General features: G+C 62.4%; 100 protein-coding genes and 2 tRNA genes (2 of these 102 cut by a window edge). 55 read left to right on the top strand and 47 right to left on the bottom strand.

What is annotated here, in order from left to right:
• From C7I56_RS07230 to C7I56_RS07200, 7 genes are all read left to right on the top strand, one after another.
• Positions 1–155: the end of a tail tape measure protein gene (locus C7I56_RS07230; protein WP_106639891.1), read on the top strand. 424 nt of this gene lie to the left of the window's left edge; 155 of the gene's 579 nt are visible here — the last part of the coding sequence; the start codon falls outside the window, past its left edge; it ends in the stop codon at positions 153–155.
• A 113-nt stretch (positions 156–268) separates the two neighbouring features.
• Entirely contained in the window at positions 269–2,572 is a 2,304-nt protein-coding gene (locus tag C7I56_RS07225) for a DUF2460 domain-containing protein (protein WP_106639890.1), read from the top strand.
• Between the two features lie 115 nt (positions 2,573–2,687).
• The gene (locus C7I56_RS07220) at positions 2,688–3,500 is read left to right on the top strand and encodes a DUF2163 domain-containing protein (RefSeq protein ID WP_106639889.1); all 813 of its coding nucleotides are present in this window, start codon (positions 2,688–2,690) and stop codon (positions 3,498–3,500) included.
• 1 nt (position 3,501) lies between these two features.
• The gene (locus C7I56_RS07215) at positions 3,502–3,897 is read left to right on the top strand and encodes an NlpC/P60 family protein (protein ID WP_106639888.1); all 396 of its coding nucleotides are present in this window, start codon (positions 3,502–3,504) and stop codon (positions 3,895–3,897) included.
• Positions 3,897–6,080, top strand: coding sequence for a phage tail protein (locus C7I56_RS07210; protein ID WP_106639887.1), 2,184 nt, complete (start codon positions 3,897–3,899; stop codon positions 6,078–6,080). The genes C7I56_RS07215 and C7I56_RS07210 overlap by 1 nt, the downstream gene beginning before the upstream one ends.
• A gap of 11 nt (positions 6,081–6,091) precedes the next feature.
• Positions 6,092–6,589, top strand: coding sequence for a DUF2793 domain-containing protein (locus C7I56_RS07205; protein WP_199792353.1), 498 nt, complete (start codon positions 6,092–6,094; stop codon positions 6,587–6,589).
• 201 nt (positions 6,590–6,790) lie between these two features.
• The gene (locus C7I56_RS07200; RefSeq protein ID WP_106639885.1) at positions 6,791–7,891 is read left to right on the top strand and encodes an OmpA family protein; all 1,101 of its coding nucleotides are present in this window, start codon (positions 6,791–6,793) and stop codon (positions 7,889–7,891) included.
• Positions 7,892–8,540: 649 nt separating this feature from the next.
• Here the strand turns inward: C7I56_RS07200 and nth are convergent.
• Genes nth through C7I56_RS07185 form a run of 3 tightly spaced genes read right to left on the bottom strand, consistent with a single transcriptional unit; the run spans position 8,541 to position 11,374 of the window.
• Entirely contained in the window at positions 8,541–9,242 is a 702-nt protein-coding gene (nth, locus tag C7I56_RS07195; RefSeq protein ID WP_106639884.1) for an endonuclease III, read from the bottom strand.
• Entirely contained in the window at positions 9,239–9,940 is a 702-nt protein-coding gene (gene dapB / locus C7I56_RS07190) for a 4-hydroxy-tetrahydrodipicolinate reductase (RefSeq protein ID WP_106639883.1), read from the bottom strand. The genes nth and dapB overlap by 4 nt, the downstream gene beginning before the upstream one ends.
• Positions 9,941–9,988: 48 nt before the next feature.
• Positions 9,989–11,374: an MATE family efflux transporter gene (locus C7I56_RS07185; protein WP_106639882.1), complete on the bottom strand. Its 1,386-nt coding sequence runs from the start codon at positions 11,372–11,374 to the stop codon at positions 9,989–9,991.
• 87 nt (positions 11,375–11,461) lie between these two features.
• Between C7I56_RS07185 and C7I56_RS07180 the strand changes: the two genes are divergently transcribed.
• Together C7I56_RS07180 and folP are read left to right on the top strand one after the other, a co-directional pair.
• Positions 11,462–12,382 (top strand): DUF481 domain-containing protein, encoded by a 921-nt coding sequence (locus C7I56_RS07180; RefSeq protein WP_106639881.1) that lies wholly within the window; start codon positions 11,462–11,464, stop codon positions 12,380–12,382.
• Positions 12,383–12,401: 19 nt separating this feature from the next.
• A complete protein-coding gene (gene folP, locus C7I56_RS07175) occupies positions 12,402–13,487 on the top strand; it encodes a dihydropteroate synthase (RefSeq protein ID WP_106639880.1) in 1,086 nt (361 codons plus the stop codon).
• Here the strand turns inward: folP and C7I56_RS07170 are convergent.
• Both C7I56_RS07170 and C7I56_RS07165 read right to left on the bottom strand, forming a co-directional pair.
• Positions 13,484–13,714 carry a hypothetical protein gene (locus tag C7I56_RS07170; RefSeq protein ID WP_106639879.1) on the bottom strand — a complete coding sequence of 77 codons (231 nt, stop codon included), beginning with the start codon at positions 13,712–13,714 and terminating at the stop codon, positions 13,484–13,486. The genes folP and C7I56_RS07170 overlap by 4 nt on opposite strands.
• A 107-nt stretch (positions 13,715–13,821) precedes the next feature.
• Complete coding sequence (locus C7I56_RS07165; protein WP_425352385.1) at positions 13,822–15,282, bottom strand: sigma-54-dependent transcriptional regulator; 1,461 nt, start codon at positions 15,280–15,282, stop codon at positions 13,822–13,824.
• A 142-nt stretch (positions 15,283–15,424) separates the two neighbouring features.
• Between C7I56_RS07165 and C7I56_RS07160 the strand changes: the two genes are divergently transcribed.
• From C7I56_RS07160 to C7I56_RS07140, 5 genes are all read left to right on the top strand, one after another.
• Positions 15,425–15,562, top strand: coding sequence for an aa3-type cytochrome c oxidase subunit IV (locus C7I56_RS07160; protein WP_106639877.1), 138 nt, complete (start codon positions 15,425–15,427; stop codon positions 15,560–15,562).
• Between the two features lie 15 nt (positions 15,563–15,577).
• Entirely contained in the window at positions 15,578–16,702 is a 1,125-nt protein-coding gene (locus C7I56_RS07155; RefSeq protein WP_106639876.1) for a Re/Si-specific NAD(P)(+) transhydrogenase subunit alpha, read from the top strand.
• A gap of 103 nt (positions 16,703–16,805) precedes the next feature.
• Complete coding sequence (locus tag C7I56_RS07150) at positions 16,806–17,906, top strand: sensor histidine kinase (RefSeq protein WP_106639875.1); 1,101 nt, start codon at positions 16,806–16,808, stop codon at positions 17,904–17,906.
• A 39-nt stretch (positions 17,907–17,945) separates the two neighbouring features.
• Positions 17,946–19,070: a sensor histidine kinase gene (locus C7I56_RS07145; protein WP_106639874.1), complete on the top strand. Its 1,125-nt coding sequence runs from the start codon at positions 17,946–17,948 to the stop codon at positions 19,068–19,070.
• A 224-nt stretch (positions 19,071–19,294) separates the two neighbouring features.
• The gene (locus C7I56_RS07140; protein WP_106639873.1) at positions 19,295–20,053 is read left to right on the top strand and encodes a competence/damage-inducible protein A; all 759 of its coding nucleotides are present in this window, start codon (positions 19,295–19,297) and stop codon (positions 20,051–20,053) included.
• On the opposite strand, the gene C7I56_RS07135 is transcribed toward C7I56_RS07140, so the two are convergent.
• Positions 20,050–20,421 (bottom strand): hypothetical protein, encoded by a 372-nt coding sequence (locus C7I56_RS07135; protein ID WP_106639872.1) that lies wholly within the window; start codon positions 20,419–20,421, stop codon positions 20,050–20,052. The two genes, C7I56_RS07140 and C7I56_RS07135, sit on opposite strands and share 4 nt — an antisense overlap.
• A gap of 56 nt (positions 20,422–20,477) precedes the next feature.
• Positions 20,478–20,551, bottom strand: a tRNA-Gly gene (locus C7I56_RS07130).
• A 251-nt stretch (positions 20,552–20,802) separates the two neighbouring features.
• On the opposite strand from C7I56_RS07130, the gene C7I56_RS07125 reads away from it, so the two are divergent.
• From C7I56_RS07125 to C7I56_RS12325, 4 genes are all read left to right on the top strand, one after another.
• Positions 20,803–21,246 carry a MarR family winged helix-turn-helix transcriptional regulator gene (locus tag C7I56_RS07125; RefSeq protein WP_106639871.1) on the top strand — a complete coding sequence of 148 codons (444 nt, stop codon included), beginning with the start codon at positions 20,803–20,805 and terminating at the stop codon, positions 21,244–21,246.
• A complete protein-coding gene (locus tag C7I56_RS07120) occupies positions 21,243–22,310 on the top strand; it encodes an HlyD family secretion protein (RefSeq protein WP_106639870.1) in 1,068 nt (355 codons plus the stop codon). Before C7I56_RS07125 ends, C7I56_RS07120 begins: the two co-directional genes overlap by 4 nt.
• A 3-nt stretch (positions 22,311–22,313) precedes the next feature.
• Positions 22,314–23,861 (top strand): DHA2 family efflux MFS transporter permease subunit, encoded by a 1,548-nt coding sequence (locus C7I56_RS07115; protein WP_106639869.1) that lies wholly within the window; start codon positions 22,314–22,316, stop codon positions 23,859–23,861.
• Between the two features lie 91 nt (positions 23,862–23,952).
• Positions 23,953–24,129 (top strand): hypothetical protein, encoded by a 177-nt coding sequence (locus tag C7I56_RS12325; protein ID WP_158703040.1) that lies wholly within the window; start codon positions 23,953–23,955, stop codon positions 24,127–24,129.
• A gap of 3 nt (positions 24,130–24,132) precedes the next feature.
• Here the strand turns inward: C7I56_RS12325 and C7I56_RS07110 are convergent, their stop codons facing one another.
• The 4 genes from C7I56_RS07110 to C7I56_RS07095 form a co-directional block, all read right to left on the bottom strand.
• Positions 24,133–24,531 (bottom strand): MAPEG family protein, encoded by a 399-nt coding sequence (locus tag C7I56_RS07110; RefSeq protein WP_106639868.1) that lies wholly within the window; start codon positions 24,529–24,531, stop codon positions 24,133–24,135.
• Between the two features lie 64 nt (positions 24,532–24,595).
• Positions 24,596–25,000 carry a PRC-barrel domain-containing protein gene (locus C7I56_RS07105; protein ID WP_245409626.1) on the bottom strand — a complete coding sequence of 135 codons (405 nt, stop codon included), beginning with the start codon at positions 24,998–25,000 and terminating at the stop codon, positions 24,596–24,598.
• A 162-nt stretch (positions 25,001–25,162) separates the two neighbouring features.
• Positions 25,163–25,501 (bottom strand): 4-fold beta flower protein, encoded by a 339-nt coding sequence (locus C7I56_RS07100; protein WP_158703039.1) that lies wholly within the window; start codon positions 25,499–25,501, stop codon positions 25,163–25,165.
• 293 nt (positions 25,502–25,794) lie between these two features.
• Complete coding sequence (locus C7I56_RS07095; RefSeq protein ID WP_199792352.1) at positions 25,795–27,411, bottom strand: M28 family metallopeptidase; 1,617 nt, start codon at positions 27,409–27,411, stop codon at positions 25,795–25,797.
• A gap of 456 nt (positions 27,412–27,867) precedes the next feature.
• Here C7I56_RS07095 and C7I56_RS07090 point away from each other — a divergent pair, with 456 nt between their 5' ends.
• The 3 genes from C7I56_RS07090 (at position 27,868) to C7I56_RS07085 (ending at position 29,072) form a co-directional block, all read left to right on the top strand.
• Positions 27,868–28,308, top strand: a complete 441-nt coding sequence (locus C7I56_RS07090; protein WP_158703038.1) for a hypothetical protein — start codon at positions 27,868–27,870, stop codon at positions 28,306–28,308.
• A gap of 72 nt (positions 28,309–28,380) precedes the next feature.
• Positions 28,381–28,674, top strand: a complete 294-nt coding sequence (locus tag C7I56_RS12320) for a hypothetical protein (RefSeq protein ID WP_158703037.1) — start codon at positions 28,381–28,383, stop codon at positions 28,672–28,674.
• Positions 28,675–28,760: 86 nt separating this feature from the next.
• On the top strand, positions 28,761–29,072 hold the full coding sequence (locus C7I56_RS07085) for a hypothetical protein (protein ID WP_106639865.1): 312 nt from the start codon (positions 28,761–28,763) through the stop codon (positions 29,070–29,072).
• A 150-nt stretch (positions 29,073–29,222) separates the two neighbouring features.
• On the opposite strand, the gene rpsI is transcribed toward C7I56_RS07085, so the two are convergent.
• The 4 genes from rpsI to C7I56_RS07065 all read right to left on the bottom strand — a co-directional run bounded on the left by rpsI (position 29,223) and on the right by C7I56_RS07065 (position 31,881).
• Complete coding sequence (rpsI, locus tag C7I56_RS07080) at positions 29,223–29,807, bottom strand: 30S ribosomal protein S9 (protein ID WP_106639864.1); 585 nt, start codon at positions 29,805–29,807, stop codon at positions 29,223–29,225.
• Positions 29,807–30,286 carry a 50S ribosomal protein L13 gene (rplM, locus tag C7I56_RS07075; protein ID WP_106639863.1) on the bottom strand — a complete coding sequence of 160 codons (480 nt, stop codon included), beginning with the start codon at positions 30,284–30,286 and terminating at the stop codon, positions 29,807–29,809. Before rplM ends, rpsI begins: the two co-directional genes overlap by 1 nt.
• 121 nt (positions 30,287–30,407) lie before the next feature.
• The gene (gene cutA / locus C7I56_RS07070) at positions 30,408–30,728 is read right to left on the bottom strand and encodes a divalent-cation tolerance protein CutA (RefSeq protein WP_106639862.1); all 321 of its coding nucleotides are present in this window, start codon (positions 30,726–30,728) and stop codon (positions 30,408–30,410) included.
• Between the two features lies 1 nt (position 30,729).
• Complete coding sequence (locus C7I56_RS07065) at positions 30,730–31,881, bottom strand: COX15/CtaA family protein (RefSeq protein WP_106639861.1); 1,152 nt, start codon at positions 31,879–31,881, stop codon at positions 30,730–30,732.
• A gap of 105 nt (positions 31,882–31,986) precedes the next feature.
• Here C7I56_RS07065 and C7I56_RS07060 point away from each other — a divergent pair, with 105 nt between their 5' ends.
• Positions 31,987–32,388, top strand: a complete 402-nt coding sequence (locus C7I56_RS07060) for a MerC domain-containing protein (protein WP_106639860.1) — start codon at positions 31,987–31,989, stop codon at positions 32,386–32,388.
• Between the two features lie 95 nt (positions 32,389–32,483).
• Positions 32,484–32,942 carry a Fur family transcriptional regulator gene (locus tag C7I56_RS07055; RefSeq protein ID WP_106639859.1) on the top strand — a complete coding sequence of 153 codons (459 nt, stop codon included), beginning with the start codon at positions 32,484–32,486 and terminating at the stop codon, positions 32,940–32,942.
• Here C7I56_RS07055 and C7I56_RS07050 read toward each other — a convergent pair.
• Positions 32,939–33,478 carry a hypothetical protein gene (locus C7I56_RS07050; RefSeq protein WP_207789942.1) on the bottom strand — a complete coding sequence of 180 codons (540 nt, stop codon included), beginning with the start codon at positions 33,476–33,478 and terminating at the stop codon, positions 32,939–32,941. The two genes, C7I56_RS07055 and C7I56_RS07050, sit on opposite strands and share 4 nt — an antisense overlap.
• A gap of 140 nt (positions 33,479–33,618) precedes the next feature.
• Here C7I56_RS07050 and dxs point away from each other — a divergent pair, with 140 nt between their 5' ends.
• Positions 33,619–35,544: a 1-deoxy-D-xylulose-5-phosphate synthase gene (gene dxs, locus C7I56_RS07045; protein WP_106639857.1), complete on the top strand. Its 1,926-nt coding sequence runs from the start codon at positions 33,619–33,621 to the stop codon at positions 35,542–35,544.
• Positions 35,545–35,651: 107 nt separating this feature from the next.
• Here dxs and C7I56_RS07035 read toward each other — a convergent pair whose 3' ends face one another.
• The 3 genes from C7I56_RS07035 to C7I56_RS07025 form a co-directional block, all read right to left on the bottom strand.
• Complete coding sequence (locus C7I56_RS07035; protein ID WP_106639856.1) at positions 35,652–36,071, bottom strand: DUF6766 family protein; 420 nt, start codon at positions 36,069–36,071, stop codon at positions 35,652–35,654.
• 68 nt (positions 36,072–36,139) lie between these two features.
• On the bottom strand, positions 36,140–37,501 hold the full coding sequence (locus tag C7I56_RS07030; protein ID WP_158703036.1) for a surface lipoprotein assembly modifier: 1,362 nt from the start codon (positions 37,499–37,501) through the stop codon (positions 36,140–36,142).
• A gap of 8 nt (positions 37,502–37,509) precedes the next feature.
• A complete protein-coding gene (locus tag C7I56_RS07025; protein WP_158703035.1) occupies positions 37,510–38,709 on the bottom strand; it encodes a transferrin-binding protein-like solute binding protein in 1,200 nt (399 codons plus the stop codon).
• Positions 38,710–38,814: 105 nt separating this feature from the next.
• Here C7I56_RS07025 and C7I56_RS07020 point away from each other — a divergent pair, with 105 nt between their 5' ends.
• The 12 genes from C7I56_RS07020 to C7I56_RS06965 all read left to right on the top strand — a co-directional run bounded on the left by C7I56_RS07020 (position 38,815) and on the right by C7I56_RS06965 (position 49,704).
• Positions 38,815–39,549, top strand: a complete 735-nt coding sequence (locus tag C7I56_RS07020; protein ID WP_106639853.1) for a TlyA family RNA methyltransferase — start codon at positions 38,815–38,817, stop codon at positions 39,547–39,549.
• A 125-nt stretch (positions 39,550–39,674) separates the two neighbouring features.
• Positions 39,675–40,649, top strand: a complete 975-nt coding sequence (locus C7I56_RS07015; RefSeq protein WP_106640190.1) for an efflux RND transporter periplasmic adaptor subunit — start codon at positions 39,675–39,677, stop codon at positions 40,647–40,649.
• A gap of 1 nt (position 40,650) precedes the next feature.
• A complete protein-coding gene (locus C7I56_RS07010) occupies positions 40,651–43,752 on the top strand; it encodes an efflux RND transporter permease subunit (RefSeq protein ID WP_106640189.1) in 3,102 nt (1,033 codons plus the stop codon).
• Positions 43,753–43,761: 9 nt separating this feature from the next.
• Complete coding sequence (locus C7I56_RS07005; protein WP_245409625.1) at positions 43,762–44,268, top strand: TspO/MBR family protein; 507 nt, start codon at positions 43,762–43,764, stop codon at positions 44,266–44,268.
• Between the two features lie 58 nt (positions 44,269–44,326).
• Positions 44,327–44,632 (top strand): accessory factor UbiK family protein, encoded by a 306-nt coding sequence (locus C7I56_RS07000; protein WP_106639851.1) that lies wholly within the window; start codon positions 44,327–44,329, stop codon positions 44,630–44,632.
• 182 nt (positions 44,633–44,814) lie between these two features.
• Positions 44,815–45,324, top strand: coding sequence for a type III secretion system chaperone family protein (locus tag C7I56_RS06995; RefSeq protein WP_106639850.1), 510 nt, complete (start codon positions 44,815–44,817; stop codon positions 45,322–45,324).
• Positions 45,321–46,139 carry a pyrroline-5-carboxylate reductase gene (proC, locus tag C7I56_RS06990; protein ID WP_106639849.1) on the top strand — a complete coding sequence of 273 codons (819 nt, stop codon included), beginning with the start codon at positions 45,321–45,323 and terminating at the stop codon, positions 46,137–46,139. Before C7I56_RS06995 ends, proC begins: the two co-directional genes overlap by 4 nt.
• Positions 46,140–46,451: 312 nt before the next feature.
• Positions 46,452–47,342 (top strand): branched-chain amino acid aminotransferase, encoded by an 891-nt coding sequence (locus C7I56_RS06985; RefSeq protein WP_106639848.1) that lies wholly within the window; start codon positions 46,452–46,454, stop codon positions 47,340–47,342.
• A 49-nt stretch (positions 47,343–47,391) separates the two neighbouring features.
• Positions 47,392–47,466 (top strand) — tRNA-Gln (locus C7I56_RS06980).
• 11 nt (positions 47,467–47,477) lie between these two features.
• Entirely contained in the window at positions 47,478–47,954 is a 477-nt protein-coding gene (locus tag C7I56_RS06975; RefSeq protein ID WP_342587702.1) for a MaoC family dehydratase, read from the top strand.
• A complete protein-coding gene (gene bla / locus C7I56_RS06970; RefSeq protein ID WP_106639847.1) occupies positions 47,951–48,865 on the top strand; it encodes a subclass B3 metallo-beta-lactamase in 915 nt (304 codons plus the stop codon). Before C7I56_RS06975 ends, bla (C7I56_RS06970) begins: the two co-directional genes overlap by 4 nt.
• Positions 48,862–49,704 carry an HpcH/HpaI aldolase/citrate lyase family protein gene (locus C7I56_RS06965; protein WP_106639846.1) on the top strand — a complete coding sequence of 281 codons (843 nt, stop codon included), beginning with the start codon at positions 48,862–48,864 and terminating at the stop codon, positions 49,702–49,704. The genes bla (C7I56_RS06970) and C7I56_RS06965 overlap by 4 nt, the downstream gene beginning before the upstream one ends.
• On the opposite strand, the gene C7I56_RS06960 is transcribed toward C7I56_RS06965, so the two are convergent.
• Genes C7I56_RS06960 through C7I56_RS06950 form a run of 3 tightly spaced genes read right to left on the bottom strand, consistent with a single transcriptional unit; the run spans position 49,701 to position 52,317 of the window.
• A complete protein-coding gene (locus tag C7I56_RS06960; protein ID WP_106639845.1) occupies positions 49,701–50,399 on the bottom strand; it encodes a hypothetical protein in 699 nt (232 codons plus the stop codon). The genes C7I56_RS06965 and C7I56_RS06960 overlap by 4 nt on opposite strands.
• Positions 50,400–50,402: 3 nt before the next feature.
• Positions 50,403–51,125, bottom strand: coding sequence for a hypothetical protein (locus C7I56_RS06955; RefSeq protein WP_106639844.1), 723 nt, complete (start codon positions 51,123–51,125; stop codon positions 50,403–50,405).
• A 1-nt stretch (position 51,126) separates the two neighbouring features.
• Positions 51,127–52,317 carry a toxic anion resistance protein gene (locus tag C7I56_RS06950; protein WP_106639843.1) on the bottom strand — a complete coding sequence of 397 codons (1,191 nt, stop codon included), beginning with the start codon at positions 52,315–52,317 and terminating at the stop codon, positions 51,127–51,129.
• A 208-nt stretch (positions 52,318–52,525) separates the two neighbouring features.
• Here C7I56_RS06950 and C7I56_RS06945 point away from each other — a divergent pair, with 208 nt between their 5' ends.
• Positions 52,526–52,747 (top strand): hypothetical protein, encoded by a 222-nt coding sequence (locus C7I56_RS06945; RefSeq protein WP_106639842.1) that lies wholly within the window; start codon positions 52,526–52,528, stop codon positions 52,745–52,747.
• 3 nt (positions 52,748–52,750) lie between these two features.
• On the opposite strand, the gene ligD is transcribed toward C7I56_RS06945, so the two are convergent.
• The 3 genes from ligD to C7I56_RS06930 all read right to left on the bottom strand — a co-directional run bounded on the left by ligD (position 52,751) and on the right by C7I56_RS06930 (position 56,957).
• The gene (gene ligD / locus C7I56_RS06940) at positions 52,751–55,285 is read right to left on the bottom strand and encodes a DNA ligase D (RefSeq protein ID WP_106639841.1); all 2,535 of its coding nucleotides are present in this window, start codon (positions 55,283–55,285) and stop codon (positions 52,751–52,753) included.
• A gap of 205 nt (positions 55,286–55,490) precedes the next feature.
• A complete protein-coding gene (gene ku / locus C7I56_RS06935; protein WP_106639840.1) occupies positions 55,491–56,393 on the bottom strand; it encodes a non-homologous end joining protein Ku in 903 nt (300 codons plus the stop codon).
• A 93-nt stretch (positions 56,394–56,486) separates the two neighbouring features.
• A complete protein-coding gene (locus C7I56_RS06930) occupies positions 56,487–56,957 on the bottom strand; it encodes an Lrp/AsnC family transcriptional regulator (protein ID WP_106639839.1) in 471 nt (156 codons plus the stop codon).
• 121 nt (positions 56,958–57,078) lie between these two features.
• Between C7I56_RS06930 and C7I56_RS06925 the strand changes: the two genes are divergently transcribed.
• From C7I56_RS06925 to C7I56_RS06915, 3 genes are all read left to right on the top strand, one after another.
• Positions 57,079–58,278: an amino acid aminotransferase gene (locus C7I56_RS06925; RefSeq protein ID WP_106639838.1), complete on the top strand. Its 1,200-nt coding sequence runs from the start codon at positions 57,079–57,081 to the stop codon at positions 58,276–58,278.
• Positions 58,278–60,347 (top strand): alpha-ketoacid dehydrogenase subunit alpha/beta, encoded by a 2,070-nt coding sequence (locus tag C7I56_RS06920; RefSeq protein ID WP_106639837.1) that lies wholly within the window; start codon positions 58,278–58,280, stop codon positions 60,345–60,347. The genes C7I56_RS06925 and C7I56_RS06920 overlap by 1 nt, the downstream gene beginning before the upstream one ends.
• 109 nt (positions 60,348–60,456) lie before the next feature.
• Entirely contained in the window at positions 60,457–61,704 is a 1,248-nt protein-coding gene (locus C7I56_RS06915; RefSeq protein ID WP_106639836.1) for a dihydrolipoamide acetyltransferase family protein, read from the top strand.
• 75 nt (positions 61,705–61,779) lie between these two features.
• Here C7I56_RS06915 and lysA read toward each other — a convergent pair whose 3' ends face one another.
• The 3 genes from lysA to paaG form a co-directional block, all read right to left on the bottom strand.
• On the bottom strand, positions 61,780–63,042 hold the full coding sequence (gene lysA / locus C7I56_RS06910; protein ID WP_106639835.1) for a diaminopimelate decarboxylase: 1,263 nt from the start codon (positions 63,040–63,042) through the stop codon (positions 61,780–61,782).
• A gap of 106 nt (positions 63,043–63,148) precedes the next feature.
• Positions 63,149–65,167: a phenylacetic acid degradation bifunctional protein PaaZ gene (gene paaZ / locus C7I56_RS06905; RefSeq protein WP_106639834.1), complete on the bottom strand. Its 2,019-nt coding sequence runs from the start codon at positions 65,165–65,167 to the stop codon at positions 63,149–63,151.
• Between the two features lie 77 nt (positions 65,168–65,244).
• On the bottom strand, positions 65,245–66,024 hold the full coding sequence (gene paaG / locus C7I56_RS06900; RefSeq protein WP_106639833.1) for a 2-(1,2-epoxy-1,2-dihydrophenyl)acetyl-CoA isomerase PaaG: 780 nt from the start codon (positions 66,022–66,024) through the stop codon (positions 65,245–65,247).
• Between the two features lie 134 nt (positions 66,025–66,158).
• Here paaG and pcaF point away from each other — a divergent pair, with 134 nt between their 5' ends.
• The 6 genes from pcaF to C7I56_RS06870 all read left to right on the top strand — a co-directional run bounded on the left by pcaF (position 66,159) and on the right by C7I56_RS06870 (position 71,644).
• Positions 66,159–67,361, top strand: coding sequence for a 3-oxoadipyl-CoA thiolase (gene pcaF / locus C7I56_RS06895; protein ID WP_106639832.1), 1,203 nt, complete (start codon positions 66,159–66,161; stop codon positions 67,359–67,361).
• A 234-nt stretch (positions 67,362–67,595) separates the two neighbouring features.
• Positions 67,596–68,579 carry a 1,2-phenylacetyl-CoA epoxidase subunit PaaA gene (gene paaA / locus C7I56_RS06890; protein WP_106639831.1) on the top strand — a complete coding sequence of 328 codons (984 nt, stop codon included), beginning with the start codon at positions 67,596–67,598 and terminating at the stop codon, positions 68,577–68,579.
• A 131-nt stretch (positions 68,580–68,710) separates the two neighbouring features.
• Complete coding sequence (gene paaB / locus C7I56_RS06885; RefSeq protein WP_106639830.1) at positions 68,711–68,995, top strand: 1,2-phenylacetyl-CoA epoxidase subunit PaaB; 285 nt, start codon at positions 68,711–68,713, stop codon at positions 68,993–68,995.
• A 229-nt stretch (positions 68,996–69,224) separates the two neighbouring features.
• Positions 69,225–69,992 carry a 1,2-phenylacetyl-CoA epoxidase subunit PaaC gene (gene paaC / locus C7I56_RS06880; protein ID WP_106639829.1) on the top strand — a complete coding sequence of 256 codons (768 nt, stop codon included), beginning with the start codon at positions 69,225–69,227 and terminating at the stop codon, positions 69,990–69,992.
• 146 nt (positions 69,993–70,138) lie between these two features.
• Positions 70,139–70,558 carry a 1,2-phenylacetyl-CoA epoxidase subunit PaaD gene (gene paaD / locus C7I56_RS06875; protein WP_245409624.1) on the top strand — a complete coding sequence of 140 codons (420 nt, stop codon included), beginning with the start codon at positions 70,139–70,141 and terminating at the stop codon, positions 70,556–70,558.
• Between the two features lie 9 nt (positions 70,559–70,567).
• Positions 70,568–71,644 carry a 2Fe-2S iron-sulfur cluster-binding protein gene (locus C7I56_RS06870; RefSeq protein WP_106639827.1) on the top strand — a complete coding sequence of 359 codons (1,077 nt, stop codon included), beginning with the start codon at positions 70,568–70,570 and terminating at the stop codon, positions 71,642–71,644.
• On the opposite strand, the gene C7I56_RS06865 is transcribed toward C7I56_RS06870, so the two are convergent.
• The 8 genes from C7I56_RS06865 to C7I56_RS06830 all read right to left on the bottom strand — a co-directional run bounded on the left by C7I56_RS06865 (position 71,632) and on the right by C7I56_RS06830 (position 81,187).
• The gene (locus C7I56_RS06865; RefSeq protein WP_106639826.1) at positions 71,632–72,243 is read right to left on the bottom strand and encodes a TetR/AcrR family transcriptional regulator; all 612 of its coding nucleotides are present in this window, start codon (positions 72,241–72,243) and stop codon (positions 71,632–71,634) included. The two genes, C7I56_RS06870 and C7I56_RS06865, sit on opposite strands and share 13 nt — an antisense overlap.
• A 37-nt stretch (positions 72,244–72,280) precedes the next feature.
• Positions 72,281–73,576, bottom strand: coding sequence for a class A beta-lactamase (gene bla / locus C7I56_RS06860; RefSeq protein WP_106639825.1), 1,296 nt, complete (start codon positions 73,574–73,576; stop codon positions 72,281–72,283).
• A 175-nt stretch (positions 73,577–73,751) separates the two neighbouring features.
• Complete coding sequence (locus C7I56_RS06855; protein ID WP_106639824.1) at positions 73,752–76,412, bottom strand: TonB-dependent receptor domain-containing protein; 2,661 nt, start codon at positions 76,410–76,412, stop codon at positions 73,752–73,754.
• Positions 76,413–76,492: 80 nt separating this feature from the next.
• Positions 76,493–78,007, bottom strand: coding sequence for a hypothetical protein (locus C7I56_RS06850; RefSeq protein WP_106639823.1), 1,515 nt, complete (start codon positions 78,005–78,007; stop codon positions 76,493–76,495).
• 177 nt (positions 78,008–78,184) lie between these two features.
• The gene (locus tag C7I56_RS06845) at positions 78,185–78,970 is read right to left on the bottom strand and encodes a PDZ domain-containing protein (RefSeq protein WP_106639822.1); all 786 of its coding nucleotides are present in this window, start codon (positions 78,968–78,970) and stop codon (positions 78,185–78,187) included.
• Complete coding sequence (gene phoB, locus C7I56_RS06840) at positions 78,948–79,640, bottom strand: phosphate regulon transcriptional regulator PhoB (protein ID WP_106639821.1); 693 nt, start codon at positions 79,638–79,640, stop codon at positions 78,948–78,950. The genes C7I56_RS06845 and phoB overlap by 23 nt, the downstream gene beginning before the upstream one ends.
• Before the next feature lies 1 nt (position 79,641).
• Positions 79,642–80,349: a phosphate signaling complex protein PhoU gene (phoU, locus tag C7I56_RS06835; RefSeq protein ID WP_106640187.1), complete on the bottom strand. Its 708-nt coding sequence runs from the start codon at positions 80,347–80,349 to the stop codon at positions 79,642–79,644.
• Positions 80,350–80,467: 118 nt separating this feature from the next.
• On the bottom strand, positions 80,468–81,187 hold the full coding sequence (locus C7I56_RS06830; protein ID WP_245409622.1) for a prepilin peptidase: 720 nt from the start codon (positions 81,185–81,187) through the stop codon (positions 80,468–80,470).
• A gap of 397 nt (positions 81,188–81,584) precedes the next feature.
• On the opposite strand from C7I56_RS06830, the gene C7I56_RS06825 reads away from it, so the two are divergent.
• Positions 81,585–88,130, top strand: coding sequence for an MBG domain-containing protein (locus C7I56_RS06825; RefSeq protein ID WP_106639819.1), 6,546 nt, complete (start codon positions 81,585–81,587; stop codon positions 88,128–88,130).
• Between the two features lie 3 nt (positions 88,131–88,133).
• Positions 88,134–89,822: a ShlB/FhaC/HecB family hemolysin secretion/activation protein gene (locus C7I56_RS06820; protein WP_106639818.1), complete on the top strand. Its 1,689-nt coding sequence runs from the start codon at positions 88,134–88,136 to the stop codon at positions 89,820–89,822.
• 37 nt (positions 89,823–89,859) lie between these two features.
• Here the strand turns inward: C7I56_RS06820 and C7I56_RS06815 are convergent, their stop codons facing one another.
• Complete coding sequence (locus C7I56_RS06815) at positions 89,860–91,728, bottom strand: ABC-F family ATP-binding cassette domain-containing protein (RefSeq protein ID WP_106639817.1); 1,869 nt, start codon at positions 91,726–91,728, stop codon at positions 89,860–89,862.
• Between the two features lie 101 nt (positions 91,729–91,829).
• On the opposite strand from C7I56_RS06815, the gene C7I56_RS06810 reads away from it, so the two are divergent.
• Positions 91,830–92,279, top strand: coding sequence for a YaiI/YqxD family protein (locus C7I56_RS06810; RefSeq protein WP_106640186.1), 450 nt, complete (start codon positions 91,830–91,832; stop codon positions 92,277–92,279).
• Here C7I56_RS06810 and C7I56_RS06805 read toward each other — a convergent pair.
• Genes C7I56_RS06805 through C7I56_RS06790 form a run of 4 tightly spaced genes read right to left on the bottom strand, consistent with a single transcriptional unit; the run spans position 92,276 to position 101,556 of the window.
• Positions 92,276–93,466 carry a beta-barrel domain-containing protein gene (locus C7I56_RS06805; protein ID WP_106639816.1) on the bottom strand — a complete coding sequence of 397 codons (1,191 nt, stop codon included), beginning with the start codon at positions 93,464–93,466 and terminating at the stop codon, positions 92,276–92,278. The genes C7I56_RS06810 and C7I56_RS06805 overlap by 4 nt on opposite strands.
• Positions 93,456–95,576, bottom strand: a complete 2,121-nt coding sequence (locus tag C7I56_RS06800) for a type I secretion system permease/ATPase (protein WP_106639815.1) — start codon at positions 95,574–95,576, stop codon at positions 93,456–93,458. The genes C7I56_RS06805 and C7I56_RS06800 overlap by 11 nt, the downstream gene beginning before the upstream one ends.
• The gene (locus C7I56_RS06795) at positions 95,573–96,790 is read right to left on the bottom strand and encodes a TolC family protein (protein ID WP_199792351.1); all 1,218 of its coding nucleotides are present in this window, start codon (positions 96,788–96,790) and stop codon (positions 95,573–95,575) included. Before C7I56_RS06795 ends, C7I56_RS06800 begins: the two co-directional genes overlap by 4 nt.
• 50 nt (positions 96,791–96,840) lie before the next feature.
• Positions 96,841–101,556, bottom strand: a complete 4,716-nt coding sequence (locus tag C7I56_RS06790; RefSeq protein WP_106639813.1) for an Ig-like domain-containing protein — start codon at positions 101,554–101,556, stop codon at positions 96,841–96,843.
• A gap of 364 nt (positions 101,557–101,920) precedes the next feature.
• Here C7I56_RS06790 and C7I56_RS06785 point away from each other — a divergent pair, with 364 nt between their 5' ends.
• Positions 101,921–102,445: a DUF3617 domain-containing protein gene (locus tag C7I56_RS06785; RefSeq protein WP_106639812.1), complete on the top strand. Its 525-nt coding sequence runs from the start codon at positions 101,921–101,923 to the stop codon at positions 102,443–102,445.
• 60 nt (positions 102,446–102,505) lie between these two features.
• Here the strand turns inward: C7I56_RS06785 and C7I56_RS06780 are convergent, their stop codons facing one another.
• Positions 102,506–103,672 (bottom strand): GGDEF domain-containing protein, encoded by a 1,167-nt coding sequence (locus C7I56_RS06780; RefSeq protein WP_199792350.1) that lies wholly within the window; start codon positions 103,670–103,672, stop codon positions 102,506–102,508.
• Between the two features lie 229 nt (positions 103,673–103,901).
• On the opposite strand from C7I56_RS06780, the gene C7I56_RS06775 reads away from it, so the two are divergent.
• Positions 103,902–105,173: a L,D-transpeptidase family protein gene (locus tag C7I56_RS06775; RefSeq protein ID WP_106639810.1), complete on the top strand. Its 1,272-nt coding sequence runs from the start codon at positions 103,902–103,904 to the stop codon at positions 105,171–105,173.
• 216 nt (positions 105,174–105,389) lie between these two features.
• Here C7I56_RS06775 and C7I56_RS06770 read toward each other — a convergent pair whose 3' ends face one another.
• The gene (locus C7I56_RS06770; RefSeq protein ID WP_245409621.1) at positions 105,390–105,992 is read right to left on the bottom strand and encodes a murein L,D-transpeptidase catalytic domain-containing protein; all 603 of its coding nucleotides are present in this window, start codon (positions 105,990–105,992) and stop codon (positions 105,390–105,392) included.
• A 188-nt stretch (positions 105,993–106,180) separates the two neighbouring features.
• Here C7I56_RS06770 and C7I56_RS06765 point away from each other — a divergent pair, with 188 nt between their 5' ends.
• Together C7I56_RS06765 and msrA are read left to right on the top strand one after the other, a co-directional pair.
• Positions 106,181–107,224, top strand: coding sequence for an ATP-dependent DNA ligase (locus C7I56_RS06765; protein ID WP_106639809.1), 1,044 nt, complete (start codon positions 106,181–106,183; stop codon positions 107,222–107,224).
• Positions 107,225–107,271: 47 nt separating this feature from the next.
• On the top strand, positions 107,272–107,811 hold the full coding sequence (gene msrA, locus C7I56_RS06760; RefSeq protein ID WP_106639808.1) for a peptide-methionine (S)-S-oxide reductase MsrA: 540 nt from the start codon (positions 107,272–107,274) through the stop codon (positions 107,809–107,811).
• 5 nt (positions 107,812–107,816) lie between these two features.
• On the opposite strand, the gene C7I56_RS06755 is transcribed toward msrA, so the two are convergent.
• Positions 107,817–108,749, bottom strand: a complete 933-nt coding sequence (locus C7I56_RS06755; protein ID WP_106639807.1) for an L-threonylcarbamoyladenylate synthase — start codon at positions 108,747–108,749, stop codon at positions 107,817–107,819.
• 51 nt (positions 108,750–108,800) lie between these two features.
• On the opposite strand from C7I56_RS06755, the gene C7I56_RS06750 reads away from it, so the two are divergent.
• Positions 108,801–110,528 (top strand): acyl-CoA dehydrogenase family protein, encoded by a 1,728-nt coding sequence (locus C7I56_RS06750; RefSeq protein WP_106639806.1) that lies wholly within the window; start codon positions 108,801–108,803, stop codon positions 110,526–110,528.
• 4 nt (positions 110,529–110,532) lie between these two features.
• Entirely contained in the window at positions 110,533–111,069 is a 537-nt protein-coding gene (locus tag C7I56_RS06745; RefSeq protein ID WP_199792349.1) for a biotin transporter BioY, read from the top strand.
• 4 nt (positions 111,070–111,073) lie between these two features.
• On the opposite strand, the gene C7I56_RS06740 is transcribed toward C7I56_RS06745, so the two are convergent.
• The 3 genes in view from C7I56_RS06740 to C7I56_RS06730 are tightly spaced (at most 11 nt apart) and all read right to left on the bottom strand, a layout consistent with a single transcriptional unit that may run on beyond the window.
• Positions 111,074–111,505, bottom strand: coding sequence for a DUF4112 domain-containing protein (locus tag C7I56_RS06740; RefSeq protein WP_106639805.1), 432 nt, complete (start codon positions 111,503–111,505; stop codon positions 111,074–111,076).
• An 11-nt stretch (positions 111,506–111,516) separates the two neighbouring features.
• Positions 111,517–112,956 (bottom strand): ABC transporter substrate-binding protein, encoded by a 1,440-nt coding sequence (locus C7I56_RS06735; protein ID WP_106639804.1) that lies wholly within the window; start codon positions 112,954–112,956, stop codon positions 111,517–111,519.
• Positions 112,956–114,117, bottom strand: the 3' end of a protein-coding gene (locus tag C7I56_RS06730; RefSeq protein WP_106639803.1) for an ABC transporter permease. 1,364 nt of this gene lie beyond the right edge of the window; 1,162 of the gene's 2,526 nt are visible here — the last part of the coding sequence; the start codon falls outside the window, past its right edge; the stop codon is at positions 112,956–112,958. Before C7I56_RS06730 ends, C7I56_RS06735 begins: the two co-directional genes overlap by 1 nt.

The following is a 114,117-nucleotide window of genomic DNA, read 5'->3' as shown; positions in this document are numbered from 1 at the left end:
GGCGGGTTGAGGCTGGCTTGCCGGGTAGTGGTCGCGATGTGCGGCTGTCGATCACGATTAACGCGGGCGGCGGGAATGAGCCGCAGGCGCTGGCGCAATCGAGCCGGCAGGTCGCGCGGGCTGTGCGGCGGGCGCTGATGCAATTGGACGATTGAATAGCCCCTCCCTTTCAAGGGAGGGGTTGGGGTGGGTGATGTCGTAAGGCTGCGTGGGTGGAGAGATTCACCCACCCCTCGATCCCCTCCCTTGAAAGGGAGGGGAGGAAGTCATGGGGCATTGGCTGGCTTCAGGTGAGAGCGCGCGGCCTTCGGGCGTGATGAAGCGCTTCGATGCGCGGTTTTGGACGGTGAATTTTCCGCGGCCGATGATGGCGGGGGTGACGACGATCGGGCCCAATGCGCTTCGGGTCGATGCGGTTTTCTATAAGGCGAACGATCTCGCCGGGCTGATCTGGGACGCGGAGGATGTGCATGATCATGCACTGCTTCGCTACGAAACGAGCCGGGATTTTCGAGCCTGCGCGCTGAAGTTCCGGTGGCGGAGCGGGGGCTTAAGGCGGCTCGACGAGACGTTCGGGCCGACGATGACGATCGAGGGGCGGGATGCGGGCGGGGCGCCGCGCACCTGGTATGTGCGGCTATGGAATTATGCGGTGGGCGCGCCGGACAATGCGGTGGTGACGATCGATTTTTCCAAGCTGAAGGGCGGATATAGCCCGACGGGTGGGACCGATCCGGTGTTTGCCGGGGACATCGACCGGCTGTTCATATCGCTCGCGCCGCCGGGTTATACGCAGGCTGATGGGCCGCTTGGCGCTCCGCAGGAGGGCTGGGCGGAGATGAGCGAGATATCGTGCGACGGCGCGGGATCGGTGCTTGGCGTTGGCGAGACTTTGGTGCCCGAGCATGATCTGCGGATCGCGACCGGATATGACGATTGCTATCATCTGACGCCGGAGAGGGTGCTAAGGAATGCCCTGCATCTTGGGTACCGGAAGGTCATCAATCACTATGTCGGCATGAGCCATTATTTCCGGCTCGAGGCGAATAGCGGGGGTTTCTACATCAGCCTCTCGGGAGGGGTGCTGAATGCGCCTTGCACGGCCTGGCATCGGGATTTCGCGGAGCGGGCCAAGCGGCTGGGTTATGAGATCATCCTGTCGCTATCCTATGAATTATTCGACCAGCATGTTTGGAACGATTGGAAGCAAAGGACGGAGCAGGGCGCGCCGGCGCTGACCGGCTGGGCGCCGCCGTCCACCCTCCTTTCGCCCGCGCATGACGGAGCGATGTACTATCTCCGGGTGGTGGCTTTGGCCTTTGTCGCGATCGCCAAGGCGGCGGGGCAGAGGGTGCGGTTTCAGGTTGGCGAGCCTTGGTGGTGGGTCACGGCGGAGGGGAAGCCTTGCCTTTATGACGCGGCCGCTTGGGCGGCGTTCGGGTCGGAGATCGTGTCTATTCCCGATGTGAAGGCGCCGCTGAACGCCGCGCAGAAACGGATGCTCGATAGGGCTGGCGAGATGCTGGCGGCGTCGACGGCGGCACTGGCTGGGATCGTGAAATGGGATGCGCCGGACGCGGAGACATCGATCCTCGTCTACCTGCCGACGGTACTGGACCGGAAGGCGCCGGAATTGAAGCGGGCCAATGTGCCGGTGGGGTGGGCCTCTCCCGCCTTCGATGTGTTGCAGCTGGAAGATTATGATTGGGTGACGGCGGGGAATGAGGGGGCGACTTCGCTTGGCTTTGCCGAAATGCGGCAGAGGCTCGGCTATCCGATCGAGAGGCAGCATTATTTTTCGGGCTTCGTTTTGCGGCCCGAAGAGAAAGCGCAGTGGCGGCATATCGCGAAGGCGGCGCTTGGGGCGCGGCGGCGGGGGTTTGAGGACGTTTTCGTCTGGGCGCTGCCGCAGGTGATGCGGGACGGATTTACCTATTTCGAAGAGGAGGAGGCTGTGGAGGCTTTCGAGGACGTGCGCTTTCCGGTCGCGATCGGAAAAGAGGCGAGCGTGGAGCCTGCCTTTTCGACGCAGGTGGTGACAACAGCCGGGGGAGTCGAGCATCGCACGAGCGACTGGGCGGATGCGCGGTTGCGCTTCGATGCGGGGCCGGGGGTGAGGGGCGAGGCGGAGCTTGGGGAGCTGATCGCATTTTTCCGGGCGCGGCGCGGGGCAGCGGTAGCGTTCCGGTTCGAGGATCCGTTCGATCATAGTTCGAACGGGATGACCGGTGTGCCGGGGGCTTTGGATCAGCGGCTGGGTATCGGGGATGGGGTTCGGACCTCGTTTCCGCTGGTGAAGCTTTATGACGGGCAGGAGCGGCGGGTGACGCGGCCTGTCACTGGGTCTGTGCGGGTGTCGGTGAACGGCGCGGAGCGGGTCAGCGGGTGGACGCTTGGGGCCCTTGGCGTGGTGCAGTTTGGCGAGGCGCCAGCGGCGGGGGCGGAGGTTCGGGCCGGGTTCCGCTTCGATGTGCCGGTGCGTTTTGCGGAGGACCGGTTGAGTGTGAACCGGGCGACTTTTGCTGCCGGAGAGGTGGCGAGTGTGCCGCTGATCGAGGTGCGGGAAGGGTAGTTGAGCCCTTGTACGTCATGCCGGCGGAAGCCGGCATCTCGTGACGAAAAGGCGCGTCTTCCGGGCTGAGACCCCGGCTTTCGCCGAGGTGACGCGGGTCTGTTTGCGGGGATTTATGACTGCATTTCTAAATGAGCCGGTCGGCACGATCGCCTTCTGCTGGCGGATCGAGCGGGCGGATGGCGTGTGCCTGGGCTTTACGACGCATGATCGCGATCTAGAGATTGGCCATCTTACCTATCGCGCGGCGCCGGGGATGCTGCCCTCGGCGATTACCATGACGGACGGGTTTGATGCGGCGCGGCTGGAAATTGGCGGGGCCTTGTCCAGTGCGGCGATTACCGAGCGGGACTTGCAGGCGGGCCGCTGGGACGGCGCGGCGGTGCGCATTTTCATGACGGATTGGGCCGATCCGGGTGCCGAACAGCTGGTGCTGGCGCGGGGCGAGATTGGCGATGTCAGCATGGAAGGCATGGCTTTTTCCGCCGAATTGCGGGGCATGACGGCGGCGTTGGAGCGGCCGGTTTCGGAGCAGACGTCACCGGAATGCCGGGCTTCGCTGGGGGATCGGCGCTGCCGGGTGGATCTGGCGGGGCGGACGCGGGTGACGCATGTGATGGCGTTTGACGAGGATGTGCTGACGGTGGCCGATGCGGCGGCGGGCAATGCTTCTGGCTATGGGCGGCTGCGCTGGATCGGCGGGGCGAATAGCGGGCTGCAAAGCCGCATTGCCTCGTCGGCGGGGACGCGGCTGACTTTGGCGGAGCCGCCGCCCTTTCTGCCGGAGGCTGGCGATCGGGTCGAGATTGTCGAGGGGTGCGACCGCAGCTTTGCGACGTGCCGGACGCGTTTTGGCAATGCGGTGAACTTCCGGGGCGAGCCGCATCTGCCGGGCATGGATCTTCTGACCCGCTATCCGGGAACCTGACATGACGAAAATGGGAGACGCCATCGCCGCGCGGGCGCGGGCGATGGTTGGCGTGCGCTTCCGGCCGCAGGGGCGGAGCGCGGCGGAAGGGCTCGATTGCATCGGGCTCGTCGCGGTCGCGGCGCGGGTGAAGAATGTGCGGCGTGACTATGCCTTGCGGGGCGGGACGGTCGCGGAGCTTTGTGAGGGGCTGCGAGCAGCGAATATGCGGGCGGTGAAGACGGCGGAGCGTGGGGACGTGCTGGTGCTGAAGGCGGGGGCCGAGCAACTGCACCTCGCCATCGTGACGGATGACGGCTTTGTTCATGCCGATGCGGGGGCGAGGATGGTGGTGGAGCGGCCGGGCGCGCCGGACTGGCCGGTGGTGAGTATCTGGCGGAAGAGGGCGCGGGGCTGATGGCGACTTTAGTGTTCACGGCGGTCGGCACCGCGATTGGCGGGCCGATCGGCGGCATGATCGGCGCGATGGTCGGCCAGCAGGTCGATGGCGCGCTGTTTGCTCCAAAGGCGCGGCAGGGACCGCGGCTCGGCGATTTGGCGGTGCAGACGTCATCCTATGGCTCGCATATCCCCAAGATTTTCGGGACCGTGCGCGCTGCGGGAACGGTAATCTGGGCGACGGATTTGAAGGAAAGCCGCAGCACGAGCGGGGGTGGCAAGGGGAAGCCGAAAGTCACAAGCTACAGCTATTCGGCTTCGTTCGCGGTGGCGATTTCGGGCCGGCGGATCGCGGATGTGCGAAGGATTTGGGCGGACGGAAAATTGCTGCGCGGGGCGGCGGGCGACTTCAAGAGCCGGACGAAATACCGGTTGTATCGCGGGACTGAAGAGCAGGCGCCCGATCCGATGATCGCATCGCGAGAGGGGATCGGATCGACGTCCGCGTTTCGCGGCATCGCTTATGCGGTGTTCGAGGATTTTCAGCTTGCCGATTACGGCAATCGCATTCCGTCGCTCACGTTCGAGATCGTCGCGGACGATGGCGCGGTGAATGTTGCCGCCATGGCGTCTGAATTGAGCGGCGGCGTCATGACGGCGGGAAGCGCGCCTTCGATCGGCGGTTATGCGGCGAGCGGGGACAGTATTGCGGGGGCGATCGAGCCACTGATCGACGCGATGCCACTGTCCCTGCAGGAAGGCGCCGACGGTGACCTTCGTATCGGTAGCCTGGGAGAGGCAATGGTCGAGCTTGCGGCCTCCGACACTGGCGTGTGGGGACCGGGAGATGCGGGAGGGCGCGCCGAGTTCAGCCGCAAGGCGCCGGGGCTGACACCCGCCGATATCACCATCGCTTATCACGATCCGGCGCGCGACTATCAGACGGGCTTGCAGCGCGCCGTGCGGGGCGAGGCGAATGGGCGCGCGGAGCGGCGGGCCATGCCCGCGACCTTGTCCGCGGGCATGGCCAAGGGCTTTGCGGAATATCGGCTGAAAACGGCCTGGTCGCGGCGGGAAGCAGGCAAGGCTCATATTGGCTGGCGTGAGGTGGAACTGACGCCGGGCCGGCTTGTCACGCTGGAGGGGCGGCCTGGCCTTTGGCGTGTCGGGCGGACCACGTTCGACCGGATGGTGGTGACCGCCGACCTGCTGCGCGTCCCGGGCGGGGCGCCCCAGATCATCGACGCGACGCCTGGTCGCGCGACGGGCGAAGAAGACGCTGCGCACGGTGGAACCATGCTGGTCGTGGCGGATCTGCCACTGGGCGATGATGCCCAGCGGACCAAGCCGCTATTGTTTGTGGCAGCAGCAGGCCGGGCGGCGGGATGGCGGCAAGCCGAGCTGATCCTGAGCTACGATGGCGGGACGAGTTGGGAAGCGGTGGGCATTACTGCCGGGCCAGCGGCGATGGGCATATTGGAGCAGCCGCTCCCCGCCGCCGGATCAGCTATGCTCGACCTTATAAACACGATCGAGGTGGCATTGCCGCATGATGGCATGTGGCTGGAAAGCTGCGACGACGATGCCTTGGCAGCGGGGCGCAATCTGGCCCTGGTTGGTCAGGAACTGATCCAATTCGGTGCTGCCGAACCTTTGGGCGGCGGGCATTTCCGCTTGTCCCGGCTTTTGCGCGGGCGGCGCGGGACGGAATGGGCGGCCGGGACGGCGGGCGCGGGGGCGCCATTCGTTCTCCTTGAAACAGACAGCCTTTCAGTCATCGAACCGCCCATCGCCATGATCGGGGCCAATGCACGGATCGTTGGGCAAGGTATTGGTGACGCGGCCGAGGGGGTGGCAGCGGAGTGCGTGGTGAGTGGCGAGGCGATCCGGCCCCCTGCGCCGGTCCATCTCCGCGCGATCCCCACAGCAACGGGCCTCGAATTGAAGTGGGTGCGGCGGAGCCGGTCGGGCTGGGCATGGCTCGACGGAGGCGATACGCCGATGGGCGAGGAAGGTGAGCGCTACGAGGTGCGGTTGTCGGGCGCTGGCTTCGAGCGGCGCGTGGAAACGACGGAACCGGCCTTCCTCTATGGGCCGGCCGCTCGGGCGGCGGACGGTCATCCCGCATCCATAAGCGTCGAGATCGTTCAGATCGGAACGCTAGTACGCTCACGCCCCGCCACTGCGACCTTCTCACTTTAAGAGGATTGACGATGACCGATACGAGCGCGCGGCACGACCTGCCCTTTCTTATCCCAGGGCAGGCACAGAAGGAGTTTTTCCATAATGAAGCGCTGGCGCGGATCGACATGATCCTGTGCGCCGCCGTTGAAAATGCCGGCGTGGCGGTGCCGCCAACGGATCCCGCTCCCGGGCAGGCGTGGATCGTTACGAGCGGAGCCGCTGGCGCGTTTGAGGGCCGCGCTAACCAGATTGCATGCTGGACGGAGAGTGGATGGCGCTTTGCGCAAGTAGTGGCCGGCATGCAGGTATGGAACAAGGCGGATGGCTATTTCATGATCTGGGCAGGGGCTGGCTGGGACGCAGGGGTTGTCCATGGATCGTCTGTAAATATCGAAGGAAAACAAATAATTGGCGAGCGCCTCCCAGCGATCGCAGCGCCTGCGGGAGGCAGCGTGGTCGATGCCGAAGCGCGCGCCGCCATCGCCGCGCTCACTGCGGCTCTAAAGACACATGGTCTGACCGATTGAAATTTTTTGGACCGGACATGAAACCTAAGCCATTAACCCACGTTTGAGGGGTCGTCTGTCTAAGGGCTGCCCATGTCGTGAGGTGGGATGCGGCTTTTTGGCAACAGTTTGCGAGGTCATGCGTGCTTGCACGAAAACCGCGCATCCTTTAGTTGGCTCTCGTCGTTCTTTACTTGGAACGCAGAAGAAAGGGGAACATTTATGCGGAAGCTCGCCATCATTATGGCGTTGTCGTCCACGGCCATTGCGGCCCCGGCCGCCGCGCGCGACGGTGCGTGGTATGTCGGTGTCGAAGGCGGCGCGATGATCGTCGAAGACATCGACGTCGATCTGGTCGACGACACCGAAGACGCTTTCACCATCGATAGCAACACGGGTTACGACCTGGGCGCCACCATCGGTTACGACCTCGGTGGGTTCCGGATCGAAGCCGAAGCCGCTTACAAGAAGGCGGATATCGATTCCATCGTAACCACCATTCCGCTCGACGGCGAAACCGGCGAAATCAGCCCGGTTGGCGGTAGCACGCGCGCTCTGAGCTTCATGGTTAATGCCATGGCCGATTTCGGCGATGACGAAACCAGCGGCTTCATCGGCGGCGGTGTCGGTATCGCTCGCGTCAAGGCGAACAATGTTCAGTTCTATTCGAACGTAGATCCGCTGCTCGACGATTCCGATACCGGTTTCGCCTGGCAAGTCATTGCCGGCGTTCGCCAGGCAGTGTCCGACAATATCGACGTGACGCTGAAGTATCGTTTCTTCAACGTTCCGAACGTCGATCTCGTGGCAGCTGATGGCACGGAACTCGAATTCCGTCATCGTTCGCACAGCCTGCTTGGTGGCGTGAGCTTCAACTTCGGTGGTGCGGAGCCGGCTCCGCCGCCCCCGCCGCCGCCTCCTCCCCCGCCGCCTCCTCCCCCGCCGCCCCCGCCGCCGCCTCCGCCGCCGCCGGTGCAGCAGGGTCCGTTCATCGTGTTCTTCGATTGGGACAAGGATGAGATCACGCCGCAGGCTGCCGCGATCCTCGACAACGCCGCTGCCGCTTGGCAGCAGACGGGTCAGGCTCAGGTCATGCTCGCCGGTAACGCGGACAAGTCCGGTTCGGACAGCTACAACGTTGGTCTGTCGCAGCGTCGCGCCAACAACGTGCGTTCGTACCTCGCCGGTCGCGGCATTCCGGACGGCCAGATGACGACTGAAGCTTACGGCGAAAGCCGTCCGCTGGTCGACACTGCCGACGGCGTGCGCGAACCGCAGAACCGCAACGTGCAGATCACCTTCGGTCCGGGTTCGGGCATGTAAGGTGGCCTCCCGAACCTTCGGGTTCGGGGTTGCTGAAAAGGGAGCCGGTCCTTCGGGGCCGGCTCTTTTTTTGTGCCCGCTGGCTGAGAGAGGGCGGCTAGGCTGGTCTTAAAAGGAATGAGATTGCCAGAAGCAGGAGCCGCCGTGGCGGCGGGTAGCTGGCAATGACGCCGATCCACTCAGCTGTGACTTCAGGTAACGCGGTCATGGTTGAAATGGTTTTGGCTTAATCGCTGGCGCCAGCCCTTGGACTTATCGCAGGACCACCCACCCGGCCGGATCGGCTTCGACACGTTAAGCCCTGGCGGTTTTAGGTCGTCGCAGCAGTCGCCTGGACGTTGCTGCGCGGCGCGGCCGATTTTCTGCGCTCTACGGCCTCGACGCCTTGCTCATTCTATTGACCAGCTTTCGACGCGTGGGCCTGATCAACGCTTGGAATCGCGGTGGAGAAGCGCGCTCTATCGATTGAAAGGCCTTGGTGGGCGGCATCTTGGAAAGGGGGCGGCTGATGCGATGTGGTTGACCAACGCGATGAATGCAGTGCCGCCGTTGGCTTGATCTCAGGTACAAGCGTTCGAGCGCAGCTATCTGGCCGATCGGACTTGCTGAAAGGCGTTCAATCCACAAGTGGCGCCCGCGGCGGCGAAGACTACGGCGGTTTTGATATCCTGTCTCCCTTCGCCCGGTTCAACGCGCGGGAGTGGCGTTCGCTGCTGGGCGGCGGCGTTTTGGGCTTGTAGCGGCAGAGGTCCGCAACCACGCAGCGCCAGCATTCGGGCGTGCGCGCCTTGCACACATAACGGCCGTGCAGGATGAGGAGGTGGTGCGCGTCCTTGCGATAGGGCCCCGGCGTCACCTTATCGAGTTGCAATTCCACCGCCAGCGGCGTCTTGCCGGGCGCGAGGCCGGTGCGGTTCCCGACGCGGAAGATATGCGTGTCGACCGCGAACGTCTCTTCGCCGAACGCTGTATTCAGCACGACATTGGCGGTCTTCCGGCCGACGCCGGGCAGGGCCTCCAGCGCATCGCGGGTCGCGGGGACTTCGCCGCCATGCTGATCGATCAGGATCTGGCTGAGGGCTATGACGTTTTTCGCTTTGGTCCTGAACAGGCCGATCGTCTTGATCGCGTCCCTAAGCCTGTCCTCGCCTAGCGCGACCATTGCCTCAGGCGTCTGAACTTCCTCGAACAATGGCCGCGTCGCAATGTTGACGCCAGCATCCGTCGCTTGGGCGGACAGAACCACAGCGACGAGCAATGTATAGGTGTTCACATATTCAAGCTCGGTCGTGGGATCAGGGGTCCGTTCCGCGAGCCGGGCGTAAAAGGTATCAACATCCGCCTTCTTCATGCAAGGCCCAGCACGTCATCCATAGTGTAGCGACCGGCAGGCTTGCCCGCGAGCCATATGGCGGCCTTCACCGCACCCTGCGCAAAGATGACGCGGCTTTCGGCGCGGTGGCCAAGCTCGATCCGCTCGCCTTCCCCGGCAAACACGACTTGATGGTCGCCCGCCACCGATCCGCCGCGCATCACCGCAAAGCCGATATGCCCCTCCGTCCGCGGCCCGGTCATGCCGTCGCGGTTGCGGTCGCTGACGTCGTCGAGCGAAACATGGCGTCCCTCCGCCACCGCACGGCCCAACAGCAGCCCGGTGCCGGAGGGCGCGTCGGCCTTGTGCCGGTGGTGCATTTCGACGATCTCAATATCCCATTCCGGGCCGAGCCGTACCGCCGTCTCGCGGACAAGGTGGGCAAGGATGTTGACGCCGAGCGACATGTTGGCGGCCTGCAGGACAGCGACGGACTTGGCCGCCGCATCGATCGCGGCCTGATGATCGGCGGTGAGGCCTGTCGTGCCGATGACGATGGGCGTCCTTGCCGCCACTGCCGCATCGAGATGCGCGGTGAGGCCGGCAGGCGCGGAGAAATCGATCAAGACATCGGCGCCTGCGCTGACCACGGCAACAGCCTCGTCGCCCTCCGCCACATTGGCGATCGCCGTCCCCATGCGCCCGCTCGCGCCGAATATCGTGATCTTTACCGTCATCCTTGTCCTCCGCACCGGCTTCATGGGCGAGGGGAGGAGGAAGCGCAACTACCAGCCGACCAGGCCGATTTTCTCGCGGCGCATCCAGCGGCCGACCATCAGCACCGAAACAGCGGCAAGCCCGGCTGCAAGCCCGGTCCAGATGCCGACCCCTTCCCATCCCGCCCAGAAGGCGAGCGCGATGGCAGTGCCCAGGCCAACCACCCAATAGCCGAGCGCCGCGTAGATCATCGGCACCTTCGTATCGTGAAGGCCGCGCAGCATGCCGGCGCCGACCACCTGCGCGCCATCGACGATCTGAAAAAGGGCGGCGACAATCAAGAATGATACGGCCAGCCTAATGACTTCGCGGTTCGCCGGGTCGCTGGCATCGAGGAAGGCGGAGGCGAGCGTTTCGGGGATAGCGATCATCACGATGCCAGTCAGCGTCATGAACCCGACGCCGAGTGCGAAGGACGTCCAGCCTGCACGCGCGATGCCGTCCTTGTCCTTCCGGCCATAAGCAAGGCCTACCCGCACCGTCACCGCCTGCGCAAGGCCGAGCGGCACCATGAAAGTGAGCGCCGCGATCTGGATGGCGATGGCATGGGCGGCGATGGAACTCGCGCCGATCAGGCCCATCAAAAAGACGGCGGCGTTGAAGATGGTCACTTCCAGCGCCATCGTGATGCCGATCGGCAGGCCAAGCGCGCATACTTCCCGGAAGCGCGGCCAATCCGCGCGCCAGAAATTGCCGAAGAGGCGATAGCGGCGAAAGCGCGGATGCAGACTGACGACGAGCACCATGCTCACGAACATGAAGAGATTGGACAGCGAACTGCCCAGGCCCGCGCCGAACAGACCCAAAGCGGGAAGCCCGAACTTTCCGAAGATCAGGCCGTAATTGACGATCGCATTCAGGCAGACGGCCGCTGTGCCGACCAGCAGCGACCATTTGGGTTGCTCAAGCGCGGCAAGAAAGTTGCGGAGCACGACGTAGAGGAGAAACGGCAGCAACCCCCATTTCAAGGGGCCCACGAGTGTCGCCGCATTGCGCGCGAGTTCAGGCTCCTGACCAAAAGCGATCAGGATCGTTTCGGTATAAGCCAGGATGATCCAGATCGGCACCGCCGCTGCCAGCGTTGCCCACATCGTCTGGCGCACGGTGCGGCGCACATCGCGGACGCTATGCGCTTTCCGCCCAAGCTCGCGCGCGATCATCGGCGATGCGGCCGAAACGAAGCCTAATCCGAAGATCAGGAATGCGGTGTACAGGTTGATGCCAAGTGTACCGGCTGCGAGCGTTCGCGCGCTCAACCAGCCGAGCAGAATGACGTCCGTCGCATGGATCAGCGCCTGTGCGACATTGGTGAGCACCAGCGGAACGGCGAGCGACACGGTCGCGCGAATCTCGTCGCGCCAAAGGTGGCGTTCAGGTTGCAGCGCGGCGTGCATGAGCCACGCCCTAGGCTTGAAAACGCGGGGGGGCAATGCGAGCGGCCGGGGTTGCGGCTCCCGGGCCATCCGGCTTAAGACGTGGCCATGCTTATTCCGGCTGCTCTTGCCCTGTGCCTTGCCGCGCCGGCGCTCGCCGTCCCGGCCGAGCCGGCGCTCGCCGCTCCTGTCCGCGCGATGATCGACGCCGCTTTGGATAGCGGCGATGCAAAAGCGGTGGAAACCGTGCTGGCGCTTGCCCGCAAGGCCAATCCCGACGCAATCGCCGAAATCGACGTCATCGAAAATGCGTGGCGCTCCGACATGACAGTGCGCGCGGCGGAGGCGGAGCGGGTACGCACCGAAGAATTGCGCGCCGCCGATATGCTCGACAATTGGAAGGGGCAGGTCGAATTGGGCGCATCGCGCTCGACCGGCAATTCGGACAGCCTCGGCCTTTACGGCGCCACCAATTTGGAGCGCGAAGGGATACAGTGGCGGCACAAATTGTCCGCCCGCGCCGATATTCAGGAAACCAACGGCCAAGCCACGACCGAGCGCGTCCTCGCGGCGTGGCAGCCCAATTTCAAGTTCGACGACCGGCTCTACATCTTCGGCCTCGGCCAATATGAGCATGACCGGTTTCTGGGCTATATCAACCGCTACACGCTGGGCGCCGGGGCGGGCTATGGCGTGCTTAAAGGCGGCCCCGTCACGCTCGATGTGGAAGGCGGGCCGGCGCTCCGCCATACCGATTTCTACGACGATGGCCGCGAGACGAAGGTTGCGGGCCGCGCGTCGATGGCGCTCGCGTGGAAGATCACCCCGACTTTTCATTTCGCGCAGACGGGTTCGCTCTATCTGGAAAAAGGCGACAGCAGCGCCAGCGCATCGACCACGTTCGACACGAAGTTGATCGGCGCTCTGAAGGCGCGGTTTTCTTATAATATCCAATATGAACGCGATGCCCCGGCGGGCCGGGATCCGGTTGATACGCTAAGCCGGGCAACCTTGGTCTACTCCTTCTAGCAATCGGCCGGAAAACAGCATGGCACGCGTCTATCTTCGACCGACCGGATTCATTGACGCCCCCTTCGGGCTGGATGGGCAGGTTGCGCGTCTGGCCGGCGGACTCAGCTGGTTCTCCGCGGTCGAGTTGATCCGTGTGGAAGGCGGACGCCTATCGCGCGAACTTCTGTCCGTCGCTGCCATCGAAGATCGCCTCGGCCAACTTGACGATCGCGCCCGGACAGCCTGGACCAATCTCACGGCTCCACGGGCGCCGCTGGTTTTGGGCGACCGTGTGATCCGTTTCGACCAGCCTCAGGTCATGGGCATCCTGAACGTCACGCCGGACAGTTTCTCCGATGGCGGCGTGCATGACGATGCGGAGAGGGCGGCGGATGCCGGCTTCGCCATGGCGCAGGCTGGGGCGGCCTTGGTCGATATTGGCGGTGAATCTACCCGGCCTGGCGCCAAACCCGTTTGGGAGCAGGATGAGATCGATCGCGTCCTGCCTCCGCTCGAGCGGCTTGCGGCGGGCGGCGCGGCGCTTTCGCTCGACACGCGGAAGGCCGCCGTTATCGAGGCCGCGCTTCAGATCGCGCCGGTTCTCGTCAACGACGTGTCGGCGCTGACCTTCGATCCGCGCGCGATGGATGTCGTCGCGTCATGGGGCTGCCCGGTCGTGCTAATGCATCATCAGGGCGCGCCGGAAACCATGCAGGACGCGCCATCCTATGACGGGCCGGTCCTGCTCGCCGTCTATGACTGGTTGGAAGAACGGATTGCGGCTTGCATCGCAGCAGGCATTGCGCGGGATAAGATCCTGATCGATCCCGGCATCGGCTTTGGCAAAACCGTTCAGCACAATCTCGATTTGATGAACGGATTGTCGCTGCTTCACGGCCTGGGCTGCCCGATCGTCCTTGGCGCGAGCCGCAAGCGGATGATCGGCGCATTGTCGGGAGAGGCTCCAGCCGATCGGCGCCTTGGCGGATCGATCGCGCTTGCGATGAAGGCGGTGGAGCAAGGCGCGCATATCGTGCGCGTCCATGATGTGCCTGAAACGGTTCAGGCGATAAGGGTGTGGCGCGGCCTGAGAGACGCTGCGCTCACACCCCGTATCGATTAGGCGCTTTCCGGCTCGTCGTCGATCAGTTCGTAGACGAGATAGGCGCTCAGCAGGCTGACGCCGATGCTGATGACGGAACCGATGAGGCCGCCGAACAGGGCGTTTTCGCCTTCAACCGCTTCACCGGCGCGGGCCGAAAGCGAAAGCGATGCGGCCGGATTGGCCTGAAGCGGAGCTGCGAGAAGCGCAGCCGCAGTGGCCGCAAGGGCCAGAGTCTTGATCTTCATAATTACCCCCCAAAATGTAGGTTTCGCCGCCTTGAAGCGGGAAGCGGAGGGGCGTCAATCGCCGCTGGCGATCTTGCGACGAAAGAGTCGATTTGATCGACGAGGGCTTATTGAGTCGCGTCCATGATGCCCAGTTCGCTGAGCTTTCTGTAGAGCGTTGAGCGCCCGATGCCGAGGCGGCGGGCAACTTCCGTCATGCGGCCGCGATAATGGCCGATGGCAAGGCGTATGACATCCGCCTCGATATCCTCCAACGGACGCAAGTGTCCGTCGGGCGTGAACAGGGTGACGCCCGGCGCCCCTGTCAGTGCCGAGGGAGCAGGCACCGGGGCGGCCATGCCGCTCCCAATGTCCGCGGCACGTCGGCTGTAAGCGGATTCTAGCTGGATATGCGGGAAATCCGCTGCCGTCAGCACTTCGCTCTTCGCCAGCACGGCTGCGCGAAACAGCACGTTGTGGAGCTGGCGAACATTTCCGGGCCAGCCAAAGCGCATCAGCACACCCAAGGCATCGTCCGATATCGTCACTGGCCGCATGCCGGGCTGCTCGCCAATGTGAAACAGCAAGTGACGAGCCAATGACGGAATGTCGCCGCGCCGTTCCCGCAGCGGAGGCAGATAGACGGTGACGTGCGACAGGGCCGTCAGCAATTCGGCATTGAACAGGCCCGCTTCGGCGTCGTTCGCGAGCTTGCGGGTCGTGCCCGCGACGATCCGGATGTCGACGCTCATCGGTTCGGTCCCGCCGATCCGTTCGATCTCGCCGCTGTCCATCAAGCGCGCGAGCCGCTCCTGCATGTCGGGCGCGAGATCGGCGATGTTTTCGAGGAAGATTGTGCCGCCATCGCCCGCTTCGAAAAAACCGGCATGGCGGGTAAAGGCCCCCGCAAAGGCGCCCTGTTCATGACCGAACAATGCGGATTCGATGTGATTGTGTGGGATGGCCGCGCAATCGACCGCGATGAATGGCTTCTTCTTGCGCGGGCTCGCATGGTGGATGGCGCGGGCGACGAGTTCCTTGCCGCTTCCCCGCTCACCCTCGATCAGAATTGCAGCCCGGTTGCGTGCGCCCTTGGCCGCGACAGCCATGGCGGCGCGAAATTCGGGCGATGATCCGACGATTTGCTCGAATTCCAGCGGCTGCGACAGCTTTTCCGAAAGAAAGCGCAATTCGCCTCCGCCCTTGCGGCGGTCGGCGGCAGCGTGAAGTGCAGAAAGCAGGCGATCGGCGACCCGGGAGCGGAGCAAATAGTCGGTCGCTCCGGCTCTCATCGCATCGATGGCAAGGCCCGCCTCGCCTTCATCGGCAAGGATGAAAATCGGAAGCCCGGGCCGAATGGCGCGGATGCCATGAAGGAGAGCGGCTCCGGCTGCTTCCCCCGGCCAGCGCTCCAAAAGCACGGCGCCCACATCGGAATTGTCTTCATCGGCAAGCATGGCCATGGCCGCATCGCCGTTGGGCGCGCCAAACACCCACCATCCTGCCCGTGCCGCAGTCGCGGTGACGACGCGTTTCTGCGCGGCATCGTCCCCGATGAGGAGGAGACAGCGCGGCCGGTCCGCGGCGATGCTGGTCTGGACGGTCATGGGACCAGTATTAACCATGGATGGTAAACGGCTTGTTAAAATGGTGGTGAATTTTTGGGTTTGGCGCGGGCGCGACGGCTGGTAAGGGTGACTGCGAACCAAAACGACTATCGCCAAAGGGAAGATGATGGCCGCCGACGAAACCGGTAACGACATGAACGCTCATGTTCAGGATTATTCGCTGTTCACCGGAATGATGAAGTGGGGAACGATCGTGGCGCTGATCGCGGCGGCCATCGTCGTCCTTGTGATCGCGAATTAACGGGCGGGCCGCGGCATGAAGATCGCGGTCCTCAAGGAAGAAGCGGAAGGTGAGCGCAGGGTCGCTGCCACCCCCGAAACCATAAGAAAACTGATCGCGCTTGGCGCCACTGTCTCGGTGGAGGCGGGCGCGGGCCAATCCGCGTCGATCGTCGACGAAGACTATCGCGCGGCCGGTGCTGAAATCGGCGAACGGACGGCAATATTGCCGGGCGCCGCGATCATTTTGTGCGTGCAAGGGCCGGATCCTGCGATCCTCCAGGATGCCGCGCCCGGCGCTGTGCTGATCGGGACGCTCAACCCGATTGGAGAGCGCGCCCGCGTCGATGCTTATGCCGCTACGGGGGTTGAAGCGCTGGCGATGGAATGGATGCCCCGCATCACGCGCGCTCAATCGATGGATATCCTGTCCAGCCAATCCAATCTTGCAGGGTATAAGGCGGTGCTCGACGCCGCCGCCGAATATGGCCGCGTTTTTCCGATGATGATGACGGCCGCCGGAACGGTGACGGCGGCGCGCGTCTTCGTCATGGGGGTGGGGGTCGCGGGGCTTCAGGCCATCGCCACGGCGCGGCGTCTGGGGGCGGTTGTGTCGGCGACCGACGTGCGCTCGGCAACGCGCGAACAGATTGAAAGCCTTGGCGCCAAGGCGATCTTCGTCGACGACGTGCAAGGCATAGAGGGGGAAGGCGCGGGCGGCTACGCCACCGAAATGTCCGAAGATTATAAGGCGCGGCAGGCCGAACTCGTCTCCGCCCATATCGCGAAGCAGGATATCGTCATCACCACGGCGCTCATCCCGGGAAAGCCCGCGCCGCGTCTCATCACTGACGCCCAGATCGCGACGATGCGGCCGGGCAGCGTGATCGTCGATCTCGCCGTCGAACAGGGCGGTAATGTGGAAGGCTCCGAGTTGGGCCAGATTGTCGAACGGCATGGCGTACGGATCGTCGGCCATCGCAACGTTCCAAGCCGCCTCGCAGCCGATGCATCGGCGCTTTACGCGCGCAATCTCTATAATTTCATCGCTGCCTTCTGGGACGCGGAAGGAAAGCACCTGTCCCTGCCGGCGGATGACGAAATCGTGGCAGGCACAAGAGTGACGCAAAACGGGAAAGTGGTGAATTCGCGTCTCGCCTGAACCCTTGGCCAATACGTCAATCTCGGGTAATCGCGCTCTTTGGCCGCGGCTTTATCGGCCCGGTTGTAACTGGATAGCGATGGACGGCGGGGGGCTTTAGACAATGATTGGCAAGCGCCTCGATATCGTTCCGCCTAAACCCAAAGATGCGGCGTTGCTGACGTTCGTCCTGTGGCTCGTGGCAGCGACGATCATGACGCCTGCGGCTCTGTTCTCCGGGCAGATCAATGGCATAGGCGAATTTCTTTCGATCTGGACGGGGTTCGTCACCGCAATTCTGCTCAGCAGCCTGCTTTATTTCACCCTGCGCATCCTTGCGGGTAAGCCCTTGTGGTTGGCTGTTCCATCGATCGTCATCATTATGACGATCACCGCGATGCTCCAGACGGCAACCGATTTTGGCGGTCAGCACCTCCTGCATCTTGTCTTTGACGGTCATCGCCTCCCTCAGCAGGATACACAAAGTTTGCTGGTCGCGACGACCTTTTATTGGGCGCTCGACGGGTGCAATATCGGCCTCCTCTGGATTTCATCGGCGGCCCGGACGATCCGATTGCAGGAGGTGGAGCTCGCCGAAACGCGCGCGGCCCGGCTCGAGGCGCAGGTCAACATGTTCCGGATGCAGGTGAATCCTCATTTCATGGGCAATTCGCTCGACGTCGTTTCAAGCCTTATCGCAAACGGCAAGCTGGGCGAGGCGCAGCGCATGGCCGACAAGCTGGCCAGTTTCCTTCGGACTGCGGCGGCAATTGAGGGCGCGGAAACCGAGCTTGGCGAAGAACTCGACATGATTGACGCCTATCTCGATGTGGAAGCATCGCGTTTCGGGGATCGGTTGACGATCGAGATCGAACATGACGCGACGCTGGAATCGGCACTCATTCCGACGTTCATCCTCCAGCCTCTAATCGACAATGCTTTGAAATATGGCGTGGAAGCAGGCGAGGGCGCCGCGATATTGCGCATCCACACGCGCCGGGATGACGAGCGCCTTTTGCTCATCGTGGAAAATATTGGCCTGGCCCCCTCCGGCGATGCTGCACCCGCCGGTATAGGCTTTGCCAATGTACAGGGCCGGCTCGATCTTCTGTTCGGCCGCGAGGCGGAGTTCGTTTCAGAGGCGCTGGACAATGGATATCGGGCAACGATCGCCATTCCCTATCGTGAGCAGGAGGCGGATGATGTCCTGCGCCGCGCTGCTTAACGATCGCTCGGGCATCCGGAAGTGTGGGACGCATCAGCCATGCTGACCAAGCGGTTGCGCATTGTGCCTCCACGGACGCGGGAAGCGATACGGCTGACCTTCGTGATGTGGCTGGCGGTCTACATCATTCTCGGGCCGGTGACCTGGCTGACCGGGCAGGTGACAGGCCTTGCCGAATTTTTGAGCATCCTCACCGCGTTTGCGACATCCTTCCTGTTCGCGCTTCTCTTGTCTTTTTTGATCAGGAGGGTTTCCGGCCAGCCGGTTTGGCTTGCCCTCCCCGCCCTTGCGGCAGCGGTGACGGTCGTTGCCATCATGCAAATGGCTGCCGATTATGGCGGCCAATATCTGCTTCATATCAGCTTCGTGCAGCATCGCATGCCCGATGCCTCGCCCCAGGCTCAGCTCATGGTCGGCAGCATCTACTGGGTTCTCGACGCCTGCAACCTCGCCCTGCTTTGGGTGTCGTCCGCCGCGCGGAAGATCCGGATGGATGAGGTGGAGCTTGCCCATGCCCGCGCCGCGAAGCTGGAGGCGCAGCTCAACATGCTCCGTATGCAGATCAATCCGCACTTCATGTGCAATTCGCTCAACGTGGTATCGGGTTTGATCATTGCCGGGCGGACTGCGGAGGCTGAGCGCATGACCGGGAAGCTTGCCGAATTCCTGCGTGTTTCTTCAGAAATCGAAGGTCTGGAAACGGCGCTCGGCGACGAACTTGCCCTCATCCTTTCCTACCTGGAGGTGGAAACGGCGCGTTTCGAGGATCGCCTCGAAATTGAAATCGGTCACAATGATGAGATCGCGCGGGCGCTCGTTCCGAATTTCATCCTTCAGCCGCTCGTCGAAAATGCCCTGAAATATGGCGTCCAGTACTCACGCGGCCTCGCCAAGGTGCGGATCATCGGGCGGCGCGACGGCGATCGCCTGATCCTGACCGTGGAAAATGAAGCCGAGGAAGCGATTGGCGATGTCCCGGAAACGAACGGCGGCGGCATCGGCCTTGCTAATATTCGCGCGCGGCTGGCGCTCATCTTCGGATCGGACGCGTGCCTGGAAAGCGAGCCGCTTCGCAACGGCTACCGTGCGACGATCAACCTGCCCTTCCGGCAAGGGCCGGCCCGCGCCGCGCCGCTGGCACGGGTTCCTGTCGCCGTCCATTAGGGTCCGTACTCTTAGGGAGCGGGTTGTGACGGGTTGGCGTTTGTTGTCTGGCGAGGAGAGAGGAGGCGAGCGATGCTCATGCATCGTGACCGACGAAACGACGCAGCCACGCGGCAAAGGACGGCCCGCCGCTTCACTCTCCAGGCGATCCCAACCCACTCTATTATTGAGTCCGGACCCTTGGGCCTTCGACAAAGGTGCGGCTTCCGGTCTATAGGCAGGGCATGACGAACGAACGGATCTGGACCGCGGGCCTTATCATTATCGGCGACGAAATCCTGTCGGGCCGGACTCAGGACAAGAATGTGGCGCAGGTGGCACAATGGCTCAACCTGCAGGGCATCCGCCTCGCCGAAGTGAGGATCGTGCCGGACGTTCAGGATCGGATCGTCGTAGCCGTCAATGAATTGCGCGAAGGCTATGACTATCTCTTCACGACCGGCGGCATCGGCCCGACGCATGATGACATTACCGTCGATGCGATCGCGGCGGCGCTCGGCGTCCCGGTCGTCGTGCACCCCGCCGCCCGCGCAATCCTCGAGGATTATTACAAGGATCGCGGCGGCGTTAGCGAAGCGCGCTTGCGCATGGCGCGCGTGCCCGACGGCGCGGACCTCATTGAAAACAAGATGTCCGGCGCGCCCGGCATCCGGGTCGGCAACATCTTCATCCTCGCCGGTGTGCCGCACATCACAACGCTTATGCTGGAGGCTTTGTCCGGCCAGCTGGAAGGTGGCCGGCCACTCCTGTCCCGCACGGTCGGCTGCCGGGTCGCGGAAAGCGAAGTCGCCGCCCTGCTTGCGGAAACGGAAAAGGCGTATCCCGGCTGCCAGATCGGCTCCTACCCCTTCTTCAAGGACGGGCGAGGCGGCGCCAATTTCGTTTTGCGGAGCACCGATGCAGAGACGCTGGACCGCTGCGCAAACGCCCTGATCGCCGCGCTCGCCGCCGATGGCCGGGAGCCGGTCGACGGCGCAATCTAGCTCAGGTCGTCTCTCTGCCGGGAATGGTGGCTGCGATGCTCGAACAATGTCGTGTAGCGCCCGATGACGAGCAGCACCGTCGGCCACAACATCGTATTCCAGAGATCCTTAAGACCTTCATCCCAGGCAATGGGGCTTCCGCCCATCTGAGCACGCCGGATATCGAACATCTCGTTCAGCAACTCGACCGCTAGCACGACCAGCCAGGGCAAACGGCTGCGGCGCGTCTGTCGGAATATGAACATCGCGAGCAGATATAGAAGCAGCGCGAGGTGGACGTGCAGCGCATCCCGCTCCAGACCAGTATAGGCTTCGACAAAAATCTTGATGTCGGCATATTGGGTGGTGCCGATGTCCGCGACGTTCATATTTGCCGCCTAGCGTAAGACACGCACCTATACTAGCCAAGGGCTGCGCTTATGCCTGGAGCGGGCGAAGGGAATCGAACCCTCGTCGTAAGCTTGGGAAGCTTCTGCTCTACCATTGAGCTACGCCCGCATATCAGCGAAATCGCAGTCTCCCTGCGATCCAGCCCGATTGACACGAACAGATTGCGCGCGTCAACGCAGACTTTTGGCGACAGAGGGGCCGTCGGGCTCAAGGTAGCCTGAATGATGTAAGCCGCTGAAATAAGTAAGCTCAACGTCATGGAGAAATACGTCGGCCAAAGTCTGCCTTCTAACAAGGTGAAACCAGCGACCCCCGTTTCACTGTTGAATATAATAAGCCTACTTATTATATGCCTGAATATGGAAACGTTCGGATTCGATGTGGTCGAGACGGCGCGCATCCTGCGCCGCGATTTCGACCGGCGCGCCGCGGCCCTCGGCGCAACACGCGCGCAATGGCGTGTGCTCGCGCGCCTGTCGCGCCGTGACGGTATGCGGCAGGTTGATATTGCGGACGATCTGGATGTCGAACCGATCACCTTGTGCCGGATGGTCGACAGGCTTGAAGAAGCGGGCCTGGTCGAGCGCCGCAAGGATGAAGAGGACCGACGTGCCTGGCGTATTCACCTGACTGACAAGGCTCGCCCCGTTCTTGCCGAATTGCAGGACATCGGGATCGCCATGCACCGCGATGCGCTGGCGGGCATCTCTCCGGAAGAACGGCGTCAGGCGCTCTCGGTCATGGCGCGGATCAGGGACAATCTCAGCAAAGGCGGCGCAGGGGCCGTGCGGAAGGCGATATGAACAAGGCAATGACGATGGACGACATGGCGGTGGAGGTTCCTGCGCGGCGGAAGCCGATCGTGCGCACCCTGCTCCTTATTTCTGTGCCTCTGCTGCTGGCGATAATCGGCGGCTATTTCTGGCTGACCTCGGGGCGCTACGTCTCCACGGATAATGCCTATGTCGCGCAGGATAAGGTTTCGGTGAGCACCGAAGTCGCCGGAACGATTGCGCAGGTCCATGTGCGCGAGAACCAGCGGGTGAAGAAGGGCGATCTGCTCTTCGTGCTCGATCAGCGGCCCTATCGCATCGCGCTCGCGCAGGCGGAGGCGCAGATCGCGGCGGCGCAGGTGCAAGTGAATCAGCTCGAAACCCGGTCGGCGGGGACGGGCGCCGACATTGCGGGCGCGCAGGCGAACCTCGGCTTCACGCAAAAGGAATTCACTCGCTACGCCGAGCTTCTCGGGCGCGGCTTCACTACGCGCGCCCGCTACGAACAAGCCGAACATGCCGTCCAGGAAGCACGCGAACGCCTCGCCAATGCGCAGGCTGAAGCGGCAACCGCGCGATCGGCTCTCGCCAGCGGCGGCAGTGCAAGCCAGCCCGCGATCGAGGCGGCCCGCGTTGCGCGGGACAAGGCCTTGCTCGATCTTCAACGCACCGAAATTCGCGCACCTGGAGATGGCTATGTCAGCCAGGCGGATCGCTTGCAGGTCGGCAACGCGGTCGTCGCTGGCGTGCCCGTCATTACCATCGTGCGGAGCGGCGACACTTGGGTCGAGGCCAATTACAAGGAAACCGATCTTGCCGAAATGACAATAGGCCAGCCTGCCGAAATCGAGCTCGACGCTTATCCGGGTATGACGGTTCACGGCCATGTCGCCAGCATCGGGGCAGGGACCGGATCCGAATTCTCCGTCCTTCCCGCGCAAAATGCGACCGGCAATTGGGTCAAGGTGACGCAACGCGTTCCCGTCCGCATCGCGCTCGACGAAACCCCGGGCCGCCCGATGATCGCCGGCCTGTCCGCCGAAGTATCGATCGATACGAAAGGCCGCGCCCCGCAACAGGTGGCCGCGCGCTAAGCGATGGCAACCGCCGCCCTCCCTGCGCCCGCCGCGGCACGGCCGGAAGGGCTGGAGCGTATGCTCATCACCATCGCGGTGATGCTGGGTACGCTCATGCAGGTGCTCGACACCACGATCGCCAACGTCGCACTTCCGCATATGCAGACGAGCCTTGGCGCGACGTCGGAAACGATCAACTGGGTGCTGACAAGCTACATCGTCGCGTCGGCCGTCGCTATTCCGATCACCGGCTGGCTCGCCGACAAGGTAGGGCGCAAACGGCTCTTCATCTGGACGGTGATCGGCTTCACCATCGCGTCGGTCCTTTGTGCCGTGGCGCAGAATATGCCGGAAATGGTGCTGTTCCGCGCGCTTCAGGGCGTGGCGGGCGCATTCATCGTGCCGCTCGCCCAGGCGACCCTCTTCGACATCAACCCCCCTGAAAAGCACGCCAAGGCCATGGCCCTGTTCGGCGGCGGCGTAATGATCGGCCCGATCCTTGGCCCGGTTCTCGGCGGCTGGCTGACCGACAGCTTCAACTGGCGGTGGGTGTTCCTGGTGAACCTCCCCGTCGGCGTCCTCGCGACCGTCATGCTCATCCGTTACATGCCCTCGACGCCAAAGGTTTCGAAACGCTTCGACCTGTTCGGTTTCGCGCTCCTCGCCCTTGCCATCGGTGGGCTCCAGATGATGCTCGATCGCGGCGAGCAGCTGGACTGGTTCCAAAGCTGGGAAGTGTGGATCGAGCTCGGCATCGCGATTGCGGGCGCCTGGATGTTCGTCGTCCACATGCTGACGGCGAAAAACCCGATCTTCGATCCCAAAATGTTCGTCGACCGCAACTTCGCCACCGGCCTCGTCTTCATGGCGGTGACCGGCGTGCTTTTGCTCGCGGGCCTCGCTCTTCTGCCGCCGCTTCTTCAGCGGCTGATGGGCTACTCAGTGCTCCAATCGGGCTTCCTCACCGCGCCGCGCGGCGTTGGAACATTGATCTCGATGATGCTCGCGGGGCGGCTTGTCGGGAAGGTCGATGCGCGCTTGCTCATCCTGTCGGGCTTCGGCCTCATGGCCTTTTCGCTCTGGCAGATGTCCGGCTTCTCGCTCGACATGGACTCGCGGCCCATCATCATCAGCGGCGTCATTCAGGGCCTCGGGCTCGGCCTCATCTTCGTGCCGCTCAATACGCTCGCGTTCGGGACGCTGGCAGCACGCTACCGGACGACGGCCGCAAGCCTTCTCAACCTGTCGCGCAGCATCGGGGGATCTATCGGCATTTCGGTGGTGACGACGCTCCTTTCGCGCAACCTGCAGGTGAGCCACGCCGATATTGCGTCCAACGTAACGCAGAGCCAGTTGCAAGGCGTGGACCCCGCCTTGATCGACCGCCTCGGCGCGAATGGCGATGCGGCGCTCGCCATGCTTAATGCGGAAATCAACCGGCAGGCGATGATGATCGCCTATATCGACGATTTCCACCTGATGATGCTCATCACGCTTGCCTCGTTGCCGTTGCTGTTGCTGCTGCGCAAGGCACGGGGAGGGGGCGGCCCGCCGGTAATCGCGGACTGACCTATATCGAAAGGCTTAGGGCTTCTCGCTGCTCGTTGAATGGGTTGCAGGCTCCTTCGTCCCTAGCTTGCCTTTTGAAAGGCAGACATGATTGGACGACCAAATCAGCGAGCTTCGCGGCCGTGCGGACCAATGCCGCTCCCAGGCCCGCGCCACGCAGCACAGACCGACAGCAGCGATGCTGGAGCAAATGGCAATCGAATATGAAATGAGCGCCGACAAGCTCGAGACACGTTATGTGGAGGGCAGCGCGCAGGCCGGCAGCTAAAGCCTATTGCGGCCAGAGCGACGGGGCGAGGATCAATGCGATCCCGATCATGCTGAGCAGGAATATAAAGGTCCGGATCTTTGGAATTCCCGCCGCATAGAGCGGCAGATAAAAGATCCGCGCGCCGATCCACAGTAGCGCGCCTGCTTCGGTCAGATCGCTGCTTGATCCCGACACCGTCACGATCAAGATCGCGGCGATGACGATCGGGAATGTTTCCAGATAATTGTCCCGCGCCCGCTCGAGGCGGCCGACGATCGGCTGGGGCGGCGGCAGATCCTCGTCGCGCGCGCCCATGTTCCAGGCGGTGCCATATTGCCGCGTCTTCACCCGGATCGCGGCGAAGATGTGAACGATGGCGAGGACGCAGCCCCAGGCGAGCACGGTGAGTTCGGTGGTCATCGCGCCATCCTTGCCAAAGCCGGACGCCTTGGCAAGTTGCGCCCCGTCGGTCAGGGGAGCGAGCTTATAGGCCCCACCAGTTCATCGTCCCATAATATTGGGACACCTGCGCGTCATAATCCTCGCCTTGGGGCCTGTCGGCCTCGTCTAGGCGCATCGCCGGCGCGCCCCTCAGTTGATCGCGCGTCAGGTCCACGACATAACCGACGAGGTCGACATCGTAGGATAAAAGCTCCCACGGCACGGGGTGCACATGTTCGCGCATACCGAGGAAACCGCCGAACGACATCACCGCATAGGCGACCTTGCCGTTTCTTTTGCCGATCATCACGGAGTGAACGTGACCCAGTTTCTCGCCCCGGGTATTGAAAACAGGCGTGCCTTCCACCCTGCGCGAAGAAATCAGTTCATGTTGGAAATCGGTGACCTCGTCCGTGGATTGGACCGTGACTTGTTCCATTTCGATCATGGGAACCTCCCGTCCTTGTTCGACACTTAGCGGGCCGAAAAAAGCGCGAGGGGCCCCAGCTTAGAAAGCTGAAGCCCCTCTTGAGCCACCTTTAAAGGCGGCGTTTTCCAACTCACCTTTGCGATCCCACCCAAACGCGGGAGAGGTGGGGCTGGTTCCGCTCTATTCGGCCGCCATCCGATATTCGTCTTCCAAAAGCATCGGTTCGGCGAGAAGATGGAATACGTCCTCATATCCATAATTGACGACGGCCCGGCGGGAAAAGCTCAGGCCTGGCGAGGGCACCCAGTCCGGCCGCTTCATTGGCAGGATCGGACGGGGCGTATGGGTGGGCTTGGCCACCACTGTTTCCTTGAACCACTCGCCGACATAAGCGCCGTCGAGGCGAAAAACGTGGGAGCCCAGTATCCGGCCCACCGCATCGCCATTCATGTCGTGAATATAGTCGCCGAACCGGAAGCCGACGGGATAACCCTCAGCGTGGTACACATACATGGGCATTGCTGCCACCCCCTCATAAGGCGTTCAAAACAGGCCCGAAAACGTGGTTAACGAGCCTGCTGAAAATCCATTTTGGAACCTGTACGCCAGATGAACGAGGGGCCCGGGGGAGGGGGCTTGGCGCTACGGAGAAACACCTCGTCTGATGACCCGAACTGTGCCCAATTGCAGGCCCGCTCTGGTTTAGAAAAAGCCCTACCCCCCACCCGCTAGTCCTGAGCTTGTCGAAGGGCGGTTCCAGCTGGTTCCGGGCTTCGACAAGTTCAGCCCTAGCGGCTGAAGGGTGATTGCCCTCACTTAACCGGTGCCGCCTTTGGCTGATCCTTCGCGAACACATCGCCAAAGAAGCTGCCCCGATACCAACGCGGCGCTTCCGCCCCATCGGCAATCTCACGGGCGATCAAATAGTTGATCCGCGCGAATTTGGCACCGGCCTGCCAGTTGAACGGCAGATCGATCTCGTCGGACGGCTTGTGATAATCATTCTGCAGGAAGTGCATGAAGCGCTCCTGCCCTTCGCCGCCAAAACCGGTCATCAGGAATACGGACGGAATGCCCTCCTGCACGAAGCGATAATGGTCCGAACGAGTGAAGAGCCCCTCCTGCGGCAGCGGATCGTCGATCAGCTTGACGCCCATGCTCGCCCCCGCGCGCGCCACCGCCTGGCCCATCGTCGAATGTTCGGCGCCGAACGCGATCACGTCCTGAAAGTCGTAAGTGAGCACCGGCATGTCGAGGTTGACGACACCCACCACCTTGCCGTTGCCCAGCACCGGATGCTTGGCGAGGAATTGCGATCCGCGCAGGCCATCCTCTTCCGCCGTCACCGCCGCGAACAGGATCGGCCGCTTGGGCCGGTTGGGGGATGCCGCCATCGCCTCGGCCACTTCGATGAGCGTCGCGATGCCCGTCGCATTGTCCATCGCGCCATTGTGGATCTGGTCGCCCTGAATGCTGGGATCGGTGCCGACATGGTCAAGATGCGCCATCAGCAGCACATATTCATTGGCCAGCGCCGGATCGGAGCCCGGGAGCACCGCCAGCACATTCGGGCTGGAGAAGGTTTTGGCCGTCGTCTGCTGCTCCACCTTGACACTCGGCTTCAGCGCAAAGCCCTTGGGCTTGCCGCCAGCCTTGTCGGCTTGGGCCAGCACCGTCTTCAGCGGCGTCCGCGCGCCCGCGAACAAATCCTCGGCCGCTGACTGATCGAGCGTTGCGGAAAAGCGGATATTCGGCGCCGCGGAATAAGGTTTGCCGTTTTCGGACCAGGTGATGTTGCCATGGCTCGCATTGGCCTTGACCGCATTCCACGAGCGCCGCTTCATCTCGGCACTGTTGCGGATCGTGATCATGCCCACGGCGCCATTCTTCTGCGCCATCAGCCCCTTTTCGCTGGTCAGATGTGCGCCAACATCGCTGGCAGTCCCCTTGGGATAGCCGCTCAGCACCGCAACGATCTTCCCCTTCACGTCGAGCCCGGCATAATCGTTGAAGCCGCGCTCGGGCGCATCGAGGCCGTAGCCCGCGAACACCACCGGCGCCTCAAGGCTGAGCTGCGCGTCCGCGCCGGGATAGAGCAATATGTCGCCATTATGCGGAAAAGCCTTCCCGCCGATGGTCAGCGTCGACCCTTCCGCCACGCGATAATCGCCGAACGGCACCTCCTGATACCAGCTGCCGCCATTGCCCGGCTTGAGGCCCAGCCCTTCGAACTGCGTCGCAACATAACGGGCCGCAATGTCATAACCCCGCGTCCCCGCGTCGCGCCCTTCGAGCAGATCGTCGGACAGGAACGCGACATGGCTCCGGAAGCCCTCCGCCGTAAAGTCCGGCTGATCCGCCGTCTGCGCGACCGATACCGATGCCAGCGAAATAGCCGCGAGAAGGGCGGCAGGAAGAGCGAAACGCATGATGATTCCCCAACAAAGACAATGCCGGGCGAAGCTAGGCGACAATATCACCTGACGTCCAGTTCAGTTTGTGCGGGCTGATCGGTCCCCGCGTCGTTCACACGGGCTTCGACAGGCTCAGCCCTAGCGGGGTGGGGCAAGAATACTGGACCGGGAAGGGGAGGGAACGGGAGGGAAGGGAAGGAGCAAACGAACCCGCACCAGAACAGGCTGATCCGGGGGCGCCGCACACCCTCAACCCCGCTAGTCCTGAGCCTGTCGAAGGACGTTCCAGCCTGCGCAGCCCCGGCGCGCAACTGTGCTGACCCCAAGGATGACACCCCGCACAGATGGCGGCAATGGCCAATGAAGCAGATGCAATTTCCGCTGGCGTGAAAAGCGGGCGGAGCTGCGCATTTCACCCAAAGCTCACGGATTGCTCATGCTCCCAAGCTCCATCTGATCTAAATTTGCGGGATGGGAATGAGGTTCTGTTCAATGTGGAGCAACACACTGCGCGGCTTCTTGGTCGCTCCGGCCCCTAGCTTCGCGCTGATGTGTCTAATTTTTGTGAGGCCGCGTTTCGGTTTACATGACTGCCTCATTGGGGGTGGGCTGGCCATTGCGGGAAGTTACGGCTTCATGCTTTTGGCAGGTATGCCGACACACTTCTTACTACGGCGGCTACAGTGGCAGGGCTGGGCGAGTTATTTTTGGGGGTTCTCCCTTGCTTTGGCGCTCGTGGTGGGGGTGTTCACAGCAATGGAAGGTAATCCTCCAGATGCGCCGCGTTCGATGTTCTTAGCGGTGGGCGGCGATCGATGGCTGGTTCTTTTCGCTCTATGGTTACCCTTCGTTGCTGTGATGGCGACGATGTTCTGGGATCGCGCTGTGGCCGCTGAGAAGCCGACCGCGTAGCGGACGTTCCGCCAAGGGCGGGAACGGACGTTGCTACGTTGTATGGGGTGGGTCTTAGGTCGAGAGGATAGAATGTCGCAGCAGCCGTTTGCGGTGCTTTACCGATGGAAAATCGATCCTGCCCATGAGGATGAGTTTCGACGCGGTTGGCGAACGGCAACAATCGAATTGAGGGACAACTTTGGAGCTTTGGGCTCCTGCCTATCGCGAGATGCCGCCGGTAGCTTCTTTGCTTTCGCTCGCTGGCCGTCCGAGGAGCATCGTGAGATGGCCCTTTCAAGCCGCATTCCAGCGGATCCCGCACCAGGCGTTCTGGAGTTTGAGCAGACGAAGCTATGGGTCGAAGACGACTTTTTATCGCGGTGACGTCCGCAAAGGGGCGTAAGCAGACCGACAGCTAAGGGTGGGAAGCGGACATTGCTCTTCCAGAGGGTCGGCTGCATGATGCGAGAATGAACAGGCTGCTTCTCGCCACCACGCTCGCTGGCAGCGCCGCGCTACTAGGCTCTTGCGTTCGAACGGCGCCGGCGGGTGTTCCCTTGGTCGTAAGCGCGAAGCGAGACGGCGAAGGTTGCCTGATCATCATTGAGGGTGAACGGGCTTCCAGCGAACGCCTCTTGGAGATTGGTCGCGCTACAAACAAGACCCGCGCCATCGTGATCTACTTCAAGGACACCCCTTACAAATGTCTGGGCGGAGCAATTTTCACCCTGCAACGCGCGGGTATCGCCTTCGTTGATGCCGCGATGGCTGACGAGGACTAAGGTCCGCAATGGGTCGTAAGCGGACTCAGGTCGAAGCGGGCACGTATGTTTAGGATTGCCTAGCGTCCCGCACCTGCTCCGCAGTCGCGCCGCAAAGAAAAAGCGGCCCGGAAACCCGGACCGCTCTTTCTCGTAACGCTCTGACGCGGATTAACGCTTCGAGAACTGGAAGCTGCGGCGGGCCTTCGCCTTGCCGTACTTCTTACGTTCGACGACGCGCGGATCGCGGGTCAGGAAGCCTTCGCGCTTCACAGCCGTGCGCAGCGCCGGCTCGTAGCGGGTCAGTGCCTGGCTGATGCCGTGACGGACCGCACCGGCCTGACCGGACAGACCGCCGCCCTTGACCGTTGCGACGACGTCATACTGGCCCGTGCGTTCGGCGATGTCGAACACCTGGTTGATGACAAGGCGCAGGGTCGGACGTGCGAAATAAACTTCCTGGTCGCGGCCATTGACCGTGATCTTGCCGGTGCCGGGCTTCAGCCAAACGCGGGCAACGGCATCCTTGCGGCGGCCGGTCGCATAAGCGCGGCCCTGCGCGTCGAGCTGCTGTTCGCGGAGAACGGCTTCGATCTGCGGTCCCTGCGTGGACACGCCATGATCGTTCACCTTCTCCTCGCGGCGGCCACGGCCGGCGGGACGCTCGGCAGCTGCCGGAGCGGCGGCCTGGGTCTCAGCACCCTGATTCTCGACGACGGCGCCGAGATCGGAAAGCGATTGACGGGTATCGGACATCAGGCACCCACCTTGTTCTTGCGGTTCATGCCCGCGACATCGAGGACTTCAGGATTCTGGCCGCCGTGCGGGTGCTCGGTGCCATTGTAGAGGTGCAAGGCGCGCATCTGGTCGCGGCCAAGCGGTCCGCGCGGGATCATGCGCTCGACGGCCTTTTCAAGAACGCGCTCCGGGAAGCGGCCTTCGAGAACCTTGCCGGCGGTGACGCCCTTGATGCCGCCGGCATAGCCGGTGTGGCGATAATAGATCTTGTCGCCCAGCTTCTTGCCGGTGAACTTCACCTTGTCGGCGTTAATGACGACAACATGGTCGCCGCAATCGACGTGCGGGGTGAAGCTCGGCTTGTGCTTGCCGCGCAGGATGTTGGCGATGATCGTGGCGACACGCCCGACGACCAGACCTTCGGCATCGATCAGATGCCACTTTTTCACGACCTCGGCCGGTTTCGCCGGCTTGGTGGTCTTCAACAGCGCCTTCATGGCCTGAAACCCTTATGAAAATGACTGCGCCGCCCGAATCCGGAGCGGCGCTGGTGGCGGCCTAATGCGGAATGTGCCTCATTTTGTCAAGAAAACAGCGGCTTTGCTGACGGGTAAAATATTACCCGCCGCCATTTTCGACGATCCATGCGCGATAATCGGGCAGCGTATCGGCGATTGGCCAGACGGTGATGGCCGGAACGTCATAAGAATGAAGCGCGGCGATCCGCTCCATGAGGCGAGGGGCGGTCGTCATCGCGGTCTTGAACACAGCCGCAACCTCTTGGGCCTCCTCCACCGCGCCTTGCCAGCGATAGATGGACTGACACGCGCCGAGGACGTTCACGCAGGCCGCAAGCCGCTCCTCGACCACCGCCCGCCCAATCCGCCGCGCCTCCTCGCCATCGGCAAAGACAGCATAAACGGAAACGACGTTGCCCAACTTAGCTCCTCCCCCTTGATGGGGGAGGTTGGGTGGGGGTGATGCCGGGGCCAGGCTCGGCGCGGGCGGAGAAATCACCCTCACCCCAATCCTCCCCCATCAAGGGGGAGTGGGTAGCCACCCGATGCGCCACAACCACGATCGCCGCCAGCAACAGCGCGCCCATCCCTTGATGCGCAACGCCCAGCCACAATTCCACACCGGTCAGGATCGTCGCGATGCCCAGCCCGATCTGCAACCCCAGTGCCGTAAACACCGCATGCGCGGCACCCTTAAAGCCCAGACGTTGCGCTTTCAGTCCCAGCGCGATCGCAAAGCCGGCCACCACAAAGGCCAGCCAGCGGTGAACGAACTGCACCACGATCGGATTGTCCACGAAGTTGCGCAACACCGGCTCCAGCATCGGCGCCTCGGCCGGGAACAGGCTGTCACCCATCAGCGGCCAGGTGTTGAACGCATAACCCGCATTCAGTCCCGCGACATAGGCTCCGAACAGCATCTGCAGCGCGAGGATCGACAAGGTCCAGATCCCGATCGTCGGCATCTTCGCCCGCCCGCGCCCCGCTTCCAAGGCGCGCAGGTCCATCGCCGTCCAGATCAGCCCGCCAAGGATCAGAAATGCCGTGAGCAGATGGACCGCCAACCGGATGTGGCTGACATCGGGCCGGTCGACGAGGCCGGACGCCACCATCCACCAGCCGATCGCCCCCTGTAGCCCGCCGAGCGCGAGGAGGGCGGTCAGCCGCCAGCCATAGCCGCGCGGGATCGCCTTCTTCGCCGCGAACCAGAGGAGGGGGAGGGCGAAGGCAAGCCCGATGAACCGCCCGAGCAGCCGATGCGTATATTCCCAGAAGAAGATATTCTTGAATTCATCCAGCGACATGCCGCGATTGACTTGGGCGTATTCAGGCGTCGCCTTATAGGCGTCGAACTCCGCCAGCCATTGCTGCTCGTTCAGGGGCGGGATGGTCCCGGAGATCGGCTCCCACTGCACCATTGAAAGCCCCGACTCGGTGAGCCGCGTAATCCCGCCCACCACGACCATCAGGAAGACAAGCGCGGCAACGGCGAGCAACCAGTTCGAAATAGCGCGGGGCCGCGCGTTTGCCGCCAAGGGGCGCGGCGCGGACTCGGAAGCGGAAAGCACGGTCATACCGCCGCTATGGCCCCCAAAATCCTACATCTCAATGCAACTTTTCGCTGAAATGTGATATTGTATCTTTCCAATGATGCACCTATAACGTGGATCAGGAAACGCATGACGATGTTCGTACCCACGATCCGCAACGGACTGTTGGACCGCTTGGCCATCGGCCTGTCGGGCCTGTGCCTCGTCCATTGTCTCGCGACCAGCGTCGCTTTGGCGCTTCTCGCGTCGGCAGGGGCGCTTGTGTCGCCGCTGATCCATGAAGCGGGACTTGTTCTCGCCATTCTCCTCGGCATCGTCGCTTTGGGGAAGGGGATAATCGAACATGGCTATATGATGCCCGCCGCCGTCGGCGCCTTTGGAATCGGCATCATGATGGGCGCCCTCTCGCTGCCGCACGGGGGCATGGAGATCGTCTACACGATCCTCGGCGTCGCGATCCTCGCCCTCGGCCACGACCTCAATCGCCGCGCGGTCAGCGGCTTTATGACGCCCCAACCCGCATATAGCTGACCCTGCAGCACCTCCCGTCCCCAAACCGCCAAGCCTGAGCTCACCCGAAACCGACCCAACTTGTTCCGGCCCCGCGAACCGCTTATCTCCCACCCATGGCGCATGTTCATCACAAGCATGAGGGCGAGTCGCTCGCCGGGGCTGCGAAAGCGGCGATGGAAAAATCAGGCGAACAGTGGACGCAGATGCGCGCCTCCGTGTTCGATGCCCTTGCCGCATTCGATAAGCCCGCTTCCGCCTACGATATCGCCGAAAAGGTAAGCATTGCGCAGGGCCGCCGCGTTGCCGCTAACAGCGTCTACCGCATTCTCGACCTCTTCGTCGGCGCGAACCTCGCCCGCCGTGTCGAAAGTGCGAATGCCTATATCGCGAACGACCATCCGGGCTGCCTCCACGATTGCATCTTCCTCATCTGCGACGCGTGCGGACAGGCGACCCATATCGATGATGACAGCCTTTCGGGCGGCGTCCGCGAGGCTGCGAAACAGGCCGGCTTCGCGCCCGATCGCCCGGTCATCGAAGTGCGCGGCCGCTGCGGCGACTGCGTCGACTAACGAATACCCGGCGCCGACACGCTGCTGTCGCGGCGGTAATAAGGATAGGGCGTCGACCCTGCCGAAAAGGGCGGGAACATCGGATCGGCGGGCGGCGGCGGCGTGAGGGCGTTGACCACATTTATCGCCGTTTCCGCCCATCGGGCCCGGTTGCGCACCTTGCCCTCCAGCGTATCGAGCTCGTCCCATTTGGACGCGAGATGCGCCTCGACCCCCGCCCAGTCGGCACCGTCCGCCGCGCCTGCCTGAAGCTGATCCACCTCATAGGTAAGGTCTGACAGCCGCGCCTGCTCGCGCGCCATGACATCGTCGAGGCAGCGGCTGAAATCCTGCGCCGCTTGCCATGCATTGTCCTGCTGCCATTGCGGCGCATAGGGCCCAGGCGGGATCGGCACGGTGCACTGCACCTGCATCGACACGCGATGCCGGTCGATCAGCGCGATGGCCTCCGCCGCCGGATCGGCCATGGCGAGGGCAGGGGCCGTTCCCAGAAAGGTCAACCCGGTCAGCATCAATGTGGAAAGGGCGCGCATCACCTTGTCTCCATTGCGGAAGCGCAATGATCGCGCTTTTACGCCTGAACCGCTCTTGAATAGCCGCGCGCCCTCCACAACCTGTTCGACACGCCGCCTCGCAGGCGCTAGAGCCTCGGGTCCAGGAAGGATGCAATAATCAGATGAACGAGCGCCCCCAAACGCCGCTTCTCGATCAGGTGAACGTGCCGCAGGATCTTCGCGGGCTGAAGGTCGATCAGCTTCGCCAGCTGTGCGACGAACTGCGCGCGGAAACCATTTCCGCCGTCGGTGTGACCGGCGGCCACCTCGGCTCGGGCCTTGGCGTCGTCGAACTGACCGCAGCCATCCATTATGTCTTCAATACGCCCGATGATCGCCTGATCTGGGACGTCGGCCATCAATGCTATCCGCACAAGATCCTGACCGGGCGCCGCGACCGCATCCGCACTTTGCGCATGGGCGGCGGCCTCTCGGGCTTCACCAAGCGCGCCGAGAGCGAATATGATCCGTTCGGCGCCGCGCACAGCTCCACGTCCATCTCCGCCGCCCTCGGCTTCGCCATCGCGAATAAATTAAGCGGCGCTCCCGGCAAGGCGATCGCCGTGATCGGCGATGGCGCCATGTCCGCCGGCATGGCCTATGAAGCGATGAACAATGCCGCCGAAGCGGGCAATCGCCTCGTCGTCATTTTGAACGACAATGACATGTCGATCGCGCCGCCGGTGGGGGGCTTGAGCCACTATCTCGCCCGCCTCGTCAGCTCCGACAAATATCTCTCTGTCCGCCACCTTGCACAAAAATTCGCGCGCAAGCTGCCGCGCCCGCTCCACAAGGCGGCGCGCAAGGCGGAGGAATATACCCGCGGCATGGTAACCGGCGGTACGCTCTTCGAAGAGCTTGGCTTTTATTATGTCGGCCCGGTCGACGGCCACGATATCGAAGGCCTCGTCCAGATCCTCGAAAATGTCCGCGATGCCGATTTGGGCCCGATGCTCGTCCATGTCGTGACGAAGAAGGGCAAGGGCTACGGCCCCGCCGAAGCCGCCGCCGACAAATATCACGGCGTCCAGAAATTCGACGTCATCTCCGGCGAACAGGCAAAGGCGCCGGCGGGCCCGCCAAGCTACACCAATGTCTTCGCCAAGGCCCTGGTCGCCGAAGCCGAACGCGACGAAAAGGTGGTCGCGATCACCGCCGCCATGCCGTCCGGCACCGGCCTCGACAAGTTCGTCGATCGCTTCCCCGATCGCATGTTCGACGTCGGCATTGCGGAGCAACATGCCGTGACTTTCGCCGCTGGCCTCGCCGCGCAGGGTCACCGCCCGTTCGTTGCCATTTACTCGACCTTCCTGCAGCGTGCCTACGATCAGGTCGTGCACGACGTGGCGATCCAGAACCTGCCTGTCCGCTTCGCCATGGACCGCGCAGGCCTCGTCGGCGCTGACGGCTGCACCCATGCGGGCAGCTTCGACCTCGCTTATCTTTGCACATTGCCGAATATGGTCGTCATGGCCGCCGCCGATGAAGCGGAACTGACCCACATGGTCCACACCATGGCGCTGCACGACAGCAGCCCGAGCGCGGTCCGCTACCCGCGCGGCAACGGCACCGGCGTCGCCATTCCGGCAACGCCGCAGCGGCTGGAAATCGGCAAGGGCCGCATCGTCCGCGAAGGCAAGAAGATCGCGATCCTCTCCCTCGGCACGCGCCTCGAAGAGGCGCTCAAGGCCGCCGACACGCTGGACGGCAAGGGCCTCTCCACCACCGTCGCAGACCTGCGTTTCGCCAAGCCGCTGGATGAGGATTTGATCCGCAAGCTCTTGTCCACCCACGAAGTCGCGGTCACGATCGAGGAAGCGGCAATCGGCGGCTTCGGCGCCCACGTCCTTACCCTCGCGTCCGACGCGGGTCTCACCGACGCGGGCCTCAAGATCCGCACCCTGCGCCTGCCCGACATCTTCCAGGATCAGGACAAGCCCGAAAAACAATATGAGGAAGCCGGGCTCGACGCCGCCGCGATCGTCGACACGGTGCTGAAAGCACTCCGCCACAACAGCACCGGCATAGCGGAAAGCGCCCGGGCTTAATCCTCGTCATTGCGAGCGGAGCGAAGCAATCCAGCGGCGCCTGGCCTGGCCGCGAAATGGATTGCTTCGTTGCTTCGCTCCTCGCAATGACGAAAGTCTGAACGTTCCTACTCCCGCCCCTCACTCGTATGCCCATGCGGCGCGGCATGGCCGTGGTGGCGGAGGTAGCGGTCGTCGATATCCTCGATAATCGCCTTCGCGCCCTGACCCGCCTGAAGCTCGATCAACTTGTCGACCTTTGCCTCCAGCCGGTCGTCATTCTCCTTGGACGCGGGCGATCCGACATAGAGGAAATAGGCAAGCCCCACGACCTGCCAAAGCAATTGCAGGAACTCGGATTGCCAATTCTCGAACGTGTCGCGGCCCATTTCGACGAGATAGGCGGAAAGCTCCGGCGCCTCCCCATGCTGCGCGGCTTCATCGACGAACGCATACCAGCCGAACAGCCAGTGGAGGATGATTGAAATGAGGAAGAAGCCCACCGTGATCCACGCATAGGCATATTTCTTGAAAAAGCCCGGTTTCATTGAGCATCCTCCACATTGTGCCTCAGGCGAAACGTGGCGGGAAAAGACCCGGTTCCGTGGCTTATGCGTCAGAAATAGCGGGCTAGATTGAACCGCATTTTATGCCGGTTCATCTGGTACAAAGCGTAGTTCGTATCCGTCCGACCGAACGTATAGGTGATCGAGGGTGAAAAGCCCATCAGCCGCACCGACCTCAGCCCGGCATAGGCCCGGGCGTTGAGGCGCCAATCTTTCCTAACGTCTGTGGAAAAGCCACCGATTGGCGCATCATATTCGGCCCGCCCCACACCGCCGGAAAGCCCCGCGTTGATCCCCATGGGCAGCTCGCCGCCAACGCCGATCTCGACGCCATAATCGGTGCTTGAATAGCTCTCCAATGTCAGCAAGTCGCGGCGGACATAGCCGGTTGCCGACGCGATGAAGGAACGCCGCACAACGCGCTCCAGCGTGGCATATCCAGCCAGCTGCCAGCCGTCATAATCATCGCTGAAACCTGAAAAGTTACGCCTGACATCGAATTGCAGCCCCACGCGCTGGCCTTGGTTCAGGACTTTTTGAAAGGCCGCCTTGGCGCCGATCTGCCGCGATGCGACATCGCCGCCATACCAGCGCTGCTGACCCAACGCCTGAACCGAAATGCTGGTCATCGTGTCCAGCCGGAATTCCGGCCCGACGGCGATCTGGGCGGAGAAATCGTCGAAATCGTCGCCCCGGTAATTGGTCGCCTGACCATAGCCGTCGACGATCAGGGAAATACGGTCGCCCATCGGAACCCGCGCTTCGCCGGAAAAGGCGGCGATTTGCCCGATGCCCGATTGGCGCCGCGCTTCATCGTCTAGCTTAAGCGGGATGATGTAAGGGCCAAGGCGGAAATCGATCGTCTCGGCATCGGTCGCGCCATTGATATTCGTATCGGGTGCGATCCCCAGGTCCAGCGTCACATTCCACCGGCGCTGAGACCGGATCAGCCCGCGCGCATTGCGGATCGTCCGCGCGATATCCTCGGGCAGGCCGCCGTCATTTTCGGCAAGGCGGAAATGATGGTCGGCGGCGGCTTCCTTGCCGGTCATCAGCAAGGCGCGCGCCAGTTCCAAGCGTACACGCGTCTGCGTTGGATCGTCGGCCAGGATCGCGCGAAATTGGCGGATCGCTTCTTCTGGATTGCCGGTTTCAACCGCGATGAAGCCGGTCAGGAATCGGTGCTGAAGTTCGAAGCCCGGCGCCTTCCCTAACGCATCGGCCAGCACGCGTGCCTCGTCGAAGCGCCGCTCCTGCACCAGCCGCTCCGCCTGCGCCAGCAGCTGCTCGGGCGTCAGGCGGTATGTGCACTGGCCTTCAGCGCATTGCACTTCGGATGCGGTCTGCGCCGCATAGACCGGGCAGGGCAGGGCGATGGCGGCCAGCAACAAGGCCGCGACACGCATCCTCATGACGGGGCTCACTTCCGGCCGGTAAAGGCTCCGAGAATATCGATCCGCTCGTCGGGCGTTCCGCCGACAATGCGGAAGCCGCCGCCCACTTCCTCGGCATTCGGACCAAAGAAGGCGCCGTCGACGCTCGATCCGGCGATATTCACATCTTTGCGGACGCCTGTCGCTCCCGGCGTGGTGAAATAGGCTTCCTGAAACGCGCCCGCAAAGCCGCCGGTGTGGACCAGATCGATCCGTCCCGATCCGCTGGCGTGGAATTTCGATCCGCCGGGAAGGTCGGCTTGGCCGCTTGTGAAATTGTCCAGCTGGGGCGCCATGACCGTTCCGTCCAGATCGATTTCGAAGCTGTTTTTGCCGAAATCAACGCGGGTCTGCGCGGTGCCGTGCATCCACTGGAAGTAGGTGGGCGAATTCACGTCGGTTTCAATCAGCGGATTGTAAACCAGAGTTGCGATCATGGAGCCATTATAGGTGCCGCTCCCCGACTTCGGCACCGCGCTGTTCACCGTCCGCTCGCCATAGGCAAAGGCGCCGCGCTGCAAATTGTTCTTGTAAACGAGATAGTCGGCCGTCTGGCTCGGATTGGCAGGATCGGGCTTATTTTCTGTCGCGATGTTCAGCCGGTTGCGCAGATAACCGGCCAACGTCACATATTGCGTGCTCGTGCCGGGTTTCTGGAAAAAGAAAGTCGTGACATCGCTCGCATAACCGTCCTGCCCGTAAATGCCGCTGGACGTTCCGGCCTGAAGATAATTGATGCCCGGCAAGTCCGCAGTGAAATTTGGGGTATGATCCTGGGGTTGCTTCGCGCCGCCAAAGTCGGTGCGATGCGCGGGATCCTGAAACCGCAGAACGGTATCGGCATTGCCGAGCGGCTCGTCCACCGTCAGTTCGAAAATGCCGTCACGTGGGCTATAAGCGATCGAAATGCCGCTGTTCCGGGCGGTCGAAGCATTGCCGGCGTAGAGCTGATTATCCTGCCCGCCGTCGATCTCCGGGGTCGCGGGATTATCAAAATCCGCACTCGTATCGTAGGTATAGCTGTGGGCGCCGCCGATGCCTTGATAAGTCTTGGCTTCGGTGGGGTTCGCGAAGCTGTGCTGTGCGGTCGGGGGCGGAGCGATCGGCCCCGGGCGCTCGCCGCCACCGCTTCCGCCGCCGCACGCGCTGAGCAAGAGGGTTGCCGCCGCCAGAAATACGCTACGCATGATCACTTGTCTCCCCCGGCCGTCCACGGGCCTGTCGCGCGGGGATATTCCGAAAAGGGTTAAATTGCCCTAAACGATCTTCTTAAAGTTTGGGGACGGTGCGGGATGGCGAAGGCGCGGGTGGATCAGATACTGGTGGACCGGGGGCTGGTGGAAAGCCGGTCCAAGGCGCAGGCCCTGATCCTCGCAGGACTCGTCTTTTCAGGCGAAAAGAAGGTCGACAAGGCGGGGCAGGCTTTCCCCGACGATGCCCCACTCGAGGTGCGTGGGCGCGAGCATCCCTGGGTGTCGCGGGGCGGCATCAAGCTTGCCCATGCCCTCGATCATTTCGGCTGGGATGTGACGGGCGCGGTGGGCCTCGACGTCGGCTCGTCGACCGGCGGCTTCACCGATGTGCTGCTGCAAAAGGGCGCGGCGCGGGTGTTCGCGGTGGATGTCGGCACCAACCAGCTCGCCTGGAAGCTGCGCAGCGATCCCCGCGTCATCGTCCACGAACAGACCAATGCCCGCTATCTGACGCCCGATATCGTAACCGAACCGGTCGATATCATCGTGTGCGACGCGAGCTTCATCAGCCTCGCCAAGGTGCTCGACACCGCGCTTGATTTCGCAAAGCCCGGCGGCCGTCTCGCCGCTCTCGTGAAACCGCAATTCGAGGCGGAGCGCGATGAAATCGGCAAGGGCGGCGTGGTGCGCGATGCGTCCGTTCATCAGCGAGTCAGCGAAGCGGCTGCACGCTGGGTCGAGTCCAGGGGATGGCGGGTCGCAGGGATCACGCCAAGCCCGATCACCGGTCCGGAGGGGAATGTCGAATTCCTCCTTGGGGCGGAGAGGACTTGATAACGTAACCTCGCAACGTTAGCCCCACGGCCGTGTCACAATTTAAAGCTTCCGCACTCGCGCTTCTCGCCCTGTTGTCCGCCTGCACCGCCGAGGAAGGCGGGCAGAACCGGCCGCCGCCGCTGGTGAAGGCGGAAGCCGCCGCCACCATGCGCTTCGTCGAGCGGATCGAAGCGGTCGGCACCGCCCTCGCCAACGAGCAGGTGACGCTCGCCGCGCCGGTGACCGAACGGATCGTGCGCCTCAATTTCGACGATGGCGGCTTTGTTCGCCAAGGGCAGACGATCGCGGTCTTGGCCCAGGGACAGGAAACAGCTGACCTGACAGCAGCTCAGGCCCGCGCCCGCGAAGCCCAGCAGCAATTAAGCCGCATCCAGGCCCTGCGCGAGCGCGGCTTTGCGACGGTCAGCAATCTCGATACGCAATCGGCATTGGCCGCGCAGGCCCGCGCCCAAGCCGCTGGGGCGGAAGCTTCGATCGGCGATCGCATCATCCGCGCGCCATTTTCCGGCTGGGTGTCCCTCCGTAACATCTCGCCCGGCGCGGTCGTCTCGGCCGGGACGGAGATCGCGACGATCAGCGATGTGAGTTCGGTGAAGCTCGATTTCCCGGTCCCCGAAACTCTGCTCTCCGTTCTGAAGCCGGGCCTCGGCATCGAGGCGGTATCCGCCGCCTTTCCGGACCGCCCGTTCCGCGGCCAGATCGCCACCATCGATCCCGTCATCGATCCCAACAGTCGCGCCGTCACGGTCCGCGCGCGTCTCCCCAATCCGGATCGCGTGCTGAAGCCGGGCATGTTGCTCACCGTCGCCATCGAAACCGCGCCCCGCAACGGCCTGTCCGTCCCCGAGCTTGCAGTGGTGGGGGAGGGCGACAAGCGTTTCGTCTATGTGGTCGGCGCCGACGGCAAGGCCATGCGCCGCGAAGTCCGCACCGGCCTTCGCTCCGCCGGGCGGATCGAGGTCGTGCAGGGCCTGAAAGCGGGCGAGAAAGTCGTCACCGAAGGCGTTGTCAAACTGTCCGACGGCATGAAGGTTCGCCTCGCCGGTGCTCCCAATGCCGCCCCGGCAAGGCAGCAGGCCGCGCCCAAGGGCCGCTGAGGTGCAACTTTCCGACATCTCGGTCAAACGCCCCGTCTTCGCGGCGGTGCTGGCGCTGCTGATCGCGGTGGTAGGCCTCGTCGCCTTTTTCAGTCTGTCGGTGCGCGAATATCCGGACGTCGATCCGCCGATCGTGTCGGTCCAGACCATCTATACCGGCGCCGCCGCCTCCGTGGTCGAAAGCCGGGTGACGCAGGTGCTGGAAGAGCGCTTGTCCGGCGTCGAGGGCCTCCAGACCATCTCTTCGCGCTCGCAGGACGGGCGCTCCGACATCACCATCGAATTCGCGCCGGGCAGTTCGGTCGATACGGCGGCGAACGATGTACGCGACCGCGTCGGCGGCGCGGCGGACGACCTGCCCGATGAGGTGCGCCCACCCGAAGTCCGCAAGGTCGATGCCGACGCATCGCCGATCCTGTTCCTCGTCATTTCAAAGCCGGGCTGGGACCGGCTGCAGTTGAGCGACTATGTCGACCGCAATATCGTCGACCGCTTCTCTTCGATCGACGGCGTGGCGCAGGTGTTCATCGGCGGCGAAGCGCGGCCCGCCATGCGCGTGTGGATGAGTCCCGAACGGCTCGCCGCCTTCCGCCTTACCCCCGCCGATGTCGAGGCCGCGCTCCGCAGCCAGAATGTCGAGCTTCCCGCCGGTCGGCTCGAATCGGCGAGCCAGAATGTCAGCCTCCGCGTCGATCGGCCCTTCACCAATGCGGCGGATTTCGCCGGGCTGATCGTCGGCAGAGGCGAGGACGGCTATCTCGTCCGTTTGGGCGACGTCGCTAGGATCGAACAGGGCGCGGAAAATCCCTACACGGCCTTCCGGCTCAACGGCGAACAGGCGGTGGGCCTGGGTATCGTGCGCCAGTCCGGCGCCAACACGCTTGCCGTCGCGACGCAGGCGAAGGCGCTTGCGGAAGAAATCCAGCCTACGCTCCCCGAAGGCATGACGATCGCGGTCGGGTCCGACGAATCCCTCTTCATCAGCGAAGCCATCAAAAAGGTGTGGGAGACGCTTGGCGAGGCTGCGATCCTCGTCGTCCTCGTCATCTTCCTGTTCCTCGGCAATTGGCGCGCCACGCTCATTCCGGCGATCACCGTCCCGCTCTGTCTGCTCGGCAGCTTCGCGGTGCTCGCCGCCTTCGGCTTCTCGATCAACCTGCTGACCCTGCTCGCGCTTGTGCTGTCGATCGGCATCGTTGTCGATGACGCCATCGTTGTGCTGGAAAATATCTACCACCGGATCGAGGAAGGAGAGCCGCCGCTTGCCGCTGCCTATGAAGGGACGCGGCAGGTCGGCTTCGCGATCATCTCGACGACTTTGGTCGTTTGCGCCGTGTTCGTGCCGGTCATGTTCATTTCCGGCCAAACCGGACTGCTCTTCCGCGAGCTTGCCGTGGCGATGATCGGCGCGGTCGCCTTTTCCGGCTTCCTCGCGCTTAGCCTCGCCCCAATGCTCTGCTCCAAAATGCTGAAGCATCAGGAGCGCGGCAGGCTGGCCTCCTGGGTCGACCGCCGCTTCCAGCGGGTCGAAGCCCTTTACGCCAAGATGCTTGGCCGCACGCTCGAAAAGCCGCTCATCCCGTCGATCGCGGTCCTGATCTTCCTTGCCGGGGCAGCGTTCCTCTTCACCACCATCCAGTCCGAACTCGCGCCGCAGGAAGATGCGGGCATTCTCTCCGCCAACGTGTCCGCGCCCGAGGGCACGGGCTTTGACCAGATGAACGCCTATATGCGCGAAGTCGAAGCGAAGGTGTTGCCCCTGGTTGGCGAAGGCGCCGTCCGAACGGTCATAACGCGTACGCCGGGCGGGTTTGGAGCCAGCGAGGATTTCAACAACGGTTCCACCATCGTCTTCCTGAAGAAATGGAGTGATCGGAATAAGACCACCGCCGACGTGGTGAACGAGGTTAATCGCGCGCTGTCACAGATTCCGGCCGTGCGCGGCAACGCGTCTGTCCGTTCGTCTTTGAGCCGCGGGCGGGGCCAGCCGGTGAACTTCGTCATCGCCGGATCGACCTATGAGGATCTCGCCCGCGCCCGCGACAGGATCATTGCCGCTGCCCGCGACTATCCCGGCATCGTCAATCTCGATTCCGACTATAAGGAAACCAAGCCCCAATTGCGTATCGACGTCGACACCCAGCGCGCGGGCGATCTTGGTGTGTCGGTAAACGACGTCAGTCAGGCGCTGCAAAGCCTCCTGGGTTCGCGCCGTGTCACCACCTATGTCGATCGCGGCGAGGAATATCGCGTGGTGGTGCAGGCCGATGCGGGCGCCCGCGCGACCGAGGCGAGCCTTGCTTCCATCTATGTCCGCAGCCGTTCGGGCGAGCTTATTCCGCTGTCGAACCTCGTCACCACGCGCGAAACTGCGGGAGCCCGCGATCTTGGCCGCTTCAACAAGCTGCGCGCCATCACCCTATCCGGTGGCCTCGCTCCCGGTACTTCACTTGGCGACGCACTATCATTCCTCGAAACCGAAGCCGCCAAATCGCCGGAAATCACGGCGGTCGGCTATCGCGGCGAGAGTCAGGCGTTCAAGGAGGCGGGCGGATCGATCTGGATCGTCTTCGGCCTCACCATCCTTGTCGTCTATCTCCTGCTCGCCGCGCAGTTCGAAAGCTTCGTCCACCCCGGCGTCATCATCACCACGGTGCCGCTTGCCGTTGGCGGCGGCGTGATCGGGCTGGCGCTGATGGGGCAGACCTTCAACCTCTACAGTCAGGTCGGCATCGTCATGCTCGTCGGCCTCGCCGCCAAGAACGGCATCCTGATCGTCGAATTCGCCAACCAGCTTCGCGATCAGGGCAGGGACATCGCCACCGCGATCCGCGATGCTTCCGCACGCCGTCTTCGCCCGATCCTGATGACCTCCATCGCCACCGTGGCGGGCGCGGTGCCACTGATGATCGCTAGCGGCGCAGGGGCGGGCGCGCGTCAAGCCATTGGTGTGGTGGTCGTCTTCGGCGTGTCCATGGCGACGATCCTCACCCTGTTCATGATCCCGGTCCTTTATTCCCGCCTCGCGCGTTACACCGGCTCACCCCAGGACGTGGCGCGTAAGCTCGATGCTCAGCTGACGAGGCCGGTCCCCGCAGAATAGGAGATGGCAATGCACGCGGGTTCGATTAAGCAGGATCGCGGATTTTGGCGTTATGCGCTGGTGACCATCCCGCTAATCCTCGGCCTCGGTCTGCTCTCGGGATGGCTCTCCAATTCGGGCTACGGCAATGCGTGGTTCGATAGCGTCGCAAAGCCGGAAGCCATGCCGCCGGGCTGGACGTTCGGGGCGGTGTGGACGACGCTCTATATCCTGCTCGGCATTTCACTCGCCCTGATCCTGCAACAGCCCAACAGCAGCACGCGCCGCACCGCGCTCATTCTCTTCGGTAGTCAGATGGTGTTGAACTTTCTCTGGTCGCCCGTCTTCTTCGGCATGCACCAGACACGTCTCGGCCTTGCGATCATCCTCGTGATGCTGGTTCTCACCATCGCCACGACCTTCTGGTTCGCACGCCTGAACAAGGCCGCCGCCTGGCTGCTCGTCCCCTATATGGTGTGGCTGAGCTTCGCCTCGATCCTCAACTATGAAATCATCCGCCTCAACCCCACCGCTTAAGGGGTTGCGGCTGGAGGGCGGCACCCCGATATTGGCGCGACGATTGAAAGGAATTCCAATGCAGTCCCAGAACCGCCTGTTCGACGATTTCGTGAAAATGATGAACGGCGCCGCCGGAACGCTGGCCGGCATGGGCCGCGAAGCGCAGGAAAGCATGCGCGAGAAATTTCGCGAAGGCATTGCCGGCATGGACTTTGTCAGCCGCGAGGAATTCGAGGTGACAAAGGCTATCGCCGTCGCCGCCAAGGAAGAAAATGCGCTGCTGAAAGCCAGGATCGAAGCTCTGGAAGCGAAGATAGGAACAACCGCCGCCGCTGCCGCGCCCGCCAAGGCTCCCCGCGCGAAGAAGGCGCCGGGCTTCTAAAACAATTGTGTTCCGGCGACGGCCGGAACCCAGCGGCTCGGTTTGAAGGACTGGGCTCCGGCCTTCGCCGGAGCACAATGGGCGGGGCAAAAACCCCGGATATCCACAGCTTATTGGCCCCATCCCTTGCGCGGGGCGTTGGGACCATGCACGGTCCTTTTCGTAACAGGTGCGGGTGAGCGATGAACACCGACGAATATGAGCTGGAACGCGAAACGAGCGCGCCCATCGATATGCTCGAACATTATTTTGCGGCGCATGGCTGGGCGTTCGAACGGAGCGGGGACGAGGAAATCGTCGCCACCTTCCAGGGCAGCTGGGCTCAATATGAATTGCGCGCGATCTGGCGTGAAGAAGATCAGGTGCTCCAGTTCCTCGCGCTTCCGGACATTCGCGTTCAGGCCGACAAGCGTGCGGCCACTTACGAAACGATTGGCCTCATCAACGAGCAGCTCTGGCTCGGCCATTTCGAGCTGTGGACCAATTCCGGCCTCGTTCTCTTCCGCCACGCCGCCCTGCTGGAAGGCGAAGAGGGTGGCCTGTTGAGCCTCACGCAGGCCGAAACTCTGGTCGAAGCCGCGATCGAGGAGTGCGAACGCTTCTACCCCGTCTTCCAGTTCGTGCTGTGGGCGGACAAGAGCCCGCAGGAAGCCATCGCCGCAGCATTGATCGACACTCAGGGCGAGGCATGAATCCGCCGCCGCTGCCCGGCCCGTTCTGGCTGATCGGCTGCGGTAATATGGCGGGCGCGATGCTCGACGGCTGGATGAACGCGGGACTGGATCCGGCGCGGATCACCGTCGTGCGGCCGAGTGGCAAGGATGTGGGTCACGGCATCCGGGTTCTGACCGCACTGCCCGAGGATGAAGTGCCCGCTCTCGCCCTTCTCGGCGTCAAGCCGCAGAAATTGGGTGAAGTTGCCCCTTTGCTTGGGCCTGTGCTCGAACCGCAGACGATCCTCATATCCATTCTGGCGGGCACTCGGCTCGCCACGCTCCATTCACTCTTCCCAAAACCACGCACCATAATTCGCGCCATGCCCAACACGCCGGTGCGCGTGCATAAGGGCGCCACGGGCTTGGTCTCCGGCAGCGCTGACGAAAACGACCGCGCTCTGGTGGAAGCGCTGATGACGAGCCTCGGCGCGGCGGAATGGGTGGCCGACGAAGCGGTGTTCGATCTCGTCACCGCTCTATCCGGTAGCGGCCCTGCTTTCCTCTATCGCTTCATCGACGCGCTTGGCCAGGCCGCGGCGGAGCTTGGCCTGCCGGACGACCAGGCCCGGCGGCTGGCGCTTGCCACCGTGGAGGGCGCCGCAGCGCTCGCAGGCGAGCGCCTAGAAACGCCCGCAATCCTCGCCAACCGCGTCGCCGCCCCGGGCGGATCGACGCGCGCGGGGCTCGACATCCTCGATCGCGAGGACGGCCTTGTCGCATTGCTCAAAGAAACGCTCGAAGCCTCGGTCCAGCGCAACCGCGAACTCGCAGTCATGACGCAGGCCTCCTGAGCCTCGTCATTGCGAGGATCGAGGCGACGAAGCAATCCATCTCGCGGCCAGGCTCGGTGCCGCTGGATTGCCTCGCTCCACTCGCAATGACGAGGGCGCAAAAGCATTTTCCTACAGCTTTGCCCGCATGTTAGGCGGGCCCTGACATATCCGGCTTCATTTTCCGCCTGCCCAGACGGAAACTGACAAAACTGACGGTTTCAACGTGCGAACGCCTCAACACCGTCAGCTTTCAAAAGCGCCGCCGCGAGTTGACCGACCGATTGGTCAGCCTTATCGCGGCGCCACAATATCAGGAGTGGATGGACGATCATGGCGGACGTGCAAAGCTACGATGACCGCGACGGCTGGATCTGGTTCGACGGCAAGCTGGTGCCGTGGCGCGAGGCGAACGTTCATGTCCTCACCCACGCCCTTCATTATGCTTCGTCCGTCTTCGAAGGTCAGCGCGCTTATGGCGGCGAAATTTTCGCCTTGACGCAACATAGTGAGCGGTTGGTGAAGAGCGCCAATATCCTTGGCATGGACATACCCTACAGCGTCTCGGAAATCGACGAAGCCTGCCGCGAAGTGCTGCGCGCCAACAATCTTCAGGACGCCTATCTTCGCCCGCTCGCCTGGCGCGGGTCGGAGCAGATGGGTGTTTCCGCGCAAAATGTGAAAATCCATGTTGCGATTTCCGCCTGGTATTGGGGCGCCTATTTCGGTGAGGAGGCGATCCGCAAGGGCCTCAACCTCGCAATCTCGAAATGGCGTCGGCCCGCGCCCTATACGGCGCCCGTGGAATCCAAGGCGTCGGGCCTTTACATGATCTGCACCATGGCCCGCCACGAAGTGCAGGCGCGGGGTTTTGACGACGCTTTGATGTTCGATTGGCGCGGTCAAGTTGCCGAAGCCACCGGCGCGAACGCCTTCTTTATCAAGGACGGCAAGCTCTACACCCCAACGCCGGACTGCTTCTTGAACGGCATCACTCGCCAGACGGTGATCGGCCTCGCCAAGAAGCGCGGTATCGAAGTTATCGAAAAAGCGATCTGGCCGGAAGAACTCGAAAGCTTCGAGCAATTCTTCCTCACCGGCAGCGCCGCAGAGGTTACGCCTGTCCGCGCGGCGGGCCCGTGGAATTTCGAAGTGGGCGATCTGACGATGCAGCTCCGCCAGGACTATATCGACCTCGTCAATCGTCGCATATCGAACGCATAAGGGCTTTTCATCTGGGACAGGCGGCGATAAGGCGCCTCCTCACAGCTATTGGGGCGTCGCCAAGCGGTAAGGCACCGGTTTTTGGTACCGGCATTCGCAGGTTCGAATCCTGCCGCCCCAGCCAGCCCTCTTCGAATGATCGAGAGCGAGGCAGCGAATATGGCCGGACGTTATTTCGATGAATGGCAGATCGGCGATCGGCTCGCGCATCAGCCGCACCGCACGGTAACCGAAACCGACAATCTCCTCATCTCCACGCTCACCCACAATCCGCAGCCGCTTCACCTCGACGCCGAATATGCGGGCGCGACGGAATTTGGCCGGATCGTCGTCAACGGCACCTTCACCTTCGCTTTGATGATCGGCCTCTCGGTCGGCGATACGACGCTCGGCTCCCTCGTTGCCAATCTTGGCTACGACAAGGTGCGGATGCCCAAGCCCGTCTTCATCGGCGACACGCTCCGCGCCGAAACCGAAGTGATCGCATTGAAGGACAGCAAGAGCCGCCCGGATGCCGGCATCGTCACCTTCGAACACCGCATGCTGAACCAGCGCGACGAACTCGTCTGCATCTGCGAGCGCACCGCTCTCATGCAGCGGAAATCGGCATGAAGGGCGTTTTTCTAGCCCGTTCGCTTCGAGCGAAGTCGAGAAGCGCTGCGCTACTGCTGTTCGCGTCGGCGTCGCTTTCGGCGCCCGGTTTTACTCATCAGGATAAAGGGTTCGCCGAACAACGCGCCGCTTGGAACAAGCCGGTCGCGCCGTTCCGTATCGCCGATAATGTCTATTATGTCGGCACGTCCGAACTCTCAGCCTTCCTCATCACTGATCCCCAGGGGCACATCCTCATCGACGCGGCGATGGAGGAAAGCGCCGATCAGATCGCGGCCAACATCCGGACGCTCGGCTTCAAGCCCGAGGATATTGACATTCTCCTCGTCAACCACGCCCATTGGGATCATTCGGGCGGCCTCGCGGCGCTCAAAGGCCTAAGCGGCGCGCGCCTCCTCGCCAGCGCCGCCGATAAGCCCGATCTTCAAAGCGGCACCGTCTCCTATCGCGACGACCTGGCACCCGCTCCGCCGGTGAAGGTCGATCAAGTGCTGAACGATGGCGACAAGATCGCGATTGGCGCCATTACGCTCGTCACTCATCTGACGCCGGGCCATACGAAGGGCTGCACCAGCTGGTCGATGCGCGCGCAAGCGGCGGGGAAGCCGGTAGACATCATCTTCACCTGCAGCCTGACCGTGGCGGGCCAGCCTCTCGTCGGCGACAGGCGCTATCTCGATGTCGCGCAGGATTTCCGGAACACGTTCGCCAAGCTTAAGAGCATGAAGGCCGACATCTTCCTCAATTTCCACCCGGGCTTCTTCCATATGAGCGAAAAGCGCCAGCGCCTCCTCAACGGTGACGCGGCGGCCTTCGTCGATCCGGCCGAATTGCAGCAGCAGGTAGCGTCTGCTGAACGGAGCTTTGAAAAGGAGTTGGCCCGTCAGCAGGCAGAGGCGAACCAGCCATGAAGCTCCGTTCGCTTCTCTTCGTCCCCGGCGACCGTCCCGAGCGGATGCAAAAGGCGCTCGGCCTGGGCGCCGACGCGCTGATCCTTGATCTTGAGGACGCAGTGGCTGCCGAGAAGAAGCCGGAGGCGCGCGCCGCCGTTGCCGCCTTCGTGAAGGCGAATCCGGACGCGAACCTCTGGGTGCGCATCAACCCGCTCGACGGCGCGGACGTGGCGCACGACCTTGCGACCCTCGCAGGCCTCAACCCTACGGGCGTCGTGCTTCCAAAGGCCGAAGGCGGCGCTTCAGTGGCCGAACTCGCCCGCCGACTGGACGGGCAGGGGAACGCGGCCTCCCGCGTCCTCGCCATCGCGACCGAGACGCCTGCCGCCATCTTTCAGCTTGGCACTTATGGCGGGCAGGATCGGTTGGAGGGCCTTAGCTGGGGTGCAGAGGATCTTCCTGCCGCCCTTGGTGCCGCGACGTCGCGGGAGGAAAATGGCAGCTTCACGCCGCCTTATGAACTCGCTCGCTCACTGTGTCTGTTCGGCGCTGCGGCAGCCGGGGTGGCGCCGATTGAAACCGTCTACCCCAATTTCCGCGATCTGGACGGCCTCGCCGCCTATGCCGCCCGCGCCCGCCGCGATGGCTTTACCGGTATGATGGCGATCCACCCTGCCCAGGTTCCCGTTATTAACGCCGCCTTCACGCCGTCAGAAGCGGAGGTGGCCCACGCCCGCGCCGTCATCGCGCAGTTCGCAGCCAACCCTGGCGCGGGGGCGCTCCAACTCGATGGAAAGATGATCGACCGCCCGCACTTGGTGCAGGCGCAGCGGACCCTGGGGCTGGCGGGGTCTTAATTGCCCTTCAAATCCTCGTGGCCTTTGTAGCGGTTCTCGATAAAGCGCCGGTGCGCTTCAAAGGCTGAAAGCCGGTCGCGGCTGACGAGGCGGCAGAGGTCGCCAAGCTCTTCGCCCAAAGTCTCCAGCCCGTCGGTCAGGCGATGGGCATAAATGGGATCGGCATCGCGGACACCTGCGGGCAGGTCGCAATAGGCGTGAACGAGGCGCGGTAGATGATCGCCGATCAGCCGCCGGGCGTCCCAGGCCAATGTCGCATTGGGGTCGATCTGGCCAAGCTGGACCTGAAGGTCGGCGAGATGGATCAGCACCCTGTCGAAGGCATCCGACGCCATCGCCGGCAATTGTTCGCGCCGGTCGAGCAGCCACTCCTCGGCCTGTCCCGGCAGCGCCGCCAATTCTTCCCGCGAAAAGTCCGCCCCGCGCAGCGGCCATTTCACCGCCAGTGCGGCAACCAGCACGGTTGCTACGCCCGCCGCCGCCAAGCCAGCAGCGCCAACCGGCGCGACGGCAAGCGCGTAGCTCGCGACGCCCACACCGGACGCCGCGGTGACACTCGCGGCTCGGCTGAAGCCCTGCGCGGCCCGCTTCGCTTTCCGTTCACGCCGCCGCTTTTCAGCAGCGCGCACGGCCTTGGTCTTCAAATGCTTGCGGATGAACCGTTCGGCGGCGTCGAAAGCCTGTCCCAGCGGCATGGGTCAAACCCCCTTGATCGAGCCGTCATCCTTGTACCGGCTCTCGATGAAACGGCCCTGCGTTTCGAACGCGTCGAGATCGCCGCGCGTCAAGCGTCCGCCGATATCGTCGAGCGCGGTGCGGGCCGCATCAAGGCCCGCGACAAGCCGTTCGTCCACCGTCATCCCCTCGCCATCGCGCTGGTGACGATAGGCGGGCGGCACCCGTTCATAGCGTTCGATCAGTTCGGGCAGATGCTGCCCCATCAGCCGTCGCGCATCTTGCGCCAGCGGATCGAACGCATCGAGTTCGCCAAGCCGAGATTCGAGAAGCGGCAGCTGCGACGTGATCGCGTCCACCCGCCGCACGGCGGGAGCAGGGAGGGCGGCGCGCTTGCCGTGAAGAATTGTATCCAGCCGCGTCACAACCTGCCGGTTGGACATCTTCTCTTCGAACGGCGTCACCTTCTTCTCGCCGGACAAGACCGAAAAGAAGATCAGGATAAAGATGATCGCCACCGCGACCAGGAACAGCCCGCCAATGCCGATCGGCCCGATGATGAAAGAAAAGCCGATGGTCGCGCCGATCAGCGCCAGCACCGCCCCTGCCATCGCGCCGACCCGCCGGCCTGCGGAGCGCGCCACACGACCATAATGGCGCACCGCCGGCGCATGACCGTCCAGGCGCGCCGATATCTCGTCGAACCGGGCAAGCGTGTCCTCAACTCTGCGTGGCGTCCGCGCCATCTTATCCCTCGAGTGCCGCAAAAGGTGATTCCGCAGGGCCGGACAGTTTGTTCTGCTCGACGCCTTCCGCGCGGGCGATGTAGCCGCGGCTCTTCTCCACCTCGTTCGACAGCGTGCTCACCGTCTGCTTCATGTTGGTCAGCGCCTCGACCTTGAAGCGGTCGATCGTATCCATCGTGTCGTAGATATTCTGGAACGCGCGCTGCAGCGTTTCCAGCGGGATCGTCGCCGACGCTGCCTGTTGATGGATGGCACCCGTCTGGTTCTTCAGCATATTGCCAGTGCTGTCGATCATGTTCGCGGTCGTCGTGTTGAGAGCCGTGATCTGATCGAGCACCAATTTCTGATTGGTCAGCGCCTGCGCGACCGTGACTGCGGTGCGGAGCGCAGCGACGGTCGTGGTGGATGCGCGATCGACGCCCTTTACCAATTCGATATTGTTCTTCTTGACGAGATCGAGGGCGAGATAGCCCTGCACGCTCACCGCCATCTGGGTCAGCAGGTCCGTCGTGCGCTGACGGGTGTAGAAAAGTGCCGTTTCGCGGATCGCTTTGGCCTTCGCTGGCTCGACGGCATCCAACTCGTTCGCCTTGTCCTCAAGCTTCTGGTCGAGCGTCTTGGAGATATGGATCATCTGTTCAAGCTTGCCCATGGTCTTCCACAGGTTCGCGCGCTCCACATCGATCGCGGCATTGTCCATCAGCAGCTCGTCCTTGCCCGAACCGAGGCTGGCTAGGACGGACGAGATATGGCTTTGTGCCGACTGATATTTCATGAAATAATTGCGCATCCGGTTCCCGAACGGAATGATGCCCAGGATCTTGCGCGGCTTGGTGAGCGGCCCGGCGCGGCCCGGATCGAGCTGTTCGACCGTCTGCCGCAGCTTCGTAAGATCGGCGCCGATGCCGGTATCGCTATCGATCGCCTTCACCGGCCGGTCGAGGAATCGATTGGAATGGCCAGCGGCTTCCGCAATCTCCTTCCGGCCCATCGTGGTCAGCTGATCCACCTTCTTGCCGAATTCGGGGCTGTTGGCATCGAGCGCGACAAGATCGGTGATGAAGCCGTCGACCTTGGATTCCAATGCTGTCTTTTCGTCATCCTTTAGCGGAACCAGCCCCGCAGCTTCGGCGGGCTGAACGGGCGCAACGACGTCGGGCGCTTCCAGTTTCAGCTTGGTTTCAGTCGCCATGCTCTAACCCCTTGGTTGTTCACGCCCGAAGATGGGGCCTTTGCAGGGGGAAGTGCAAGGGGAAAAGTGTGTTATGGCGTTAATACTCGTCATTCCGGCAGAAGCCGCAAACTCGTGACGAATAAGCGCATTCTCGTCCTGAGACACCGTCTTTCGCCGGGGGTGACGGCGTGTTGCATAAGACCCGGCCTCAGCGCATGATGCCTTCATGCTGAACCTTCTCTCACTGATCGTCGGTGCCGTCGCCCTGGTGCTCGGCATCCTTGCCTTTTTCCCTTTCCTGGGGTGGGCCTATTGGCTGATCATTCCGATTGCATTGGTCGGCCTCGGCCTTGGTGTCGTGTCTCGCGAGAAGAGCGGGCGCAATCTCAACCTTCTGGTCGTGATCATCGGCGTTATTCGCCTCTCGCTCGGCGGCGGGATCATCTAAAGGTCACAAATCGGGAAGTACCTGTTCGGCCTCGCCCCAACCTTGGAGCGCGCGGCCTGATGCGCGCTTCAGTAACAGGTCTACGTCCTTCACGGTGAAGCGGCCGCCGCTGTCCATTTCATCGAGCTCGTTCCAGTTGATCGGCGCGGAGACGGGCGCAGTTTCCCGCGCTCGCGCCGAATAAGGCATGATCGCCGTCGCGCCGCGCTGGTTGCGCAGATAGTCGAGGAAGATCCGGCCCTTCCGTTTCACCTTAGCAAGGTTCGCGGTAAATCGGTCCGGCTCGGCTTCGGACAAAGCGAGGGCGAAACGCTGGGCGAAGTCCTTCACCTCCGGCCATTCCGCTTTGGGCGTCAGCGGCACGACGATGTGCAGCCCCTTGCCGCCGGTGAGGAGGGGGAAGGTCCGGAGGCCCATATCGGCGAGGTGGCGCTTCAGGTCGACCGCCGCTTTCTTCACCGCGTCGAAACCCAGCCCTTCGTCGGGATCAAGGTCGAAGATCAGCCGGTCGGCCTTCTCGATATCGGCGACGCGCGATCCCCAGCCGTGAAACTCGATCGTGCCCATCTGGACGCAGGTGAGCAGCCCCGCCTGATCGGTGACGTAGAGATAATCCTCCGTATTCCCGCGCTTTTCCAGCACGGGGACGTGATGAACGTGGGCGCCGAAGGTGCCCGCATCATGTTTCTGGAAAAAGCACTTCTTTGCTCGTCCCTGCGGACAGCGGACGAGGCTGATTGGGCGGTTCGCGCTCCATTCCAGCATCAGCGGCGCGACCTTGCGGTAATAATCGGCGAGCTGGCCCTTGGTCACTTTTGCATCCGGAAAGATCACCCGGTCGGGATTGCTGATCTCCACGTCTTCCATCGCGGCTTCCGGCACCGCCTGCGGCTTCTCCTCGACCACCGCCTCGGCTGGCTTGTCGTCGCGCAGGCCAAGGAAGCTGGTGTGACGCACCGACCCCTCGCCGGTAAATTCCGCGAAGGCGACTTCGGCCACCAGTTCCGGCTTCACCCAATGCGCGCCCCGCGTTTCGGATCGCGGCGCATCGACCGGCGCCTTCTTCACTTCCAGCTTCTTGAGCTTGCCTAGGAGCATTTCGAGCGCGGCCATGGAAAAGCCTGTGCCGACCTTCCCGACATAGCGCAGCCCCCCATCCTCATTCACCGCGAGGAGCAATGCCCGCAATGCCCGCGCCTTGCTCTCGCTCGGCGTCCAACCGACGATGACGAATTCCTGCCGACGCGTGCACTTGATCTTGAGCCAGGCCTTGGTCCGCGAGCCGCGATAGGGCGCGTCCGCCTTTTTTGAAATGATGCCTTCCTGTCCCGCGTCACACATCGCGTCATAGAGCTTTTCGCCTGCTCCGATGACATGATCGGCATAGAGGATGAAGGGCGGCTTGCCTTCGCCAAGCAGTGCCGCCAGCCTTTGCTTGCGGTCGATATTGGGAAGCTTAGTCAGATCCTCGCCGTCTACTTCGAGAATGTCGAAGGCGAACAAAGTCAGCCCTTTGCCTCCTTCGCTGATCGCCTGCTGAAGTGCGGAAAAGTTGGTCCTGCCCTTATCGTCGACCCTCACGATTTCGCCGTCGATCAGAGCGGAGCCGACCTCAAGCTCAGCGGCGGCGGCGGCTATTTCCGGAAACTTGTCCGTCCAGTCGAGGCCTGTTCGAGTATAGATTTTCGCCCGTCCGCTGGCGATGGCCAGCAGGCAGCGATAGCCGTCGAACTTCATCTCGTGCAGCCAGGCCGAACCGGATGGCACATGATTGACGAGGGTGGCCTTTTGCACGTCGCGGAATTGAGGCACTTTGACCTTCTTCCCGTCATTCCGGCGCAAGCCGGCATCTCGTGACGAAGAACGCGCCTTTTTGTCCTGAGACCCCGGCTTTCGCCGGGGTGACGGGGAAGAGGCCTGATCCGCTCGATCGCTATTCCACGGCGGATCATCCCCTTCCGCAATCTCATTCATCGTCCGTCCGGTCGCGACGGAGGTCAGATATTTCTCGGTCAGCCCCGCCGAGCTCCCCGCATGTTTATCCTCGATCTTCCGGAGCAGCCAGTTCTCGTTCCGCTCACCGGGACGGGGTTTCAGCCGGATCAATATCCATTCGCCCTTCATCCGCTCGCCATCGAGCGAGAAGTGGAGATGGCCTTGTTCCAGCGTTTTTCGCGGATCCTTGCCGGGTTCCGGCAACCAAGTGCCGCGATCCCACAACATCACCGTGCCGCCGCCATATTGGCCTTTGGGGATCGTGCCTTCAAAGGTCGCGTAGGACATCGGATGATCTTCCGTCCGCACCGCGAGCCGCTTGTCGGCAGGATCGAGGCTGGGGCCGCGCGTCACCGCCCAGCTTTTCAGCGTCCCGTCCAGTTCGAGCCGGAAGTCATAATGAAGGCGGGTCGCGTCATGCTTCTGAACCATGAAGATGTTGCGGCCCGTCGCCTCGACCTTGCCTGCGGGCTCCCTGGTTTTCGTAAAGTCCCGCTTCGCATTGTAGCGGGCGAGGGGGTCGGGTTGGGCTTTCTTCACCATTACAGCCACCTGTCATGCTGAACTTGTTTCAGCATCCATGGCGACGAGTGATGTGCGGGTGGAGAAATGGACCCTGAAACAAGTTCAGGGTGACGAGAGGAGGAAATTTTCGTCACGCCGGCGAAAGCCGGGGTCTCAGAGCGGAAAAGGCGTGGTGCTTTGGCGAGATCCCGGCGTTCGCCGGGATGATGGAAGGAAGAGAGCATCACGCCCGTTTCCGCGCCGCGGTTTTTGCGGGCACCTTCTTGGCCGGGGTCTTTTTCGCGGGGGCCTTGCGGGGCGCCGTAACTTTCTTCGCCGCCGGTTTGGCCTTGCCTTCCCCGCCACCTTTCTTATCCAGCGACTTCTTCAGCGCTGCCATCAGATCGATGACGTTCGAACCCTTCGACGGCGTCTCTTCCGCCTCGGTCTCGATCGTCTTGCCCTTGCGCTTCCGTTCGATCAGATCCTTTAGAGCGTCGATATAGCGGTCGTGAAACTCGTCGGGATGGAAGGCGGCTGTCTTCTTCTCGATCAGTGTCTCGGCGAGATCGAGCAGCTCCTCATCCGGTTTGGAATCGCCGATGTCCCGGAAATAGCTTTGCGCCTTGTTGACCTCATCGGCATAGCGGAGCGTTTCGAGCACCATACCGCGTCCGCACGGCTTCAGGCTGACAACATATTCGCGGCCGCGCAGCGCGAGTTGGCCAAGGCCCACCTTCTTCGTCCGTCGCAGCGCCTCGCGCAGGACGATGAAGGCCTCTTCCGCCAGGTCATCGGCGGGCACCACATAATATGGCTTTTCGTAATAGAGGACGTCGATCTCACTCTGGTCGACGAACTGGGTGAGTTCGAGCGTCTTCTTGCTTTCGAGCTTCACCGCCTCGATCTCGTCCTCGTCGAGGAGGACGTAATGGCCCTTCTCATATTGGAAGCCTTTGACGATCTCGTCCGCATCAACCGGGCCGACGCCGGGTACGACCTTTTCATATTTGATGCGCTTGCCGGTGGGCTCGTGGATCTGATTGAACGCGATCGTCGCGCCACTCTTCGTCGCGGAAAAGATTTCCACGGGGATCGAGACCAGCGCGAGCCTGATCTGCCCCTTCCAATAAGCCCGTGCGGCCATGACCTGCTCCAGATGTAACGCAGGCGATTCAATGAGCGGGGCGAGGGAGGGTTCCCCCGCATAGCCCCTCCCCTTGATGGGGAGCGCTTCTAGTTAAACCGGTATCTCCGTCGTATATTTCACCTGCCGCAAGGCGAAATTCGACGCCGCGTTCGCCACTGTGGGATGGGCGAGAACCCCGCGCATCACGAAGCGGTCGTAATCCGCCACATCCTTAACCGCGATGCGCAGCAGATAGTCCCACTCGCCCGACATCGAATAACATTCGACGATTTCCTCACGCGATTGGATAAACGCTTCGAATTCGGAACGATCCGCCATCGTCTGCCTGTTCATCCGTACCTGGCACAGCACGTTGACGGATCGGCCGAGATGTTCGGCGTCGGCGAGCCGCACCGTCTTTCCCAATACCCCGGCGGTTTCCAGATTGCGAACGCGGCGCCAGACCGAGGCAGGAGAGGCGCCAACCCGTTCGGCCAGCGCGGCATGGCTAAGGCTCGCATCCCGCTGAAGCTCGCGAACGAGTCGCCGGTCGATCTCATCGAGTTGATAGGTTTCTTTCATATGTGGAACGATAGTGAACCGATTTTGCGGCTTCCAGTCAAATCCGCATATATTTTGATGCGGACTTTGCACATATCCCGGACGACATTATGCATCTCCCATCGCGCGCACAGGAGGTTTTATGGCAGATGCTGGCTCGAATACCGGATCGGACCTGCTTTTTGGCAGGTTGAAGCCCCAGGCGCCGGATGCGCTGCTCGCCCTCATCTCGCTGTGTAACGCCGATCCGCGCCCGACGAAGATCGACGTTGGCGTCGGCGTCTATCGCGATCCGCAGGGCGGCACACCGATCCTGCGCGCCGTGAAGAGGGCCGAGCAGATCCTTCATGATACCCAGGAGACGAAGGCCTATCTCGGTGCGGAGGGAGACGCGCGGTTCGTGGAGCTGATGCGGGAATTGGTCTTCGGCGGCACATCGCGCGACGCCCATATCGTTGGCGTGCAAACGCCCGGCGGCTGTGGCGCGCTTCGTCTCGGCGCGGAACTCATCAAGGCGACGGGCGCTGACGCGCGTATCTTCATCGGTCAGCCAACTTGGCCCAATCACGCACCGCTGATCGGCTGCGCGGGCCTGCCGATGGTCGATTACAAATATTATGACCGCGACAGCCACACCATCCTGTTCGACGAGATGATGCAGGCACTCGAAGGCGCGCGGGCAGGGGACGTCGTTCTTCTGCACGGCTGCTGCCACAATCCGACCGGCGCCGACCTCAGCCTCGACCAGTGGGACAGGGTAACGGCCTTCATGGCAGAGCGCTGCCTCATCCCCTTCGTCGATCTTGCATATCAGGGCCTCGGCAACGGGCTGGAGGAAGACGCCGCCGGCACCCGCATGGCGGTGGAACGCTGTAATCAGGCGCTGGTCGCCCATAGCTGCGACAAGAATTTCGGCGTCTATCGCGACCGCACTGGCTCACTCTTCGTCAAGGTGACGAGCGAGGAAGTCGCCAAGGTCGCCTATGGCAACCTCCTCTCGCTCGCCCGCACTATGTGGTCGATGCCGCCCGATCATGGCGCGGCCGTCGCCCGCATCATCCTCGATACGCCGGAGCTTCGCGCGGATTGGGAAGCGGAGGTGAAGGAAATGTGCGCCCGCATCCGCAGCCTCCGCACCCGCTTGGCCGCCTTCGACCCGCGCCTCGCCTATATCAATGAGCAGAACGGAATGTTCTCCATGCTCCCGCTTTCGCCTGAGCAGGTGAAGGCGCTGCAGACTGAGGAAGGCATCTATATGGCGGGTTCCGGCCGCTTCAATGTCGCCGGGCTGTCCGATGCCAATGTCGATCGCTTCGCACAGGCGGTGGTGGCGAAGCTCTGATGGCGACCGCGCCCGTCCGCTCGAACGCGCCCGATCCCGCCTTTGATTGGCGGAAGATCGCCTACACTCTCCAGGTCAGCCGCGCGCTCGACAATCTGGAGGAAACGCGGCTCGTCCCTGAGCGGAAGGTACTCTACCAATTTTCCGCGCGCGGGCATGACATGGCGCAGATCATGCTCGGTTCGCGCCTTGATCGCCCCAAGGACGCGGTCTGCGGCTACTACCGTTCGCGGCCTCTGCTTCTGTCGCTCGGCGTGCCCCTGGAGGATGCGCTCGGATCGGCGATGGGCCGGGAAGGCGGCTATTCGGACGGCCGCGATATCGGCGTCGTGTTCAACTATCCGAACCCGAATGGCGCCCCCGCACTTCCCATGTCGGGCGGCGTCGGCGCGCAATATACGCCGACAGCGGGCTGGGCGCAGGCGATCGAATATTATCGCACCGTTCTTGGCAGCGATCCGCACAAGGAGTCGATGGCCGTCGTCCTCGGCGGCGACGCATCGGTCGCGACCAACGGCTTCTGGGCCGCACTCACCATCGCGACGACGCAAAAGTTGCCGATGCTCTTTTATATCGAGGACAATCAATACGGCATTTCCGTCCCCTCAACCTACCAGACGCCCGGCGGCAATATCGCGCGGAACTTGGAAAGCTTCACGAATCTCGAAGTCTTCTCCGGCGACGGCACCGAACCCGCCGAGGCCTCGCGGCTTCTTTCCGCCGCCGTCGACCATGTGCGCGGCCGCAATGGCCCGGCGCTCCTCCGCCTCACCGTCCCGCGCCTCCAGGGCCACAGCTTCCAGGACACGCAGACCTACAAATCGGAAGATTTCGTCGCGTCGGAGTGGGCGCGCGATCCGCTGCCCAAACTGAAATCCTATCTCGTCGGCTCGCTCCTCTCCGAACAGGAATGGACGGACATCGAAGCTGAAGCCGCCGCCGCGGTCGAGGCAGCCCGCGAGCAGGCCGAAGCACGCGGCGTTTCCAGCCCGGAAACCGTCCTTCGCCACGTCTTCTACGAAGGCGAGATGCAAAAGATCGGCGGCCAGTGGACGCACGGCTATACCCCTCCGCCCTCCACCGACGAACCGAAGCCCGAAGGCCAGCGCATCAACATGGTGACGGCGATCCGCCGCACACTGGAGCATGAGCTGGAGATCAACCCGCGCGTTCTCCTCTTCGGCGAAGATATCGGCCCCAAGGGCGGCGTCCACGCCGTGACCCTTGGCTTGCAGGACAAGTTCGGGATCGAGCGCGTCTTCGACACCAGCCTCAGCGAAGAAGGCATTATCGGACGCGCGGTTGGCATGGGACTAGCGGGCCTGATGCCTGTGCCCGAAATCCAGTTCCGCAAATATGCCGAACCGGCGCTCGAGCAGATCAACGATTGCGGCACGATGCGCTGGCGCACAAACAACCGCTTCGCCGCGCCGATGGTGCTCCGCATCCCCGGCGGCTTCTTTAAATGCGGCGATCCCTGGCACAGCCAGACGAACGAAGTGCAGTTCGTCCACAATCCCGGTTGGAAGGTCGCCGTGCCGTCTAATGCCGAGGATGCGGTGGGCCTTCTGCGCGAAGGCCTGCGCGGCAATGATCCCGTTGTCTTCTTCGAACATCGCGCGATGCTGGACGATGTCTGGGCACGCCGCCCCTATCCGGGCGACGATTATGTCCTGCCCTTCGGCCGCGCTAAGAAAACGCGTGAGGGCAGGGATATCACCATCGTCACCTGGGGCGCCATGGTCCCGCGCTGCGAGGAGGCCGCGAAGGATATTTCGGCCGACATCATCGACCTGCGCACCCTCATGCCTTGGGATCGCGAAATGGTGCTGGAAAGCGTCCGTCGCACCCGCCGCTGCCTGATCGTCCACGAAGACCTGCTGACCGGCGGCTTCGGCGCGGAAATCGCCGCCGTGGTCGCGGACGAGGCTTTCCTCGATCTCGACGCCCCTGTCTCTCGGCTCACCATGCCGGACATTCCCAGCCCGCATAATCCGGTGCTGCTCGACTGGGCCGTGCCCTCCGTGGAGCGCATCCGCACGAAGATCCAGGATCTGGTGGAATTTTGATGATCGCCCATACCGTCATTCCGGCGAAAGCCGGAATCTCAGGACAAGAGAATACGGACCTTCACCACGAGACCCCGGCTTTCGCCGGGGTGACGAAAAGGATCTCGTCATGATCGACGTCACCGCGCCTATCGAACAGGAAGGCACCAAGGCTGTCGTCCGCGCCTGGCTGAAGCAGGTTGGCGACAAGGTCGAGGTAAACGACCCGCTGGTCGAACTGGAAACCGACAAGGTTGCCGTGGAAGTGCCCGCGCCTGCCGCCGGAATCCTGCGCGAGATCGTCCTTCATTCGAACGACGAGGCGGCGCCGGGTGCAGTACTAGGCCGCATCGCGCCGATGGTGGAAGTCACTTCCGAAAACACCGTTCGGGCTGAGCCTGTCGAAGCCCTGCCTTCTTCTGACACTGAAAGGGAAGGGCAGCCCTTCGACAAGCTCAGGGCGAACGGTGATGAGGGGAGAGAATTTCGTCTCTCTCCCTCCGTAAAACGCGCGCTTCTCCAGCACGATATCGATCCCGCCCGCATTCAGGGTACGGGCCGCGATGGCCGTATCACGCGCGCCGATGTCGACAAGGCCGTCGAAATGGCGACCACAACGCACCAAGGGCCGCGCACAACCGCGCAGCCCATGGCCGTGGCGCCGTCGGACGCTTCCATCGCCTCGCACAGCGTGCCGCACGATCGAATGCGTCTCCGCATTGCTGAGAACATGCTGAACTCGGTCACTCAGGCTCCGCATGTGACGGCGATGTTCGAGGCGGATTTCAGCGCGATCATGGCCCACCGCGCGCGGCACAAGGACGCCTTTGCCAAGGCGGGTGTGAAGCTCACCTACACCGCTTATCTCGTCGCGGCAGCGGCCGAAGCAATGAAGGTGGCGCCCGCGATCAACAGCCGCTGGCATGACGACCGGCTCGAAATCTACGACGACATCAATATCGGCGTCGGCACCGCGCTCGGGAGCAAGGGGCTGATCGTCCCGGTTCTCCGCAAGATCCAGACGCTCTCATTGCAGGGGGTTGCCGCAGGCCTCGACGCGCTCGTCGAAAAAGCCCGCGCCGAAAAGCTGTCGAGCCAGGATGTGAAGGGCGGCACCTTCACCATTTCCAATCACGGCGTGTCGGGTTCGCTGTTCGCCAGCCCGATCATCATCAACCAGCCGCAATCTGCGATCCTCGGCGTCGGTAAGCTCGAAAAGCGCGTCGTTGTCCGCGAGGTGGGCGGCGTCGACACCATCCAAATCCGCCCAATGGCCTATGTCAGCCTCACTATCGACCATCGCGTCGTGGACGGCCACCAGACGAACGGCTGGCTCAGCCGCTTCGTCGAAGTATTGGAAACCTGGCCGCTGGACTGATTATGTTATTGCGCAAGAGGAACCCAGAGGCGCGGCGCTATCCTTCCGGGGCTCCTGCTTCCGCCGGGGCACTTTTCAGGCCAGCCAATTCGGAATCTTGTCAGCCTGGATCAGGCTTTCAACGTCCTGACGCTCGCGCACTATGGCCCATTTGTCGCCACTCACCATCACTTCGGGAGTAAGCGGGCGGCTGTTGTAGGTGCTCGCCATCGTCGCGGCGTAAGCGCCCGCCGTGCGGAAGACGACGAGGTCGCCGGCCTGGACGCCGTCCATATCCCGTCCGGTCGCGAAGGTGTCGCCCGTCTCGCAAACCGGGCCCACCACATTGGCGGTCATTCGTGTACCCCGAGGCTGCACAGCATCGATGGCGTGCCAGGCATCGTAGAGACTGGGGCGCATCAGATCGTTCATCGCGGCATCGACGATCACGAAAGGATCGGTTGCGCCCGGTTTGACTCGGATCACCTCAGTCAGCAACACTCCGGCATTGCCCACGATCAGCCGTCCCGGCTCGAAGATCAGGCGGACATTCCACCCCCTGGTTACTTTCGCCACCATCTTTCCATAGGTTTTGGGATTGGGCGGCGGAGGCACTCCGGGATCATAAGGTATGCCGAGTCCGCCGCCGAGGTCAGCCTTGCGAATGCCGTGTCCCCCCTTGCGAAGTTCGGCGATCAGCTCGCCTACCTTGCGGAAAGCGGATTCGAGCGGTGCGAGGCTGGTCAGCTGGCTGCCAATATGGACCGCCACGCCCTGCACATCCAAGCCCGGCAGGCTCTTCGCGCTGGCATAAGCGGCGAGGGCATCGAGGATCGGAATACCGAATTTGTTATGCGCGGCTCCTGTTGAAATCTTCGCATGGGTGCCCGCTTCCACGTCCGGATTGACGCGGAAGGCCACCGGCGCAGTCTTGCCCATCGCGGCTGCCACGGCAGATAACATCTCCGCTTCCTCGAACGATTCCAGGTTGAACTGGCAGAGACCGCCCCCAAGCGCGAGCCGCATCTCGTTGGCCGTTTTGCCAACCCCGGAGAATACGATCTTTTCAGGCGGGACACCTGCCGCAATCGCGCGCCGATATTCGCCGCCAGACACGACGTCAGCGCCCAGTCCTTCGTCTCGCAGGGTGGCCAGCACCGCCGCATTGGGGTTGGCCTTCACCGCATAAGCGATCAGTGGATCGTCAAGCCCGGCCAGCGCCTCCTGAAACACCCGGGCATGGCGCTGCATCGTCGCGGCCGAATAGACGTAAACGGGCGTCCCCACCGCCTCCGCGATGGCAGGCAGCGGCACGTTCTCGCAGTGGAGGACTCCGTTCTTGAGCTGGAAATGGTCTATTTCTATCGCCTTCGGTTCTTTTTCACGTCATTGCGAGAAGCGAAACAACGCGGCAGTCCACGCTTGCCTAGTTGACTGGATTGCTTCGCTACGCTCGCAATGACCATCAGGGCCGGTTCATCGTCAGCAGGTCGTAGGTCGCGACGATCTCGTCCTTCTGGTTGAGGATGACGACGGCCCAGCGAACTTCGCTCTTCTCCTCGTCGCGGACGCTCTTCGATTTGACGGTGAGTTCCACGCGCATGGAATCGCCGGGATAAAGCGGGGTCAGGAAACGGAGGTTTTCAAGGCCGGTATTGGCGAGGACGGGGCCGGGCGCGGGTTCGACGAAGAGGCCCGCCGCGAAGGACAGGATCAGGTATCCGTGCGCCACGCGGCCTTCGAAGATCGGGCTCGCCTTGGCGGCTTCCTCGTCCATATGGGCGTAGAAGGTGTCGCCGGTGAAATGGGCGAAATGCTCGACGTCTTCGAGGGTGACGGTGCGGCTCGCGGTCTTCAGCGTATAGCCGACATCCAGCTCCGCAATGCGTTTGCGGAAGGGGTGGATATCGCCTTCCGGCTTCGGGGCACCGGGGAGCCATTGCTTGACGATGCTGGAAAGGACGGCGGGCGAACCCTGAAGGGCGGTGCGCTGCATATAGTGCGTAACACCGCGCACGCCGCCCATTTCCTCGCCGCCGCCCGCGCGGCCCGGGCCGCCATGGACGAGGACGGGGAGGGGGGAACCGTGGCCGGTGGATTCCTTGGCCGACGTGCGGTCGAGGATCACCATGCGGCCATGATAGGCGCCCGCGCCGAGGACGAAATCCTCGGCGACCTTGGGATCGAAGCTGAAGAGCGAGAGGGCAAGGCTACCCATGCCGCGATTGGCGAGCGCGATAGCGTCATCGAGGTCGCGATAGGGCATGATCGTGGAAACGGGGCCGAAGGCTTCGACATCATGCACCGCGTCCGATCCCCAGGGATCGTCAGAGCGGAGCAGGATCGGCTCGATAAAGGCGCCGTTGCCCGCGACCGGCAAAGCGTCCGGATTGCCCGAGACGATGCGCGCGGCCTTGGACAGTTCGGCGACCGCCGACCGCACGGCTTCGAGCTGCGAGCGGCTGGCAAGCGCCCCCATGGTGACGCCTTCCTCGCGCGGATCGCCGACCTTCACCCTGGCGAGGCGCTCGGCAAGCGCATCCTGCACGGCGTCGATATATTGGGCGGGCGCCATTGCGCGGCGGATGGCGGTGCATTTCTGCCCGGCCTTCACTATCATCTCGGTCGCCACTTCCTTGACGAAGAGATCGAATTCCGGCGTGCCCGGCGCCGCATCCGGGCCGAGGATGGAGGCATTCAAACTGTCCCGCTCGGCAATGAAGCGGACGCTTTCGCGCGCGAAGATCGGATGGGACTGGAGTTTAAGCGCCGTCGCGGCCGAGCCGGTGAAGGAGACGACATCTTGGCAAGCAAGATGATCGAACATGTCGCCGACGCCGCCCATGACGAGCTGCACAGCGCCCTTGGGCAGCACATTGGCTTCGATCATGATGCGGAAGGCGGCTTCGGCGAGGTAGCCGGTCGAGGAGGCCGGTTTCACGATGGCGGGCACGCCCGCAAGAAGGGTGGGGGCGAGCTTTTCGAGCATGCCCCAGACCGGGAAGTTGAAGGCGTTGATGTGGACGGCCGCGCCCTGGAGCGAGGTCCACACATGCTGGCCGACGAAGGTGCCGCCCTTCGACAGCGGTTCCATATTGCCGTCGATCAGGACGCGTTGGTTGGGAAGCTCGCGACGGCCCTTGGACGAGAAGGAATAGAGCGTGCCCGCGCCGCCCTCGATATCGATCCAGCCATCCTTGCGCGTCGCGCCGGTCTGGTAATTGAGCTCGTAAAGCTCTTCCTTGCGCGCCATGATCGCGTTGGCGAGATCCTTCAGCATCCACGCGCGTTCGTGGAAGGTCATGGCACGCAGGGCCGGGCCGCCGACAGTGCGGGCGTGATCGAGCATCGCCTTGAAATCGAGGCCTTGGCTGCCCGTGGTCGCGATCACCTCGCCGGTAACAGCGCTCTGCACTTCGGCGAGCCCGCCGGGGGCCGCATACCAGCCGTCCTGGGCGTAGTTGAGAAGGTTCAGGGTTTTCATTTTTTGGCACTCTCTCCATCCGTTCGCTTCGAGCGAAGTCGAGAAGCGTGTCTCGACTTCGCTCGACACGAACGGGATTATTGTCCGACGAACTTCGGCGTCCGCTTTTCCATGAAGGCCGCGACGCCTTCCTTATAATCTTCGCTGAAGCCAAGCTCCCGCATCATGTCGCGCTGGAGGTTCAGTTCTTCGTCCAGCCGGTGGTCCCAGCTTTCGCGGATCATCTTCTTGATCGCGGCCAGGCCGCGCGTCGGGCCGGTGGCGAAACGGGTGGCGAGGGTGTCGACTTCGGCGTCTAGCGCGTCATCCTCCACCGCTTTCCAGATCAGGCCCCAATCTGCCGCTTTCTCTGCAGGCAAGGGTTCGCCGGTCAGCGCCAGCCCAAGCGCGCGCGCCTGTCCGACGAGGCGCGGAAGCACCCATGTGCCCCCGCTGTCCGGGATAAGCCCGATCGCGGCGAAGGACTGGATGAACTTGGCCGATTTCGCCGCGATGACGATGTCGCAGGCCAGCGCGATATTGGCGCCCGCACCGGCCGCCACGCCATTCACCCGCGCGATGACCGGCACTGGTAGAGAGGTGAGCCGCCGGATCAGCGGATTGTAGCGCTTTTCGACCGACTCCCCGAGGTCCACCGCCTGGCCCGGGGCCACCGCGCGGTCGTTCAGATCCTGCCCTGCGCAAAAGCCGCGTCCGGCACCGGTCAGCACCAGGCACCGCGCCTCGCCGAGATTGGACAGCGCATCGGCCACTTCCTCATGCATCTGCACGGTGAAGCTGTTCAAACGGTCCGGCCGGTTGAGGGTGAGGCGGGCGACGCCGTTTTCCACTGAGAAGTTGATGGTTTCATATGCCATGGCCTCAGCACCTAGCATCGGCGCCCCCAAATCGTCACCCTGAACTTGTTTCAGGGTCCATCTTCGCGCATCGCGCATGTCATCGAAATGGATGCTGAAACAAGTTCAGCATGACGGAACGACGGGAGAATGGAATGACCGAGGCTTTCATTTGCGATGCAATCCGCACGCCTATCGGCCGCTATGCGGGTGCACTTTCGTCCGTCCGCGCCGACGATCTCGCCGCCATTCCGATCAAGGCCTTGATGGAGCGTAACCCGGGTGTGGACTGGAACCGGGTGGACGACGTCATTCTCGGCTGCGCCAATCAGGCGGGCGAGGATAATCGCAACCTCGCACGCATGGCTGGACTGCTCGCGGGCCTTCCGCAATCGTCGGGCGGGGTGACGCTCAATCGCCTCTGCGGTTCGGGCATGGATGCGGTCGCTATGGCCGGGCGCGTCATTCGGGGCGGCGAGGCGGAGATGGTGATCGCGGGAGGCTCAGAAAGCATGAGCCGCGCGCCCTTCGTCATGGCCAAGGCGACAAGCGCCTTTGATCGCAATGCCGAGATGTACGACACGACCATAGGCTGGCGCTTCGTCAATCCGAAGATGAAGTCCGTTTATGGCGACGATACCATGCCCTCGACCGGCGAGAATGTCGCCGATGCATGGAAGGTAAGCCGCGAAGATCAGGACGCCTTTGCCGTGCGCAGCCAGGACAAGGCCGCCCGCGCGCAGGCCAATGGCCGCCTCGCTGCCGAAATCGTGCCCGTTTCCATTCCGCAGCGCAAAGGCGATCCCATAATCGTCGATCGCGACGAGCACCCGCGCCAGACCAATGTCGAGGCGCTCGCAAAGCTGAAGCCGATCGTGCGCGCCGACGGCACGGTGACGGCAGGCAACGCCTCGGGCGTCAATGACGGCGCGGCGGCGATGATCGTCGCGTCCGAAGCGGTCGCGAAAGCGAACGGCCTGACGCCGCGCGCCCGCATCCGGGGCGGCGCGGTGGTCGGCGTTGAACCGCGCATCATGGGCATCGGCCCGGCGCCCGCGTCGCAGAAATTGCTGGCCCGCCTCGGCCTTACCATCGCCGACATGGACGTCATCGAAATCAACGAGGCCTTCGCCGCCCAGGCGCTCCCCGTCCTCCGCGAACTGGGCCTCCCTTACGATGCGCCGCACGTCAATCCGAACGGCGGCGCCATCGCGCTTGGCCATCCTTTGGGCATGTCCGGTGCGCGTTTGCTGATGACCGCCACCGAAGAGCTCCAGCGCACTGGCGGCCGCTATGCGCTCTGCGCCATGTGCGTTGGGGTGGGGCAGGGAATCGCAACGGTGATCGAGCGGGTCTGAGCATCGGTCTTGCTGCCCGGTCATGATATTTTCCTACAGACCGCTTTTGGGTTAAGTTTCGTTATGACCGCTTCCCCTCCCTCTTCCGGCCTTTGCTGACCGGGTTTGAAGGGGTTTTTGAAAAACTTGTTAGAGCATCAATTTCATCAACTTTCCCTCGAAAAGATTTTGCGTAGCGAATTGTTTGACCGATCGGTCGGTGAATGTTAAAACGGGGTCTATAGGAGAGAAGCGATGTACACGACCGAGCTTCAAAAATCGGCGGCCGTAGCTTCGACAGAGGATGCAGACAAACTCGCGGCCTTCGAGGCACGCGTTGCGGCCGATGAATTTATCGAGCCCAAGGATTGGATGCCTGAGGCTTACCGGCGGACGTTGGTCCGCCAGATCTCGCAGCATGCCCACTCGGAAATCGTGGGCATGCTGCCCGAGGGAAATTGGATCACCCGCGCGCCGTCGCTGCGCCGCAAGGCGATCCTCCTCGCCAAGGTGCAGGATGAAGCCGGGCACGGCCTCTATCTCTATTCGGCGGCCGAGACGTTGGGCACGGCCCGCGAAGAGATGATCGAGGCGCTGCATTCGGGCAAAGCGAAGTACAGCACCATCTTCAATTATCCGACGCTCACCTGGGCGGATATCGGCGCGATCGGCTGGCTGGTGGATGGCGCTGCGATCATGAACCAGGTGCCGCTGCAGCGCACGTCCTACGGTCCCTATGCTCGCGCGATGGTGCGCGTCTGCAAGGAAGAAAGCTTCCACCAGCGCCAGGGCTATGAGATCATGATGCATCTCGCCGCCGGCACGGACGCGCAGAAAAGGATGGCGCAGGATGCGCTCAACCGCTGGTGGTGGCCCTCGCTCATGATGTTCGGCCCGCCGGACGAGAACAGCCCCAATACGGCGCAATCCATGCGCTGGCGCATCAAGCGCGAGACGAATGACGAGTTGCGCCAGAAATTCGTCGACATCACCGTGCCGCAGGCCGACGCCATCGGCCTCACCGTTCCCGATCCCGCTGTACAGTGGAACGAGGAAAAAGGCGGCTATGATTTCGGCCAAGTCGACTGGTCGGAATTTTATGCGGTGGTGAAAGGCGAAGGGCCGGTCGCCAAGGAGCGCATGGCCGCCCGCCGCAAGGCTTGGGAAGACGGCGCCTGGATCCGCGAGGCGGCGGACGCCTATGCCGCGAAACAGGTGGAGAAGAGGAAGGCGGCTTAGCAGTAAGCCGCCACCCGTTCGTCCTGAGTAGCCGGTGAGCTTGTCGAACCGGTGTATCGAAGGACTGCCCTGCGATACGGGCCTTCGCCAAGCTCAGTCCCTACTCAGGGCGAACGGAATAGGAGTGCAGGATGTCTAAGGATTGGCCCCTCTGGGAAGTATTCGTCCGCTCGAAGGGCGGGCTTTCCCATCGCCATGTCGGCAGCGTCCACGCGCCGGACGCGGAGATCGCGCTCCGCCACGCGCGCGATACTTATACGCGGCGGATGGAGGGGGTGAGCCTGTGGGTCGTGCCGTCAGCGTCGATCATCGCCTCCGACCCATCGGATGACGGCGCGATGTTCGAACCGGCGGAAGACAAGATCTACCGCCACCCGACCTTCTACAACATTCCCGATGACGTGAAGCACATCTGATGCTTGCTTCGCTCTTATCACCCGCACCGTTCGCCCTGAGCCTGTCGAGGGGCTGTCCTTCCTTAGCCGCTGGAGAAGAAAAAACAGGGCTTCGACAAGCTCAGCCCAAACGGGAGAGGGGTCTAGTTAGGATGCTCGGCATTCCAACCCCGCGAGGGCTGAGCTTGTCGAAGCCCGGTCCGGCACGTGCTCACGCCCTTCGACAGGCTCGGGACTAGCGAAAGTGGGGATGGCGACTGTGACCCAGGATCAGGCTCTGTTCGATTATCTCCTCCGCCTTGGCGACGATGCTCTGGTGCTCGGCCAGCGTCAGTCCGAATGGACGGGTGCCTGCCCGACGGTCGAGGTGGATCTGAGCCTCGCCAATATGGCGCTCGACCTAATCGGTCAGGCGACCCATTTCCTCGATGCGGCGGGAAATGTCGAAGGGCAGGGGCGGGATGGCGACAGGCTCGCCTTCCATCGCGACGTGCTCGATTACCGCAACTGCCTGCTCGTCGAGCAGCCGAACGGCGATTTCGCGCGGACGATGGCGCGGCAATTCCTCTTCTCGACCTGGCAGAAGATGCTGTTCGACGCGCTGACGGCGTCGAAGGACGAACTGATCGCGGCGGTCGCGGCCAAGGCGGTGAAGGAAGTCACCTATCATCAGGAGCTCGCCCAGGAATGGGTGATCCGCCTTGGCGACGGCACGGACGAAAGCCATAAGCGGATGCAGCACGGCTTCGACTGGCTGTGGCGCTTCGTGCCGGAATTGTTCGAGATGGATGCGGTTGCGACGGCGATGGCTGAGCGCGGAATTGGCGCCGATGTGGCGGCTTTCCGCGATGCCTATGACCGGGCTGTCCGCGCGGTTATCGAGGAGGCGACGCTCACTGTGCCGCAGGATCAGCGGCCGATCCTTGGCGGGCGGCGCGGGCATCATGGCGAGCATCTGGGGCATCTGCTCGCCACGATGCAGTTTTTGCCCCGGGCCTACCCCGACGCGACATGGTAGGGACTGAGGGCAGAACGGACAAAAAGGCCCTCCCCATTGATGGGGGAGGGTTGGGTAGGGGTGATGCTTCCGGAAATACTCCACCCTACGTCGAAGATCACCCCCACCCAGCCTCCCCCATCAAGGGGGAGGGGCAGCTTTGGGAAGTGCTAAAGAGAGTTCCCGATCCCGAAGTCCCGGCCGTGTCGATCGTCGATCTCGGTATCGTCCGCGACGTGACGCCGGACCGCGTCGTCCTCACCCCTACCTATACAGGCTGCCCTGCCACGCAGGTGATCGAAACGATGGTCCGCATCGCGCTCGATGAAGCGGGCTTCGAAGGCGTGCGGATCGAAACCACCCTCTCACCGCCCTGGACGACCGACTGGATCACGGATGAGGGCCGCAAGAAGCTTCGCGCTTATGGCATCGCCCCGCCGGTTCCGACCGGAAGCCGTGCCGTGGAATGTCCGCAATGCGGATCGGCGCAGACGGAGGAAGTGAGCCGCTTCGGTTCGACGCCGTGCAAAGCACTCTGGCGGTGCCGCGATTGCCTGGAACCCTTCGACCATTTCAAATGCCATTGAGAACCCTTCATGAGCGTTAGCTTTCACACCCTTCAGATCGCCGACATCGTGCCCGAAACGCCCGAGGCGCAGTCGATCCGTTTCATCGTGCCTGAGGCGTTGCGCGAGGCGTTTCGCTTCAAGCCTGGCCAGCATCTGACCTTGGCCGCCGAAATTGCGGGCGAGGAAGTGCGGCGCAATTACTCGCTTTGCACCGCGCCGGGTGAAGACCTGCTCTCTGTCACGGTGAAGCGCATTCCGAACGGCCTCTTTTCCAATTGGGCGGCGGACACTTTGAAACCGGGCGACAGCATCGCGGTCATGGCGCCGCACGGCAGCTTCACCTACGCTTTTGAGCCGGGGCAGGCGCGCAGCTACGCCGCCTTTGCCGCAGGGTCGGGGATCACGCCGATCATGTCCTTGCTCAAGACCGCGCTCGCCGTGGAACCGGAGAGCCGCTTCACGCTCTTTTACGGCAATAGCCACAGCGGATCGGTGATCTTCCTGGAGGAGCTGGCGCGGCTCAAGAACCGCCATATGGGACGCCTTCAGGTCCATCATTTCCTCTCGCAAGAAGCGGAGGATGTGGACCTGTTCAACGGCCGCCTCGACCGCGCCAAGTGCGACGAGATTTTGGAAACATTGATCGATCCGGCGGAGGTCGACGCTTTCTTCATCTGCGGCCCCGGCCCGATGATGGACGCGGCGGAACAGGCCCTGGTCGCGAAGGCCGTGCCGCAGGACCATATCCATATCGAACGCTTCACGGCTGGCCGCCCATCGGCGGCGCTTCAGGCGGAAATCAATGCGCTCCAGGAAAAGGCCCAAGGGCTTCAGATGCGCGTCACCCTCGACGGACGCACCCGGCAGGTGCCATTTGACGCGGCCGCGGGGAACATCCTCGACAGTGCGCGGGAGGCTGGGTTGCCCGCGCCTTTTGCCTGCAAAGCGGGTGTGTGCGCGACGTGCCGGGCGAAAGTCGTAGCGGGTGAGGTGGAAATGGCCGCGCGCTACGGCCTCACCGATGAAGAGATTGCGGCGGGCTATGTGCTGACCTGTCAATCCGTGCCCAAGGGCGCCGGGGTGGAGGTGGACTACGACGCCTGACTGGCGCTCATTCCCTCGAGCCCGTGAAGCATGATCTCCACCGCGAGATCCGCCAGCTGCTCCGCCGACACCGGCCCTTCGGCGCGGAACCAGGTGTGGCTCCAGTTGATCATGCCGAAGAAGAGCATGGTGAGGGGTAGGGTCAGCGTCCCGGCGGCGCTCACGTCCGGGCGGATTTCCGCAATCTGTTCCTCGACCATCGCAATGATGCGGCGCTGCTGGGAGACGATCTCGTTGCGCCGGACTGGCGGCAGATTGTCAAGCTCGTTCAGCAGCACCTTATGCTCGGCCTGTGCGGTCACGTAAAGGCGCATGAAGGCTAGAGCGATGTCGTGCAGCTTGTCGCGCGGCGTTGGGGCGCCGAGCTTTGCATCATCGGCGGCGGTGACGAGCTGTTCGAGGTGATTGGACATCACTTCGAAGAGGATGTCCTCTTTTGAGGGGAAATAATGATAGACGAGCGACTTGGACGTGCTGCACGCCTCGGCCAGATCGGCGACCGACGCGCCTTGGAAACCGCGCCGAGCGAAGAGCTTAGCCGCCGTCGCGACGATCGCCTCGCGCCTCTTGTCGTAATCCGGGGATTGGGGCCGTGCCATGGCCGCACTTTATGGAAGGGCGGGCGTGCCTGCCAGCTTATTCGCCCTCTTCCTCCAGCCCCGCCACCGCTGCCGCGATCGATTGCTGGCGGGTCTGCGTGGGCCTCTTGGCCGAATGCTTCGGTGCAGCTTTGAGCGGTGCCGTCGTCGTCGTGGCGGCGGCCTTGACCGGGAGCGTCTTTATCGGCGCAACGACAGCCGGAGCAGGCGCGGGCTTTTGAGCAATGTTCATGGGCACCGCGCCGTTCGAATAATCGACAACCGCGCGGACGACATTCTGCATTGTGGACATGCGATGGCCAAGCGGCGCCGAGGTGCGGCGGATGAAGACGGCAACAGCATAAGAGCGGCCGTCGGGCCCGGTGACGATGCCGATATCGTTATAGCCCGCCTGCTCCCCGCCCAGCACCTGGCCCGTGCCGGTCTTATGCGCGAGCTTCCAGCCGGGGGCGAGGCCGCCCTTCAACCGCTGCGCGCCGGTGCGGGTGTTCGACATGATATCGAGCAGCTTTTGCGTATAATAAGGCGAAAGGAGCTCGCCTTTCTTGAGCCGCGCGAGGGCGTCGACCGTGCCGAGCGGCGTCGCGCCGTCCATCGGATCGCGAATATAATTTTCGAACGCGGTGCGGCGCACGTTCATCGGGATGGCGTTGCGCGCGGCATAGAAATTCTGGCCGACATAAGACGGCTTCCATTCCATGCCGGCAATCTTGCTCTGCAGCTTGCGTTCGCCCGGGCCAAAGCGGATACCGCCAATGCCCTTATTGGCGAGGAAGCTGCGTACCGCGTCTGGACCGCCTGCTTTCCACAGGACGAAATCGTTGCAGGTATTGTCGCTTTGCGTGATTGCCCGGTACATCAGGCTATTGATTGTCGTGTCATAGCCGTTCGCGCCAACTTGGGCAGCGATCGGCTGGTGAAAGAGCGTGAGGTCGCTACGCGTGACGGTAACGGGCGCCTCTAGGCTGAGCAACCCGCGATCTGCCCTGTCGAGGGCCGTGAGCGCGACCCAGAATTTGCTGACGCTCTGCTGCGGGAAAAAGGTGCTGCCGTCATAGGCAGTGGTGAAGCCGGTTTGGATGTCCTTGACCGCAATACCAATGTCGCCGTTGAATGAGGAGCCAAGTGCGTTGATCCGCTGCGACAAAGCGCGTTCCGCAGGCGTCATCGGCACGGAGGTGACGACTTGGGCTCGGACAGGAGGCTTCCCTGCGCTCTGGCTTCTATCCTGCGCGGCGCTCTGAGAAACGGAAATGCCGAGCAATGCGGCCAGGCTGATGCCGACCACGGCAATCGACCGTCCCTTATCCGTCAATTCGCGCTTATTCGCCATATTATGATACGCCCTCGCAAAGTCATTTGCCGCCAGAGCGTTGCATCATAACCTTATCGGTGTTTCTGTCAGCTTAATCGCTTGAGCTTCCGACGAACCGTGAGCCCTGCGCGCTGGGCTGAGTCGAATGGACGAGCGGGCCACCCGCAACTTAAGTCGCGGGCGGCCCTCGGCATCAGAACTTCACGCCCAGTCCCAATGAGAAGCTGGTGCCAACGTCATAGCCGTTATTAATGATGCGGATGTCGTCCTGCTGATATTCGAGATAGTCGGTGCCCGTAATGTTGCGGGCTTCGAATTTCAGCTCAAGATCCTTGCCGGCGACCGTAAAGCCTTCACGAGCCACAAAATCGAGACGAAGGCCGGGGCGTTCCACGATATCCGCTTGCCGGGTCGTCCCGAGGACGGGACCGCGGTTCGTCACGCGCTCGCTCGCATAAGTGAGGAGAAGGGTTTGCTGTGAAAGGCGATCGGTATTTTCGAACCCGAGCTGGAGGTTTGCGAGATGCTTCGACTGACCCGTCAACGGATCACCGTTGCCGAACACTTCTGACGCCGGACGATAACCGCGATTGTCGTTGATGATCGTTTCATCGTCCGCGTCGACCTTCAAGGCAGAGTCGCTGAACGTATAATTGGCGATCACCACTGCGCGACGGTTGCCGAACAAGCCGCCGACGCTGTCGAGCGGGAAATACTTCTGAAGCTCCACCTCAAACCCGTAAAGATCGGCTTTCGGCGCGTTGGCGAAGGTCGTCTGCAGCGTGCCGCCACCGGCGAATGACGCGACCGCCTCAATCGGGTTTTCGATCCGCTTGAAGAAGCCGGCGAGGCTGAGGCGCTGTTCGCGGCCGAAATAATATTCGTACCGCGCTTCGGCATTGTAGAGCTGGCTGTCGACCAGGAACGGGTTGCCGATGAACTGGCGGTCGGATTCGATATCGAGATAGATTTGCGGTGCCAGCTCGCGGAATTGCGGGCGCGCCAATGTCTTCGACGCGTTGAGGCGCAGCTGCATGTCCGGATTGATATTCCAGGTCAGCGTCGCGGCGGGCAACAAATAGCCCTTTTCGACCGGGGCGGGCTGAACGATGCCGCCCTGGTTGAACAGATCGATCTGGGCGACGGATTGCTTGCCGTCTTCATAGCGAACGCCGGCATTGAAGCTGACCGTCGAAGACAGATCTGCTGCGGCCTGAGCATAGAGGCCGAAGATTTCGAGATCCGCCTCATAAGCCGCAGCGCCTGCGAGAGCCGAGGTTTCGACAAGCAGGATATCATAGGTGTAGATGTTGAAATCCGACACCAGATAATCCGGCCGCGACTGCGAAACGGCGACGCTGAGGCTGTCCGCCGGACGATAAGCAAAGTCGCGGCGAACCGAGTTACGGTGCGTGTTGAGGTAAGCGAGGCCGCCCGAGAGGGTCAGGCGCGTGCCGTCCACCCGATGGCTGAAATCGACTGCCGCATTATAGACGTCTTCATTGAGGTCGCTGAATGAAACGGTCGCGCTCTGGCCCGTGGCGGTCAGGTTATTGACGTAATCTTCGACGTCTTCATTGTAGAGATAGCTGAAATTGCGCTCATAGGGCGCTTCGCGTTGTGAGTTGGCATAGCCGAGACGAACGTCCATTTCGACGTCGGAGATGTCGAATTCGCCGACCAGCTGCGAATTGATCAGCTGGCGTTCGAACCACGCCGTACCCTGGCGCATGAGCTGCGGCGGCAGATCGGGGTTCGGATCACCAACCGACAGGCTGTAGCCGGCGGCGAGGCGGGCCTGCTTCAGCGTGTCGCGGATATAGACGTTGGTCCAGCGCAGCGTGTTGCCATCAAATTCGGCGCCAAGGCCGAACAGGCCGTTCACGACCATGCGATTGTCGGTGCGGACGGAGCGGAAGTCGCTCGCGACCGTGTTGAGGCCGCCCGATTGCTGGATAGCGTCGCGCGTTTTCCAGCTGTTGCTGATACCGGCCGATGCGATCACGCCCAGTTCGACATCGCCTGCATACCAGGTCGTGCCGCCGTTCAGATCGGCAGAAAAATTGGCGGGGATATTGTCGTTGCGCTGCACGACGGTCGTCGCCGAATTGAGCAGGCTTGCCGCGATATTCTGAATGTCGCCGCGGCTGAAGGTCTCGCCTTCGTTGATAAGGACGCCCGCATTCATCGCCTCGCGGAGCGGAAGGGGAATGTCGCGGGCGCCATCGTCGAAGCCCGACCAGTCGGTATCGCTGCCATAATAGGTATATCCAAGCTGGCCAGTCGTTTCCGTGTCGCCGCTGACGCTGGCGCCGAACGACAGGAACGGCTCGCGCGGGATTGCCGACGTCGTGAGGTCGATCACGCCGCCGCCAAATTCACCGGGATAGTTCACCGAATAGCTTTTCTGGACGACCGTGCCTTCAAGAAGGCTGGTGGGAAAGATGTCGAGAGGCACAACGCGGCGCAGCGGTTCAGGCGAGGGCAGGGCGAGGCCGTTCAGAAGGGCGAGCGAATAGCGATCGCCAAGACCGCGCACGTAGACGAAGCCGTTGCCCGCCACGCTGAGGCCCGTGACGCGCTGTAGCGCCCCGGCAATGTCGCCGTCGCCAGTGCGGGCGATGTCTTCCGCCGAGAGGACCGACACGACTTCGGGGGCCGCACGGATGACTTCGGGAATATTGCCGGTGACGACGATACCCTGGTCTTCGGCGCTATCGTCCGGTACTGCGGTTTCGAGCGCGGCGCCCGTGTCGGTTTCGGCGACATTAGCAGCGTCCTGGGCAAAAGCGGCAGGCGCATGAAGCGCGGTGGTGAGGAGCAGCAGGCTCCCGAATTTGAGCGCCGTCGGCATGGGTAAGACCCCCTGGGATTTGAATGAGAAAAAGGGGGCGGCGGCTCTCACCACCGCCCCCGGTCATTTGGATGTTGTTATCAGCTCACCGGGATCGCGGTGCAGGCGGCGTTGCTTCCGAACGGCGCGTAGGCCGAGTCACAGGTCCAGCCGCGATACCAGGTGTCGGACGCGTCCCGGACGGCGCCGATATAATTGGTGTTCGTGAAATAGGCGCTGATCGTTGAGAGGGTGGCGAAAGCCTGAACCCCGGTTTCATTCGCACCGTTCACGAACAGGTTGGTGAGCGTCGAGACGAGAGCAGAATTGTTGTTCGCGCCCGCGTTGAAGGTCGGACCTTCGAAATCGTCCGAGTCCGGATCGAAGGCGGTCGGGCAGGAGAAGGCAACCGAATTGAAGCGCGGAATGCCGGCTTCATCGTCACCCGTCGTCTGCACGGTTTCCGCCGTGTCGATGTCGAGGCAGTTGGTCGGCCCGACGACAACGCCGTTGTAGAGCGCATAATCGGTGCCGCCGCGAAGCAGAATGGCGCTGCGGCCGGTGCGGCGTTGAACGAAGGTGAAGTTGGCAAGGCGGGTGTTCTGACGCGGAGTGGAGTTGAACAGGCCGTCGTCAGTTGAGTCCGCTTCGATGATCGTGTCGCCGCTATTTCCAGCGGCTTGATCACGCTGGATGGCGATCACATATTGGATGAAGCCTTTATACCCGAAATCGGTGTCGAGACTGTCATCGTCGGCGCCCGTGATGACGATATTCTTCATGTTGTGGCGGCCGCCGAAGATTTCGATGCCGTCGTCGCCGCTATTGTGGATCTGAATGAACTGCAGGTTCGTGCCCGAGCCGACGCCGCCGGTGGTGAGACCCTGAAGCTCGTTGCCTTCGATGAGCGAGAAGCCGGTGTAGCGGATCTGCACATAGCGCATCGAGCCGCTGCTGTCCGCCGCGACATCGCCGCCATAATAGGCATTGGCACCCGGGCCTTCGACGAGCTTCTGACAGCTTGCCGAGCCGCCGGTCGCGCCGCCGTCGCAATTGCTGATCGGTGCGCGGCCGAGCAGGATGATGCCGCCCCATTGGTTGGAGCTGCTGTCGGTTGCCGAGCCGGCGAGGTTCTGGCGCGAGGTGAAGATGATCGGGCTGGTCTGCGTGCCTTCCGCGAAAATCTGCGAACCGCGATTGACGACCAGGAAGTCCGCGCCGGACGCGCCGAACAGGACGGCTCCCGGTTCGATGGTCAGCGTCGCGGCCTGACCGCCAGCGGCCTGACCGTTGCCGCCGACGTCGACGCCGACGTTGACGCGGCCCGAAAGAGCATAAGCGACGCCCTGCGCGTTACGGACGACGGTGTTTCCGGTGATCTGGTTGGGAAGGCGGCAGACGCGGCGATTGGCGAGGATTTCGCCGCCGTCGGTCGTACCGGTCGGGCAGGTTGCCGCGGGGGTGCCGGGAGCGGGCGGCGGCGGCGGGGTCGGTGAACCGCCACCCGGTCCTGGAATGATCACGCCTTCGCCCGGCGAAGCGATATCATCGGCGCCGCAAGCCGCGAGAGGAAGCGCGGCGATACCGAGGAGCAGTAATTTACGGAAAGAAGACATGTAACCCCCTTGTGTTGAAACAAGTTGTCGTTCCGGGTCGCGGAAAGTGCGATTCCGTTGCGATGGGGTTAGGGACAGTATGTGGCGGTAATATTACAGGAAAGGAACAATCGTGTTCTGATATGAGATACTTTGAGTATTATTTCTGTTAAATTTTTGTCATGTGAATGTAATGCTTCACCGTTGTTTGACTTCTGCAGTCAGAGTCTTTCCGTTACGTTCATATGTGATGCGCGCGGTGGGCGTGGAGCTTAAGGTTTCCGCCAGAGCGAAAAAGCGCTCCTCGCTGTCCAGCGCTTCGCCATTGACGGAAAGGAGCGTGTCGCCCGCCTGTAATCCGGCGGCGCTGAGCAAGGGAAGGTTGGCGCCCTTTATACGATAGCCGGTGATATTCGCTCCCTGTGTCCGGGGCTCCATACCCAACCGATAGTGCGTGGTCGCTTGCTGCCGCGCTGCGGGCGTGGCGAGGGCGGGCGCATTAAAGCCTCCGGTGGCCGGAGGAATGCTCTGGCTTGGCGTGATGGTTTGCCCCGCCTTTCTGAATTCAAGCCGCTTTTCGCCGCCCGGCGTCGCCAAGATCGCGTAGTCGGCGCCCACCTCTTTCATCGTGACGCCCGGGCCGATCGCACGGCCGGCGGGCACGACACGCTGGCCGCCGCCGGGCAAGCCGATAATCGCCGCGCGGCCCTTTTCACCGCCGCCGCCAATGCCGAACAATTGATAGTCGGGCAGGGGAGCAGCCGCGACAGGTGGCGCGATGGGCGGGGGTGGCACGGGTACAGCCTGTGCGGGCGGCGCGACCACCTCCACGTCCACCGCGGACGACGTATTTTCGACCGGCCAGAATAGATAGGCCAAGAGAGCCGCGATCACGGCGCCACCGCCCATGAGGACGATGCGCTGGCGTTTCCGTTCGGCTTCGGTGGTCGCGGGCGCGATCCTAACGTTCGTGGTCGAGAGCATAGCCCGCCGACCTTACCGTGCGGACGAGATCCTTGCCACCAAAGTCGTTGAGGGCGAGCCGGAGGCGGCGGATATGCACGTCCACCGTGCGCGCCTCGATATCGGCATCGCGCCCCCAGACGCTATCGAGCAGGCGCTCCCGCGAGAAGACGCGGCCGGGATGCTCCATGAAATGCTTGAGAAGGCGGAATTCGGTCGGCCCCAGCTGGACGACACGGCCGTTGCGGCGCACCTTGTGGGTCGCAATGTCCATTTCGACGTCGGCATAATTGAGCATCGCCCCTGCAAGCGCCGGGCGCACGCGGCGCAGCACGGCTTTCACCCGCGCGACCAGTTCGCGCGGGCTGAACGGCTTCGTCACATAATCGTCGGCTCCGGTTTCGAGGCCGCGCACGCGGTCCGCTTCCTCGCCGCGCGCCGTCAGCATCACGATGGGGATATTGGCCGTGTTACCCGTGCGGCGGAGCCGGCGGCACACTTCGATCCCCGACAATTCCTCCAGCATCCAATCGAGCAGGATGACGTCCGGCTGAAATTCTTGCGCAAGGACCAGGCCTTCCTCGCCGCTCGGCGTATGCTGAACCTCGAAATCCTCTCGCTCGAAATTATAGGTGAGAAGCTGGGCGAGGGGTGCATCATCCTCCAGGATGAGCATACGGCTTTTGGGCATATTATCGTGTTCCGGCGGATGAAGGATCGGTGTCGTCGCTATCGTCGCGCACCCGCTCACCGGTGGCCGCATAGTGAACGACCTCCGCGATGATCGCGGCATGATCGCCAATGCGTTCCAGGCTTTGCGCGATGAAGAGGAGGTGGGCGCAGGGCGTGATGGTTTGCGCATCCTCCATCATGTGCGTGAGAAGCGCACGAAAGAGGCTGTCGTAGAAATCGCTGACGATGCGGCGCTGGCGGCCGACCTGAAGCGCGGGTTCCGGATCGCGCGCGGCAAAGGCGTCGAGGGCGGTGCGCACCACATCCTTCACCGTGACCGACATGGCCGGGAGGACTGAGAGGGGCTCGATTCCGCGATGATCCTGGATCACCGTCACGCGGCCGGCAATATGCTTGGCAAAATCGGCGAGCCGTTCGATGAGCACCGCAATCTTGAGTGCCGATACGACTTCACGCAGATCGTCGGCCAGCGGCGCGCGCAGTGCGATGATGCAGACCCCTTCCCGCTCGATCTCGGTCGCCATCCTGTCGATCTTGCGGTCCTCGGCGACCACCATGGCGGCGAGCGACGGATCGCGGCGGATCAAGGCGTCGGTGGCGTGACCCAAAGCCGCTTCGGCAAGGCCGCCCATTTCGGCGACGAGCGCGCGCAATCGCTCGAGATCATCGTCGAACGCCTTTACCGTATGCGCGGCCGGCACTGTCATCATCGCGCTCTCCCCGCCATGCGCGGACGCGGCACGGCTGCTTGTAGTTCAAGCAGATGCGTTAGGGGTGTTGCGCGTGACTTCGATTACAATCCTGTGACCGTTCAATGAAAATGGTTCAGGCGATAAGCAGCCACAAAATCCACCCCGCAATGGCGAGATAAGTACCGAAGGGCAGGCGAGAGTGCCGCTCGATCACCTGACCGCGAGCATGGCCCAAGGCAGCGGATGCGAGGCCAAGGATCGAGGCGAAGAGAAGCAGGAAAGGAAGATGCTGCCAACCGAGCCAGGCGCCGAGCGCTCCGAACAACTTCGGATCGCCACCGCCCAGCCCCTGACGCCCACGAATGCGCCGATAGGAAAAAGCGATGGTGGCCAATATCGCGAACCCCGCAATGGACCCGATCAGCCGATCCGTCAGCGAAGGACCGGCATTCAGGAGCGCCGCCCCCAACCCGGCGAGCCACAGGGGCAGGGTCAGACGGTCAGGCAGCCATTGGTGTTCGGCATCAAGGGCAGCGAGGATGAGCAGCCACCAGCCTAGGCAGGCCGATAGCAATGCGATCGGCCAGCCATGCGCCAGCGCAGCCATCAGTCCGACGCCTGCCGCGCCTATCTCCATCATCAAATGCTTGCGGTCGATCTTGCCGCCACAAGCCCGGCATCGCCCACGCGCGATGACGAAGGACAATAAGGGAATGAGGTCCAGCGTCCCCAGCGTCCTTCCACATCCATCGCAATGTGAGCGCCCGGTGGTGGCGCTTTGCCCTAAGGGCCATCGAATGAGGATCGTCCCGAGATAGCTGCCCACTACCGCCCCGCCGATGAAAAGCAGCACAGACAGCAGCCATGAAGCAGGAACAAAGGACATCTGCCACCCCAACGAAATTAGCTGTGCTTCTATCGGCTTATGGAAAATGGTCCACCAAGATCATCGCTAGAACGGAATTCGATATGTCCGGCTGGTAACCAAGTTTTGCGATAAAAATGGATGTTCACGCGACCAAGATGGTTGATGCCCGATTAACGATCCTGTTAGTTTTGGCAGTCGAGAGATGTCGAATGGACATCGCGGGGGTGATCATGAATATCGTCAAAGCGCGCGGTTCGTCCGCCCAATTCGCATTTTGCGCGTCCGCGATGCGTGTCGTTTCGGCCAAGTATCGGCCTTGATGCACTTTGCCCCGCCATTCGGGGCCTGAACTGCCCGATCGATAAATTCCAGGAGAATTGAAATGACCGTTGCGCCGAACCCGGCGGCAACCCGCCATGCCGTTGCCACGCACGTTTCCGATCAAGTTTCCTGGCGCCTGTTGGGTACCACTGCTCTGGTGCCGCCCCTTTTGATCGTTGCAGCTCCGGCGTCGGCACAGGTTGCCCTGCCTTCTGGCGGGAATGTGGTTTCGGGCGATATCTCGATCGGAACGCCGTCAGGTGGCGTGCTCAACATTGAGCAATTCTCCAATAAAGGGATCATCGAATGGCAAACCTTTTCGATTGGGGAAAATGAAAAGGTTCATTTCAACAACGGATCGGGCGCGACTTTAAACCGTGTAAAGGGGACATCGACATCGTACCTGAACGGTGAAATGACCGCTACGGGATCGGTCTATCTCATCAATTCGAACGGCATCGTAGTCGGCAAGGACGGGGTCATCAATGTTGGCGGATCGTTCGTCGGTTCGACTTTGGGCATCACGAACGAAAATTTCCAGAACGGCAGCAACGAATTCAACGGCCCCTCGACCGAAGCCGTCGTTAATCTGGGCCAAATCGGCGCTGCTGGCGGCGATATCATACTCGGTGCGATGAAGGTTGAAAATCACGGCACGCTGATCGCCAGCAATGGCACAGTCGGGCTGGCCGCTGGGTCCACCTTCACTTTCGCGAATACTGCGCATGCGGACGGCCGCCTAAGGGTGGCGTTTGCCGCCCCAAGCGGAACTATCCACAATCACGGAACGATCCAAGCTGCGGTAGCGGAGCTGAGAGCCAATGGTGGTAACATCTTTGCACTCGCTGGCGCCACCCAAGGCATAATTAGGGCGACCGGAGTGGCATCGGTCGATGGCCGGGTATTCCTGACCGCAGGCACCGGAGGAGTTATTAACACCTCGAGCACCGAAATTTCCGCGCTGACAAAAAGTGGTGCAGGTGGAACGATAACTATCGGTGACGCTAAAGGTGCAAGCGTGTCTATCGGCACAGGCACGGTGCTCATCGGTGCGTCAGTCGCCGGTGCGGGAGGGACAATTGGAACCTCGTCTGCCCAAGTAACAGTCGCCGGCGATGCAGTGATCACGACACTCGGTAATGGTGGCGCGACAGGTAACTGGCTGATCAGTTCTAGGGATTTTACCGTCGGCTCTGCCGGCAATATCAGCGGCACCGCGTTATCGAATGCGCTTGACGAAAATAACGTCACAATCAGGAAGTTGGCTGGTACGGTTGGGGGCACCGGCGACATCATCGTGAACGATGCAATAACTTGGGAAGGAAGCACGAAGCTCACTCTGGCGGCCGAGCGTGACATCCACATCAATGCCAATATTACCGCATATGGCACTGATGCCGGCCTCGTCCTCGATCATGGCGCAGGTCGCGATTATTTCGTTAATCTCGATAACTCAGCGCGCATTACATTGACTGGCACGAACGCCACGCTGAACATCGAGGGTCAGAATTACACGCTGATCCATGACATCAACCAGCTACAGGACATGGATCTCAACCGGGCCGGCTATTACGCGCTCGCCGAAAATATCAATGCATCCGCCACCGCAGGCTGGAACAATGGCGATGGTTCTAAGGGCTTTAAGCCTATCGGCGAGGGAACATTCGGCTTCACCGGCATTCTGACAGGTCTGGGCAACAGCATCGATGACCTGATGATCGACGCCCGCGAATTCAACGGCGGAAAGGCCGTCGGCCTCGTCACGAACCTGATAGGCAGTATCCGCGATACCCGGCTGCTCAATGGTTCGATAAGCGGAACTTATCTGGTCGGTGCCTTTGCTGGTTTTGGTAGCGGCGACCTCCTGAACGTCCGTTCCAATTCCCATGTCAGCGGCAAGCTGGATGTCGGCGGACTGATGGGGCACAGTACCGGCACAATCCGTAAAGCACAGGCGCTGACCGGCGCTTCAGTCACCGGCCAGCTCAACGTGGGCGGCATCTTGGGTCGCGGCGGAAGTGAAATTGACGAGTTCATTCTCGACAATGTCATATCCCGTGCAAATGTGGTTTCCTATGGGACGGGCGACATCTTTGAGGAGCAAATACTAACCGGCGAAAACACGGGCGGTGTATTGGGTCTCAGCACAAAAGGGATGATCAACGACACCCACGCCTACGGAGAAGTGCAAGGGACTTTGAGCGCCGGCGGTTTGATCGGCCGATCCGAGCATAGCACCGTAACGAACAGTTCGACAGACAATGTTGTAAGCAGTGCGAATTGGGGAGGAAACATCGGCGGTCTGATTGGCTTCACTATTGGTGGAACCGTCACCTATTCTCATTCTGACGGCTTGGTTTCTGGGGGCAGGGGGACCGGCGGCCTTATTGGCACATCACTTGGAGCAATGATATCTCACGTTACCTCGTCCGCAGATGTAACGGGTGCTCGACTTCAAACCGTCGGCCTCGGCGGCCTCGTCGGCGTTCTCTGGAGCGGTACGCTAACTGATTCAACTGCAATTGGGGGATTGGTCCAGGGTTGGATCGATTATGGCGGACTTGTCGGGACTAATCGTGGAACCATACTTAACTCCTCCTCGGCTAATCACGTTCTCAAATTGGGAATTGACGATGATCGCGATGACTTTGCGGCGGGTGGCCTTGTCGGTACGAACTACGGCCTCATCAGGAACTCTTCGTCAAGCAGTTCAGTAGACGGGCGTACTGCTGTCGGGGGGCTTGTTGGTTATAATTTTGACGACGGTATCACGCATGGGCAAATTTTCGATTCCAGCGCGTCGGGCGCGGTCACTGCGACGAGGGGGAATGTCGGTGGTCTCATCGGGACAAATGAGGGACTTGTTTCGCGATCGTCAGCGAGTGGCACGGTTTTCGGGGTCGCTCGTGCGGGCGGACTAGTTGGGGCAAATCACGGCGCCCAAGCGATAATTTCGGAGTCTCGGGCAACAGGAAAAGTGTCTTCGCCTGTCGACGGAGATCCAACTCAACAGGGATATGAAGTAGGGGGGCTGGCAGGATACAATTATGCCGGAGCACGGATTGAGCGCAGTTATGCTACAGGTGGCGTAGAGGGCAGTAATGCCATTGGCGGCCTCGTAGGGCGTAATCTTAACTCTGTGGTGATCGATTCTTACGCCACTGGTCGTGTGCAGGGTAATTATTGGGTCGGCGGTCTTGTGGGCGTCAATTCAGGTATGCTCACCAACGCCTTCGCAAGTGGCGACGTTTTTGGGAATACGAGGGTCGGGGGTCTCGTCGGCGAGAACTATAAGCCGGTAGGTGTGGATAATGTTCTCATAAGCCATGCTTATGCAAGCGGCGAGGTCATTGGCGACAATTTTGTCGGCGGCCTCGTGGGCGTTAATACCGAGGCCGTCAGGCTGGCTTACTCTACTGGAAGCGTTACCCTCAGGGGGATTTCAAACGGCATTGCCGGTGGCCTTGTCGGTGAAAATAGCGGGGCTATTGATTTCACCTATGCTGCGGGAGTGGTAACGAAGCAGGGGCAGGAGGGGATTCTCGGCGGCCTTGTCGGTAGAAACGGCACCGACGAGGGGAGCGTTGGTGTTGTTCGAAATAGTTATTGGAACCTTACGACAAGCGGCGTCCAAACCAGCGATGGCGGCGAAGGCAGGACCGACGCGCAGATGCGCGATCAGAGAACGTTCGCCGGATGGGATATTGCAGGTACCTGGGCGCCCGCAGACGGAACCTACATGCCCGAACTCTATGGCGTTTCGGGAGTGGTGGGCGTCTATATCGGAGAGTTGTCACGCATTTATGGCGATGACAATTCCGTCCTGAGCGGTGCGCCGATCAGCTACATTGGCGATGGGTTCTGGAATTCGAGAACTGGAACGGGAAGTTTTAGTACGAGCACCGATAGAGGCACTAATGTAGGATCTTACGCCATTTCGGGATCGGGTGTTTCCGGCACGCGGCAGATAGGCGGCGCATCACGTATTGCTTATGTCGGTACTTTGAAAATCAACAAGCGCGACATTACGGTGACGGCGCTTGGCGGCAGCTCGATCTATGGCGATGTGGTGACGAACCCTGGCCTGTCGGCTGTTGGGCTGGTGAACGGCCAAGACGCGTCCGTGCTGACGGGTCTTGCGAACAGCTTCAACCTGACGCAGGCGAGCGATGCTGGCACCTATACGCTGAGCGTGGACGGTGTGCTGACCAACGCCAATTACAATGTGACCGACAGGATCGGTGGCCAGTGGGTGATCGGCAAGCGTGCGCTGACGGTGACGGCGCTTGGTGGTTCGTCGACCTATGGCGATGTGGTGACGAACCCGGGTCTGCTGGCTGACAATCTGGTGAATGGCGACACGGTTGAAGAGCTTGGGCTGTCGAACAGCTTCAATCTGACGCAGGCGAGCGATGCGGGCACCTACACCTTGACGGTGAACGGCAGCCTCATTGGCGACAATTATGAGGTGACCCGGCAGAACGGCCAGTGGGTGATCGGCAAGCGCGACATTACGGTGACGGCGCTTGGCGGCAGCTCGATCTATGGCGATGTGGTGACGAACCCTGGCCTGTCGGCTGTTGGGCTGGTGAACGGCCAAGACGCGTCCGTGCTGACGGGTCTTGCGAACAGCTTCAACCTGACGCAGGCGAGCGATGCTGGCACCTATACGCTGAGCGTGGACGGTGTGCTGACCAACGCCAATTACAATGTGACCGACAGGATCGGTGGCCAGTGGGTGATCGGCAAGCGTGCGCTGACGGTGACGGCGCTTGGTGGTTCGTCGACCTATGGCGATGTGGTGACGAACCCGGGTCTGCTGGCTGACAATCTGGTGAATGGCGACACGGTTGAAGAGCTTGGGCTGTCGAACAGCTTCAATCTGACGCAGGCGAGCGATGCGGGCACCTACACCTTGACGGTGAACGGCAGCCTCATTGGCGACAATTATGAGGTGACCCGGCAGAACGGCCAGTGGGTGATCGGCAAGCGCGACATTACGGTGACGGCGCTTGGCGGCAGCTCGATCTATGGCGATGTGGTGACGAACCCTGGCCTGTCGGCTGTTGGGCTGGTGAACGGAGATACGGTTGAAGACCTTCTCGGCCTGTCGAACAGCTTCAACCTGACCAGCACAGACGGGGTTGGCAGCTACACGCTGACGGTCGTCGGTGAACTCGCCAACAATAATTATACGGTGACAGAGCGTCGTACCGGCACCTGGGTTATCGACCGGCGGGGCATTCTTGTGACCGTCGTGGCGAATGACTTCACACGCAAATATGGCGAAGCCAACCCGATCTTCACCTACACCGCCACCGGCCTTTTGGGCGAAGATGAGCTGACCGGGGAGTTGTTCACGAAGGCAACGCAATATTCAAAGGTGGGAGATTATGTCATCGAACTGGGGTCACTCAGCGCTGGCGATAATTACAGCATCGCATTCACGCCGGGTACCCTGACAATTCTGCCGCGAAACATCGTCGTAACTGCTCATGCCCAAAGCCGCACTTATGGCGATGCCAATCCGGCGCTCACCTACACGGTGTCGGGCGACGGCCTCGTCAACGGCGATCTGATGATGGGCGGCCTTTCGACCCTTGCGGACATCCGCAGCAACGTCGGTTCTTATGCGATTGGGCTGAACGATCTGACTGCGGGCGGCAACTACGCCATCTCTTATGTCGGCAACAATGTGCAAGTGACGCCGCGCGCATTGCTGGTGACGGCCAGCAACCAAAGCCGTGTGTATGGAGATGGCAACCCAGCGCTGACTTATGTCGCTGACGGCCTGGTTAATGGTGACACGCTCTCAGGCACGATGACGACGACGGCGACCACGACATCGAACGTTGGCAATTACGCCATCACGCAAGGCGGACTGACCGCGAGCGGCAATTACGTGATGACGTTCAAGGACGGCGTTTTGCAAGTCACTCCGCGTGCGCTGATCGTGACTGCGAAGAATCAGAGCCGGCAATATGGCGATGCCAATCCGCTCCTGGGGTTCGACGCAATCGGTCTCGTCAACGGCGACCAGTTGCTCGGCGATCTCGCGACCGAGGCGACGGCTACATCGAATGTCGGCGCTTATGCGATCACTCAGGGCGGCTTGACGGCGAGCGGCAACTACACACTGACCTTCAGGAACGGCAGCCTGCAGGTCGTTCCTCGCACCCTGATCGTGACCGCCGATAACAAGGTTCGCAATTATGGTGAGGCCAATCCGGAATTCACCTTCACGGCGCAGGGCCTGGTCAACAACGACACCTTGACCGGCGGGTTGACGACGGCAGCGACGACCAACTCGCGGGTGGGGAATTATGCCATCACCAATAATGGGCTCTCGGCGGGCAGCAATTACGATTTGAGGTTTGTCGGAGCCACGCTGAGGGTCATGCCGCGCCCCGCGACGGGACAGGGCGACGATCCGACGAATCAGGTGGCCGGCCTCCCGGTTATCGAAAGGCATATTCCGAACGTCGAAACCGATCGCGTGTCGGCCATCCGCTTCCTGCGCGACTGCTCGCCCGAAAACGAGACGCTCAGCATCTATCCAGCCAACTTGCCCGCGCAACCTGCGCCATGCCCTTTAACATCGAGCTGACCCATGCACTCTTCCTTCCGAAATATCCTGCTTCTCGCCACGGCGGCCGTCATCCACGCGCCTGCCTTTGCCCAGGTGGAGCGCAACCTGCCGCCGGGCGTTGAAACACGCGCGAGCGATCCGATCGCGCCGGATGCGGCTCCGGCCAGCGAAGACGCGACGCCGTTTGGCTTCAATCTTGCGCGGATCGTCGTCTTGGGTCCGGCCGACACTGTGGTGGCTGAGCCGACAGTGGCGGTCGACGTCAGCCGCGTGGCGCGCCTTAACACGACGGAGGGTCAGGCCTTACTGGCGCCTTATATCGGCAAGCCGATGTCCCGGCTTCTCATTGCTCAGATCGAGGCCGATATCGCGCGCTTTTATCGCGCAAAGGGCTATCCCTTCGTATCGCTATCGACGCCGGAACAGGAAGTCACGACCGGCACGCTCAACGTCAGGGTCGTCGAGTTCACTGCGGGCGCCATTGACTCGCAAAGCGGTCGGACATCGGCCGATTACATCGTTCGCAGCCTGCGTCAAAAAACCGGTGAACCCATCGACGCGACCGCTCTGGAGCAGGATCTCGACTGGCTTAACCGCAATCCCTTCCGCCGGGTGGAAGCCGTCTTCGCTCCCGGCGCGCAGACTGGTGCATCGAACCTGTCGCTGCTGCTTAACGAGAGCAAGCCGTGGCGGGTTTATGCGGGCGCCGCGAATAGCGGTTCTTCGTCGGAGCGGGAGCGGCTCTTCGCCGGTTTCCAGGTGGCGCCGCTGAGCATATTGCCGGACGCCACGCTGTCCTATCAATTCACCGGCTCGACCGACATTTTCGATACGAGCCGCCCGAATTACGTCAGCCATGCCGGCATCCTCAACCTCGTCATGGCGCCGCGCAATGCGTTGGAGGCGACCTTCAACCATGTTCGGATCAGGCAGGATGTATATCCTTTCTCCGTCGATCAGAAAATCGTCGAAGGCGTCGTTGGCTGGCGGCAGGCGGTTGATGCCTTGGGCGACATGCGCGTGGGTGTCGAATTGCGAAACAGTCGCCGCAAACTCTTTTTCTTCGGTATTCCGGTTGACGATGTGTCCGCCGACGTTCGGCAATTCTACATCGGCCTTGAAAAGGCGACGGCGAGTTCAAACGGCCGCACCAATCTGAGCGTGACGTTGCACGCCAGCCCCGGCGGCATCGGAACGGATAATAGCGACGGCGCCTTCCGCTATCACACCGGGGGCCGGGTGACCGACAGCACTTATGCCTATGTGAATGCGTTTTACAGCCAGTCGTCGCGGTTGGGCTCGGCCTATCTCAACACCGAAATCATCGGGCAATATGCAACAGGCCCGTTGCCGGATTCAGAACAGATGGGACTTGGCGGGCCGAGCCTGATCCGTGGCTATGGTCTGGAAGACGGCGGATATGACAGCGGTGTCGTGGTGCGGCATACGCTGTTCGGTCAGGGGATCCTGTTGGGGAAGGCGAAGTCGATCGCAACCACGGTTCAACCCTATCTCTTCGCCGACAGCGGCTACGGCAAGACGCGCCGGGTCGATGAGGAAGAGGTGCTCGCAGCAATTGGCGGCGGCTTCAATTTGCAGGTCGATCGCCTGTTCAACGCGACATTGGAAGGCGCTTATGCGCTGGCCGATGGCCCATATACGCAGGCTGAGGACTGGCGCCTGAATTTTTCGGTGACGTTCAGCTATTAAGAGATGAAAGGGCGGCGTTGAATTCAGCCTTGCTGATTCACGCCGCCAAATCCTCCAGCGCTTCGCTTGCTTCCAGCCATTCGGCTTCCACCGCCTCAAGCTGCCGTTCCACGTCAGCCCGGCGCTTCATCAGCTCGGACATGGTGAGGCCGGCCAGCGTCCTGTTGGCGCTTGACGGGTCGAACATGGCCCGGTCGATGTCGCTGCGAAGCGCGGAGAGGCGGATCGTCTCGGCCTCTGCCTTCTTGGCGCGGCTGCGGAGCGCCTGACCTTTTTCGCGCGCCGCGGCGGCGAGGCGGCGTTCATCCTTCCGATTGGCTTTCGATTGCGTCTTGTCCGCACCTGAATCCTTGGCGAGAACGAAGGCCGTATAATCGTCGAGGCTGCCGTCGAATTCAGTCGCGGTGCCGCCGTCTACGAGTACTAGCCGGTCAGCGACCAGTTCCAGCATGTGGCGGTCGTGCGAAACGACGACCACCGCGCCCGAATATTCATTCAATGCCTGGACGAGCGCTTCGCGCGCATCGACGTCCAAGTGGTTCGTCGGCTCGTCGAGGATTAGCATATGCGGCGCGTCGCGAGTGATGAGGGCAAGCGCGAGCCTCGCCCGTTCGCCACCCGACAGCTTGCGCACCTCCGTCATCGCCTTGTCGCCCGAAAAGCCGAACCGCCCGAGTTGGGAGCGGACGGCGGCGGGCGTCGCACCGGTCATCAGCCGCGCCATATGCTGGAATGGCGTGTCGGCACCGTCCAGTTCCTCGACCTGATATTGGGTGAAATAGCCAACCTTCAGCTTGGAGCTGACTGCCACACCGCCCTCCATCGGCGGCAGCTGCGCGGCGAGCAGGCGGGCGAGCGTCGTCTTGCCGTTGCCGTTACGGCCGAGCAACGCGACACGGTCGTCCGGATCCAGCCGTAAATTGAGACGGGAGAGAACAGGCGCCTCACCATAGCCGACCGAGGCCATATCCAACGTGACCAAAGGTGGTCGCAATTCCTGCGGATTTGGAAAGCCGAAGGAGAGAGAAGGGTCGTCGACCAGCTCGGCGATCGGTGCCATGCGGGCGAGCGCTTTCAAACGACTTTGGGCCTGCTTCGCCTTGCTTGCCTTGGCGCGCCAGCGGTCGGCAAAGGCCTGCAATTTTTCGCGTTGTGCCATCTGCTTGTCGCGCGCGGCGGCAAGCTGCGCCTGCCGCTCCGCGCGCTGGCGTTCGAAGGCGTCATAGCCGCCCGGATAAAGCGTAACCTTTCCGCGATCGAGGTGGAGAATATGATCCACCACATTGTTGAGGAAATCGCGCTCGTGGCTGACGACGAGGATTGTCGCGCGATAGTTTTTCAAGAAGTCCTCAAGCCACAACACCGCTTCGAGGTCGAGGTGGTTGGACGGCTCATCGAGCAGCAGCAGGTCCGGTGCGGAGAAGAGAAGGGCGGCGAGCGCGACGCGCATCCGCCAGCCGCCGGAGAAGCTCTCCAGCGACCTGTGCTGCATTTCTTCATCGAAGCCGAGGCCGACCAGGATGCGCGCGGCCCGCGATGGCGCGGCGTGGGCGTCGATTGCATTCAGCCGCTCATGGATTTCACCCAAGCGGTCGGCATCCTCGCAGTGTTCCGATTCCGCAAGCAGCGCCGCGCGCTCCGTGTCGGCGGCAAGCACGGTTTCGAACGGCGTTGCGATGCCGCCCGGCGCTTCCTGCGCAATATAGCCGAGGCGCGACCCGCGCGGCATGTCTGCAGAGCCCTCGTCCGGATCGAGCATCCCGGCGATAACGCGCATGAGTGTCGACTTACCCGCGCCGTTCCGTCCAATAAGCCCGACGCGGCTGCGCGGCGGAAGCGCCGCCGTCGCGCCGTCGAGGATTGCCCGCCCGCCAAGGCGCACCGTGATTCCATTGATGCCAAGCATGGCGCGCGCCTACCATGACAGGGGCCCTGCGCCCAAAACATTCTTGCACCCCGGCTCCTTAGCCTGCATCGCCCCGGCTTATGAACGGCGAAATAGATATGATCCGCATTCTGGTGGATGCCGATGCCTGCCCGGTGAAGGAAGAAATCTACAAGGTCGCCTTTCGCCATGAGGTGCCGGTCAGCATCGTCAGCAACGGCCACCTTCGCATTCCGCCCCATCCGCTCATCGAACGAGTGGTGGTAAGTGACGGTTTCGATGCAGCCGACGATTGGATCGCGGATCAGGCGACTGCCAAAGCCATTGTCGTCACGGCGGACATCCTGCTGGCCGACCGCTGCCTGAAAAATGGCGCCACCGTTATCGCGCCCACCGGCAAGCTCTTCACCGGAAACAGCATCGGGGCGGCCATCGCAACCCGCGCCATCATGGCCGATCTCCGCGCGGGCGGCGACATCGTCGGAGGGCCGGCACCGTTTTCCAAGACCGACCGTTCCCGCTTCCTCTCGGCGTTGGATGAGGGGTTGAACCGCCTGAAACGGGGTCGTTAGTTCAAACGGGCTTTGAGGAGGGGGCGGAGCAGATAGTTCATCACACTCCTCTTGCCGCTCAATATATCTACCTCGGCGATCATGCCGGGGATGATCGGCAAGGCCTTGTCCCCCTTCATCAGCTGCGCGCCGTCGGTTTTGATGAGGACCTGATAATAGGATTCCTTACCGCGCGGCGTATCCTCTTCGATCGTGTCGGCGCTGATCTGCTCGACCGTGCCTTTAAGGTCGCCATAGACTGTATAGTCGTAGGCGGTGATCTTCACCTTGGCGGCCATGCCGGGGACGAGAAAGGCGACGTCGCGGGGTTTGACGCGCGCTTCGATGAGCAGGCGGTCCTCGATGGGAATAACCTCCATGATCGGCTCACCGGGCTGGATGACGCCGCCTTTCGTGTTGATCATAACCGCATTCACCCGGCCGCGCACCGGGGAGACGATTTCTGTGCGGCGCAGCTGATCGCCGCGCTGCGCGACGATTGGCTCCAGCGCGGCGAGCTCAGCCTTTTTGGCGGAAAGTTCGGTATAGGCGTCCTGGAAATAGCCATTTTTAAGCTCGGCCAGCTTGCCATTGTGGGTGGCGATATCCTGGCGGAGCTTCAGCGCCTCCATCTCGCTCACCACGCCTTGCGCGACGAGCGGCTGGAGGATCGAGAGCTGGTTCTGTGCAATTCCGATCTGGCGGCTGATCGACCCAGTCCCTTCCGCCAGTTTGTCGCGGCGCGATTTGAACAGTTCGCGCTCGGAGCGGGCGATCGATCCGCTTGGATCGACATCGACCGGAAAGGCGATGCCGCCCTTATTCAGCACCTCAGCCTCGAGCCGGGCGATTGCAGCCTTCAGCACCATCGCCTGGTTGGCCGATTCCTCGAACGACGTCTGGAAGCGTGTTTGATCGAGCAAGGCGAGCGGCTGGCCCGCCTCCACCAGATCGCCTTGCTTTACCATCAGCCGGCCCAATATGCCCCCTTCAAGGCTCTGGATTTTCTGCACGCGGCTGAACGGCACAACCCGCCCTTCGCCGCGCGTCACTTCGTCGAGCTGCGCCCAGCTCGCCCAAATGACGAAGAGGATGATCACGCCAAGGATCGTCCAGAGCAGTGGCCGAGATACCGGATGCGCGGCGGCAAGCAGGGGGTCGCCAAGCTCGCGGCGTAACCTTTCGACGGAGGGCGCTTTAGCCAGCATTGGCAACTCCTTCGGCGGGAGGCGTCTGCACCTGATTGCCGTTCACCACGTCGTCCAGCGGCCCGTCCATGATGACGCGGCCCTGGCGCAGCACCACGGCGCGGCGGACGAGGGAGAGTAGGCTTTTCTTGTGCGTGGTGACGATGAGCGTGCGGCTGCCGAGCCACTTGTCCATATATTTGATGACGTTCGTCTCGCTCGCCTGATCGAAGGCGGCGGTGGGCTCGTCTAGAAGGAGAATGGCGGGATCCTGCAGGATGATGCGGGCAAGACCCACGGCCTGCCGCTGGCCGCCGGAAAAACTGCCGCTACCAAGGATCGGTATATCGAGCCCCAACGGATTGGCGCGGACGAAAGCACCGAGGCCGACGCCGTCCAGCGCCTGGAACAGATCCTCGTCGTCCAAGGCCGCCCCTTCGAGGTTGAGGTTGTCGCGCAGTGTACCGTGGAGAAGCGCCACATCCTGCGGCAGATAGCCGATCGCGCGGCGCCGGTCGGACGGATCGATCTGCGCGATGCTGACGTCATCAAGCAGCAGCCGCCCGCCTGTTGGATCGCCAAGGCCGGACAGGAGGCGAAGCAAAGATGATTTGCCCGCACCATTGCCGCCAAGGAGGGCGACACGCTCGCCCGGCCTGATGGTCAGTTCCTTTACGTCCACCACCGGCGGCGCGTCGCCGTGACGAAGCTGCAGCTTCTCCATCTGGTAATGACCGGAGAGCTTTTCCTTGCGCACGAAGGTCCGGACCGCTGGCCGCTCGGTGGGCGCCGCCATAAGCTGATCCAGCCCTTCCATCGCGACTTTCGTATGCTGCCAACGACCGAGAATGCCAGCCACTTGCGACATGGGCGCGATGGCTCTGCCCGCGAGGAGCGAGGATGCGACGACCGCACCCACCGTCATCTCGCCGATGCTGATCCGGTAAACGCCGAATACGACGACGCCGACATAGCAAAGTTGCTGGACCATCGCCGCACCGTGGCTGAGGCTGGCGGTCAGCATATGGGATTTCATCGCACTGCGGGCGAGCTGCGCGGTTAACGTTTCCCAAAGGTGAAGCGCACGCCCTTCCGCCCGTGAAGCCTTGATCGTTTCCAGATTCTCTATGGATTCCAAAAGGATACTGTTCTTGACCGCCCCCTCCCGCAGGTTCTGACGCGAGAGCGCGGCAAGCTGCTTCTGCGCGAGGATGCTCGGCACCAGCATCAACAGGATCGCGATGATCGGCACCCAGACGACGACTCCGCCAATCAGCGCGATGATGCCAAGGAACAGGAGGACGAATGGCAGGTCGCTGATCGCCGCCGCGCTGGAGGCGGTGAAAAACTCCCGCACGCCTTCGAATTCGCGGATTTGTGTGCTGAACGCCCCCAGCGACGGCGGCTTGGCGGCAAGGCGCGTCCCGAGCACACGTTCAAACAGCTGAGTGGACAGTTTGAGGTCAATGCCCTTGCCGAGCGTGTCAAGGAGATGCGCCCGCATCACACGCAGCACGGATTCCAGAATGATGGCGAGGATCACCCCACTCGCCAAAATCCACAATGTGTCGAAGGCCGAGTTCGGGACGACCCGGTCATAGACTTGCATAGCGAAGAGCGCAGAACCCACCGCGAGCAGGTTTGCCGTGAAGGCTGCAATGGCAACCTCGGCATAGGATCGCTTCAATTGCTTGAGCGTGCCGTAAAACCAGTGCTCGCCATCCTCCGCCGCGTAATTGCCTGCCCGTCCGTCCGCCCTGTAGCGCGGCTTCGCGAAGATCGCGGTGCCGCTATAGATTGCGGCGAGCTCGCTTTGGCTTAGCCGCTGGGCGCCCCCGCCCGCATCCGGTAGCAGAATGTCCGCCTCGCCCCCTTCAATGGCCATAAGAAGCGCTGTCCGTCCGTCGCGAAGGACGAGAAGGGCCGGAAGCAACACATTGTCGACATGCTCGAGGGAATAATCGACGATCCGCGCGGTGATGTCGATGCGGCGAAGCGCGCGGGGCACCATGTCGAGCGGTAGCCGTCCCCGGAGGAGCGGCATGCCGTCGCCAAGCTCGGTCACGCTTGTCGGCCGCCCAAGCGTCTGGCAGAGCAGGGCAAGGCCTTCGCGCAGTGGATCCTTGGTCATGCTTCCGGTCCTTCCAGCGAGCGGTCGATCAAGCCGAGCTTCGCGGCGATCCGGTAGTGCAGCCGCAACTGTTCGATGCGGACGGTGATGGCCTGCCGGTCAGCTTCGAACGTCTCGCGCTGAACGTTTAGCAGGTCGATGACGTCGCGCCGCCCAACTTCGAACTGTTCCGCATAAAGGTGGCCAAGAGCCGCCGATCCATCCACCTGTTCGAGGAGCGTTTTCTCCCGCGCCACCAACAGGTCGAGCATGTCGATCATGTTGCGCACGTCGCGACTGATGTCGCGGGCCACGACGCCTTCGCGCCAGCGCGCGGATTCGACGCGTTGCTGCGCGGCCCGCGCGCGTTGGAAGCTCGACAGACCCTGCATTGTGTCCATGCGGAAGCGGACACCGACCATCGTGTCGCTCTGGGCCCGTCCGCCAAGGTCGCGCCGCAATGTGCTGGCTTCCAGATTGAGTTGCGGCAATTGCCCTGCGCGCGCTTCCCGCGCCGTCGCTTCCGCGACCCGCGTGTCCTCTATCGCCTTCTGGTAGAGCGGCGCGTCAGGCACCGCCGCTTCGAAACCCCGCGTCATGGCGGACGCAAGCAGCGGGTCAGGCGAGGGGGTGTTAAGGTTTGTCGCAGGCTCACCGACGAGCAGCAGAAACTGATTGCCGACATCGCGCCGCCGGCCCTCATCCTCCGCCATCCGTTCCCGCGCGCGGGCAAGTTCAAGGCCGGACCGTTCCGGCTCACTTTTGTCCGAATAGCCGCCACTCGCGCGGGCCTGGGTCATCTGATGGATCAACTCTAGCCGTTCGATATGTCGCCGGTCCGTCTCGATCAGGCCTTCGTTCAAGAGGATGTCGAGATAGAGTTCGACGATGTCGAGCGCTGCCGCATCGCGCCGCACAAGGGCATCGGCCGCCGCCTGCCGCTTCAGGGCTTTAGCGCCGTCCACACGGCTCGTCGTGCGGCCCCAATCATAGACGGTTTGGGCAGCCGTTACGTCATAGGTCACGTCGTCGAAGCTGAAACTGCGCGGGCCGCCGGACACGCTGAGGGTAGGCAGATAGCCGTTCGTCGCAATCGCCACATCGGTCTCCGCCGCCGCGATGTCGACCTTGGCCGCCTGAACGTCCGGATTATTGGCCAGGCCGAGCCGGACCGCTTCGGCAAGCGGCATTGCGCCCGCCGGGGTTGCCAAGAAGGGGGCGAGGAAGGCCCACATTCTTCCTCGCCCCAGCTTGAACAGGGACGCATACAGCCCCCCGGGCTTCTTCATGCAGTGACGACCTGCACGCTATTGTCTTCGACCAAAAGGGTCGTGTTGCCGAAGGTGTAGACGTCGTAGGTGATGCCTTCGATCGTTTGGGTCGCCCCGGTGGCGACTGCCCCGATGACGTTCAGCGTATCGTTCCCATCGCCGGTAAACTGCAGGATATTATCGCCGTCGGTGATCGCATCCACCTCCGCCGCAGTCAGCGTCACCACGCTGCCGTCATCGCCGGTGCCAAGATTGATGCGTTCGATATCGGCGACCGTTCCAACGCCGGTGCCATTATAGTCGAAATCGATGCCATCGGAGAGCAGCAGCGTGTCGAAGCCCGCACCGCCATCGATCGCGTCGAAATTGTTCGCGACGATCTCGATCGTGTCATTGCCGTCGCCCGCATCCAGCTCGTCATTGGTGCCAACGTTGAGAATGAGGTCGGCGCCCGCCCCGGCATCAATCGTCTCCGAACTATCCTCACGGCCTTCGAGCACATCGTTTCCATTGGTGCCTGTAACGGTGATCTCGCCGATGTTGAGGCCAAGACCCGCGCCGGTGAGGGACACGCCATAGACCGCACTGTCATTGCCTTCGGCATCCGTGGCAATGAGGTTTAGAGACAGCCCCGCACCCAAGTTGAGAATGTCGGTGATCGACAGGCCGAGATCGGACAGGAGATCGGGATCAAGCAGATTGATCGTGAAGTTGCCGGTCGCCGGGTCGACAGCCGGTGTCACGAAGACCGAAGCCAATGGCGTGATGACTTCCACCCGCAGGCTTGAGCCCGGGTCAGCGGTGCCGCTGATGCCGAGGACAGGCGGCAAAAGACCCACATCGAGCGCGATATCTCCTATGGTCACGGGCTGCTGCAGGCTCGGCAAAACATCGAGTGTTACCACATTGGTTTCGTTACCCGCAGCGTCCGCGCCCATGACGCTGACGTTTGCTTCCAGAAGCTGGTCGAGCGTCAATTCGGCGCCGAGGTCGGTCAGCAAGTCGAGCGACGCGAGCCCACTATTGTCGACCGTCACCGTTTCGGTGAGCGTGATCCCGGCGACATTCACTTCGATCGTGAGCTCGGTTCCGGGCTCGGCCGAAATGGTGAGGACATTGCCGACGAGCGACAGGACCGGCGATGCGGGCGGGATGGTGTCGACGACCGTAGCGACAGGTGCTGATTCCTCGCCGCCATTCACGGACGCGGTGATCGTAGCCGGCCCTTCTGGGAATTCGGCCTGATCCGGCGGTGGTGTTACGGTGACGGTCACGCCGCCCGCCGTGCGGTCCGCCTCGGTTACCGTGTGGGCTACTGTCACCTCATAGCCATTCTGACCAGTGAAGGTGACGTTGATCACATCGCCCGCGCGGACGCCCGGCGCGATGTCGACATCCACCTGAATACCGTCGGTTAATTCGGCGCCGTTGAGATAGCCATCGGCCGCCTCCGGCACCGTGATGAGCGGCGCCGACAAATCGGGTGCGAAGGCCGTTCCGGGCGCACTTTCGTTGCCGAGCGCATCGCTGGCCGTCACCGTCAGTACTTCCGCATCGACCAGCGGCGGAGAAAGCGGGATGGAGAAATTGCCGTTAGCGTCGGCCGTAACGATGATCGGATTAGCCTCGTCACCGTCCACGACCACGCGGACTTCCGCGCCCCCTTCGGTCGTACCAGTGAGAAGCGATCCGTCCACCGTAACGACAAGGTTGAATGGCGTCGGCGGTGCGGCGGCGTCCACCGTCGTCGTTCCCTGGCCGCTTTCATTGCCTACGGCATCGGTCGCCGTCGCGTTGACGACCGTCCCGTCAGAAAGCGCAGGATCCGGTGTGAAGGACCAAGAGCCGTCCTCGTCCGTCACTGCATAGCCGATAAGGCCGCCCGAACCGTTTGTCAGGGTGATGATCGACCCGGCCTCGGCACTGCCACTAAGCTCGGTCCCGTTACTCGGTTCAATAGTTGGGGCTGCGGGAGCTGCGGCGTCGACAGTGATCGTGCCGGGGGCGCTTTCATCACCAAAGATATTGGTGGCGACCGCATTTATGACTGTACCGTCGGGTAACGCTGGATCCGGCGTAAAGCTGAAGCTGCCATCGGGCCCTGCAATCACTTCGCCGATAAAGTTGCCGTCCCCGTCCGTCAGCGTAACCACGTTGCCCGCGTCGGCGACGCCGTCGATTACCGAACCGTTGGTCGGCTCAAGGACCGGGATGGCAGGAAGGGAGGCATCGATTGTAACGAAACCTGGCCCACTCTCATTGCCAGCCGCATCGGTTGCGGTGCCATTGACGACTGTTCCGTCGGCTAAAGGGGCATCTGGCGTGAAAGACCAGGCGCCATTCTCGTCAGCCGTTGTCGTTCCGATGAGATTTCCCGCGCCATCGGTTAGCGTAATCGTCGCGCCAGGCTCGGCCGTGCCGACGAGCTGCTCCCCATTGCTCGGCCCGATGATCGGGGCAGGCGGCGCGACCGCATCGACGCTGGCAGTGGCAGCCGGGCCTTCATTGCCCACGGCGTCGGTGGCAGTGGCGGTCACCACCGTTCCATCGGCAAGAGCAGGTGTCGGGGTAATCGACCAATTCCCGTCAGCGTCGGCGACGTCGGTGCCGATCATATTGCCTGCGCCGTCGGTAACGGTGACGGTCGCGCCCGCCTCCGCAGTACCGGCAATTTCGGCGCCGTTGGTCGGCTCGATCGAAGGCGCGGCAGGGGCCAGCGCGTCGACGATAGTGGTTGCCGGAGCGCTCTGCGTGCCCGAGCCGTCGACCGCCACGGCCTGGACGACCGTGCCGTCGGTTAAGGCCGGGTCGGGCGTAAAGGACCAATCGCCGTTCGCATCAGCCGTCGTCTGACCGATCGGATTGCCGTCACCGTCGGTGATGAGGATGGTATTGCCGGCATCCGCCGTGCCTTCGATGAATGCGCCGTTCGTTGGTTCGATCGTCGGAATGTCGGGGAGGGTGGCTTCGATCACAACCGTGCTGGGCAGGCTTTCATTGCCTGCCGGGTCCGTCGCCGTGGCGCTTACCGTTTCGCCATCTCCAAGCGGCGTTGCGGGTGTGACCGACCAATTGCCATTGGCGTCGACGACGTCGGTGCCGATCACATTGCCTGCGCCATCGGTCACGGTGACTGTGGACCCGGCTTCGGCTGTGCCGACCAGCTGTTCGCCATTGCTCGGCGCGATGACCGGAGCCGCGGGTGCGATGCCATCGACGGTGGCGGTCGCGGCAGGGCTCGGATCCCCCTCGCTATTGACGGCAACGACGATGATGACCGTCCCGTCGGGAAGCTGTGCGTCGGGCGTTACGGACCAACTCCCATCCGGCGCCACCACATCGGTGCCGATTTCATTACCGGCGCTGTCGCGTACGACTACCGTGGTGCCAGGCTCTGCCGTGCCGCTAATTTCCGTGCCGTTAGTCGGTTCGATGGTCGGCGTATCCGGCGTTGCGACGAGATCGGGGGCGACGACAAGGGTTGGATCGCTTTCATTGCCCGTCGGATCGATAACGATTACGGATACAATCTCGCCATCGGTAAGCGGCGGGTCGAGAGGTACTTCGAATGTGCCGTCATCGCCCACGGTGGCCGTTTCATCGGGCGTGCCGTCACCATTGATATCGACATTGACGGTCGCTCCGGGCTCCGCAGTGCCGGTGAGCGTCGTGCCGTCGGGGGAGATCACGACATCGTCTGCCGCTGCCGGTGCGGTCGTATCGGGCGCGGTGACGACAACCGGCGGGCTATCGTTTCCAGCGCCGTCCGATACGACCACCGTGATATCCTCGCCGTTGGTGAGGGGCGGATCGAGCGGGATTTCGAAGGTGCCATCATCACCGACCGTCGCCGTCCCGTCGGGTATGCCGTCTCCGTTGGTGTCGACCGTGACTGTCGTGCCGGGCTCGGCCGTTCCGCTGACGGCCGAGCCGTCCGGTGAAACGGCGACATCTTCCGCCCCCGCAGGTGCGGTCGTGTCTGGCGCTGCTACCGTCGCCGGCTGGCTGCGATTGCCGGATGCGTCGGTGAGGAAGACTGTAACAGTCTCGCCATTGGTGAGCGGCGGATCCAGCGTGATTTGGAACTGGCCGTTGCTACCAACAGTGCCGGTACGATCGATCACGCCGTCGCCGTTGGTATCGACGCCGACCGTCGCTCCGCCTTCTCCGCTTCCGGTCAGGGTCGCGCCATTATTAGAGATGGCAAGATTTGTCGCCGCCCCGGGAGGCGTGGTGTCGGCAGGGGGTGGCGGAGGATTGCCGCCGCCATCACCCCCGCCTCCGCCGCCCCCGGCCAGCGCTGCGCCGCCGCCAAGGAGCGCGAGTCCGCCCAGCAAGCCCGCCGGGCCAAAGCCGCCACCAATAACCGCGCCGCCAACGCCGCTATCGTCAAAACCGGACGCGACATTTTGCGGGATGTAGGCTGCGGTGAAGCTGCCGTCCGATGCGGGTGTAAGATTGGTTAAAACGAGCTGGTCGTTTTCGTCGACAAGGAAGAGTTGGCTTGGCTTTTGCGGATCGCCATAAAAATTAACCAAACGGATGGTCTGGCCATCCTGAAGAGTGATTATAAGGTCGCCGCCCTCTCGGGCGTATGAGTTAACAAACTGAGGCGATATGTCGAGAGCAACATTACTTCCAGGATCAACGGTAAGTATGTCGTTAACGACTTGCTTTTCTCCGGCTTGGATCTGTTGAACATCAGATGCCACCTTCGCCTCAATCTGCATGATTATCCTCCACCTGTTATTTTCTGAATTATCCTTCCGACATTTGGACCCCTTGAGAAGACCTGCCCTTTCAACTCTAAGGTATAGACACCGGTTCATTGCGATATGGTTATTTTACACAGCTTAACGATCCAAAATGGACATTTGGCCTTTTGGATTTCGACAAAACTGTACTAACTCTTGTTACCAAAATGGATCATTTCAGAAAAGAATGGTCGTCAATTCACATGACGGCTTTCCTTGCCAAATTTCTGGTTAGACAGTTAAGGCGCTACTGTGTCGGTGGTCGGCAATGCGGCCAAAATGGCCGCTATACTTATTTTGAAATGGAGCGGGCTCGGCCTGCGGGGAAGGGACTAATTCTATGCGTAAATTGTTAACCTCTGCGGCCATTCTTGCCTTGGCGGCTTGCGGACAACAGCAGACAGCGAACGAAAGTGCCCCGGCCGGCGAAAAGACAGTAGCGGGCAGCGGCCTGACGCTTGGCGCGGATGGCGTCCCGCAATTTCGCCCGGGCGCATGGGAGATCATTGAAGCCGGTGAGGGCGGCAAGGAAGCGCGCCGTGAATGCGTCGGCGCCGAAGCCACCCCGCAGCTCCGCGAAATGGTCACCCGCGATTATCCCAAGGAGTGCAAAGTCGACCATGAAAGCGGGTCCGATCGCTTTTATCTCAAAGCGTCCTGCCCGCAAAATGGCCTGACGATTGATTCAGAGCTGGACCTCAAGGGTAGCGATACGCAGTTCGAGATGAACTTCGGCGCCTTCGTCACCATGCCAGACGGCAAGCGCCAGGGTGGTGGTACGACGCTTAGCGGCCGCTGGGTGGGCGAATGTCCTGCCGGGGTTCAGCCCGGTCAGGAAATCGGCGGAGAGAGCAAGGAAGGCTGATCCTATCCAGCTTCCCTGTATGGAATTAAGGTCCGGCGCTCCTATGAGGCCGGGCCTTTTTCATAATGTCGTCGTTGCGAGCCGGAGTGTCGGCGAAGGGGCGATGCTGGTTGCGATAGCATATTCGCAGCGGCCCTTGGCTTTCGCCTGATAGAGCGCGTTATCCGCCGCGCTCATGAGGTGGGCGAGAGCAGAGCCGTGATAAGGTGCGAAGGCAACGCCGATGCACACGCCGATTTCAATTGCTTCCTGGCCAATCAAATAAGGTTCGCCCGTGATCGCGGTGATTGTGCGGCGGGCGAGATTAATAGCGGCCGTGCGATCGTTTCCACCCGCGACCATCACGAATTCGTCGCCACCAATGCGCGCGGCGACCACGCCTGAAGTCGACAGGGCCTGCAACCGTTCTCCCACCATCCCGAGAAGGTGATCGCCCGCGCCATGGCCCAGCCGGTCATTCACCGTCTTGAACCCGTCGAGGTCAAGATAGAGGAGGGTGAGCGGCGCCGCATCGCCATTTTCATCGAGCTGCCGTTCAAGCCCGGCCCGGTTCAACAGGCCGGTCAGCAGATCGTGGCGGGCAAGGTGGTCATTCTCCTGTTCCGCCCGCATCGTCGACACCAGCATCTTGTTGAGACGGAAAGCCGCGATCGTCATCGAATAGAGATAGAAAGGGATTTGGAAGACGATGAGGAGCAGGATTGGCTCTCCGCTCTGGATGGCTGCGATCACGCACGGGCCCAGGCTGAGCATGATCATCACCGCAACCAATCGGGGCGCCCCGAAATTTCGGAAGCAAATGCCTCCGACCATGGCCGCCGCCGATAGCCAGGAGAGCGCACAGGAAACCCAATCGCCGCTCATAGCGGTAATATAGGTGCCAAAGCCGACACTGGAGGCCCACAGCAATGCCAGGAATATGTGGATGTCGCCCAATCGTTCGACGTGGGACGCCCTGCTTCGAACGACAAGGAGCACTGTAAACCGCGCAAGACACAGCAGAATTTCAAAGGCTAGCCAAGCATAGATGAGGCCATGTTGAAGACGTCCGGCGATCAGCGCCGCGACCGCGATGGTGTTGATCACCCCGCCCGCAAAGATCGGCAAGGCACCATAGAGCCCGCTGATCAATGACGCGCGAATGGCCGCAGGCACGTCCGATCCCGGATCGACCAGCCAACGCGTGATTCGCCATGACGGCGTCGATGATGGCCCTGCCTGAAGCACGGGCGTCCCCTTTATTACCGGATGATCAATCCCATTTGCAGACTTCGATAACGCGACAAGGTTAATCATCGGTAAGGATGCTGGCCTCTGCCACACCTGGGTCTGGCCAAGGATTTGAACCGGCTGGGGAAATTAATAGTAAATCCGGTGTTCAGCCATTTCGGTTCAACTGGCGGCGGGAAACCGATGCCGCTGGCAATGGCAGGGCATTTGCAATAGAAAGACGCACATGAAGACAGTGATCCGAGCAGCTTTGGCGACCGCCGCAATGGCGGGTCTCGCCGTCCCCGTTTTCGCGCAGGTGCAGGAGGGCGAGCGCCCGACTGAGGGCCAGGTGCAGGCCGGCGAAGCGCCCGCAACGCCGATCTTCGAGGGGGAAACCGCGCTTCGTTCGCTGCAAAATCCTGTCATGGCGCCGATGTGGACGACTGCTGCGGCGGAAGAACTGCTCGACTATGTGGAACGCATCCACGAGGATGGCCTGACTGCCGAAGATTATGCGCCTGATGCTCTGCGTGCGGCGATCGCAAGCAAGGATGAGGGGCGCCTGCGTACCGCGGCGACCGACACCTTCCTGCGACTGTCGTCCGATCTCGCACTTGGTCATGTGCGCGGCAAGGCGAGAATCGATTGGCACATGGTCGATCCGGATCTCGACGGAAATCAGCAATATGCATTGATGGAGAAGGCGCTGAGCGGCACTGGCGTGCGCGCTGTGCTGGACGGCCTGTTGCCGACCCACCCGCAATATCGCGAACTGAAGGGTGTGCTTGCCGCTTCAAGCGACCAGAAGGTGATTGACAAGGTCCGCACCAATCTCGACCGCTGGCGTTGGCTGCCGCGTGATCTTGGCGATCGCTATGTGCTCGTCAATGTCCCGGCATATACCGTCGCGATCGTCGAGAATGGCGCGGTGACTGCGCGCCATCGTGGCGTGGTTGGCGCGGCAAAAACCGCGACGCCGCAACTCAGTGCGGTTGCGACCGGCGTTATTTTCAATCCCTGGTGGGAAGTGCCGGCGAGCATTACGCCGGAAGTGCGTGGCAAGAAGGGCTATGTGACCGTGCCGGCCGGAAAGGGCGTCCGCTATCGTCAGCCGCCGGGACCGGGCAATGCGCTCGGCCGGATGAAGGTGGTGATGCCGAACAATTATGCCATCTACCTGCACGATACGCCGTCTAAGCAATATTTCGCCCGCGAGGCGCGTGCATTGAGCCACGGCTGTATTCGCACGCAGGATGCGCTCGGCTTTGCCCGCAAGCTACTCGACAATCCTGAATGGGATGAAGCGAAGATCAGCCGCACGATTGCGTCCGGCAAGACGGCGCAGGCTAAGACACGGGTCGATACGCCGGTCTATATCGCTTATTTCACGGCAGCCGCCGCGAAGGACAATGGCGGCATCATCGAATATCGCGACGTCTATGGTCGCGACAAAGTAGTGGTCGCCGCGCTTAACGATAAAGCCGGAACCGCACTGGCCGCCGCAGCCAGCAAGTAAGGCTACTCGTCATTGCGAGCAAAGCGAAGCAATCCAGCAGCACCGATATGGATTGCCACGCTTCGCTCGCAATGAAGCAGTCGCGTGATGATTAAGAAGCCACTACCCGCCACTCTCCCTGGCTAGTCCCTGACCTTGTCGAAGGACGTTCCAGCTAGCTCGGATCGTGGATAAGCTTAGCCCTCAGAATGGGCCGGGCAAGAAACTCAGGCGCTCTTAAGCGACCTTATCCGCGTAAATCATCCGGCCAGGGCCAAGCCGGAACAGCACATATTGCAGGCTAAGCGCTGACAAGGCGAAACACCCCTCGCTACGCCCAAGCTTTCCGGAGGTCGCAACCACTTCCGGTTCGGCATAACGCGCGCTGTGCACCACGATGGCACGCGCCTCGGCATTGCTGTTCGTATGATCGAGGCCCTGCAGGCGGAGCGAGCGGCCATATTTGCCGTAATAGACGTTGGCGGTGAGATAGGCGCCAGCAGAGGACGCTTCCGATCCCGGCACGTTCGAAAAATGCTCAAGCCAGCCCGAGTGCCCCGGATCCGATCCACGGCCATGGGCGACATGATATTCGGTGGCGACGCCGCTCGGGACATCGACAAGAAAAAAGCGCGGATCGCGCGACGCCATGGCGAAATCGACCACGCCCATCATGTCGCGATAGGCGACCGGGCGAGTCTGCAAAGCCTCACGCGCGCGGGCGAGAAGAAGCGGATTGATGCGCGGCTGGGGCGGAGCGGTCGAAGCCCAGACCTGATTGGCAATGGCCGGGGCGGATACACAGGCAGCGGCACCGGCCGCTACACCGCTCTGGATCAAAGTACGACGCGAAATAAGAATGAGAAGCCCTCTGCTCTTTCCGCCGCCAGAATGACTATTTTCGTGGCTGGGCTCAATCCCGCAGCCACGCCTTACCGCATCTGGGAGTCGGTTCACCGCACTTCTTGGCGGAAAAAGGTTAACGGCCGCTCGCCGGAACCGGAGAAGAGGCGGCGCGTCTTTCAAAAATGGCCGATTTTCGTCATTTGAAGGTGAAACCCGGCATCGAATCGATGGAGGCTAAGCTTGTCGATTCGCTGCCTGTCGATGCGGAATGGCACTACGAGCCCAAGTGGGACGGTTTTCGCTGTCTCGTCTTTCGCGATGATGACGCGATTATGTTGCAGTCCAAATCCGGAAAGCCGCTTGGCCGCTATTTTCCCGAAGTGGTGGAGGCGGTGCGCGCACTCCGCACTCGACAGATCGTGCTCGATGGCGAACTCGTCATCTGCGCAGATGGTGCTCTCTCGTTCGAAGCGCTTCAAATGCGCCTCCATCCCGCGGAAAGCCGCATCCGCAAATTAGCGTCACAAACGCCTGCACGAATGGTACTGTTCGACTGTCTTGAAATCGGTGGACAGTCGCTGATCAGCCGGTCCCTGACCGAACGGCGGCAGGCGCTGGACGGCTTCTTCGGCGCAGAAAAAGGCCACGGCTTTGATCTTTCGCCCTACACGCTCGATACCAAGGACGCTCAGGCCTGGCTCGACCATACGGGCGGCGCGCTTGACGGCGTCATGACCAAGCGCCGCAACGATCCTTACATGCCGGGCGAGCGGGCCATGCTGAAGGTGAAGCAGCTGCGCTCCGCCGACTGCGTCGTCGGGGGCTTCCGCTATGGTACAGGAAGCAATGAGGTCGGATCACTTCTGCTTGGCCTCTACAATGACGATGGCTTGCTCGATCATGTCGGCTTTACCTCTTCGATCCCGAACAAGGATAAGCCTGCACTGACGCGACAATTGGAAGCGCTTGTCGAAGCGCCGGGATTTACCGGCCGTGCACCGGGCGGGCCGAGCCGTTGGAGCACGGAGCGCTCCGCCGACTGGCAGCCGCTCCGGTCGGAATTGATCGCGGAGGTGCGGTACGATCACGTCACTGGCGACCGGTTCCGTCATGGAACCAAGCTGCTGCGCTGGCGCCCGGACAAGGCACCAGCGCAATGCCGCATGGAACAGCTCAAGCCCGAAGCGCCGCCCGCCGAGATCGCGAGGCTGCTCAAGACCGTTTAACTTTTCGCGGCCGCTTCCTATGTGCATCTCCAGCAAGGAGATATTGAATGGCCGATCAAGTCGCGACGTTTGCAGGTGGATGCTTTTGGTGCACCGAGGCGGTGTTCAATGACGTGATCGGCGTCAGCAAGGTCGATAGCGGCTATATCGGCGGCATGGTCCCCAATCCCACCTACGAACAGGTTTGCGGCGGCGATACGGGCCATGCCGAGGCGATCCGGATCACCTATGATGCGGACGTACTTTCTTATGACGATCTGCTTGATATCTTCTTTGCGACACACGATCCGACGACGCTCAATCGGCAGGGTAATGACGTCGGCACGCAATATCGCTCGGCCATCTTCCCTCATGATGAAGCGCAGAAGGCTGCGGCCGAAGCTGCGATCGCGCGCAATCAATCCGGTTGGCCAGATCCAATCGTGACGGCGATCGAGCCGCTTTCGGACTGGTATCCGGCGGAAGATTATCACCAGGCCTATTGGGAGGGGGAAGGCCAGCGCAATCCCTACTGCCTCGCCGTCATCCCACCGAAATTGCAGAAGCTCCGCAAGAGTTTCGCAGCGCGGGCGAAGGCGCAAGCCTGAGGGGGTTAGCGAGGAGCGGCCGCGCGTTTCAGTCGGTCGTTGATCGCCTGACCGAGGCCCTCCTCCGGGATCGGAGCGACGGCAATCCGCGGCAGCGATTGCGCTTCGGCTTCATGCAACGCGTCAAATAGCCGGGCGGCCGCTTCGATCAGGTCGCCCTTTTCGCTGAGGCTGGCATGGCCTTTGACGGGGCCGAAACCGATCAGCCATTCGTCGGGCTCGCTTTCGATGACATTGAGTCTCAGCGGCTTGTCCGGCGCGTAATGGCTGGACATCTGACCGGGCGCCTCGATCCTATCCGATCCTGCGCCCAGCGAAATGCCGATATCGGCTTCGACTAGTGGTCCGGGGCGCAAGAGCCGCGCCATGCCGTTGGTGATCGCGACGATGGTCGATTCCAGCCCGACCTGCGTAGAGCCAGCGTCGACGATCATCGGAATGCGGCCAGCCAGGGTAGCCAGCACATGTTCGGCACAAGTGGCGCTGATCCGGCCGCTGGCATTAGCCGAGGGCGCCGCAAGCGGTTTACCCGTGGCGACAAGGAGATCGCGCATCGCGGGATGAGCGGGAACACGGAGGGCGATTGTGGGTAGGCCGGCCGTAACAAGTGGGGCAATGCCTGCGCCTTCCCGCAGGGGGAGGACGAGGGTGAGCGGGCCGGGCCAGAAACGCTGGGCGAGAGAGCGGGCGAGGTCGTCGAACAGCGCGATGCGCTCCGCAGCTGCAAGGTCAGCTACATGCACAATCAGCGGGTTGAAGGAGGGGCGGCCCTTCGCTTCGTAGATGCGGGCAACGGCATCTCCGGAGGTTGCGTCGGCGGCGAGGCCGTAGACGGTTTCGGTCGGAATGGCGACCGGGAATCCCTGCGCGATCAGCGCCGCGGCTTCGGCGATGGCGGCCTTGCCGTAGGGGCGAACGAGGGTGTTTTGCGCGGTCACTTTCGCGGGCTATAGCGCGGGGAGAAACAGTGCAAGATCGCCAGGAAAGTCATGACCTACACGCCGCCGATCGAAGACCAGAAATTCATCCTCAAAACCATCGTGAAAATGCAGGATTTGAGCGGTGAAAACGCCTTTTCCGAGCTGTCGGAAGAGCTTTCCGACGCGATTTTGGAGGGCGTTGGCGCGCTCGCGGCGGGAGAATTCGCGCCTTTGGACCGGATTGGCGACACAGAAGGCGCGAAATGGTCGCCAAATGGCGTGACTTTGCCGGATGGATTCAAGGCTGCTTATCGGGCCTATGTCGAGGGCGGATGGGGATCGCTGGCCGGGCCGGAGAGCCATGGCGGGCAGGGATTGCCGCAGATCCTCGCCACGGTGGTGCTTGAGGATCTCGGCAGCGCGAACCTTGGCTTCTCGCTCATCAACATGCTGACGCCGGGCGCGATCGAGGCGCTGAAGCATCACGGCTCTAAAGAATTGCAGGACATCTGGCTGCCCAAGCTTGTCACGGGCGAGTGGAGCGGCACGATGAACCTGACCGAGCCGCAGGCGGGTTCGGATGTGGGCGCGCTCAAAGCCAAGGCGGTGCGGCAGGATGACGGCACCTATCGGATCGAGGGGCAGAAAATCTTCATCACCTGGGGCGAGCATGATCTGGCGGACAATATCGTCCACCTCGTCCTTGCCCGCACGCCCGATGCCCCTGCGGGGACGAAGGGCATTTCGCTGTTCTTAGTGCCGAAATTCCTTCTGAACGACGACGGCAGTGTCGGTGCGCGCAACGACCTGCGCTGCGTTTCGATCGAGCACAAGCTCGGCATCCACGCCTCGCCCACTTGCGTCATGTCTTATGGCGATGAAGGGAAGTGCGTCGGCTATCTGATCGGCGAGGAGTGCGGCGGCATGCGCGCCATGTTCACGATGATGAACAATGCGCGCCTGAATGTCGGCCTGCAAGGCGTGTCGGTGGCCGAGCGGGCGACGCAAAAGGCGGTCGCTTACGCGCTGGGCCGCGTGCAATCGGCGCGGGCGGGCGGGCCGAGCCGCGAGCCGGTGGCGATCGTCGAGCATCCCGATGTGCGCCGCATGTTGATGCGCATGAAGGCGCTTACGCAGGCGGCGCGGGCATTGACTTATTATGCGGTGGGGCAGGTCGATCGCGCGGGGCTCGGCATCGAGGGCGCGCAGGCGCGGGTCGATCTGCTGACGCCGCTGGTCAAGGCCTATGGCACCGATATCGGCGTTGAGGTGGCGAGCCTAGGTGTGCAGGTGCATGGCGGCATGGGCTTTATCGAGGAAACCGGCGCCGCCCAGCATTATCGCGATGCCCGCATCACGCCGATCTATGAAGGCACGAACGGCATTCAGGCGGCGGACCTTGTCGGCCGCAAGCTGGGGCTGGAGGGCGGCGCGGTCTTTGCGCGGCTGATGGCCGACATCCGCGCTGACGCGAAGGGCGAAGCGGCGCTGACAGCCCTTGTCGATGCCGTGGAGGGCGTTGCGGCTCACATGGCGCAGGCGTCCGTGGACGACCGGCTCGTTGGTTCCTACCCGTTCCTCAATATGCTGTCGGTCGCGACGGCGGGCTGGCTGATGGCGCGGCAGCTGGCGGCGGTTGAGGGGAGCGATGCCGATCCCGCTTTTCTTGCCATGAAGACGGCAGCGGCGCGCTTTTATCTCGACCAGATCGTGCCGGAGGCTTTGGGGCTGGAGCCCGCGGCGCGGGCGTCGGCCGATATCCTCTATTCGATTCCTGCCGAAGCTTTTACGGCCTGAGCCAATGAAACCGCCTCTCGCTTTCCGCAGCCCGGTCGCGCGCGCCATTGTCATGACAGCAGGCGTCGCGGCGCTCACCTTTTCATCGCGGGTTGAAATTCCGGTCGAGCCTGTTCCATTCACGCTGCAGACACTGGCCGTGCTCCTCACCGGCGCCTTGCTCGGCTGGCGCCTTGGTGCGCTGACCGTCCTCATCTGGCTCGCCCTTGGCGCCCTTGGGCTGCCAGTCTTTTCGGGCGGGGCAGGGGGCTGGCAGCGCTTCCTGGGGCCGACCGCTGGCTATCTGGCCGGGTTTCCGCTGGCCGCGCTTGCTATGGGCTGGCTGACGCAGCAGGGCTGGAACGGCCGCAAGCCGGTCCACGCTTTCGTGGCGGCGCTTATCGGCCACGCCATATGTCTGATCCCCGGCGCCTTGTGGCTGTCGACCAGCGTGGGGCGCCATGCGGCGATACAGGACGGGCTACTGCCCTTCCTACCGGGCGCGATCCTGAAGTCGCTGGCGGTCGCCGTGATCCTAATGATAGTGACCCGTCGCCGCTAGAGGATCAGCGCGCGACCACCTCACCCTCGACCACCATCGTCGCGGGGTGATTTTTGTCGAGCCACTTTTTCAAAATCCGCAGATTCCGCGTATTCGAGCGGAAGGCGAAGTCGAAGATGTCGCCGACCAGCGGGATCGCGCCGATCAATGTATCGACGCCGACATTGCCCGCCATCCGCGCCAGATGCCATTTGGACATGCCGAGATTGCGAGCTTCCCAGACGAGCCAGGCGCCCATCGATGCGGTGATGATGTCCCCGACCACCGGCACGAGGCCGACGATGGAATCGAGACCGACGGGCCGATTGATGCCGGGCACGACGAACATCCGTTCCAGCACGCCTTCAACCGCCTCCAGCCGACGCCGGACGGAAAGGGGGTCGCGCCCGACGGGGAGCTGGCTTGCGATCCTGTCGAAATCGTCCTGTGTAGGCATTGTGGCTCCAGTTAGCGGTCGATGAGTTCACTCAACGGGTGACGCGCGAACGCATTGGGGCGGAAACCGTTCAGTCGCTGCGAGACGAGCGACCAGCGGATGGGCGATCCCAAGGGCAGGTAGAAAGCCGCGTCGGTCAATTGCCGGTCGGCATTGGCCAAGAGCGTAGAGCGCTCCGCAATATTCGGCGTGGCGCGGGCGTCGGCCAGAATTGTATCGACCGCGCCGTCGCAGACCGGGCTGATCTCACAGGAAAAGCGGCGCAGATACCAGGTGGCGAGCGTTGCGGGGGCGATGGCATCGATAAGGCGAAGATCGGCCGGTGCGTCGGGGGCGACGGCGATGGTTTCGACACCGATGGCGCGCCAATCCCGGCTGAGATGGGCGAGGATCAGGCGATAGCCGGGGCCCTGTGGCACGGCTACGCGCACCCGTAGCCGCGCCCCACTGTCCAACCCCGCAAGCGATTGACGGGCGAACGTCCGCCGCTGTTCGATCGGCGCGCCAGCCCAGGCCGGAGAGGCCGGCTGGGGAAGTTCGTCAATCCCGTCCGGAACGAGGGTCGCGCGGGGCCGGAATTCCGGGACTTGCAGGCGGGTGGCGAGGCTGCCGCGGTCGATCGCCATGGACAAGGCTTGGCGCGCGGCGGGGCTGGACCAGGGGCCTTCCAGCCGTTCGAAGGCGAGGCCGAAGAGGCCGTTGGCGGGATCGAAGCGCTGCGTGCCCGTCGCCACCCGGGCGACGCGAAGCAAGGGGAGATCGCCCATCGTGCCGCCGGTGACGAAATCGGAATCCTGGGCGGCGAACCGGGCGATGGCGACGCCCGCCTTTTCGCCGCGCAGCTGGACGGGGTGGAGGGCATTGTCCTGCTCTTCCTCATCCAGGCCATCCGGTTGACGCAGGAGGACGAGGCCGCCCTGCATGTCGGCGCGATAGGGGCCGGTGCCCTGGTTCGCGCGAAGGACCGCCATTTCGGGCTGGGCGAGGAGTTGCAGGATCGCGGGGCGCGGCGCCTTCAGACTGATTTCCAGAACATCGTCCGTCATCGCCACGATTTCGTCGATGGCGCCGAGGAGGTTCTTCAATGGGTTGCGGCTCGCCCGGCTGCTTGCGGCGCGCAGACGCTGGACAACCTGCTCTGCGGTGACCCGGCTGCCATCTTCCCACGTTACGCGGGCGAGGCGGAAGGTGTAGCGCAGGCCATCGTCGGACACGATCCAGCTTTGCGCGAGGCCGGGCTCCAGCTGGCCCGCCGCGTCGAAGCGGACCAGACCCTGCGCGGCGTTTTCGAGGAGCAGCGCCGATGGTGTGTCGAGCGAGCGAAGATTGGGGTTGAGCCGTTCGGGCGCGCCGCCAATCGCGCTGGCGATGATCGGGCCGCTTTCCTGTTCTCCGCAGGAGGCGAGGAGAAAAAGGGCCGCGCAGCTGGCAAAGATCGCGCGCGCGCCCATCACGCCGCCTGCAATTGCCGAAGCGCGGCGGCGGGGCGGATCGACATGATCGGGATCGATCCGGCAAGACCGATGGCAAGCGTCAGCGCGCCGCCCACGCCGAGCGTCGAAGCGACAACGCCCCAATCGGGGGCCCAGCCGAATTCGAAAATCTGCACGACCACGACATAAGCGGCGGCAAGGCCGAGGCCCAGAGCGACGACGGCGAGAAGGGCGGCAAGCAGGGCATATTCGATGAGCTGCGCGGCGAGGATCTGCCCGCGCGTTGCACCCAGGGTCTTTAAAATCACGCTGTCATAGCTGCGCGCCTGGCGGGAGGCGGCGATGGCGCCGATCAGCACCGCAATGCCGGCAAGGATCGTGATCGATCCGGCGAGCGCGATGGCGACCGACATCTGATCGAGGATTGCCGATACCTGTCCGATCACTTCGCCGACATCGATGACGGAAATGGACGGGAAGGCGGCGAGAAGCGCGCGGGTGACGGCGCCCTGAGCGGCGCTTTCCATACTGATCGTGGCGGCGAAGGTGTGGGGCGCGCCCTGCAAGGCGCTGGGCGAAAGGACCAGCACGTAGTTGAGGCCCATCGAGTCCCAATTGACCTTACGGAGTGAGGCCACGCGGGCCGGGATTTCGCGGCCGAGCACGCTGACGGTCAGTGTATCGCCAACGCCGATGCCCAGCACCCCTGCCGCATATTCATCGAGCGAGACGAGGGGCGGCCCGGCATAGTCCCTGGCCCACCACGTTCCGGCGGTGAGATCGCTGTCTTCGGGTATCGTGTCGCTATAGGTGATGCCGCGCTCGCCGCGCAGGAACCAGGCGCCTTCCGGCAATTCCTGCAAGTCTGCGACGCGGGTGTTGCCATAAGCGGTGATCGTGCCGCGCAGATTGGGGACGAGGTTGACGTCCGCGTCGGGCGCGGCGGCCTTTACGGTGGAGGTGAAGCGGGCGCCTTCAGTCCCCGGAATGTCGAGGACGAACTGGTCGGGCGCCTGTTTCGGAACGGTGCGGGTGATTTCGCTGGTGATGCTCGTCTGGATCGCCGCCAAAGTGACGAAGAGGGTGAGGCCGAGGCCGAGCGCGATGACGAGCGCGACCGTTTGCGCGCCGGGGCGGTAGAGGCCCGTGATGGCAAGGCGGATGAGCGGGCGGCGCGCG

Source organism: Allosphingosinicella vermicomposti (assembly GCF_003012815.1).
Classification (GTDB): Bacteria; Pseudomonadota; Alphaproteobacteria; order Sphingomonadales; family Sphingomonadaceae; genus Allosphingosinicella; species Allosphingosinicella vermicomposti.
This window is presented reverse-complemented; position numbering and strand designations above follow the sequence as displayed.

Bases quoted from the DNA above. Each gene is read 5' to 3' on its own strand.
- C7I56_RS07155 (WP_106639876.1), top strand. From the start codon at position 15,578: ATGAAGATCGCGGTCCTCAAGGAAGAAGCGGAAGGTGAGCGCAGGGTC.
- C7I56_RS06790 (WP_106639813.1), bottom strand. From the start codon at position 101,556: ATGCAGATTGAGGCGAAGGTGGCATCTGATGTTCAACAGATCCAAGCC.
- paaZ (WP_106639834.1), bottom strand. From the start codon at position 65,167: ATGAAAACCCTGAACCTTCTCAACTACGCCCAGGACGGCTGGTATGCG.
- C7I56_RS07135 (WP_106639872.1), bottom strand. From the start codon at position 20,421: ATGAACGTCGCGGACATCGGCACCACCCAATATGCCGACATCAAGATT.
- C7I56_RS07115 (WP_106639869.1), top strand. From the start codon at position 22,314: ATGGCAACCGCCGCCCTCCCTGCGCCCGCCGCGGCACGGCCGGAAGGG.
- ligD (WP_106639841.1), bottom strand. From the start codon at position 55,285: ATGGTGAAGAAAGCCCAACCCGACCCCCTCGCCCGCTACAATGCGAAG.
- C7I56_RS07025 (WP_158703035.1), bottom strand. From the start codon at position 38,709: ATGCGTAGCGTATTTCTGGCGGCGGCAACCCTCTTGCTCAGCGCGTGC.
- C7I56_RS07020 (WP_106639853.1), top strand. From the start codon at position 38,815: ATGGCGAAGGCGCGGGTGGATCAGATACTGGTGGACCGGGGGCTGGTG.
- C7I56_RS07170 (WP_106639879.1), bottom strand. From the start codon at position 13,714: ATGAAGATCAAGACTCTGGCCCTTGCGGCCACTGCGGCTGCGCTTCTC.
- C7I56_RS06825 (WP_106639819.1), top strand. From the start codon at position 81,585: ATGACCGTTGCGCCGAACCCGGCGGCAACCCGCCATGCCGTTGCCACG.
- C7I56_RS06800 (WP_106639815.1), bottom strand. From the start codon at position 95,576: ATGACCAAGGATCCACTGCGCGAAGGCCTTGCCCTGCTCTGCCAGACG.
- C7I56_RS06920 (WP_106639837.1), top strand. From the start codon at position 58,278: ATGGCGACCGCGCCCGTCCGCTCGAACGCGCCCGATCCCGCCTTTGAT.
- C7I56_RS06995 (WP_106639850.1), top strand. From the start codon at position 44,815: ATGAACACCGACGAATATGAGCTGGAACGCGAAACGAGCGCGCCCATC.
- bla (WP_106639847.1), top strand. From the start codon at position 47,951: ATGAAGGGCGTTTTTCTAGCCCGTTCGCTTCGAGCGAAGTCGAGAAGC.
- C7I56_RS07105 (WP_245409626.1), bottom strand. From the start codon at position 25,000: ATGATCGAAATGGAACAAGTCACGGTCCAATCCACGGACGAGGTCACC.
- C7I56_RS06775 (WP_106639810.1), top strand. From the start codon at position 103,902: ATGAAGACAGTGATCCGAGCAGCTTTGGCGACCGCCGCAATGGCGGGT.
- paaA (WP_106639831.1), top strand. From the start codon at position 67,596: ATGTACACGACCGAGCTTCAAAAATCGGCGGCCGTAGCTTCGACAGAG.
- C7I56_RS07035 (WP_106639856.1), bottom strand. From the start codon at position 36,071: ATGAAACCGGGCTTTTTCAAGAAATATGCCTATGCGTGGATCACGGTG.
- phoU (WP_106640187.1), bottom strand. From the start codon at position 80,349: ATGACAGTGCCGGCCGCGCATACGGTAAAGGCGTTCGACGATGATCTC.
- pcaF (WP_106639832.1), top strand. From the start codon at position 66,159: ATGACCGAGGCTTTCATTTGCGATGCAATCCGCACGCCTATCGGCCGC.
- msrA (WP_106639808.1), top strand. From the start codon at position 107,272: ATGGCCGATCAAGTCGCGACGTTTGCAGGTGGATGCTTTTGGTGCACC.
- C7I56_RS06975 (WP_342587702.1), top strand. From the start codon at position 47,478: ATGATCGAGAGCGAGGCAGCGAATATGGCCGGACGTTATTTCGATGAA.
- C7I56_RS07220 (WP_106639889.1), top strand. From the start codon at position 2,688: ATGACTGCATTTCTAAATGAGCCGGTCGGCACGATCGCCTTCTGCTGG.
- C7I56_RS06850 (WP_106639823.1), bottom strand. From the start codon at position 78,007: ATGTCTTCTTTCCGTAAATTACTGCTCCTCGGTATCGCCGCGCTTCCT.
- C7I56_RS07120 (WP_106639870.1), top strand. From the start codon at position 21,243: ATGAACAAGGCAATGACGATGGACGACATGGCGGTGGAGGTTCCTGCG.
- C7I56_RS06795 (WP_199792351.1), bottom strand. From the start codon at position 96,790: ATGTGGGCCTTCCTCGCCCCCTTCTTGGCAACCCCGGCGGGCGCAATG.
- C7I56_RS06745 (WP_199792349.1), top strand. From the start codon at position 110,533: ATGAAACCGCCTCTCGCTTTCCGCAGCCCGGTCGCGCGCGCCATTGTC.
- C7I56_RS06740 (WP_106639805.1), bottom strand. From the start codon at position 111,505: ATGCCTACACAGGACGATTTCGACAGGATCGCAAGCCAGCTCCCCGTC.
- C7I56_RS07140 (WP_106639873.1), top strand. From the start codon at position 19,295: ATGACGAACGAACGGATCTGGACCGCGGGCCTTATCATTATCGGCGAC.
- C7I56_RS07100 (WP_158703039.1), bottom strand. From the start codon at position 25,501: ATGCCCATGTATGTGTACCACGCTGAGGGTTATCCCGTCGGCTTCCGG.
- dxs (WP_106639857.1), top strand. From the start codon at position 33,619: ATGAACGAGCGCCCCCAAACGCCGCTTCTCGATCAGGTGAACGTGCCG.
- bla (WP_106639825.1), bottom strand. From the start codon at position 73,576: ATGGCGAATAAGCGCGAATTGACGGATAAGGGACGGTCGATTGCCGTG.
- rpsI (WP_106639864.1), bottom strand. From the start codon at position 29,807: ATGTCCGATACCCGTCAATCGCTTTCCGATCTCGGCGCCGTCGTCGAG.
- C7I56_RS07145 (WP_106639874.1), top strand. From the start codon at position 17,946: ATGCTGACCAAGCGGTTGCGCATTGTGCCTCCACGGACGCGGGAAGCG.
- C7I56_RS07005 (WP_245409625.1), top strand. From the start codon at position 43,762: ATGCACGCGGGTTCGATTAAGCAGGATCGCGGATTTTGGCGTTATGCG.
- C7I56_RS06735 (WP_106639804.1), bottom strand. From the start codon at position 112,956: ATGGGCGCGCGCGCGATCTTTGCCAGCTGCGCGGCCCTTTTTCTCCTC.
- C7I56_RS07110 (WP_106639868.1), bottom strand. From the start codon at position 24,531: ATGACCACCGAACTCACCGTGCTCGCCTGGGGCTGCGTCCTCGCCATC.
- C7I56_RS07215 (WP_106639888.1), top strand. From the start codon at position 3,502: ATGACGAAAATGGGAGACGCCATCGCCGCGCGGGCGCGGGCGATGGTT.
- C7I56_RS07065 (WP_106639861.1), bottom strand. From the start codon at position 31,881: ATGACCGTGCTTTCCGCTTCCGAGTCCGCGCCGCGCCCCTTGGCGGCA.
- C7I56_RS06865 (WP_106639826.1), bottom strand. From the start codon at position 72,243: ATGGCACGGCCCCAATCCCCGGATTACGACAAGAGGCGCGAGGCGATC.
- folP (WP_106639880.1), top strand. From the start codon at position 12,402: ATGGCACGCGTCTATCTTCGACCGACCGGATTCATTGACGCCCCCTTC.
- C7I56_RS07210 (WP_106639887.1), top strand. From the start codon at position 3,897: ATGGCGACTTTAGTGTTCACGGCGGTCGGCACCGCGATTGGCGGGCCG.
- C7I56_RS06845 (WP_106639822.1), bottom strand. From the start codon at position 78,970: ATGCTCTCGACCACGAACGTTAGGATCGCGCCCGCGACCACCGAAGCC.
- C7I56_RS07030 (WP_158703036.1), bottom strand. From the start codon at position 37,501: ATGAGGATGCGTGTCGCGGCCTTGTTGCTGGCCGCCATCGCCCTGCCC.
- C7I56_RS06955 (WP_106639844.1), bottom strand. From the start codon at position 51,125: ATGGCGCGGACGCCACGCAGAGTTGAGGACACGCTTGCCCGGTTCGAC.
- proC (WP_106639849.1), top strand. From the start codon at position 45,321: ATGAATCCGCCGCCGCTGCCCGGCCCGTTCTGGCTGATCGGCTGCGGT.
- C7I56_RS06925 (WP_106639838.1), top strand. From the start codon at position 57,079: ATGGCAGATGCTGGCTCGAATACCGGATCGGACCTGCTTTTTGGCAGG.
- C7I56_RS12320 (WP_158703037.1), top strand. From the start codon at position 28,381: ATGTCGCAGCAGCCGTTTGCGGTGCTTTACCGATGGAAAATCGATCCT.
- C7I56_RS07095 (WP_199792352.1), bottom strand. From the start codon at position 27,411: ATGCGTTTCGCTCTTCCTGCCGCCCTTCTCGCGGCTATTTCGCTGGCA.
- C7I56_RS07125 (WP_106639871.1), top strand. From the start codon at position 20,803: ATGGAAACGTTCGGATTCGATGTGGTCGAGACGGCGCGCATCCTGCGC.
- C7I56_RS06960 (WP_106639845.1), bottom strand. From the start codon at position 50,399: ATGCCGCTGGGACAGGCTTTCGACGCCGCCGAACGGTTCATCCGCAAG.
- paaC (WP_106639829.1), top strand. From the start codon at position 69,225: ATGGCGACTGTGACCCAGGATCAGGCTCTGTTCGATTATCTCCTCCGC.
- paaG (WP_106639833.1), bottom strand. From the start codon at position 66,024: ATGGCATATGAAACCATCAACTTCTCAGTGGAAAACGGCGTCGCCCGC.
- C7I56_RS07085 (WP_106639865.1), top strand. From the start codon at position 28,761: ATGAACAGGCTGCTTCTCGCCACCACGCTCGCTGGCAGCGCCGCGCTA.
- C7I56_RS07055 (WP_106639859.1), top strand. From the start codon at position 32,484: ATGGCGCATGTTCATCACAAGCATGAGGGCGAGTCGCTCGCCGGGGCT.
- C7I56_RS06930 (WP_106639839.1), bottom strand. From the start codon at position 56,957: ATGAAAGAAACCTATCAACTCGATGAGATCGACCGGCGACTCGTTCGC.
- C7I56_RS07000 (WP_106639851.1), top strand. From the start codon at position 44,327: ATGCAGTCCCAGAACCGCCTGTTCGACGATTTCGTGAAAATGATGAAC.
- C7I56_RS07225 (WP_106639890.1), top strand. From the start codon at position 269: ATGGGGCATTGGCTGGCTTCAGGTGAGAGCGCGCGGCCTTCGGGCGTG.
- ku (WP_106639840.1), bottom strand. From the start codon at position 56,393: ATGGCCGCACGGGCTTATTGGAAGGGGCAGATCAGGCTCGCGCTGGTC.
- phoB (WP_106639821.1), bottom strand. From the start codon at position 79,640: ATGCCCAAAAGCCGTATGCTCATCCTGGAGGATGATGCACCCCTCGCC.
- C7I56_RS06765 (WP_106639809.1), top strand. From the start codon at position 106,181: ATGGCCGATTTTCGTCATTTGAAGGTGAAACCCGGCATCGAATCGATG.
- C7I56_RS06815 (WP_106639817.1), bottom strand. From the start codon at position 91,728: ATGCTTGGCATCAATGGAATCACGGTGCGCCTTGGCGGGCGGGCAATC.
- C7I56_RS07205 (WP_199792353.1), top strand. From the start codon at position 6,092: ATGACCGATACGAGCGCGCGGCACGACCTGCCCTTTCTTATCCCAGGG.
- dapB (WP_106639883.1), bottom strand. From the start codon at position 9,940: ATGACGGTAAAGATCACGATATTCGGCGCGAGCGGGCGCATGGGGACG.
- C7I56_RS07150 (WP_106639875.1), top strand. From the start codon at position 16,806: ATGATTGGCAAGCGCCTCGATATCGTTCCGCCTAAACCCAAAGATGCG.
- C7I56_RS06805 (WP_106639816.1), bottom strand. From the start codon at position 93,466: ATGCTGGCTAAAGCGCCCTCCGTCGAAAGGTTACGCCGCGAGCTTGGC.
- nth (WP_106639884.1), bottom strand. From the start codon at position 9,242: ATGAAGAAGGCGGATGTTGATACCTTTTACGCCCGGCTCGCGGAACGG.
- paaB (WP_106639830.1), top strand. From the start codon at position 68,711: ATGTCTAAGGATTGGCCCCTCTGGGAAGTATTCGTCCGCTCGAAGGGC.
- C7I56_RS07060 (WP_106639860.1), top strand. From the start codon at position 31,987: ATGACGATGTTCGTACCCACGATCCGCAACGGACTGTTGGACCGCTTG.
- C7I56_RS07200 (WP_106639885.1), top strand. From the start codon at position 6,791: ATGCGGAAGCTCGCCATCATTATGGCGTTGTCGTCCACGGCCATTGCG.
- C7I56_RS07160 (WP_106639877.1), top strand. From the start codon at position 15,425: ATGATGGCCGCCGACGAAACCGGTAACGACATGAACGCTCATGTTCAG.
- C7I56_RS06820 (WP_106639818.1), top strand. From the start codon at position 88,134: ATGCACTCTTCCTTCCGAAATATCCTGCTTCTCGCCACGGCGGCCGTC.
- C7I56_RS06855 (WP_106639824.1), bottom strand. From the start codon at position 76,412: ATGCCGACGGCGCTCAAATTCGGGAGCCTGCTGCTCCTCACCACCGCG.
- rplM (WP_106639863.1), bottom strand. From the start codon at position 30,286: ATGAAGGCGCTGTTGAAGACCACCAAGCCGGCGAAACCGGCCGAGGTC.
- C7I56_RS06965 (WP_106639846.1), top strand. From the start codon at position 48,862: ATGAAGCTCCGTTCGCTTCTCTTCGTCCCCGGCGACCGTCCCGAGCGG.
- C7I56_RS07180 (WP_106639881.1), top strand. From the start codon at position 11,462: ATGCTTATTCCGGCTGCTCTTGCCCTGTGCCTTGCCGCGCCGGCGCTC.
- C7I56_RS06915 (WP_106639836.1), top strand. From the start codon at position 60,457: ATGATCGACGTCACCGCGCCTATCGAACAGGAAGGCACCAAGGCTGTC.
- C7I56_RS07090 (WP_158703038.1), top strand. From the start codon at position 27,868: ATGGGAATGAGGTTCTGTTCAATGTGGAGCAACACACTGCGCGGCTTC.
- C7I56_RS06750 (WP_106639806.1), top strand. From the start codon at position 108,801: ATGACCTACACGCCGCCGATCGAAGACCAGAAATTCATCCTCAAAACC.
- C7I56_RS06945 (WP_106639842.1), top strand. From the start codon at position 52,526: ATGCTGAACCTTCTCTCACTGATCGTCGGTGCCGTCGCCCTGGTGCTC.
- C7I56_RS06785 (WP_106639812.1), top strand. From the start codon at position 101,921: ATGCGTAAATTGTTAACCTCTGCGGCCATTCTTGCCTTGGCGGCTTGC.
- C7I56_RS06870 (WP_106639827.1), top strand. From the start codon at position 70,568: ATGAGCGTTAGCTTTCACACCCTTCAGATCGCCGACATCGTGCCCGAA.
- C7I56_RS07185 (WP_106639882.1), bottom strand. From the start codon at position 11,374: ATGCACGCCGCGCTGCAACCTGAACGCCACCTTTGGCGCGACGAGATT.
- C7I56_RS06950 (WP_106639843.1), bottom strand. From the start codon at position 52,317: ATGGCGACTGAAACCAAGCTGAAACTGGAAGCGCCCGACGTCGTTGCG.
- C7I56_RS06985 (WP_106639848.1), top strand. From the start codon at position 46,452: ATGGCGGACGTGCAAAGCTACGATGACCGCGACGGCTGGATCTGGTTC.